At 34.3% G+C, this 115,343-nt stretch carries 103 protein-coding genes and 3 tRNA genes (1 of these 106 cut by a window edge); 41 read left to right on the top strand and 65 right to left on the bottom strand.

Annotated features, from left to right (window positions below):
• A protein-coding gene (gene pheT, locus DVK85_RS11460) for a phenylalanine--tRNA ligase subunit beta (protein WP_114678571.1) crosses the window boundary here: on the bottom strand, positions 1-1,460 show its 5' portion. The gene continues 964 nt to the left of window position 1, outside the view; 1,460 of the gene's 2,424 nt are visible here — the first part of the coding sequence; the start codon lies at positions 1,458-1,460; the stop codon falls past the left edge of the window.
• Between the two features lie 202 nt (positions 1,461-1,662).
• On the opposite strand from pheT, the gene DVK85_RS11455 reads away from it, so the two are divergent.
• Complete coding sequence (locus DVK85_RS11455; protein ID WP_114678570.1) at positions 1,663-4,164, top strand: M14 family zinc carboxypeptidase; 2,502 nt, start codon at positions 1,663-1,665, stop codon at positions 4,162-4,164.
• Positions 4,165-4,213: 49 nt separating this feature from the next.
• Here the strand turns inward: DVK85_RS11455 and DVK85_RS11450 are convergent, their stop codons facing one another.
• Together DVK85_RS11450 and DVK85_RS11445 are read right to left on the bottom strand one after the other, a co-directional pair.
• On the bottom strand, positions 4,214-4,636 hold the full coding sequence (locus tag DVK85_RS11450) for a response regulator (RefSeq protein ID WP_114678569.1): 423 nt from the start codon (positions 4,634-4,636) through the stop codon (positions 4,214-4,216).
• A 2-nt stretch (positions 4,637-4,638) separates the two neighbouring features.
• Positions 4,639-6,579, bottom strand: coding sequence for a sensor histidine kinase (locus DVK85_RS11445; RefSeq protein WP_114678568.1), 1,941 nt, complete (start codon positions 6,577-6,579; stop codon positions 4,639-4,641).
• Between the two features lie 448 nt (positions 6,580-7,027).
• On the opposite strand from DVK85_RS11445, the gene dnaK reads away from it, so the two are divergent.
• Positions 7,028-8,935 carry a molecular chaperone DnaK gene (dnaK, locus tag DVK85_RS11440; RefSeq protein WP_114678567.1) on the top strand — a complete coding sequence of 636 codons (1,908 nt, stop codon included), beginning with the start codon at positions 7,028-7,030 and terminating at the stop codon, positions 8,933-8,935.
• Between the two features lie 94 nt (positions 8,936-9,029).
• Here the strand turns inward: dnaK and DVK85_RS11435 are convergent, their stop codons facing one another.
• From DVK85_RS11435 to tsaD, 17 genes are all read right to left on the bottom strand, one after another.
• Positions 9,030-9,662, bottom strand: a complete 633-nt coding sequence (locus DVK85_RS11435; protein ID WP_114678566.1) for a carboxypeptidase-like regulatory domain-containing protein — start codon at positions 9,660-9,662, stop codon at positions 9,030-9,032.
• A gap of 60 nt (positions 9,663-9,722) precedes the next feature.
• Positions 9,723-10,442: a carboxypeptidase-like regulatory domain-containing protein gene (locus tag DVK85_RS11430; protein WP_114678565.1), complete on the bottom strand. Its 720-nt coding sequence runs from the start codon at positions 10,440-10,442 to the stop codon at positions 9,723-9,725.
• Between the two features lie 37 nt (positions 10,443-10,479).
• Complete coding sequence (locus DVK85_RS11425; RefSeq protein WP_114678564.1) at positions 10,480-11,241, bottom strand: C40 family peptidase; 762 nt, start codon at positions 11,239-11,241, stop codon at positions 10,480-10,482.
• 166 nt (positions 11,242-11,407) lie between these two features.
• A complete protein-coding gene (locus DVK85_RS11420; RefSeq protein ID WP_114678563.1) occupies positions 11,408-12,589 on the bottom strand; it encodes an acetyl-CoA C-acyltransferase in 1,182 nt (393 codons plus the stop codon).
• A 338-nt stretch (positions 12,590-12,927) separates the two neighbouring features.
• Positions 12,928-14,349, bottom strand: a complete 1,422-nt coding sequence (locus DVK85_RS11415; RefSeq protein WP_114678562.1) for a beta-1,3-glucanase family protein — start codon at positions 14,347-14,349, stop codon at positions 12,928-12,930.
• Between the two features lie 286 nt (positions 14,350-14,635).
• Positions 14,636-21,139: an alpha-2-macroglobulin family protein gene (locus DVK85_RS11410; RefSeq protein ID WP_114678561.1), complete on the bottom strand. Its 6,504-nt coding sequence runs from the start codon at positions 21,137-21,139 to the stop codon at positions 14,636-14,638.
• A gap of 295 nt (positions 21,140-21,434) precedes the next feature.
• Positions 21,435-22,202, bottom strand: a complete 768-nt coding sequence (locus DVK85_RS11405) for a hypothetical protein (protein ID WP_114678560.1) — start codon at positions 22,200-22,202, stop codon at positions 21,435-21,437.
• Between the two features lie 123 nt (positions 22,203-22,325).
• Positions 22,326-22,399: transfer RNA gene (locus DVK85_RS11400), tRNA-Arg, on the bottom strand.
• 41 nt (positions 22,400-22,440) lie between these two features.
• Positions 22,441-22,515, bottom strand: a tRNA-Pro gene (locus DVK85_RS11395).
• 9 nt (positions 22,516-22,524) lie between these two features.
• Positions 22,525-22,608, bottom strand: a tRNA-Ser gene (locus tag DVK85_RS11390).
• Positions 22,609-22,758: 150 nt separating this feature from the next.
• Positions 22,759-23,328: a hypothetical protein gene (locus DVK85_RS11385; RefSeq protein ID WP_114678559.1), complete on the bottom strand. Its 570-nt coding sequence runs from the start codon at positions 23,326-23,328 to the stop codon at positions 22,759-22,761.
• 4 nt (positions 23,329-23,332) lie between these two features.
• Positions 23,333-24,508 carry a THUMP-like domain-containing protein gene (locus tag DVK85_RS11380; RefSeq protein WP_114678558.1) on the bottom strand — a complete coding sequence of 392 codons (1,176 nt, stop codon included), beginning with the start codon at positions 24,506-24,508 and terminating at the stop codon, positions 23,333-23,335.
• 1 nt (position 24,509) lies between these two features.
• A complete protein-coding gene (locus DVK85_RS11375) occupies positions 24,510-25,601 on the bottom strand; it encodes an AI-2E family transporter (RefSeq protein ID WP_114678557.1) in 1,092 nt (363 codons plus the stop codon).
• A gap of 64 nt (positions 25,602-25,665) precedes the next feature.
• Positions 25,666-26,175, bottom strand: coding sequence for a TrmH family RNA methyltransferase (locus DVK85_RS11370; RefSeq protein WP_114678556.1), 510 nt, complete (start codon positions 26,173-26,175; stop codon positions 25,666-25,668).
• Positions 26,175-26,813: a DUF4159 domain-containing protein gene (locus tag DVK85_RS11365; RefSeq protein WP_114678555.1), complete on the bottom strand. Its 639-nt coding sequence runs from the start codon at positions 26,811-26,813 to the stop codon at positions 26,175-26,177. The genes DVK85_RS11370 and DVK85_RS11365 overlap by 1 nt, the downstream gene beginning before the upstream one ends.
• Before the next feature lie 145 nt (positions 26,814-26,958).
• Positions 26,959-27,663 carry a 16S rRNA (uracil(1498)-N(3))-methyltransferase gene (locus DVK85_RS11360; protein ID WP_114678554.1) on the bottom strand — a complete coding sequence of 235 codons (705 nt, stop codon included), beginning with the start codon at positions 27,661-27,663 and terminating at the stop codon, positions 26,959-26,961.
• A gap of 4 nt (positions 27,664-27,667) precedes the next feature.
• Positions 27,668-28,690 (bottom strand): tRNA (adenosine(37)-N6)-threonylcarbamoyltransferase complex transferase subunit TsaD, encoded by a 1,023-nt coding sequence (tsaD, locus tag DVK85_RS11355; RefSeq protein WP_114678553.1) that lies wholly within the window; start codon positions 28,688-28,690, stop codon positions 27,668-27,670.
• Between the two features lie 213 nt (positions 28,691-28,903).
• Here tsaD and DVK85_RS11350 point away from each other — a divergent pair, with 213 nt between their 5' ends.
• The 5 genes from DVK85_RS11350 to DVK85_RS11330 all read left to right on the top strand — a co-directional run bounded on the left by DVK85_RS11350 (position 28,904) and on the right by DVK85_RS11330 (position 36,914).
• Positions 28,904-33,307, top strand: coding sequence for a translocation/assembly module TamB domain-containing protein (locus DVK85_RS11350; RefSeq protein ID WP_240339595.1), 4,404 nt, complete (start codon positions 28,904-28,906; stop codon positions 33,305-33,307).
• 207 nt (positions 33,308-33,514) lie between these two features.
• The gene (pfkA, locus tag DVK85_RS11345) at positions 33,515-34,501 is read left to right on the top strand and encodes a 6-phosphofructokinase (protein WP_114678552.1); all 987 of its coding nucleotides are present in this window, start codon (positions 33,515-33,517) and stop codon (positions 34,499-34,501) included.
• Positions 34,502-34,529: 28 nt separating this feature from the next.
• Positions 34,530-35,531, top strand: a complete 1,002-nt coding sequence (gap, locus tag DVK85_RS11340; protein ID WP_114678551.1) for a type I glyceraldehyde-3-phosphate dehydrogenase — start codon at positions 34,530-34,532, stop codon at positions 35,529-35,531.
• Positions 35,532-35,679: 148 nt separating this feature from the next.
• A complete protein-coding gene (locus tag DVK85_RS11335; RefSeq protein ID WP_114678550.1) occupies positions 35,680-36,528 on the top strand; it encodes an N-acetylglucosamine kinase in 849 nt (282 codons plus the stop codon).
• A gap of 8 nt (positions 36,529-36,536) precedes the next feature.
• Entirely contained in the window at positions 36,537-36,914 is a 378-nt protein-coding gene (locus DVK85_RS11330) for a methylglyoxal synthase (protein ID WP_114678549.1), read from the top strand.
• On the opposite strand, the gene DVK85_RS11325 is transcribed toward DVK85_RS11330, so the two are convergent.
• Together DVK85_RS11325 and DVK85_RS11320 are read right to left on the bottom strand one after the other, a co-directional pair.
• Entirely contained in the window at positions 36,895-37,275 is a 381-nt protein-coding gene (locus DVK85_RS11325) for a RidA family protein (RefSeq protein WP_114678548.1), read from the bottom strand. The two genes, DVK85_RS11330 and DVK85_RS11325, sit on opposite strands and share 20 nt — an antisense overlap.
• A gap of 15 nt (positions 37,276-37,290) precedes the next feature.
• Complete coding sequence (locus tag DVK85_RS11320) at positions 37,291-39,948, bottom strand: putative LPS assembly protein LptD (protein ID WP_240339596.1); 2,658 nt, start codon at positions 39,946-39,948, stop codon at positions 37,291-37,293.
• Positions 39,949-40,122: 174 nt separating this feature from the next.
• Between DVK85_RS11320 and DVK85_RS11315 the strand changes: the two genes are divergently transcribed.
• The 10 genes from DVK85_RS11315 to DVK85_RS11270 all read left to right on the top strand — a co-directional run bounded on the left by DVK85_RS11315 (position 40,123) and on the right by DVK85_RS11270 (position 50,588).
• On the top strand, positions 40,123-41,283 hold the full coding sequence (locus DVK85_RS11315) for an N-acetylmuramoyl-L-alanine amidase family protein (RefSeq protein WP_114678546.1): 1,161 nt from the start codon (positions 40,123-40,125) through the stop codon (positions 41,281-41,283).
• Positions 41,284-41,338: 55 nt separating this feature from the next.
• The gene (locus tag DVK85_RS11310) at positions 41,339-42,274 is read left to right on the top strand and encodes an MlaD family protein (protein WP_114678545.1); all 936 of its coding nucleotides are present in this window, start codon (positions 41,339-41,341) and stop codon (positions 42,272-42,274) included.
• 39 nt (positions 42,275-42,313) lie between these two features.
• Positions 42,314-43,645 (top strand): (Fe-S)-binding protein, encoded by a 1,332-nt coding sequence (locus DVK85_RS11305; protein WP_114678544.1) that lies wholly within the window; start codon positions 42,314-42,316, stop codon positions 43,643-43,645.
• Positions 43,645-44,091, top strand: coding sequence for an LNS2 domain-containing protein (locus tag DVK85_RS11300; protein ID WP_114678543.1), 447 nt, complete (start codon positions 43,645-43,647; stop codon positions 44,089-44,091). The genes DVK85_RS11305 and DVK85_RS11300 overlap by 1 nt, the downstream gene beginning before the upstream one ends.
• Complete coding sequence (locus DVK85_RS11295) at positions 44,075-44,896, top strand: (Fe-S)-binding protein (protein ID WP_394338172.1); 822 nt, start codon at positions 44,075-44,077, stop codon at positions 44,894-44,896. The genes DVK85_RS11300 and DVK85_RS11295 overlap by 17 nt, the downstream gene beginning before the upstream one ends.
• A gap of 10 nt (positions 44,897-44,906) precedes the next feature.
• Positions 44,907-45,389 carry an ABC transporter ATPase gene (locus DVK85_RS11290; protein ID WP_114678541.1) on the top strand — a complete coding sequence of 161 codons (483 nt, stop codon included), beginning with the start codon at positions 44,907-44,909 and terminating at the stop codon, positions 45,387-45,389.
• A gap of 90 nt (positions 45,390-45,479) precedes the next feature.
• Positions 45,480-48,434 carry a glycoside hydrolase family 3 N-terminal domain-containing protein gene (locus DVK85_RS11285; RefSeq protein ID WP_114678540.1) on the top strand — a complete coding sequence of 985 codons (2,955 nt, stop codon included), beginning with the start codon at positions 45,480-45,482 and terminating at the stop codon, positions 48,432-48,434.
• 6 nt (positions 48,435-48,440) lie between these two features.
• On the top strand, positions 48,441-48,896 hold the full coding sequence (locus tag DVK85_RS11280) for a DUF1801 domain-containing protein (RefSeq protein ID WP_114678539.1): 456 nt from the start codon (positions 48,441-48,443) through the stop codon (positions 48,894-48,896).
• A gap of 82 nt (positions 48,897-48,978) precedes the next feature.
• Positions 48,979-50,112, top strand: coding sequence for an N-acetyl-alpha-D-glucosaminyl L-malate synthase BshA (gene bshA / locus DVK85_RS11275; protein WP_114678538.1), 1,134 nt, complete (start codon positions 48,979-48,981; stop codon positions 50,110-50,112).
• Positions 50,109-50,588: a protease complex subunit PrcB family protein gene (locus DVK85_RS11270; RefSeq protein ID WP_114678537.1), complete on the top strand. Its 480-nt coding sequence runs from the start codon at positions 50,109-50,111 to the stop codon at positions 50,586-50,588. The genes bshA and DVK85_RS11270 overlap by 4 nt, the downstream gene beginning before the upstream one ends.
• Positions 50,589-50,717: 129 nt before the next feature.
• Here the strand turns inward: DVK85_RS11270 and DVK85_RS11265 are convergent, their stop codons facing one another.
• Both DVK85_RS11265 and DVK85_RS11260 read right to left on the bottom strand, forming a co-directional pair.
• On the bottom strand, positions 50,718-51,038 hold the full coding sequence (locus DVK85_RS11265; protein WP_114678536.1) for a hypothetical protein: 321 nt from the start codon (positions 51,036-51,038) through the stop codon (positions 50,718-50,720).
• A gap of 129 nt (positions 51,039-51,167) precedes the next feature.
• On the bottom strand, positions 51,168-51,590 hold the full coding sequence (locus DVK85_RS11260; RefSeq protein ID WP_114678535.1) for a DUF4293 domain-containing protein: 423 nt from the start codon (positions 51,588-51,590) through the stop codon (positions 51,168-51,170).
• Positions 51,591-51,774: 184 nt separating this feature from the next.
• Here DVK85_RS11260 and rho point away from each other — a divergent pair, with 184 nt between their 5' ends.
• Entirely contained in the window at positions 51,775-53,634 is a 1,860-nt protein-coding gene (gene rho, locus DVK85_RS11255; protein WP_114678534.1) for a transcription termination factor Rho, read from the top strand.
• A gap of 53 nt (positions 53,635-53,687) precedes the next feature.
• Here rho and DVK85_RS11250 read toward each other — a convergent pair whose 3' ends face one another.
• The 7 genes from DVK85_RS11250 to DVK85_RS11220 all read right to left on the bottom strand — a co-directional run bounded on the left by DVK85_RS11250 (position 53,688) and on the right by DVK85_RS11220 (position 60,149).
• Complete coding sequence (locus DVK85_RS11250; protein ID WP_114678533.1) at positions 53,688-54,302, bottom strand: hypothetical protein; 615 nt, start codon at positions 54,300-54,302, stop codon at positions 53,688-53,690.
• 18 nt (positions 54,303-54,320) lie between these two features.
• Positions 54,321-54,968, bottom strand: a complete 648-nt coding sequence (locus DVK85_RS11245; protein ID WP_127960588.1) for a hypothetical protein — start codon at positions 54,966-54,968, stop codon at positions 54,321-54,323.
• Positions 54,969-55,105: 137 nt separating this feature from the next.
• Positions 55,106-55,972, bottom strand: coding sequence for a bestrophin family protein (locus DVK85_RS11240; RefSeq protein WP_114678531.1), 867 nt, complete (start codon positions 55,970-55,972; stop codon positions 55,106-55,108).
• A 77-nt stretch (positions 55,973-56,049) separates the two neighbouring features.
• Positions 56,050-56,964, bottom strand: a complete 915-nt coding sequence (locus DVK85_RS11235) for a mechanosensitive ion channel family protein (RefSeq protein ID WP_114678530.1) — start codon at positions 56,962-56,964, stop codon at positions 56,050-56,052.
• An 89-nt stretch (positions 56,965-57,053) separates the two neighbouring features.
• The gene (locus DVK85_RS11230; protein WP_114678529.1) at positions 57,054-57,593 is read right to left on the bottom strand and encodes a hypothetical protein; all 540 of its coding nucleotides are present in this window, start codon (positions 57,591-57,593) and stop codon (positions 57,054-57,056) included.
• 53 nt (positions 57,594-57,646) lie between these two features.
• The gene (gene recG / locus DVK85_RS11225) at positions 57,647-59,749 is read right to left on the bottom strand and encodes an ATP-dependent DNA helicase RecG (protein WP_114678528.1); all 2,103 of its coding nucleotides are present in this window, start codon (positions 59,747-59,749) and stop codon (positions 57,647-57,649) included.
• Between the two features lie 52 nt (positions 59,750-59,801).
• Positions 59,802-60,149 (bottom strand): hypothetical protein, encoded by a 348-nt coding sequence (locus tag DVK85_RS11220; RefSeq protein WP_114678527.1) that lies wholly within the window; start codon positions 60,147-60,149, stop codon positions 59,802-59,804.
• Positions 60,150-60,371: 222 nt separating this feature from the next.
• Here DVK85_RS11220 and DVK85_RS11215 point away from each other — a divergent pair, with 222 nt between their 5' ends.
• Positions 60,372-61,190, top strand: a complete 819-nt coding sequence (locus tag DVK85_RS11215) for a phospholipase A (RefSeq protein ID WP_114678526.1) — start codon at positions 60,372-60,374, stop codon at positions 61,188-61,190.
• A 76-nt stretch (positions 61,191-61,266) separates the two neighbouring features.
• Positions 61,267-63,393 carry a M1 family metallopeptidase gene (locus DVK85_RS11210; protein ID WP_114678525.1) on the top strand — a complete coding sequence of 709 codons (2,127 nt, stop codon included), beginning with the start codon at positions 61,267-61,269 and terminating at the stop codon, positions 63,391-63,393.
• A 9-nt stretch (positions 63,394-63,402) separates the two neighbouring features.
• On the opposite strand, the gene DVK85_RS11205 is transcribed toward DVK85_RS11210, so the two are convergent.
• Both DVK85_RS11205 and DVK85_RS11200 read right to left on the bottom strand, forming a co-directional pair.
• Entirely contained in the window at positions 63,403-64,008 is a 606-nt protein-coding gene (locus DVK85_RS11205; protein ID WP_127960587.1) for a hypothetical protein, read from the bottom strand.
• A gap of 97 nt (positions 64,009-64,105) precedes the next feature.
• Positions 64,106-64,639, bottom strand: coding sequence for a DUF7935 family protein (locus tag DVK85_RS11200; RefSeq protein ID WP_114678523.1), 534 nt, complete (start codon positions 64,637-64,639; stop codon positions 64,106-64,108).
• Positions 64,640-64,780: 141 nt separating this feature from the next.
• Between DVK85_RS11200 and DVK85_RS11195 the strand changes: the two genes are divergently transcribed.
• Both DVK85_RS11195 and DVK85_RS11190 read left to right on the top strand, forming a co-directional pair.
• The gene (locus DVK85_RS11195; protein ID WP_114678522.1) at positions 64,781-65,194 is read left to right on the top strand and encodes a ribosomal maturation YjgA family protein; all 414 of its coding nucleotides are present in this window, start codon (positions 64,781-64,783) and stop codon (positions 65,192-65,194) included.
• 31 nt (positions 65,195-65,225) lie between these two features.
• A complete protein-coding gene (locus tag DVK85_RS11190; RefSeq protein ID WP_114679052.1) occupies positions 65,226-67,556 on the top strand; it encodes an ATP-dependent helicase in 2,331 nt (776 codons plus the stop codon).
• 164 nt (positions 67,557-67,720) lie between these two features.
• Here the strand turns inward: DVK85_RS11190 and DVK85_RS11185 are convergent, their stop codons facing one another.
• Both DVK85_RS11185 and DVK85_RS11180 read right to left on the bottom strand, forming a co-directional pair.
• Positions 67,721-68,257 carry a hypothetical protein gene (locus DVK85_RS11185; protein ID WP_127960586.1) on the bottom strand — a complete coding sequence of 179 codons (537 nt, stop codon included), beginning with the start codon at positions 68,255-68,257 and terminating at the stop codon, positions 67,721-67,723.
• A gap of 39 nt (positions 68,258-68,296) precedes the next feature.
• Positions 68,297-68,956, bottom strand: a complete 660-nt coding sequence (locus DVK85_RS11180) for a hypothetical protein (protein WP_114678520.1) — start codon at positions 68,954-68,956, stop codon at positions 68,297-68,299.
• A 68-nt stretch (positions 68,957-69,024) separates the two neighbouring features.
• Here DVK85_RS11180 and DVK85_RS11175 point away from each other — a divergent pair, with 68 nt between their 5' ends.
• Complete coding sequence (locus DVK85_RS11175) at positions 69,025-69,645, top strand: L-threonylcarbamoyladenylate synthase (RefSeq protein ID WP_114678519.1); 621 nt, start codon at positions 69,025-69,027, stop codon at positions 69,643-69,645.
• A gap of 54 nt (positions 69,646-69,699) precedes the next feature.
• Here DVK85_RS11175 and DVK85_RS11170 read toward each other — a convergent pair whose 3' ends face one another.
• The 3 genes from DVK85_RS11170 to DVK85_RS11160 form a co-directional block, all read right to left on the bottom strand.
• Complete coding sequence (locus tag DVK85_RS11170) at positions 69,700-70,662, bottom strand: D-2-hydroxyacid dehydrogenase (RefSeq protein ID WP_114678518.1); 963 nt, start codon at positions 70,660-70,662, stop codon at positions 69,700-69,702.
• Positions 70,663-70,712: 50 nt separating this feature from the next.
• Positions 70,713-71,786, bottom strand: coding sequence for a 3-phosphoserine/phosphohydroxythreonine transaminase (serC, locus tag DVK85_RS11165; RefSeq protein WP_114678517.1), 1,074 nt, complete (start codon positions 71,784-71,786; stop codon positions 70,713-70,715).
• 77 nt (positions 71,787-71,863) lie between these two features.
• Positions 71,864-72,922 (bottom strand): acyl-CoA reductase, encoded by a 1,059-nt coding sequence (locus tag DVK85_RS11160; protein WP_114678516.1) that lies wholly within the window; start codon positions 72,920-72,922, stop codon positions 71,864-71,866.
• 68 nt (positions 72,923-72,990) lie between these two features.
• Between DVK85_RS11160 and DVK85_RS11155 the strand changes: the two genes are divergently transcribed.
• From DVK85_RS11155 to ychF, 3 genes are all read left to right on the top strand, one after another.
• A complete protein-coding gene (locus tag DVK85_RS11155) occupies positions 72,991-73,341 on the top strand; it encodes a 4Fe-4S dicluster domain-containing protein (protein WP_114678515.1) in 351 nt (116 codons plus the stop codon).
• Positions 73,334-73,777 (top strand): hypothetical protein, encoded by a 444-nt coding sequence (locus DVK85_RS11150; protein ID WP_114678514.1) that lies wholly within the window; start codon positions 73,334-73,336, stop codon positions 73,775-73,777. Before DVK85_RS11155 ends, DVK85_RS11150 begins: the two co-directional genes overlap by 8 nt.
• Before the next feature lie 92 nt (positions 73,778-73,869).
• A complete protein-coding gene (gene ychF / locus DVK85_RS11145) occupies positions 73,870-74,964 on the top strand; it encodes a redox-regulated ATPase YchF (protein ID WP_114678513.1) in 1,095 nt (364 codons plus the stop codon).
• Positions 74,965-75,024: 60 nt separating this feature from the next.
• Here the strand turns inward: ychF and DVK85_RS11140 are convergent, their stop codons facing one another.
• Together DVK85_RS11140 and DVK85_RS13590 are read right to left on the bottom strand one after the other, a co-directional pair.
• Complete coding sequence (locus DVK85_RS11140) at positions 75,025-76,362, bottom strand: DNA cytosine methyltransferase (protein WP_114678512.1); 1,338 nt, start codon at positions 76,360-76,362, stop codon at positions 75,025-75,027.
• Positions 76,363-76,422: 60 nt separating this feature from the next.
• Complete coding sequence (locus DVK85_RS13590; protein WP_114678511.1) at positions 76,423-77,553, bottom strand: helix-turn-helix domain-containing protein; 1,131 nt, start codon at positions 77,551-77,553, stop codon at positions 76,423-76,425.
• 122 nt (positions 77,554-77,675) lie between these two features.
• Here DVK85_RS13590 and DVK85_RS11130 point away from each other — a divergent pair, with 122 nt between their 5' ends.
• From DVK85_RS11130 to DVK85_RS11110, 5 genes are all read left to right on the top strand, one after another.
• Positions 77,676-78,209: an NADPH-dependent FMN reductase gene (locus tag DVK85_RS11130; protein WP_114678510.1), complete on the top strand. Its 534-nt coding sequence runs from the start codon at positions 77,676-77,678 to the stop codon at positions 78,207-78,209.
• Positions 78,199-79,167 carry a transglutaminase domain-containing protein gene (locus DVK85_RS11125; protein WP_114678509.1) on the top strand — a complete coding sequence of 323 codons (969 nt, stop codon included), beginning with the start codon at positions 78,199-78,201 and terminating at the stop codon, positions 79,165-79,167. Before DVK85_RS11130 ends, DVK85_RS11125 begins: the two co-directional genes overlap by 11 nt.
• A 111-nt stretch (positions 79,168-79,278) precedes the next feature.
• Positions 79,279-81,132: a DNA topoisomerase IV subunit B gene (locus DVK85_RS11120; RefSeq protein WP_114678508.1), complete on the top strand. Its 1,854-nt coding sequence runs from the start codon at positions 79,279-79,281 to the stop codon at positions 81,130-81,132.
• Positions 81,116-81,601, top strand: coding sequence for a hypothetical protein (locus DVK85_RS11115; protein ID WP_114678507.1), 486 nt, complete (start codon positions 81,116-81,118; stop codon positions 81,599-81,601). Before DVK85_RS11120 ends, DVK85_RS11115 begins: the two co-directional genes overlap by 17 nt.
• 9 nt (positions 81,602-81,610) lie before the next feature.
• Positions 81,611-84,250, top strand: a complete 2,640-nt coding sequence (locus DVK85_RS11110) for a DNA gyrase/topoisomerase IV subunit A (protein ID WP_114678506.1) — start codon at positions 81,611-81,613, stop codon at positions 84,248-84,250.
• Between the two features lie 73 nt (positions 84,251-84,323).
• On the opposite strand, the gene DVK85_RS11105 is transcribed toward DVK85_RS11110, so the two are convergent.
• The 10 genes from DVK85_RS11105 to DVK85_RS11060 all read right to left on the bottom strand — a co-directional run bounded on the left by DVK85_RS11105 (position 84,324) and on the right by DVK85_RS11060 (position 92,744).
• Positions 84,324-85,094: a TerC family protein gene (locus DVK85_RS11105; protein ID WP_114678505.1), complete on the bottom strand. Its 771-nt coding sequence runs from the start codon at positions 85,092-85,094 to the stop codon at positions 84,324-84,326.
• Positions 85,095-85,103: 9 nt separating this feature from the next.
• Positions 85,104-85,484 carry a DNA topoisomerase IV gene (locus DVK85_RS11100; protein WP_114678504.1) on the bottom strand — a complete coding sequence of 127 codons (381 nt, stop codon included), beginning with the start codon at positions 85,482-85,484 and terminating at the stop codon, positions 85,104-85,106.
• Positions 85,474-85,701: a DUF6095 family protein gene (locus DVK85_RS11095; protein WP_114678503.1), complete on the bottom strand. Its 228-nt coding sequence runs from the start codon at positions 85,699-85,701 to the stop codon at positions 85,474-85,476. Before DVK85_RS11095 ends, DVK85_RS11100 begins: the two co-directional genes overlap by 11 nt.
• Positions 85,688-86,503 carry an N-acetylmuramic acid 6-phosphate etherase gene (murQ, locus tag DVK85_RS11090; RefSeq protein ID WP_114678502.1) on the bottom strand — a complete coding sequence of 272 codons (816 nt, stop codon included), beginning with the start codon at positions 86,501-86,503 and terminating at the stop codon, positions 85,688-85,690. The genes DVK85_RS11095 and murQ overlap by 14 nt, the downstream gene beginning before the upstream one ends.
• A gap of 23 nt (positions 86,504-86,526) precedes the next feature.
• Entirely contained in the window at positions 86,527-87,237 is a 711-nt protein-coding gene (locus DVK85_RS11085; RefSeq protein WP_114679051.1) for a ZIP family metal transporter, read from the bottom strand.
• 2 nt (positions 87,238-87,239) lie between these two features.
• Positions 87,240-87,971, bottom strand: a complete 732-nt coding sequence (locus DVK85_RS11080; protein WP_114678501.1) for a class I SAM-dependent methyltransferase — start codon at positions 87,969-87,971, stop codon at positions 87,240-87,242.
• A gap of 91 nt (positions 87,972-88,062) precedes the next feature.
• Positions 88,063-89,520, bottom strand: a complete 1,458-nt coding sequence (nhaC, locus tag DVK85_RS11075) for a Na+/H+ antiporter NhaC (protein ID WP_114678500.1) — start codon at positions 89,518-89,520, stop codon at positions 88,063-88,065.
• Positions 89,521-89,613: 93 nt separating this feature from the next.
• The gene (locus tag DVK85_RS11070) at positions 89,614-90,378 is read right to left on the bottom strand and encodes a TIGR02757 family protein (protein WP_114678499.1); all 765 of its coding nucleotides are present in this window, start codon (positions 90,376-90,378) and stop codon (positions 89,614-89,616) included.
• A 2-nt stretch (positions 90,379-90,380) separates the two neighbouring features.
• The gene (locus tag DVK85_RS11065; RefSeq protein ID WP_114678498.1) at positions 90,381-92,078 is read right to left on the bottom strand and encodes an LIC_10190 family membrane protein; all 1,698 of its coding nucleotides are present in this window, start codon (positions 92,076-92,078) and stop codon (positions 90,381-90,383) included.
• Positions 92,079-92,081: 3 nt separating this feature from the next.
• A complete protein-coding gene (locus tag DVK85_RS11060; RefSeq protein WP_114678497.1) occupies positions 92,082-92,744 on the bottom strand; it encodes an ABC transporter ATP-binding protein in 663 nt (220 codons plus the stop codon).
• Between the two features lie 255 nt (positions 92,745-92,999).
• On the opposite strand from DVK85_RS11060, the gene msrA reads away from it, so the two are divergent.
• Positions 93,000-93,545 (top strand): peptide-methionine (S)-S-oxide reductase MsrA, encoded by a 546-nt coding sequence (gene msrA / locus DVK85_RS11055; protein ID WP_114679050.1) that lies wholly within the window; start codon positions 93,000-93,002, stop codon positions 93,543-93,545.
• 361 nt (positions 93,546-93,906) lie between these two features.
• Positions 93,907-94,434, top strand: a complete 528-nt coding sequence (locus DVK85_RS11050; RefSeq protein ID WP_114678496.1) for a hypothetical protein — start codon at positions 93,907-93,909, stop codon at positions 94,432-94,434.
• A 34-nt stretch (positions 94,435-94,468) separates the two neighbouring features.
• Here DVK85_RS11050 and DVK85_RS11045 read toward each other — a convergent pair whose 3' ends face one another.
• The 4 genes from DVK85_RS11045 to DVK85_RS13585 all read right to left on the bottom strand — a co-directional run bounded on the left by DVK85_RS11045 (position 94,469) and on the right by DVK85_RS13585 (position 96,042).
• Complete coding sequence (locus DVK85_RS11045; RefSeq protein ID WP_114678495.1) at positions 94,469-94,774, bottom strand: DUF6787 family protein; 306 nt, start codon at positions 94,772-94,774, stop codon at positions 94,469-94,471.
• A 30-nt stretch (positions 94,775-94,804) separates the two neighbouring features.
• Positions 94,805-95,251 carry a DUF6146 family protein gene (locus DVK85_RS11040; RefSeq protein WP_114678494.1) on the bottom strand — a complete coding sequence of 149 codons (447 nt, stop codon included), beginning with the start codon at positions 95,249-95,251 and terminating at the stop codon, positions 94,805-94,807.
• 94 nt (positions 95,252-95,345) lie between these two features.
• Positions 95,346-95,585: a hypothetical protein gene (locus DVK85_RS11035; protein ID WP_114678493.1), complete on the bottom strand. Its 240-nt coding sequence runs from the start codon at positions 95,583-95,585 to the stop codon at positions 95,346-95,348.
• A 262-nt stretch (positions 95,586-95,847) separates the two neighbouring features.
• A complete protein-coding gene (locus DVK85_RS13585; RefSeq protein WP_114678492.1) occupies positions 95,848-96,042 on the bottom strand; it encodes a hypothetical protein in 195 nt (64 codons plus the stop codon).
• Positions 96,043-96,147: 105 nt separating this feature from the next.
• Here DVK85_RS13585 and DVK85_RS11025 point away from each other — a divergent pair, with 105 nt between their 5' ends.
• Both DVK85_RS11025 and DVK85_RS13510 read left to right on the top strand, forming a co-directional pair.
• The gene (locus DVK85_RS11025; RefSeq protein WP_114678491.1) at positions 96,148-96,522 is read left to right on the top strand and encodes a helix-turn-helix domain-containing protein; all 375 of its coding nucleotides are present in this window, start codon (positions 96,148-96,150) and stop codon (positions 96,520-96,522) included.
• 218 nt (positions 96,523-96,740) lie between these two features.
• Positions 96,741-96,929: a hypothetical protein gene (locus DVK85_RS13510; protein ID WP_127960585.1), complete on the top strand. Its 189-nt coding sequence runs from the start codon at positions 96,741-96,743 to the stop codon at positions 96,927-96,929.
• A 90-nt stretch (positions 96,930-97,019) separates the two neighbouring features.
• Here the strand turns inward: DVK85_RS13510 and DVK85_RS11020 are convergent, their stop codons facing one another.
• From DVK85_RS11020 to DVK85_RS11000, 5 genes are all read right to left on the bottom strand, one after another.
• Positions 97,020-98,051, bottom strand: a complete 1,032-nt coding sequence (locus DVK85_RS11020) for a M28 family metallopeptidase (RefSeq protein WP_114678490.1) — start codon at positions 98,049-98,051, stop codon at positions 97,020-97,022.
• A gap of 87 nt (positions 98,052-98,138) precedes the next feature.
• Complete coding sequence (locus DVK85_RS11015) at positions 98,139-98,624, bottom strand: hypothetical protein (RefSeq protein ID WP_114678489.1); 486 nt, start codon at positions 98,622-98,624, stop codon at positions 98,139-98,141.
• Positions 98,625-98,651: 27 nt separating this feature from the next.
• Positions 98,652-99,425 carry a dienelactone hydrolase family protein gene (locus DVK85_RS11010; RefSeq protein WP_114678488.1) on the bottom strand — a complete coding sequence of 258 codons (774 nt, stop codon included), beginning with the start codon at positions 99,423-99,425 and terminating at the stop codon, positions 98,652-98,654.
• An 87-nt stretch (positions 99,426-99,512) separates the two neighbouring features.
• Complete coding sequence (locus DVK85_RS11005) at positions 99,513-100,061, bottom strand: type 1 glutamine amidotransferase domain-containing protein (RefSeq protein ID WP_114678487.1); 549 nt, start codon at positions 100,059-100,061, stop codon at positions 99,513-99,515.
• 203 nt (positions 100,062-100,264) lie between these two features.
• Positions 100,265-101,428, bottom strand: a complete 1,164-nt coding sequence (locus DVK85_RS11000; RefSeq protein WP_114678486.1) for a hypothetical protein — start codon at positions 101,426-101,428, stop codon at positions 100,265-100,267.
• Between the two features lie 141 nt (positions 101,429-101,569).
• On the opposite strand from DVK85_RS11000, the gene DVK85_RS10995 reads away from it, so the two are divergent.
• On the top strand, positions 101,570-102,070 hold the full coding sequence (locus tag DVK85_RS10995; protein ID WP_114678485.1) for a GNAT family N-acetyltransferase: 501 nt from the start codon (positions 101,570-101,572) through the stop codon (positions 102,068-102,070).
• 19 nt (positions 102,071-102,089) lie between these two features.
• Positions 102,090-102,677: a GDP-mannose pyrophosphatase NudK gene (gene nudK, locus DVK85_RS10990; RefSeq protein ID WP_114678484.1), complete on the top strand. Its 588-nt coding sequence runs from the start codon at positions 102,090-102,092 to the stop codon at positions 102,675-102,677.
• Positions 102,678-102,693: 16 nt separating this feature from the next.
• On the opposite strand, the gene DVK85_RS10985 is transcribed toward nudK, so the two are convergent.
• Positions 102,694-104,217 (bottom strand): DEAD/DEAH box helicase, encoded by a 1,524-nt coding sequence (locus DVK85_RS10985; protein ID WP_114678483.1) that lies wholly within the window; start codon positions 104,215-104,217, stop codon positions 102,694-102,696.
• Positions 104,218-104,482: 265 nt separating this feature from the next.
• Between DVK85_RS10985 and aroC the strand changes: the two genes are divergently transcribed.
• The 3 genes from aroC to DVK85_RS10970 all read left to right on the top strand — a co-directional run bounded on the left by aroC (position 104,483) and on the right by DVK85_RS10970 (position 108,338).
• Positions 104,483-105,547 (top strand): chorismate synthase, encoded by a 1,065-nt coding sequence (gene aroC, locus DVK85_RS10980; protein ID WP_114678482.1) that lies wholly within the window; start codon positions 104,483-104,485, stop codon positions 105,545-105,547.
• A 151-nt stretch (positions 105,548-105,698) separates the two neighbouring features.
• A complete protein-coding gene (locus DVK85_RS10975; RefSeq protein ID WP_162845329.1) occupies positions 105,699-106,628 on the top strand; it encodes a T9SS type A sorting domain-containing protein in 930 nt (309 codons plus the stop codon).
• Positions 106,629-106,751: 123 nt separating this feature from the next.
• A complete protein-coding gene (locus DVK85_RS10970; RefSeq protein WP_114678480.1) occupies positions 106,752-108,338 on the top strand; it encodes a T9SS-dependent choice-of-anchor J family protein in 1,587 nt (528 codons plus the stop codon).
• Between the two features lie 108 nt (positions 108,339-108,446).
• On the opposite strand, the gene DVK85_RS10965 is transcribed toward DVK85_RS10970, so the two are convergent.
• Both DVK85_RS10965 and DVK85_RS10960 read right to left on the bottom strand, forming a co-directional pair.
• Positions 108,447-108,866 (bottom strand): thiol-disulfide oxidoreductase DCC family protein, encoded by a 420-nt coding sequence (locus DVK85_RS10965; RefSeq protein WP_114678479.1) that lies wholly within the window; start codon positions 108,864-108,866, stop codon positions 108,447-108,449.
• Between the two features lie 12 nt (positions 108,867-108,878).
• Positions 108,879-111,047 (bottom strand): endonuclease MutS2, encoded by a 2,169-nt coding sequence (locus DVK85_RS10960; RefSeq protein WP_114678478.1) that lies wholly within the window; start codon positions 111,045-111,047, stop codon positions 108,879-108,881.
• A 132-nt stretch (positions 111,048-111,179) separates the two neighbouring features.
• Here DVK85_RS10960 and DVK85_RS10955 point away from each other — a divergent pair, with 132 nt between their 5' ends.
• Positions 111,180-111,845 carry a uracil-DNA glycosylase gene (locus tag DVK85_RS10955; RefSeq protein WP_114679049.1) on the top strand — a complete coding sequence of 222 codons (666 nt, stop codon included), beginning with the start codon at positions 111,180-111,182 and terminating at the stop codon, positions 111,843-111,845.
• A gap of 7 nt (positions 111,846-111,852) precedes the next feature.
• Here the strand turns inward: DVK85_RS10955 and DVK85_RS10950 are convergent, their stop codons facing one another.
• From DVK85_RS10950 to DVK85_RS10940, 3 genes are all read right to left on the bottom strand, one after another.
• Positions 111,853-112,785, bottom strand: a complete 933-nt coding sequence (locus tag DVK85_RS10950) for a transglutaminase domain-containing protein (protein ID WP_114678477.1) — start codon at positions 112,783-112,785, stop codon at positions 111,853-111,855.
• Between the two features lie 26 nt (positions 112,786-112,811).
• On the bottom strand, positions 112,812-113,657 hold the full coding sequence (locus tag DVK85_RS10945) for a substrate-binding domain-containing protein (RefSeq protein WP_114678476.1): 846 nt from the start codon (positions 113,655-113,657) through the stop codon (positions 112,812-112,814).
• A gap of 133 nt (positions 113,658-113,790) precedes the next feature.
• Positions 113,791-115,305 (bottom strand): succinate CoA transferase, encoded by a 1,515-nt coding sequence (locus DVK85_RS10940; protein WP_114678475.1) that lies wholly within the window; start codon positions 115,303-115,305, stop codon positions 113,791-113,793.
• Positions 115,306-115,343: the final 38 nt, after the last annotated feature.

The following is a 115,343-nucleotide window of genomic DNA, read 5'->3' as shown; positions in this document are numbered from 1 at the left end:
TTGTTGTACCCATATACTCTTAGTATTTCTTCTATAACATCAATTTCTCTTTCTACATCTACACGATAAGACGGTATTACTAATCCGATTCCAATTTCGGACATTGTATTTATTTTAATATCTAGTGATACTAATATCTTTTTTATAGTTTCTACAGGAATTTCCTGTCCTATGGTTCTTTTTACATGTTCAAAGTTCAGAAAAACAGTATGATCTTCTACTTTTTTAGGATAGAAATCAATTAAATCTGAAGTTATCTCGCCACCAGCAGTTTCTTGTATTAATAGAGCTGCTCTTTTAAGCGCATACTGCGTTATTGTTTGGTCGATACCTCTTTCAAAACGGAAAGAAGCATCAGTACTCACACCGTGTCTTTTAGCTGTTTTTCTTACAGATACAGGGTTAAAATAAGCACTTTCTAAAAATATAGATGATGTGTTTTCATCAACACCCGAATTTTTACCTCCAAGTACACCTGCAATACACATAGGACCATTTTCGTCGCATATCATTAGATCTTCTTCATGTAGTGTTCTTTCTATATCGTCTAATGTTGTGAATTTAGTTCCTGCTTTTACAGTTTTTACAATTACTTTATTACCCCTTATTTTACCAGCATCAAATGCGTGTAATGGTTGTCCAAGCTCATGTAAAACATAATTTGTAGCATCTACAACATTGTTTTTAGGTGTAATACCTATTGATTTTAGCCTGTTTTGTAACCATGCAGGCGATGGTTTTACGGTAAGCTCAGATATAGTGACACCACAGTATCTTGGCACAAGTTTACTATCCTCTACCGTTACATCCATTTTTAGTGTACGCTTATCTACTCTAAAATTACTTACAGAAGGTGTTATTAATTCGGTATGAATATTTTTTAGATTCATTCCTGCACGTAAGTCGCGTGCTACACCCCAATGACTCATAGCATCGGCACGGTTAGGTGTAAGTCCTATCTCAAAAACCTCATCCGTTTCTACATCAAATATTTCAGCAGCGGGTGTACCTGGTTTTAAATCTTCGGGCAGCACCATAATACCGTCATGGCTTTCGCCAAGACCAAGTTCGTCTTCGGCACATATCATACCATGACTTTCTTCACCGCGTATTTTCCCTTTTTTTATCTGAAATGAATTTCCATCTTTATCATATAGCATAGTACCTATGGTAGCAACAGGCACTTTTTGCCCAGCAGCTACATTAGGAGCTCCACATACAATTTGTATAGGAGTACCATCGCCAAGATCTACAGTAGTTATGCGTAGTCTATCGGCATTAGGGTGTTGTATACATGTAAGTACATGCCCTACTACTATACCTTTTAGCCCCCCTTTTAGTGATTCAAACTTATCTACACCTTCTACTTCAAGTCCAAGGTCAGTAAGTAGGTTGGCAGTCTCTTCGGATGTCGAGTCTAATTTTATGAACTGTTTTAACCAGTTATAGGATATACGCATTTTAATAAATTGTTTTTTTAAAGCAAGCAAAGATAATAATTACCGATAATATAGCAGAGCATTAGGGACTATTTAGATAAAATATTAAGTACTTATAAAATAACCCTGCTATGTGTTTTTATTACAGGTAATTTGTTTCTGTTAATAAGCCGTAAGTATTACTTCATCAAAATTCTTACATTTGAGCTTTAATACCTTTTTCATGAAAAAAACAGTATTGTTTATTGCATTACTATTTGGTTTTTCGATACAAGCCCAAATAACAAGCCCAGATATGTTTATGCCAAGTTATGGCGAACAAGTAAGCTACCATCATAAACTTGAAGACTATTTTGATGATTTAGTAAAATATTCTGATCACATTAAGAAACAACCCTATGGAGAGACATCAGAAGGACGCCCCCTTAATGCTTATTATATTTCTACTCCTGAAAACTTGAAGGAATTAGAAGAGATAAGACAAAACAACCTTTATCAAATAGGGATGTTACCAAATAAACCAGAAACAATAAACGATAAAGCTATTGTATGGCTTAGTTTTAATGTGCATGGTAACGAAATAGGTGCAGCCGAAAGCGCTATACAAGTAGCTTATGAGTTAATAAATCCAGATAATAATAAAACTAAAAAGTGGCTTGAAAATACAATAGTAATTTTAGACCCTTGTTTAAACCCAGATGGTTATTCTAGATATGGCAATTGGTTACGGTCTATAGCAGGAGAAGCTGTACATACAGGTTTAAATGACAGGGAACATATGGAGCCTTGGCCAGGTGGCAGGCAAAACCATTATGCTTATGACCTGAATCGTGACTGGGCATGGCAAATGCAACCCGAAACTAAACAACGCATGGCACTATATAACCAATGGATGCCAATGGTGCACGTAGATGTACACGAAATGGGGTATAATGAACCTTATTTTTTTCCGCCAGCAGCAGAGCCTATACATGATTTTGTTACCCAATATCAAAAAGAATTTCATAATAGCATAGGGGAGAACACTTCTAAAAAATTTGATACTGAGGGATGGGGATATTATACCCGCGAACGTTTCGATTTGTTTTATCCAAGTTATGGCGATACCTATCCGTGTTTTAATGGTGCTGTGGGTATGACTTATGAACAAGGTGGTATAAATGCAGGGCGTGCCATAAAAATGAGCAATGGTAATATCCTTACACTACAGGATAGGATAGACCACCACACTATGGCAGTGCTTACAGCTGTAGAAACTGCCTCTATGCAAAAAGAGAAATTGGTTAAAAATTTTAGAAACTATTTTAAAGACAGCCGAGAAAACCCGAAAGGGAAGTATAAAACATATATAGTAAAGAATAATGGGAAAGCGGTGCAGCTTACAAAACTACTGGAGCGAAATAAAATAGAATATGCGTATGCCGATGAAACCAAAAAAACTATGGGTTATCATTACCAGTCAGATAGTAATAAAGATTTTACTGTAGAGCCGAATGATCTTATTGTAAATGTAAATCAGCCTAAAGCGGTACTCACTCAGGTATTTTTTGAGCCACATCAACACCTTTCAGATAGTTTGTCTTATGATATTACTGCTTGGGCATTACCTCATGCTTATGGTATAGAGAGTTATGCTTTAAAGAATAATCTTGTTATAAAAACAAAACAAGAGGTAAGCCATAAAGGCAAACTAGAATATGATAATATATATGGTTACTACATTCCTTGGAATGGGCGAGAATCTGTAAAAATAGTAGCTTCATTACATAAAAACGGTATAAAAGTGCGTTCGGCACAACGTGCCTCCTTATATAGTGGTATCCGTATTAATCCTGGAGACCTTATAGTATTGAAGAGTGATAATAAAAACATAAATGGTTTTGAAAATATTTTAGATGTACTATTGATAGATAAACCAGACTATGAGGTAATAGAAAGTGGCTTTTCAGTTAATGGTGCCGATTTAGGAGGGGAGTACTACACACTATTAAAAGCACCAAAGGCAATGTTGCTGGCAGGTAATGGTATTAGTGCTACAGATTTTGGGCAAGTATGGTTTTATATGGAACAAATTGCTAATTATCCTTTAAGTATTGTAGACCTTCAAAATTTTGATAGAATTGATTTTTCCACTTATAATACTCTCATTTTACCAGATGGTAGATACAGTTTTACAGCATCTCAAATAGCTGAAATTAATAACTTTATAGAGAGAGGCGGAAAAGTTATAGCTATTGGCGGTGCACTAAGTATTTTTGAAGATGCGTCAGGATATAGTCTTACTAAGTTTGTTAGCGATGAGGATAAAGCTATTATAACAGGTAGTGAACAGCAACAAGCTCTTGATAATAGATTTTTAGATTCTAATAACAGAGAGCGCAGCGCTATGTCTAACGCTGTGCCGGGAGCAATTGTAGAGAATGTTATAGATAAAAGCCATCCGTTAACCTACGGGCTGGGGGATAGCTACTATAGCCTAAAAACAGATGCATCTTATTACCAACTTTTAAAAGGAGCTGATAATGTAATATATGTACCTAAAGACTATAATAGCTTCGGTTTTATAGGACACAACCTGAAAAAGAAATTAGAAAATACAGTTACATTTGCAGTAGAGCACAAAAAAGCAGGACAGGTAATTTATATGATAGATAACCCATTGTTTCGTGGTTTTTGGGAAAATGGTAACATCTTGTTTAGTAATGCTTTATTTTTAGTAAATTAAATATATGTTATACTTTTAATTCACTTTAACTTACTTCATTATATGCGAGTTATGTATTGCACTCTACTTTTTCATTAAATTTTGATATCATATCCTCTAGCATTTTAACTGTTAATGGTTTAGTTTTAAAATCAGCTAGTACGTCATGTTTTTTTGATAATGCATAATCGTCAGGATTTTCAGAGGTGGTTAGCATTACCACTACCATTTTAGATTGTAAATGTTCATCGAGTTTTTCATACTCTTCAATAAATTCCCACCCATTCATTCCGGGCATGTTAATATCCAGTAAAATAAGATCGGGATGATCGGCAGAGTTGTTAGCTTTGTTTTTAAGATAATCAAGAGCTTCTTCTGCAGATTCTTTAACAATTACTGTTTCTGCGGCATTAGCTTTTCTTATTACTCTTTCATGAAAAAAATTGTCTGTTTTATTATCATCAACGAGCATGATGCATTTTAACTGTTTCATAATTATTTAATTTTAGATGTTGTGAATTTAAATGTACTTCCTATTCCTAAGGTAGATTCTACCCATATTTTTCCTCCGTGCATTTCGGCTATTTTTTTACAATTTGCAAGACCTATACCATCTCCTTTAAACTCGCTTTCTTTGTTAAGTCTTTTAAATATCTCGAAAACTCTATTATTGTACCTTGTGTTTATGCCTATTCCGTTATCTTTTACATAAAATTCATATTTATTTTCAACCATAGTACAGCCTATGTTTATTTCTACAGGAACATCTTTTTTTCTAAACTTTAGGGCGTTATTTATAAGGTTTTGAAATAATTGCCTAAATTCAATTTCATAACCATTAAATTTAGGTAAATCAGTATCTATTATTATAGTTGCTCCTGTACTGTTTATAAGACTACTAAGGTCGCAAAGAACATCTTCTACAATAGTTTTACTATCTATATATTCTAGTTTTTTATCTCTACCTAGTCTACCAAAATCTAGTATAGAGCGTACTAAAAGATTCATTCGAGATACTGCGTTTTCCATCGTTTTTAGATGTATTTTTATCTCATCATTTATCTGTTCAGGATAATCTTCTTCTAGCAACATTATATAGTTTGAGAGTGTTCGTAACGGCTCTTGCAAGTCATGAGAAGCTATATAATTAAACTGTTCCATTTCTTGGTTTTTAATTTTCAGTTCAATTACTTGTTGGTTAATGATACTTTCTTGTTTTTTACGCTTTGTAATATCAATTATAGAGGCAAGTACCATTGTACCATTTTCGGTACGTATAGGGGTTAGTCCTATTTCTACAGGAAACTCACTATTATCACTTCTTTTAGCATAAAGTTCGCTACCCGCTCCAAAATATCTGTTAGATGGTGCCTTGTGATACCCATTTCTATTATGATGATGGGTAGATTTTATAGAGTTTGGTACAATTAGTTCTACTTTTTGACCAATAAAATTTTCTCTCTTATAGCCAAACATTTTTTCGGCTTGTTCATTTACAAGTCTAATAGTACCAGAACCGTCAGACATTATTAATGCATTAGGCGCAGACTCTACTACAAGTCTAAAATGTTCTTCGGCAAGCCTTTTTCTTGCATCTTTTTTATTAATATTTTCGGTAGCCTCCCATATTATTAAAAGACTTACGAGTATAAAAGATATAGTTAGTAGTGCTGTACCAAACTCAGTATCTACAAGCTTATGTTTATGAGATAAATAGCGCAAATAAGTAAAAACAAATATTACGATACATATTTTAGAAAATAATTGTCTTGCTATACTATTACCTACTTTATCTCCTGTTAAAATTCCCATAATACCTAAATGCGGATGTAATAATGACATTGCAATTGATAGTAATAAAAAACCCAAAGATGTATGTACAGCCATTGAGGTAAGGAATGATAGTGTATAAAACTCAGGGGCATTATACAAATACCCTATCAAAGCTATTATAGCCATAATAGTAACTAAGTTAAAAGCATATTGTATAACAATTAGAGATTTATTGATATATCGTTGAAGTATAAGACCTAGTGACAATATTGTAAATAAAATAGCCGTTATAGGAGACATCCTACCAGGGTAAGGAGACTTATCTGAAATAGCGTCTAAATCCATTATGATTAATTGATCTAGCCCTAAATCATAACCAAAAACTTCTTGAGAATATGTTAAAATACATAAAGTAGCTACAAATACATTTAAAAGTATTACAATTGTTCTTTTTTTGGGAAATGTTTCTAGAATCAAAGAAGTACTCATTATAATAAAACATAATGCTGTGTTTAGTTTCATAGAAATATAATCGGGCATTATACTTTTTAATAAAGGTATGTCTAGAATCCAACCTATTATTACAAGAAATGCAAGCAAGAAAACGGATAAAGATAGTATCCTCGCATAATTATAGATCTTTAGTTTATTTTTTAGCTTCATAGATGGTGGTTAATAATTTTTTGTAAAAGTAATATCAGATATCAAGTTCTTATTACGGAAAAGGTTGATTATATGGTTTATGTAGATAAAATGTATAATAAGTGTCGATGAATGACATTTATTATAAAGTGTAATAATTTTCGTTTTTTTTCAAAAAAATGTTATGCTAAAAAATATTTTAGGAGAGGGGTATTTTCAAATTTTTAATAATTATAATTTATATATTATAAATGTGTGATGTGTGTTTGAAATATACGATTTTTTTGACTTAAAATACTTACATCAGTATAAAAATGTAGTTGCTGTAAGCTACATTTAAATGTCATCTTGTCATATTCTCCTGTCAATTTATAGTTTGTTTGTGGCTTGGCATAGTCATTGACTACTATGTAAGCAAGTTTAGAACATAAACATAAAACAGATTTAGAAAATAAAACTTTTAGACAAAATGAGTAAAATAATCGGAATTGACTTAGGAACAACCAACTCGTGTGTATCCGTTATGGAAGGCGGAGAGCCAGTGGTAATTTCTAATGCTGAAGGAAAAAGAACAACGCCATCAGTAATTGCTTTTGTTGAAGGCGGAGAAATCAAAGTAGGAGATCCTGCAAAAAGACAGGCAGTGACCAATCCTACAAAAACAATATCTTCTATAAAGCGTTTTATGGGTAATAAATACTCAGAAAGCAGCAAAGAAGCTAACAATGTACCTTATAAGGTAGTAAAAGGTGATAACGATACTCCACGTGTAGATATCGACGGACGTCTTTATACGCCACAAGAATTGTCTGCAATGACACTTCAAAAAATGAAAAAAACTGCCGAAGACTACCTTGGGCAAGCTGTAACAGAAGCAGTAATTACTGTTCCTGCTTATTTTAATGATGCACAACGTCAGGCTACTAAAGAAGCTGGAGAAATTGCAGGACTTAAAGTAAGAAGAATTATAAACGAGCCTACTGCAGCAGCTCTTGCTTACGGACTTGATAAAGCTGGTAAAGATCAAAAAATTGCAGTATATGACCTTGGTGGTGGTACATTTGATATTTCTATCCTAGAATTAGGAGATGGTGTATTCGAAGTATTATCTACAAACGGAGATACTCACCTTGGTGGTGATGACTTTGACCAAGTAATTATAGACTGGTTAGCTAATGAATTTAATAGCGAAGAAAGCATCGACTTACGTAAAGACCCAATGGCGTTACAACGTTTAAAAGAAGCTGCAGAGAAAGCGAAAATAGAACTTTCGTCTTCTACACAAACAGAGATTAACTTACCATATGTTACTGCTACTGCATCTGGACCTAAGCACTTAGTAAAAACATTAACAAGAGCTAAATTTGAGCAACTTGCAGACGAGCTTGTAAAACGTTCTATGCTACCATGCGAAAAAGCACTTAAAGATGCAGGTATCTCAAAATCAGATATTGATGAGGTAATACTTGTAGGTGGTTCTACACGTATGCCAAGAATACAAGATGAAGTAGAAAAATTCTTTGGTAAAAAACCATCAAAAGGGGTTAACCCAGATGAGGTTGTGGCTGTAGGAGCTGCTATACAAGGTGGTGTACTTACAGGAGATGTAAAAGATGTACTACTATTAGATGTTACGCCACTATCATTAGGTATAGAAACTATGGGTAGTGTAATGACAAAATTAATAGAGTCTAATACTACAATACCTACTAAAAAATCGCAGGTATTCTCTACTGCTGCTGATAACCAACCATCTGTAGAAATTCACGTTTTGCAAGGTGAAAGACCAATGGCTGCAGATAATAAAACTATCGGTCGTTTTCACTTAGATGGTATCCCACCAGCACAAAGAGGTGTACCACAAATTGAGGTAACATTTGATATAGATGCTAATGGTATCATCAAAGTATCGGCTACAGATAAAGGAACAGGTAAATCGCATGATATACGTATCGAGGCTTCTTCAGGATTAACTCAGGAAGAAATCGACAGAATGCGTAGTGAAGCAGAAGCTAATGCAGAATCTGATAAAGCAGCTAAAGAAAAAGTAGACAAACTTAATGAGGCTGATGGTATGATTTTCCAGACTGAAAAACAACTTTCAGAATTTGGAGATAAATTATCTGATGGTAATAAAGATGCTATTGGTATGGCATTAACTGAGCTAAAAATGGCTTATGAGTCTCAAGATATAGCTACTATACAGCCAGCTCTCGACAAGATAAATGAAGCTTGGAAAAATGCATCAGAAGAAATGTACAAAGCACAAGCAGAAGGTGGAGCTCAAGGTGGTGCAGAACAAGCACAGCCAGAAGGCGCACAAGCTGGTGGCGATGATGATGAAGTACAAGATGTAGACTTCGAAGAAGTAAAATAATTCTCATCTAAAAACTAATTTAGATAAGAGATTATAGATAATAGAAAAACGCTCCGCAATTTGCGGAGCGTTTTTTGTTAATTACTATTTTATATTATCTAAAAATATTGCCTATCCAATGAAATATCCTACCAAAGAAGGTTCTCTCTTTTATAATGTATACATCTCCCAATAAAGCAGAATCCTCCTCTAAAACGATATTATAATTTGTATTCTGATTTATTGTAATATTTTGTATTTTATAACCAATGTAGTTTACTTCTAATCTATCTCCTTTATTTGCTTCGACGCTAAACTTACCATCAATATCTGTTTGAACTTCTTGTTCAGTTGTTTTGTTTATTATAGAAGCAGTAGGCAAAGGTCCTATATGATCTGATACAACACCTGTAATAATATCTTTTGAGGTAGGGGTAACCTCTATATCACCCAATATTTCATTATTTGTTTCGTGTTGTTCTGTATTTGTAGGTTCTTGTGCTACAATTTCATGAGTACCAACTCCTATAAAAGATACTATTGCTGCACTTGCTGCTAACCATAACCATAGGCTCTTTTTTTCTTTAGGTATGACTAAATCACGATCTAATTGATCATGTCTAAAACGCCCGCAAGCTGATTTATCATTGTTTAAAATTGATTTAATCTCTTTGTCGGATACATTAGTAAAATCATGTACTTGTTTTTGACAAGAAGTACAAAAACGTCCTTTTTCTACAGAGGTCATTTCCTCTCAATTTTCATTGCAGGGCTTTGGAATTGCTAAGTTGATTCTTTTTGTTCATGCCTATCTAAATAAGTTGCTTATACTGTGAAAAATACGCCCGAAGAAGCTTTTTTTGTTAACTATTTCAGGTTCTTGAATTTGTTGATGATACTCAAAAACTATATTATAATCTCTATGAATTATATTAGTAAATCTGTTTTCGGTAATTATTATATTTTTTTTGGCATAGTTCATATAGGAGATTTCAAGAGTATCACCTTTTTGCGCATTAATAGTAAATTTCCCATTAATATCAGTTGGTACAAGCTGTCGAGTTGTCTTATTAAAAATATGAGCTCCTTGTAAAGGAATAAATCCTTCATTTGAACTTTTTAAAATAAAACCTTCTTGAACTGAGTTATGTTTTTCTGGTAATGATATTAATTCACTGCGGTCAAAAGGAGGGGTTTCTAAAAAATCTTTCCAGCGTATTACAAGCTCTCTAAAATCTTCTAAAGGACAAGTGCCTATGATATTATTACCATAATCATCCCAGTACTCAATTTCCTGAGGAGTTATATATGCTGTATACATGTAGTTAGAGATATCGGGGTCGTCGATTAAATCAAATTTTCCTGAAAGGGTTAAATCAATATCTTGTATTATTCTTTCCAAAGTATTTTTGGAATTATAAGATACTATATAACCCATGTCAGAATCTAATCCATAATGACATTTCCTGACTCTGCCATAGCTTATTTCATTAATAAACTTTATACCTCTCTTTTCTAATATATCCATGATAGCTTTTATAAGAAGAAACTTGAAAGTAACGGATTTAGATTACTTTTTTAATAACACGTAGTTTATGTGTATGTCTATTAGTATCAATGTTATAAATGCCTAAATGGTCTAAGCGGTCTATACGCACTTTGCCATGTGCATGAATAATGTAGTTGTCTTCCATAATAATACCCACGTGTATTATAACACCTTCTTCGTTATCAAAAAAAGCAAGATCTCCGGGTTCACTTTCTTCTATAAAGCTAAGTGCTTCACCTTGTGTAGCTTGTTGTGAAGCATCGCGTAATAACTTATAACCGTTTATTTTGTATACCATTTGTGTAAACCCCGAACAGTCAATACCAAAAGGTGTTTTACCACCCCAAAGGTAAGGAGCATTAAGGTACATAAATGCCGTGCGCAGTAGGTTGTTTTTGCCTGTTATCCCCGTAGTTTTTAAACCTTCAAAACTATAATTTTCGATATTAATACCTGTGTGGTCTAAAAATGATAACGAAGCTCCTATGGGTATGGGTAATAACTGATTGTTTGTGGCTGTTACATATTCTATAAGGTCGGCGTTCAGTACCGCAGGACCTTTACTAAGGTAGTTGTAATCTATTTCGGTTATTGTTCTAAATTGCTTATTGTCTATCCATCCAGTATACTTATCAAAAGCTAGTTCAATAAGCGACCATTTCGGACTTTGCTCTAAAATCCTGAAATGTTCTCCAAACAATACCTGCGATGTCATTTCGCTTCGGTCAGAGGGTTCTAGCCGTAGTGGTACAATGGCAAGGTTACAAATACCAAACATCATTATAATTTAATAATTTTTATTTCTTACTGACTTAGTGCCAAAAAAAATTGGCGTTGCTTCCATCATAAACCACAAATATAGTAGTTAATTCTGAAGCAACGCCAAATACTGTAGCTGTTTTAACCGAAGTTAATAACAACTTTATGTGTAAAAAGTTCTTTCGTTATGCTCTTTCGATAACAATAGCCGAAGCACCGCCACCACCATTACAAATAGCTGCAGCACCTGTTTTGGCATTGTTTTGTTCTAATACGTTAATAAGTGTAACTATAATTCTTGCACCAGAACATCCTAGTGGATGACCTAATGAAACTGCACCACCATTTACGTTTACTTTTGCAGCATCAAGACCTAATATGTTAGTATTAGCTATACCTACTACAGAGAATGCTTCGTTAAACTCAAAAAAGTCAACATCATCTTTACTTATACCGGCTTTATCTAATGCTTTTGGTAATGCTTTAGATGGCGAAGTTGTAAACCATTTTGGTTCTTGCTCAGCATCAGCATACGACTTGATGTAAGCCAATGGTTTAAGTCCAAGCTCGTTTGCTTTCTCTTCGCTCATAAGTACTAATGCTGCTGCACCGTCATTTATAGTTGAAGCATTAGCAGCTGTTACTGTACCTTCTTTTGTAAATGCTGGACGTAAACCAGCAATTTTATCCATTTTTACATTAGTGTACTCTTCATCTTTAGTAACCATTACAGGTTCTCCACGGCGTTGTGGTACTGCTACAGGAACAATTTCGTTATCAAATTTACCTTCGCTCCATGCTTTAGCAGAACGCTCGTAAGAGTTAACAGCAAAAGCATCTTGCTCTTCTCTAGATATATTATATTCAGTAGCACAAAGATCGGCACATACACCCATAGCACTATTGTCATAAGCATCGCTAAGTCCATCTTTTTGCATACCATCTGTCATAGTAGCAGGACCAAATTTATGCCCATTTCTCATGTGTACATAGTGGGGGATAAGGCTCATGTTTTCCATACCACCTGCAACAATAATATCAGCATCGCCACACATAATGCTTTGCGCTCCTTGCATAACGGCTTTCATACCCGATGCACATACTTTATTAATTGTTGTAGCAATAACACTATCAGGAAGTCCTGCATGTTTAGAAGCTTGTCTTGCAGGAGCTTGCCCTACACCAGCTTGTACTACGTTACCCATTAAAACTTCATCAACCTTACTACCGTCAAGGTTTATTTTTTCTAATGCTCCTTTTATAGCAGCAGCCCCAAGCATTGGAGCAGGTACTGTTGATAAAGCACCCATAAAGCTACCTATTGGTGTACGTACAGCCGAAACAATTACTACTTTTTTATTTTCCATTATTAATGCTTTTATTTGTTGATATTGCGAAATTAATGATTTTTACGGTTTATGAAACCAAAGTGTTTAAAAATATTCGTTAAATAAAGGAATATATTGTGAATGATTTATATTTTTGAATACTGACATACTACTCAATATTAAAACTATATCCATATATACTTTAAAAATTTTATTTAGAATAAAATCAATAGCTTAGTTTTTGCGTAAACAAATAGGGTGAATTATTAAAATGTATTTAATGTTTACTAGAGGATTATTCGCAAAACACACCCGTCGGTATGTCGACGAGTGTGTTGTAATAAAAGGTTACTATGAGTAGTTTTTATGGTTTTTAGTTAACTGAAAAAATTACCTAAAGCAATACGTATAAAACTTGCTACTAATGTTTTACCCGATGGCGGTATAGATGGGTTTTGGTTACATACATCATCATAAGGGAAACCATATGCTAACCCGTTAGTGTTGTATTCATGAAACCATTTTGCCCATTGGTTATATGTTGTTCCTGCTGAATAAAAAGTACTTACTAAGCCTGAACAGGTACTATCATTAAGGTTTGTAATTACTGTACCATCTGTACTTACTACAACCCCTCTATTAAATGCAGCACCAATCATTTTGCCTACATTTTTTTGAGCAGAATCTCCGCTTGCTAATGAATTTGCACATTGCCAAATATCATTGGATGTAATAATATTATTAGTAGAACCTGTTAAGAAAAATGCTACACTTGGCGGAGTATTAGAACTGAGAGCTGTGGCTAATTCTTGCATTGTGGCATAGTTTCCTTTATAAAAAGCAAGGCTACCTGCTGGGTATTTAGCAGGTGTTGCTATTGTAGCACCATTAACAGGGAAAACAACTCCTGTGTAATACTTTGTGGATGGATCATGTGTAACTAATGGTGTTGTTTGCCAAGCAGTGTAAGCAGTTGCAATATTGGCATCAAAATAAGTATTCATTGAAGTATTTGCACCACTTATAGTTACTGGAGATATAGCTCTTAAATAATTAATATTATCAGGGTAAGCTGGAGCTGCATTAGTTGTTACAGGCACAACTGCTCCGTTATTCCCAAATGGTGCATTTGCTGTGGCAATAGTCCTTAATATTGTTTTTCGAGATGTATTTAAAGCACCTTGCGTTGGGTAAGGGGCTTTTCCAACCGCTGTCCCAGTAAGGGTTAGTGGAAACCCAAATTGATTTACTTGCGTGGTGTTACCGTTAAAGTTACCTTCACTATCATATGAAAATTCGATCCAATCATACAGCGTTAAAGAACCTGTAACTCCTGAACCATTTCCATAAACGGGTGCAGTATAACCGCTATTTTGAATTGTGAAAGGTAATTTTGGAACTCCTACTGAAAAATATACCCTACCACTAAATGCCGACGTGCCCGTCCCTAATCCTGGGATGGTAGTGGTATTTATATTTCCTAAGTTTAAAATTAAGTTACCACCTACTTGTACAGGTATACTATAATCTGCCCAATGTAAAGGATAGTTAGGAGCAATAGCATTTTGTGCAGCAGAACTAAGTTTATCCATACCCGGAAATGTTTGTGCAGGTATGGTATTATCTGAAGTGCTCATTATTTTCGGATTTCCATTATTATCGATGTAATAAAATGTTGAAGTTACTAAGCCTACAATATAAATATAAACAGGTGTACCTATGGGTAAATCAGTTTGTGTTAAATCAATAATAAGTTGAGCTTCCAGAGTGCCGGTTACCCCATTTGAGTTGTTTTTCATAATAGTAATTTTTTAGTTGGTTATAAATGTTTTGCTAAGTTATTGAAACGCAATAGATTAAAACCCCGTGATTTTACGTGATTTTTAAAATATTATATAAGTATCCTAATACAATTTATTTATTAGTATAGTATGCAAAAATAAAAGTCTAAAACCCATAAGCGTTTTAGACTTTTATATTGTAATTGTATTAATATTATTTTTAAATGTAGTATATGGTTAACAGTTGATTAAACACGTAAGTGTAAGCAATAAATAGAACGACTATAATTTTTTCTATTTTCTTTTACTCTTCTGTTTTTACTCTTATTCCTTCGGAGTGTCCTGAAAACTCAGGGGCATACATACTTTGTATCGTGCTTATACCATTAGAAAACTCTCCTATATTGTTTACCCTTACATCATATTCTAATACATAAGTTCCCTTATTAATACGATCAAAAAAGAAATGTGTAGCAGCATCGCGAGTACTACGATAGTATCCTAGTCCGTCTTTATATTCATATTTAGACAATACATCAACGGGCTCAAAAGCTGCCGCACGAACATCTTTAAGATGCACATATTCCATATCCTCTTTTATATCTAAAACCAAACGCATAGTTACTTTATCACCTATTTTCATAGGGTTGTCATCAGTTACTTTTTTAAGTTTAACGCCATTGGTAGTAGTTACTTTAACAAACAATTCTCTCGATAGGTTCATTATACCTTTTTGGACTGTTTTAACTTTGTCTGCATCTTCAAAATATTGCCAGTATAAACCTCCATAACCTGGTACTTCGGTTTTATTTTCAATAGTAAGTGCTGCCATATCTTTAGTAACTTCGCTACCTTGCCAATGCATTTTTATATAGCCCGTTCCTGCTTCTTTTTCATTTTCTTGCATTTTTTTATTGAATGTAGTAGTGCTGCCTAATGTTATGGTTGTACTATCTTTAACCGATAACCAGTCACTACCTGTCATCATAAGTGCATATACAGCCTCAGTAGTACTTTTGGTAGTAGGCCAGTTTTTGTTTTGTTTGTTTTTAATAAGCCACACCTTCATACCATCTACTGCTTTGGTATCATTATCTATTTCGGTAAATGCTTCTATCAGTAAAGCCTGAGTTTCTATAGGTGAATTATACCAATGCCAGCCTGCTTTATTACTCAGCCAATACATTCCGTTTTCGTCATTATTGGCTGAGGTATCTCTAAGGCTTTGTACTATTATCTTTGCGGTTTCTTCTTCACCATAGCGTTGCAATACAAGGGCTGTAAGTCCTTTTTCATAAAGGGAATAATTCAGCCAGTTCTTTTTATAAATGTCAAGATGTTTTTGTGTAGTTTTTTTAAGAGAATCATTCATAGGGTACTGCTCTAAGTAAAAGCTACGGGCATAATGATAATGAAGCTCTTTAGCAGAATCTATAAAGCTATATTTTGATTTATTCTTATCCCTTTCTCTCTCTTTATACCTTTTCCAGAATAAATCATCTATAAATTTAACTCCTGTTTTTGTAATACCGTCAATAGTGTTTTCTTCATCAACTATCCCCAGTTTATTAATGTGTCCTAATCCTGCCATAATATGGCGAGTAATATATTCGTTTTCATTTCCGCCTTCAAACCAAGCATAACCCCCAGAAGCCATTTGTCTGTTATCAAGTTTATTTAAATTAATTTTTAACGCTGTTTTCATTTTATCCAGCTCAAAAAGTAATGCAATTCTGTTTTTTCTTTCTTCATCACTTTGGTTGTCAAGCATCCAAGGTGATTCAGCCATAATGATAGATTTTAATTCTTCATTTTGCTCTAGCTTAGATAGTGATTTATCACTTTTTCGCCATGACCCAAATACTTCGGCAATTTTAGGGTTGCTTTCCAGTATATGTGTAGCAATAGCATTGGCATAATAACGCGAAAATAGTTGCTCAGAACACTCATGTTCAAACTCCATGAGGTAGGGAAGTGACTGTAAAGCTATCCATGCTGGGTTAGAGGTATATTCTAATGTTATGCCATGATGTACAAGGGTAGAAGAAGTATTGTTTTTAAGGTTTTCGAGTGTATATTCTTTAACTGTGTTACCTTTTACCCATAGCGGAATACTCTCTGTTACCAATGTTCTGTTGCTAAATACAGGTAAGATACTTTCTTCTCCATCAGAAAAATCACCCGATTTTGCAACAACTTTATATTGTACTCCTTGTAATCCTAATGGTACTTTTATTTTCCAGCTTACAGTCGTGTTTGCTTTAACGCCCAAATTGAAAGGTTGTACTTGCGCTGTTTGCAATGCTTCTTCATCTATGGGTTGCATGGTTGCGGCATCATACAGTTGCAGCATAGCATTTCCTATTTTAACTTCTGCTGTCATATTGGTAACTTTTGCCGTAATGGTTATCTCATCTCCTTCTCTCAGAAAACGTGGCATATTCGGCATAATCATTAGGTCTTTTTGTGTTAATGCTAAATATTGAAAGTAACCTGATTGTGCTTTTTTATTGTGTGCAAGAAGCCTAAAGTTCCAGCTTGTTAATGCCTCCGGCGAGGTAAATGTAAAATTGAAGTTTCCTTCTTTGTCGGTCAGGATTTGTGGGTAAAAGAAAGCAGTTTCCTGTAAATTTTTACGGGACTCTACTTTTCCTAATTCGTCTAATTGCTCTATCATACCTTTTAAGGTGGTGATAATAATAACACCATTTGCTCCACGGTTACCGTATATAGACGTTGCAGCAGCATCTTTTAAAATACTATATGACCCTATATCATTTACACTGATACTTCTAAAGCCATCTTCGTCAACCGGAATACCATCTACTACAAATAAAGGTTGAACATTTCCATCTATAGAGCCTACTCCTCTTAGTATAATAGTACTGTCTGCTCCGGGTTGACCGCTACCTGTACCAATATTAAGCCCAGCTACTTGCCCTTGCAGACTTTGTAATATACTTGCATTAGCTCTGTCTTCTACGGATATTGTTGTTATAGCAGCAGTGGTTGATCTTTGTACGGTAGATGTGTATTTATCAATTATTACCATTTCGAGTTCTTGACCTTCCAGTATTATGTTTACGGGCATAGTGCTATTTACTACCATTGTAACAGTGTTAAAACTAACATAGTCAAAATTTAACGTTTCTCCCATAACAACAGGGATGCTAAAATTGCCATCTATATCGGTTCGTACATTTCGTAATGTACCCTTTACAGTAACAGAGGCACTGGGTAACGGACCTATTTTATCACTAACTGTACCTGTAAGGATAAAGCCTCCGTTACTCATTACCTCCTTTTCATTTTTAATTCCCTGAGTATAGAAGTCAATTTCTTTATTATTAATATCTAAACCGTATGTTTTAATAAAATCAAGAGGTTTTATTATATTTATTCTGGGTAAATAAGAATAGATGTAGTTTGTTCTTACCAGTCCTGTAGTGCTTAGTGTTTTGTATGGGATATAATTATTTGAGCGGTAATTAATTAAAGAACTGTTCCAATAGCTGTATTCAAACTCATCTAACGATGCATCATACATAGAGGCTAATACTTCGGCAGGCAGCTCATTACTGTTTTTAAGTGTAAAAGACCAAGTTTCTTTTTTACCGGGTAACAACTTGTTATTTATTACGTTGGTATGAAAAGTTATAGGTTCTATAGCAGGATTAATTTTTATATCGAATTTTTTCTTTTCGTACTCATTTTCCCATATATACTCTATAAATAAACTAACTTCTCCCTTCCACTTTTTATTGATAGGTATTTTAATTATTTTGTTTCCTTTGGTTAATTTATGCCATTCGGTATAAAAAATCCCATTGTTGTACATTGTATTAATATTTACATAAAGTTCGGGCAGTGCAGTATATAGCTGTAAAGCCACATAACCGTCTTTATTATAGTCAGTATTTTTAATTTCATACAGCATTGCATATGGTCCTGATAAATCTTCTTCTTTCTTGAAGCTGAAATATGTTTTTTCTTCAAAAATATTTCCCGATGAATCTTTGGTAGTAACGTATAGCTCATATTCTCCTGTTTCCCAGTCTTTATAGTTTTCTATGCTAAGTTTCTCATTTTCTTTGGTTATTAGTGTACGCGAAAAAACCATTTTTTCTCTGGGTAAATCATTACGGGTAACTTCTTTATAAGTAGTATGCGGAAACTTTTCTATAAATTCTGATTCGGGTATTGCCTGTATTTCAGGCTCACTCCAAGGTCTTTGGTGCAATATCCTTTTACTGTTGTTATTGGTTAGTTTGTATATTTTAACGTCACACTCAGCAGGTACAAATTGATTATTAAGGTTTTCGGTTTTTATCATTATAGAAGCCTCTTCACTTGTAGAGTTAAGCATAACAGGACTCGTAACATTTAACTGTAATGAATGATATCCTACATATACCCGAGTATCACATTCGTGTGTCTCACCTGTAATATCAGTCACTTCGCAATTAATACTAAAAGTAAATACTGGTAGCTTTTCAGGGGCTATTGCAGTATCAACCACAGCGACGAAGGGAATCTTGAAATTTCCATTACTATCTGTAATCACTTCACCTTTAGTTATATAATCCTTATTATTATAATGATAGTTATAATAGCCGTATGATGTTCTTGAAATATTGTAACGGACTTTTGCGCCAATAAGGGGAGAGCCATTAAGAGCATTAGCGCTACCTTTTACAGTAATACTGTCGTTTATTTTTACAACATCTGTAAAGGGAGTAAAAGAAGCTTCGAAAGTGGGACGTTTGTATTCTTCAACTTGAAATGAGGCACTAGTCTCTTCAAAATAAAAATTTTCTTTATCCCAAAACGGATGCTCATCTTCTTCATAATCATAATCTTCTAATATATTTATGGTGAACCTACCTGTCATTACATTGCGTGGTATGGTAAATTCACTTGTAAAAGAACCAAATTCATTTGTTTTGATTCGCATTGTTTTCATTATCTCATAGTCATTATCTTCAATTTTAATATTTATGTAAATATCAGGGACAACGCTAGCTGATTTTTGACCATTAGATTTTGTTATTTCTTCTGTAACTATACCTTTAAAATAAACCGTTTGCCCAGGTCTGTATATTGCTCTGTCCAAATATATTTGTGTAGTAGCATATGAACTTTCGGTATTTTTAGTAGTAGCCAGCTCATTGTTATAGGTGTATAAATATCCGTTCGCATTAAGCGTATCTTTACTATAAGTAACAGTGATAGCTTGATTCCCATATTCTTTTGTGGTTATATTTGCTTTTCCGTTCCTATCTGTATAGGTAGTTATATTATCATGAATTATTTTCGCTCTTTTTATAGGCTTACCGTTTACTCTGTTTACAACAGTATAAGTATTATAATAACTTTCTTCTAATAGCGCTACATCTGTTGTTTGTAGTATGAAAAATGATTTTTTTCCATCAGATAATTCACTATTATCGATGGGCTCAATAGAAGCCAGATATACACCATTACTGAGTGACGGAAGTATAATTTCGGTTTCATATTCAAAATACCCATAATTATTGGGTAAAACATAATTTTTATCAAACAAGGGTTTTTGCGTATTTGCAATATCCATATATTTCCCTGATTGATGGTCTAAAACCAAATCATTACCGTAATATACTCGGTATATTTTTATGTTTACTGAATCGGTGTTTTTGTAATTAACTTTTGCAAGTATAGGTTTATTCGGTGTTGTATATTTTTCTGTTGTTATTTTTGCCAAAGACTGTATAATAGCTTCTTTTATTGCATTTACCTCCGATATTATATCTTTACGATTTGAGTTTTCGATAATATCATTACATAGCGCAACTGCTTTTATATGATATTCTTTATTCTCTTTTTTATTGGCTAATTTTTCATAAAGCTGTATTTGTTTCAGCTTTACTTCTTCAAGAAAAGGACTTTTTTTATCCCATGTTTTGGTATAGTGATTAATGGTCTCCAGATAAATACTTTGTCTTTCGTCATAACGGAGTTTCTCACTCATAAACTCTAACCTCCTTAGCACAGCACGTTGCAAGGCATAAGTATCATTTTTACTACTGTAAAGCCCTTCCAGTTTTTGATATAACTCAACCTTTTCTTTAAGCGGGTCGTTAATGCTGTCGGGAATTTTATATTCTAAAAAGTAGGGAGTATCCTTTAATAAAAGATCTTCTTTATTAAGATTATAACTTTCAAAATAACCTCTATTGACAATAAATTCTAATCTGCGCTCTGCAAGAAAATCATAAAGTGAACGATTTGTGTTTTTATAAACTTTATTAATATCTATTACTGCAGCATAGTTGCTGAGCGGAGTGTTATAGAGAACTTCCCAATCAGATATACTCCTTTGGCTTGCACTGTCTATTTCAGTTAAATAATTTTTTCCTCCCCATTCACCAATATTTTTAAGGGTAGGGGTATCTATTATTGATCTTCTGCGTATATCGTATGAATGTTTATTGTAAATATTTTGTAATAATTCAGCATAAATACTTTCTAAAAGTGCTTTTGTAGGGACTGAAGCATTTTTATTTTCCGTCTTTAATCGGCTTAATATTTTTGTATGCGCTTCTTCTTCCAATGCAAGTGAATACCGTGAAAGGAAAAAGAAAGTCTTTATAATTTGTGGTTCGTTTTTGTCTTTTTTGGCTAAAGCATATATTTTTTCTACTTCTTCATTGGCAGGTTTAACCCTGCCGTAGGTTTCATATTCTAGTACTTTTTCCCATTGTTCAGTATAGTCTTGAGCAATGGCGGTGAGAGAAAATAATAAGGCGAATAAGTATGAAATTTTTCTCATGTTAGTAGGTTAGATTGGTGTTACAATATAATACTATTTGTTTTTTAGATAGGATAGTACCTGTAGAATATTTTATTACCTATAATTAGGTGTCTAGTAGTATAGAGTATATTATTCTTTAAAAGGTTGGGAGTAGCTCTAAAAAAGTATAAACAATAGTAGTAAATAATAATATTAATAAAAGAACTGAAGCTTGTTTTAAGTAAGAGTTAATTTTAATAATCGATATGTAAAAAATCGTTACGCATGATAAATGTAGGTTTTTTATTTCTGGTGAAATAGGAGAGAAGTTATATTATTTATACTCTATTTTCCTCGTATTAATATAATTTAATATATCATTTTCAAATGCTTCTTTTCTAATCCAATTTTTAAACTCATCAAATTCATATTTGTAAACTGTTTCTAAAATCAACGAATCTTTACTATTAAATTCTCTTGTTTTTATTAAAGTTCTAGAATCATATTCATATTTGGTTGTCCTACTTTTTTCAGGTTCTGTAAAGTTCGATAATATAGATTTTGTTAAAAGTTTCTTCTTATCATAGTTATTAACTTCAATTGTCTTTGCAATAGTGTCATTAGACTCTACATCTATAAAATATTGGAATAAAGACAATTGTTTTAAAGTGTTTTCAGTATTATATTTATACCTTCCAATTTGTTTATAGTAAAATGCATTGTTTTTAGTTTCTGAAAGCGTTTTAAGAAGTAAAGTGTCTTTGTAGAAGTAATTAACTATAATACTCGTGCTATCGTTTGAAAGTTTTACGATTTCTCTTCTAAGCTTTTCATTTTCATTATAATCGTATTTGATCTGCATACTTTCGTTAGAGTATAAATATTGCTCAACTCTATTAATTATTTGATTATTACCATTATACTTTTTTTCGATAATTGATAGAGTATCCTTAATCTCGTTGCCTAAAGAATCTTTTTTTACATTGATTATGTACTCAGTAATTTTAGAAGCTTTTTTAGTAAGCCCATTATCCAGTGATTTTGGTTTATTAGAACAACCAATTAAGAATATTAAAAAAAATAAAATTAGAACTTTGTTCATCTTTTTAATGCTACTTTTTTTAAGTACGTTTTACCCTCGAAATACATCGGTAAATGTATAAAATTAGGGGAATAAAAAAGTCTAAAACCAAAAAAACCACTGTGTATCAGTGGTTTTAAGTAGTGATCGCGCCAGGATTCGAACCTGGGACCGCCTGCTTAGAAGGCAGGTGCTCTATCCAGCTGAGCTACGCGACCCTAAATCGTAATAGATTTAAGTATTATTGTTTCTTTTTTTGTCGGGGTGGCAGGATTCGAACCTGCGACCTCCTGCTCCCAAAGCAGGCGCGATGACCGGGCTACGCTACACCCCGAAAAAGAAGCGGAGAGACAGGGACTCGAACCCTGGCGACGGTTACCCGTCGACAGATTAGCAATCTGCTCCGTTACCACTCCGGCACCTCTCCTTCTGAAAAAAGTCTTACCCTTTTTGCGGTTGCAAATGTAACTTATTTATTCAATTAATTGCAACTATTTATGAAGGTTTTTTTAATTTTTTTACAACGTTTACTTAAAGTCTTTAACAGTCAATGCACTACACTTCATGTAAAAATGCTTTATTGCATGCACTTTAGGTAATTTATAAAATATTTTTCGGGAAAATATTGTTTTTTCATCGTTTCGCTATTCAATTCTCTTCGAATCGGATAGTCTACGGTTTCTGTGGTATATTTTACTCTTATAAATGTTATTGTCGATTTTTCTAATTCTTCTAACGAGCCTTTTGTGAATAGAAAAGTACTTGAAAGTATCCTTATATTGTTTTTTTCGGAGTTATCATATACAAGTCCTGCGCATTGATTATCGAGAGCATTTATTAAAGTTACTACGTTACCGTTAGTTAATTGGATGTGTATTTTGGACGTTTTATCAAGGCAATATAATTGAGGGAAATCTTTACTTTTTGATAAAAGTTGAAAATTTAATAACGGAGTGCCACCACTATTGGTAAGTGAAAAGAAAATGAATTGCGAACTACCGCCAAATACTTTTTCATACATCATGTAATCTTCTGTAGTTTTTAGCTCATTACCATCCTCTGTGTTTTCAACAGTATAGTTACAATCTGTTTGAGCCATAGTAGCAGTACTTACAGCTATTAGAAATAGTATAAATAATTTTTTCATTTCGTTATATTTTGGCGCAAAGTAACACTATTTTCTCATTTTGTAAATTGGTTGTGAAAAAAGCATAAGTGTCGCCACCGTCTTTTATTTTCCACTTTTTTTGTATGTCTGCAACTGTTTGCGGAAAGTTCCTTACTGTTACGTTCATTTTATTTCCTTCTATATGCTGTTTCATTTCGTTTTTTTGATAAGGCAATATATTATTAATAATAAATCGCCTGCCTGTAAATGCTACTAAGTTATCAGAGGTGTATAGTTGTGAATGTTTATGCAGTTTATCAATCTTAAAATGAGTACTTACTGCATCAAAAGCACCTGATTTCATTACGGCACTATTAGGCTCATACAGATGTTTTTTAGGTAGAGCATACGTAGCTTCAGTATTATTTCCCCATTGGGTAACAAATGAAGAAGTTTCTTCTTTATTTATGGCTACTGCTTCTATAATAGGTGTTTCTGTATAGTCCTTTTCTAATATCCAAAGTAACTCCTTAACCTCATTATTTAATGCTACTATGTGTATAGCCTTAACAGAGTGCAACTCAGATAATCCAGCCAAAATATCGAGTAGTGGAGCCGTTTTTATCATAATGTTTCTACTGAATTTAAAATAAAAATCTAACTGTTCAGGTACATTAGGCAAACAGTCTTTTAAGAGAAACACTTTTCCCTTTATGTTGCTCCTGCGCGATGGGTCTATATACATCCAGTCCCAGTGTCGCTCAAGTAGTTTTAATGCCTCTGTGCTGTCGCCAGGTACGCATTCGATACCGTTGGCACCTAGTAGCTGGAAATTATGTGCAGCGACAGCCGAGAGCTCTAAATTGAGCTCACAGTGCGAAACCTTATTTATGTTTTTGGCAAAATAATAATCATCAATACCAAAACCACCGGTAAGGTCAATAAGACTTTCGCCCGAAACAAGGCTAGCTTTGTATTGTGCTGCCGTTTCAGATGACGTTTGCTCTATCGATATTTTTTCGGGATATATAATATTGTTGGTATTAAACCATGTGGGTAGCTTGTCCTTCGCTTTTTCACGTGCAGCTACTTGGTTTACCACCTCACGCCATTCGATATACGGGAAAGGGTTTTTCATTAAGGCAAGTTTAGCTATAGGCTTGCCTGTATTTTCTATTATAAACTGTTGTATTTCGGTTTCTAATAACTTTGGGTTCAATTTATAAGTCTTTCGTTAACATTCGTACAAAAAGATTTTGCGGAAGAAACTCTTTAGCAACTACTTTTATAGCAGTATATATAGGCACGGCAACTATCATACCTAGTATGCCAAAAACCAATCCGCTAATTAGTATTACAAGGAAAATTTCTAGCGGGTGCGATTTTACACTATTCGAGAATATAAGAGGGGTACTCACATTATTATCTATAATTTGTGCAATACTATAACCAATAACCACGTAAAGTGTGGTAGATAACATTTCGCCTTGTGTTTCTGGTCCCATTAGTCCTAGCATAGTAAGTACTATAACCAGTACAGTTGCAATAAGCGGACCGATATAGGGAATAATATTTAGTAAGGCTGTAATGAAAGCTATAATTAGTGCATTTTCTACTCCAAATATTAATAATACTATAAGGTACATGACAAAAAGTACTGTTATTTGTAAAATAAGCCCTATAAAATATCGACTAAGTAGGTGGTCTATTTTACGAAGTGAACTAAGTATTTTTTCTTCATGTGCATCAGGTAGTAGTTTTCTAAAAGCAGTATCCATACCTTTTTGATCTTTCATGAAGAAGAATGATATAAATAGTACAGAGCCTAAGCCAATACCAAACCCACTAAGTATATTAACTAACGAATTGATAAAATCGGGTATAAAATTAAAATTAAGCTTAGAGGTAAGGTCTGCCTCTTTTACCAGTTTTCCTGTATCTATATCATGGTTAGAAAAATAACCGTTTATCTGTGTTATTAGATCGTTTACGTTCTGTTCTAATTTAGCAGTATCTAATAGCGATAAGTTTTCACTTTGTGTGATGATAAGCGGAACAAATAGCATTATAAACCCAGCCAAAAGACATATAAATAGAAATAAGGTTGTTATAACAGCGACTACATGAGGAAATTTTAGTTTGGTTTTAAGAAACTTAACTATTGGGCTAGCCATCATACTAAGTAGTAGGGCTATAAAAAGATATACAATTACCGATTGTATTTTGTTTAGGAATAGTACTAGTACAGCTATGGCAACAATAACTCCTAATGCTCTTAATATTCCGTTAGCTATAATTTTAGATGTAATCATGGTAGGATGTTTTATGTATCGAATGTATGAAAAATATTGCTAACACAATTAGTGTTAGTTAAGATTATGATATTTTACCAGTAATGTCGTACAGTGCCACAGCTACAGCATTTACTACATTCATGCTGCTGTTTTCGCCATACATAGTTATGTGAGTTGTATGATGTGCTGTTTGCAAAAGCTCATTTGATATGCCATATACCTCGCTACCCGCAATTAAAGCGATAGGTTTTTTTGAGGTTAAATTTAATGATTGTAACGGAACGCTATTATCGGTAATTTCGAGAGCCACAATTTCAAAATCATTTTCTTGTAAGTATTGCAATGCGTCAGTCGTATTTGGTATAACCTGATGTGGTACATGGAGATGTGTACTGCGTGAAGTACGGTTTATTTTTCTTGGGGTAAGCGCAACGTCTTCTCCTATAAAAATAATTTTTTGTACTCCAAAGGCTTCACAAATGCGAAATAGCGAACCTATATTGGGTTGATAGATAATATTATCGCAAATTAAAGTGATAGGAAATGTATGTTTGCTAAAAGTAGTTTCGTTATGAGTAAGCTGTTGCGACATTAGTTTTTAAAAGCGTAGTTAACAATATTAGCTCCCATTTTTAATGCTTTTTCGCGCACCTCACGTGGGTCGTTATGTACTTCTTGATCTTCCCAGCCATCACCAAGATCACTTTCTAAAGTATATAGTAATACCAGTCTGCCTTCTACAAAAATACCCCATGCCTGTGGTGCTTTATTGTCATGCTCATGAATTTTGGGCATTCCCTGTGGAAAAGCATAAGGACCTTTAAAAATTTCGTGATTCGATGGTATTTGTACCAACTCTTTATCAGGGAAAACTTTTTGTATCTCTTTACGGATGTACTTATCCATACCGTAGTTATCATCTATATGTAAAAAACCACCTGATGTAAGGTAATTACGCAGGTTAGTAACATCATTATCACTAAACACTACATTACCATGCCCCGTCATGTGTACAAAAGGGTAAGAGAATAAATCAGGGCTACCAACCTCTACTGTAGCCGTTTTAGGGTTCAGCTTAGTGTTAATGTTCTGATTGCAGAATTTAGCAAGGTTAGGTAACGAGGTAGGGTTACCATACCAGTCGCCACCACCCGAGTATTTAAGGACTGCTATTTCCTGTGCCATAAGTAGGGCAGGAGCGAGTAACAATATATATAGGAGTTTTTTCATTTAGAGTATTGAATTATAAATGTAAATATAAGTAATTATTTGAGTTAAGATCGCTTCGTACCTCGCGATGACATAACATGAAAACATATCATTTCTATTTGTCATTGCAAGGAGGAACGACGTGGCAATTTAATTTTTTTTAAAGTTACTCATTAACAAATGCTACACTATGCGCTGCCATAATCGCAGCAGTTTCGGTACGTAGGCGGGTATTGCCTAACGATACAGGTACATAGTTGCGCTGTAAGGCAAGTTCTATTTCTTTGGTAGAGAAATCGCCTTCAGGACCTATAAGTATGGTTGTTCTTTGTAAGGGTTGTAACTCGTTTTTAAGTAGTTTTTTATCGGTTTCTTCGCAGTGTGCTATAAATAACGCTCCTTCGTGCTCTTGATTTACAAAATCTTTAAACGAGGTTGGTGCATTTAGTTTTGGTAGGTAGTATTGCAACGACTGCTTCATGGCACTTTGTAATATTTTCTCGAAACGCTCCGCTTTAAAAGAGGTACGTTCGCTATGATCGCAAATAAGCGGTGTAATTTCGCTGATGCCTATTTCAGTAGCCTTTTCAAGAAACCACTCGTAGCGATCGTTCATCTTGGTAGGAGCTACAGCAAGGTGCAGGTAATAGGGTAGTGGTTCGGATGTTGTCTCATCTGTAATAGTTACTACACATTTTTTATCAGCAGCAAAAGTTACTTCGGCAGTAAATACAATGCCTTTACCATTGGTAAGTTGTATGATGTCGCCTTCTTTTTTGCGGAGTACTTTTACAATGTGTCGGCTTTCTTCTCTATCAAAAGTAAAAGTAGTATCGTTGCTGTTTATATCGGGGTTGTAAAATAATTGCATACTGTTATAGTGCTATTCGAGCTTTAGATACTACAGAAGCATCGTTAAAAAGTTGTTTTCGGTATTTGTGGTAACCTACTATACCTATCATTGCTGCATTATCGGTAGTGTATTCAAATTTTGGTATAAAACAAGTCCAGCCATATTTTTTTTGTGCCTCTGTAAGTGTATTTCTAATACCACTATTTGCCGATACACCACCACCTATTGCTATTTGAGTAATGCCAGTTTCTTTTACAGCCAGTTTCAGCTTATCCATCAATATATTAATGATGGTGTGCTGTATAGAAGCACAAATATCGTTGAGGTTTTCTTTTACAAAATCAGGATTTTCGGCTACTTTTTTCTGTACAAAATATAATATTTGTGTTTTTAGCCCGCTAAAACTAAAGTTTAACCCAGGTACTTTGGGCTTAGTAAATTGGAATGCCTTTGGGTTGCCCAGTTGGGCATATTTATCTATAAGTGGTCCACCAGGGTAGGGTAACCCTAATATTTTAGCACTTTTATCAAAGGCTTCACCCACCGCATCATCGGTAGTTTCGCCAATAACTTCCATATCAAAGTAGTCATTCACTTTTACAATTTGGGTATGTCCACCGCTTATAGTCATTCCTAAAAACGGAAATGTTGGTTTCTCAAAACCTTCCTCATCTATAAAATGTGCTAGTATATGTGCCTGCATATGGTTTACAGCTATTAGTGGTATATTGAGTGCCAATGCTATTGACTTAGCAAATGAACTCCCTACTAACAACGACCCCATAAGTCCTGGACCTTGTGTAAAAGCGATTGCGCTAAGCTGCGAACGGTCTATGTTTGCTTTTTTTAGTGCTACATCTATTACTGGTACAATGTTTTGCTGGTGCGCTCGCGAAGCAAGCTCAGGCACTACACCACCATACTCTTCGTGTATGGCTTGTTGTGCCACAACATTAGATAGTACTTTGGCGTTTTCTAGTACCGCAGCAGCGGTATCGTCGCAAGAACTTTCTATGGCTAATATATATAAAGGTTTTTCTGTCATAATAAGGCACGGTATTTGAATAGCAAAAAGTAGCTCCTTCAATTTTAACAAATAACAAAATTGCCTACATTTGTTCAAAAATTGCAGCAGCTGCCGTTCGACAAATTTAAAACAATTAGCAGTATCAAAAAATATAAAAAAATACTTATCCGTATAGTAATAGGAATCCTCCTGTTTTTACTACTGCTTGCCATAGCTTTATCGTTACCTTTTGTGCAAACTAAAATTGCTCATTATGCTACTGATAAAATTAATGAAGACTTAGGCACGCATATACAGGTAGATAAGGTGGCGATATCTTTTTTCGGTAATGTAAAGCTAAAAGGTATCTTGATATTGGATCATCATAACGATACACTAATAGCTGCAGACCGCATACAAACTAATATACTAAGCTTTAAACAGCTTACTAAAAATAGTTTTGAATTTGGTACTATTCGCGCTGAAGCGCTTAATTTTCATATGAAAACATATAAGGGCGAAACAACGAGCAGCCTTGATGTTTTTGTGAAATCGTTTGACACGGGTAAGCCAGGAGACGGTTCTTTTCGCCTCAAAGCTGATGAATTGTATGTAACTAATGGAAGATATCGATTAACCAACGAAAATGTATCGACACCAGTAGCGCTCGATTTTACTAAGTTAAATGGTGAGCTAGAAGATTTTAATATTAAAGGACCACAGATAACAGCAAAAATAAATGAACTCTCTATGCTTGATCATAGAGGCTTATTTGTTGAGAATCTTGAGGGAGACTTTACCTATACTAAGTCTAATATTATTTTAGATAATCTTAATTTAAAAACCACTGAATCATCATTAGAGGGCGATGTAAAGTTGAGCTACTCTGGCGATGATATGAAAGACTTTATTAATAAGGTTGATTTTGATTTTAATGTGGCTAAGGCGACAATATCTTCTAACGAGCTTAATTATTTTTATAACGAATTTGGCGAAAATCAAAACTTTTATCTTTCTACAAGACTAACAGGGCCACTTAATGATTTTGTTTTAAACGATTTAAATTTAGTTGATGGTGAGCAAAGTGAAATAATTGGTAAAATAAACTTTAAGAATCTTTTTGATAAAGAAGGACCAGGGTTTTATATGAATGGTGATTTTGATCGTATTGCTTCTACTTATAGTAATTTAACGTATATAATGCCACGTATATTAGGAAATGGTTTACCCAAAGAGTTAGATAAGCTAGGACAGGTAAATCTTGTGGGTCATGTAATACTTACTAAAAAAGACTTGGATACCAATTTATACATTGCTTCTGAGTTAGGTGAGGTTGATGCTAAGGTATCAATAAAAGACTTCAATAAACCAGATATTGCTGCATATGAGGGTATAGTCGATTTACAAAGGTTTAATATAGGGGCTTTAGTAGGCAGTACTGATGTGGGTAGTACCACAGCACATTTTGCTGTAAACGGGGTAGGCTTTAATAAAGAGTCGCTCAACACTAGCTTAAAAGGTGATATTAGAAAATTAGTATTTAACAAGTATGCTTATACCAATATTGATGTAGATGGTAGAATGAAGTGGCCTTATTTTAAAGGGATTATAAATAGTAATGACCCTAATTTACTGATGTCTTTTAATGGACTGGTAGACATGAGTAAAAAGACTAATAAGTTCGATTTTCATGCACAGGTAGATTATGCTAATCTTGTGGCGCTTAATATTATTAAAAACGATACTATTTCTATCTTTAAAGGAGACCTAGTACTTTCAGCTAAAGGAAGTACGGTAAATGATGTGGCAGGAACATTACAAATGTCTCGATTGTCATACCAAAACAGTCGTGATAGTTATTATTTTGAAGATTTCTATATTAATTCTTCTTTTGATCGAGATAATGTAAGGACTGTTACTTTTAATTCTACTGATATTATAGAAGGACGTGTAGTGGGTAAGTTTGATGTTAACCAAATGCCAAAACTTGTAGAGAATGCTTTAGGTAGTCTTTATACAAACTACTCGCCACATAAGTTAAAAGGCGGGCAATTTGTCAACTTTAATTTTACGATATATAATAAAATTGTAGATATAGTAATGCCTGATGTTGTATTGGGGCAAAACACCACAGTTAGAGGGCGAATTAATGCCGATGAGGGTGATTTTGTATTTAATTTCGATTCGCCTAATATTGCTTTAAAAGATAATTATTTTACTAATATAGCAGTAGATATTAATAATAAAAACCCACTATATAATACATATATTAGTGTTGATAGTCTTCGTACTAACGCCTATAAAGTATCTGATTTTAGCCTTGTTAATGTAACACAAAACGATACTTTATTTTTACGTTCAGAGTTTAAGGGAGGAAATAAAGACCAAGATTATTTTAATATAAATTTATATCACACTATTGATAAAGATAACAAATCTGTAGTAGGGTTTAAGAAATCAGAAATTAATATTAAAGATTACCTGTGGTATATAAACGAGAAAGGTAATAACGATAATAAGGTTGTTTTTAATAAAAAACTTACTGATTTTACTATTGATAAGATTAGTATGTCGCATAACGATCAAAAGGTAGAGTTGGTTGGTGTAATACGCGACTCTACCTATAAAGACATTAAATTATCATTTAATGATGTGGCGCTCGAAAAAATAACACCTTCTCTCGACAGTTTAGAGTTTGGAGGTAAGATTAATGGCGATATAACACTAAAACAAAATCGTGATGAATATCAGCCACAATCTATGCTTACCATAAATAATCTTAGAATGAATAGTTATGAGCTGGGTGACCTTGACTTACAAATATATGGTGACCGTAAGTTAAAACGCTTTAACCTGAGCTCTACTATATTTAAAGATGATGAAGAAAGGTTATATACATCGGGTACTATAGATATTGTTAATAAACAAACACAGCTATCACTAGATGCTGATTTTACAGAGTTTGATATTAGTTTTCTCGAAATATTTTTGAAATCGGTTTTCCCAGATATCAGAGGAACAGCAACAGGGCGTGCTGCTATTGTAGGTAATGTTAAAAAACCAGAGATAGATGCTATTTTCTACCTTAGAGATGCAGGATTAAAAGTAGGCTATTTGAATACTGATTATAATTTTGAACAAAACTCAATACTAGACCTTACCGAAAACAGTATAGTATTTAGAAAGCCAAAGCTTACTGATGTAGTGCATGGAACTTCGGGGTATCTTGAAGGTAAAGTGACGCATGATATGTTTAAAAACTGGGGACTTGATCTAAACATACAATCAGACAGATTATTGGTGTTAGATACAAAAGACTCTGATGATGCACTTTTTTATGGTACAGCTTTTATAAAAGGTACTGCTAGTATTAGTGGTCCTACTACTGCTTTACTCATAAAAGCAGAGGCAGAGTCGGAAGAAGGAACAGATATAAAAATACCAATAAATAATACAGGGTCTGCAAGTAGTAACCCATATATTCATTTTCTAAGCCCTAAGGAAAAAGAAAATCAAGATACCGAAGGAAGAGTCGTAAATACACGAAGTTATAAAGGGCTAGAAATGAAGTTTGACTTAGATATAGATAAAGATGCTAAGATTGAAATAATTATAGATAAAAATACAGGGCATGGTCTATCGGCTAGAGGTAATGGTAATATGCTTTTAGAGATTAATACACTCGGTAAGTTTAATATGTGGGGAGATTTTTCCATAATCGAAGGAATATATAATTTTAAATACGGAGGACTTATTAATAAAGAACTTACGGCAAAGCAAGGAGGATATATTAATTGGGAAGGCGATCCTACTGAGGCAAACCTTAACCTTGAAGCAGTATATGAGCTTCAGGCTAACCCTTCTGTACTTTTAGAGAATGCATCTTATAATAGTAATATTCCTGTAGAGGTAGTTATACAGCTTAACGGTAACCTAATGAAACCTGAACATGAGTTTCAAATTAATTTCCCTCGTGCTAATTCAGTATTAAAATCAGATTTAGAATACCGTCTTAGCGATGCAGATACACGTCAAAAACAGGCATTATCATTATTAGCTCAGCGATCATTTTTAAGTCCTACGAGTGCTAATTCAATGGCAGTTGCACCATTGTTAGAAACAGCTACAGGGCTCGTTAACGATTTTTTCTCTGAGGATGATAGTAAATTAAAAGTAGGGGTAAACTATGTGCAAGGAGTTAGTAACCCCTATGCAGAAACTAATTCGCAGCTAGGACTAACTTTATCTACTCAAATAAGTGATAGGATAACTATAAATGGTCAGGTAGGAGTGCCTGTGGGTGGTGTTAATCAGTCGAGCGTAGTAGGGAATGTAGAGGCTCAAGTTCGATTAAATAAAGAGAATTCATTAAAAGCAAGAGTTTTTAATCGTGAGAATAGTATTAACTTTTTAGGCGAAGGAATTGGTTATACACAAGGTATAGGACTAACCTATGAAGTAGATTTTAATACACTTGGTGAATTGTGGCGAAAAATAGCAAAAAAGAAAGAGGATGAAAAGGAAAATAATAATGAAGGAAATGAAATACCAGACTCGGAATTTTCGCCTGATTATATAAAATTTTCTGAAGATAGAAATAAGAAAAAAACGAATACCGAGGATAATGCTCCTGAACCGATACCTGAAACTGATTAATCGATAATTTTTAAGGAGATAATTTTTATATATCTAAAAAAGTAGCCTGTTTTTATAAAAACAGGCTACTTTTTTTATTACTAAAAGCTAAGAATTGAAAAAACTTATTAACGAAAACGTTTGAAATCTTAAGGAATTATTAATAGATTCTATTTATAAATTAATTTATGATATTAAATTATTAGTTTTACAATTAAATATTAAAAAATGTCTTTGAATATTAAAAAAATAGGCGTGCTTACTTCGGGAGGAGATTCGCCAGGAATGAATGCCGCCATTAGAGCAGTAGTACGTGCTAGTGCTTTTCATAATATAGAATGTATAGGTATTTATAGAGGCTATCAAGGTATGATAGAAGGCGATTTTAAAGAAATGAATGCTCGTAGCGTTAATAATATAATTAACAAAGGAGGTACAATATTAAAATCAGCTAGGTCTAAAGACTTCATGACCAAAGAAGGTCGAAAACAAGCTCACAAAAATTTATTAGAAAATAATATAGATGCCCTTGTAGTAATAGGGGGTAACGGTAGCTTTACTGGAGGACTTATTTTTAATGAAGAATATGATTTTCCTGTTATAGGTATACCAGGTACTATAGATAATGATATATATGGTACTAGTTTTACACTAGGTTATGATACAGCACTTAATACTGTTGTAGAAGTTATAGATAAAATAAGAGATACAGCAAGTTCGCATAACAGACTTTTCTTTGTAGAAGTTATGGGTCGCGATGCGGGACATATAGCACTTAATGCAGGTATTGGTGCAGGAGCAGAAGAAATACTTATACCTGAAGAGGATATGGGACTTGATAGATTACTTGATTCTTTAAGAAAAAGTAAAGCTTCAGGTAAATCATCTAGTATCGTTGTTATTGCAGAGGGCGATAAGATTGGTAAAAATGTATTTGAACTTAAAGATTATGTCGAAGAAAATTTACCAGAGTATGATGTGCGCGTTTCTATATTAGGACATATGCAGCGTGGTGGTACTCCTTCGTGTTTTGACAGAGTTTTAGCAAGCAGGCTAGGTGTAAAAGCTGTAGAGACATTATTAGAAGGGAAATCAAACTACATGGTGGGACTTTTAAAAGACGAAATAGTGCTTACCCCACTAGAACAAGCTGTAAAAGGCAAATCGCAAATAGAAAAAGAACTCATAAGAGTTTCAGATATAGTATCTATATAATCAAACAATAAAAACTAAAATCACAAAAATGGCAAAAGTAAAATTAGGAATAAACGGCTTTGGAAGAATTGGTCGTATTGTTTTCCGCGAAACTATAAACAGAGATAACGTAGAGGTAGTAGCAATTAATGACCTACTTGATGTAGATCACTTAGCTTACCTTTTAAAATATGATTCAGTACACGGTCGTTTTGCAGGTGAGGTTGAAGTAAAAGACGGTAATCTTTATGTAAACGGTAACCATATTAGAGTAACAGCAGAGAGAGACCCAGCATCACTTAAATGGGATGAAGCAGGAGTAGATGTAGTTGCAGAGTGTACAGGTATATTTACTACACTAGAAAAAGCACAACTTCACATAGATGGTGGTGCTAAAAAAGTAGTAATATCTGCACCATCTGCAGATGCACCAATGTTTGTAATGGGAGTAAACCATGACAAAGCTACTGCTAACGATACAATAGTATCTAACGCTTCATGTACTACTAACTGTCTTGCACCGCTTGCTAAGGTTATTAATGATAACTTTGGAATAGAAGAGGCGCTTATGACTACAATACACGCTACAACAGCTACTCAGCTTACAGTAGACGGACCATCTAAAAAAGATTTTCGTGGTGGTAGAGCAGCATTATTAAACATTATACCTGCAAGTACAGGTGCTGCTAAAGCAGTAGGTAAAGTTATACCAGAACTTAATGGTAAGCTTACAGGTATGGCTATGCGTGTTCCTACAGCAGATGTATCTGTAGTAGACCTTACTGTGAAAGTAAAGAAAGAGACTACGTATGAAGAAATAATGAGTGTACTTAAAAGAGAGTCAGAAACCAACATGAAAGGTGTTCTTGGTTTTACTACAGATGATGTAGTATCGCAAGATTTCGTGTCAGATTCAAGAACAAGTATAGTAGATGCTAAAGCAGGTATTGGACTAAACTCTACATTCTTTAAACTAGTATCTTGGTATGATAATGAGTATGGATACTCAAGCAAACTTATAGATCTTTCTGTGCATATCGCATCATTGTAATAAATTTTAGTAAATCCCGTCTTTTTTCATATAGAAAAGGCGGGATTTTATTTTTTTATACAACACCATATTAACTTAATGATAACCCCCACAAATATCAAACTTAATATACCGAACAAAACTTAACTAAAAACTAACTCTATTTATTATGAAATTATTAGTTGACAGTGGTGCTACTAAAGCCGACTGGATTGCGCTGAATGAAAACGGCGATAGGCTTTTTACAACTCAAACCTTAGGTCTTAGCCCCGAAGTTATAAACAAAGAAGAAGCTATAGAGCGTCTTGAAGCGCGCTTTGATATATACAATAACCGTAACGAAGTATCTAGTTTATTTTTTTACGGAGCAGGTTGTGGTACTGATAGAATGAAAAAATTTATGACTGAGGTTTTTCAGGAGTTTTTTCCTAATGCTGAGGTTTCTGTAAAAGAAGATACTTATGCAGCAGCTTATGCTACTAATCCTACCAATGAAAAAGCGATAATATGTATATTAGGTACAGGTTCTAATTGTAGCTATTTTGATGGCGAAGAACTACACCAAAAAGTACAATCTTTAGGCTATATTGCTATGGATGATTGTAGTGGTAACCGTTTTGGTAGAGACTTAATCAGGGCTTACTACTTTAATAAAATGCCACAGGAACTAGCTACAAAATTTGAAAAAGAGTATAAGCTAGATCCAGATGTTATAAAGCATAACTTGTATAAAGAACCTAACCCAAATGCTTATTTGGCTACTTTTGCAAAGTTCTTAATACAACATAAAGATAATACTTTTATAAAAGGATTGATAACAGATGCCATGCAGGTATTTGTAGATAACTATATTACACAATATGATAATGCTCACGAAGTACCAGTACACTTTGTAGGGTCTATAGCATTTTACTTAAAAGCTGAACTAGCAGAAGTATTAGGTAAAAACAATCTTAAATTAGGTAATGTATTGCGACGTCCTATAGATGGATTAATAGAGTACCACGAATTAAACTAATACTTGATATGGAAATTGCTATTATAGCTCATGATGGTATGAAAGCCGAAATGGTACAGTTTTTAAACAAGAATAAGGATATTCTCGCTAAAGAGGATATCAATCTTGTTGCAACAGGTACTACAGGTAGTAAGGCCGAGAAAGCAGGTTTTACAGTTACTAAAATGCTTTCGGGTCCTATGGGAGGCGATGCACAAATTGCCGCTCGCGTAGCGGAAGGTAAAACAAATATGGTGTTCTTTTTTAAGGACCCTTTGGCGAACCACCCGCATGAAGCAGATATTAATATGTTAATGCGTGTGTGTGATGTGCATAATGTACCCTTAGCAACTAATTCTGCTACAGCAGAATTATTGCTACAAGCTATTACAGTACAGCAATCATAGATATTTCAATATTTACATTTTTAGGCAAACAAGCCACTTGAACCGTTTCTCTTGCAGGAGCGGTTTTTTCGTTAAAATAAGTGCCATAAACACTGTTTATTTTTGCAAAGTCGCCCATGTTACTAATAAAAATAGTAGCCTTTATAACATTTTCAAAATTCATTCCAGCAGCTTCTAGTACCGCTTTCATGTTTTTCATAACCTGTTTAGTTTCTGTTTCAATGTCGCTTGTAATAAGTTCACCTGTCTCAGGGTGCAATGCAATTTGTCCAGATGTATAAAGTGTGTTACCTGTAAGTACAGCTTGGTTATAAGGACCTATAGGAGCAGGAGCCTTATCAGTAAAAATAATTTTTTTCATATCTTTTATACTATGTTAGTTTCCTAATACCCTGTCTGGCACTTGGCGTTTATCATATTTAATATCGCTAAGTACAGATGATTTAATTCCTATGAAAAAGCCCCAATAGGTATTGTCGCCAAAAGGAACCCAGTTAAAATCCATTCGCCAGCTAAGTAAATCTCTCTCAAAACGCAATTGGGTAAATGTAACCCCTTTTTGTACAAAATCGTAACCTGACGAGAAGCCCATTTTCCATCGTGGGGTTAAATCTACATTACCCGACATCATTATAGAGTTCCCTGTTATTTTTCGCTGTCTATTACTGTTAGAGTAAGTTAAGGAGTAGGCTAGACGCAAATCCCAAGGTATCTTGGCATTAAAAAAACCACCGTCCGTTTTATTACTTTTCTTAGTGTCTTCATCCTCATCTTCAAACATACTTTTACGTCTGTCGCTCATATCAGTAGCTGTGCCAAAAAGATCATCTTCACGTCCACCATTTCTAGATGTTTGGTCGTCGCTCTTACCTTTATCACCTTCACCATCTTTACTCGAAAAGGAATAGTTAACCGTTACATTGGCACTCGTCATTCTAAAAAGACTTCCGCCATTGTTTATATTATAAGTATCTATTCTGTCTCCTCCATTATCTATAGCGTAGGGGTCTAAGGTAGTACCAAAGTTAATGTTCATTTTTTGCTTAAAGAGGTTAGTACCTGCGGTAACTCTTAATGGTGACCATGCCAGCGAATCGGCAGCCATATTATAACTGGTGCTAAGATTTAGGTTATTAAGCAACGTTATTTTTTTAGGCTCTTCGTCTGGTTCATCATCATTTCTTACCTTAGCTTCAAATGTGTTGTTTACAGATAAGCCTATGTTATTAGATAGGTTTTTACCAGGAGAACCAAACAATCCGCCTTCAAATTTTGTGTAATCTTCATAAGCCGTTCCTGTTTCGTCAATTTGGTAGGTGTCATAATACTGTTCAAAACTTGGTGTGTAGGTATAAGATACCGATGGACGTATTACGTGACGAATGGCTTGTATTTTTTTATCTTCTCCAAAGTTAAAAGTACCATATATTGTAGTACCTATACTTGATGAGAAATTGTAAGTACGGTATGATTCAAAACCTTTTATGTCGCGTGTTTCTTCTTCGTTAGTATTAGTGTTATAATAACGATCTATGGTGTTCATTACCCATGTTTCCTGAAAGTTAGTTCCTGCCGAAACACTAAAGTGTTTAAATATTTTAAAGTTAGTGCTTAGCGGTATAGTGTGTTGTAAACCTGACTTTGCATCACGAAACATTTGAGGCTTAAAGAAAAGCGAGTCGGTAGTAGCAATTCTATTTTCGCCGCGAAGGTTGTATTGTAGGTTAACATTTTTTATAATCCCTTTTTTAGGTGCATCATCAGATGCAAATGGGAATATTCTGTCTACACTGGCTTGTAGTGTAGGTAATGTCATGTTTATCGTTTCGGTATTTGTGTTTTGGCTATGGGTAGCACTTAACGATATATTTACCTGCGGTACAGTTTGGAATGTTTTAGAATAGGATATAGATGATTGTAATGTGTTATTTAGTCTTGCACCTACATTACTAAGACTTTGTGACTGTCTATAGTACTGGCTTGAGCCTAAGTTTACACTCGCCGAAAATCTAGAATTAGGATTGGCTTTAGAGTCTTGATTGTGCGACCATTGTATGTTGTATTGTTTAGAACGAACATAATCTGGGAAACCTCTCTCACTTTGCACATTGTTTTCAAATCTAAGATTTAAATTACCTCTAAATTTATATCGCTTAGCATAAGATGATTGAAACCGTAGCCCATAGCTACCATTAGTATAATAGTCACCCAGTACAGCAAGATCATAATAGTCGCTAAGGGCAAAATAATATCCACCATTTTGTAAAAAATACCCTTGGCTGTTATTGTCTCCAAAAGTAGGTACTATAAAACCAGATTCGGCCTCATCCGTCATAGGGAAAAAGGCAAAAGGTATTGCAAGCGGTGTAGGCACATCGGCAATAACCATATTGGTAAAGCCTACAATTACTTTTTTACCAGGTACAAGTTTTATTTTTTTAGTATAAAAATAATATTCGGGGTTGTCTATATCTTTAGAGGTAGTAAAACGAGCACCTTTTATATAATAAACAGAGTCGTTTTCTTTTTTTGTTATTTCACCTTTAACTCTAAATTCGCCTTGGTCAGAGCGTGAGTTCCATATACGAGCTTTTTTACTTTCGGTATTAAAATGTATAGAGTCGGCTTCAACCACATTGTTTCCTTGTTTAAAATAAGGCATTTGTGTGTAGTTGCCTGTAGAATCTTTTATACGCCCAGCAAAAACTTCATTTGTTTCATAATTCATAACAATTATGCCACCTTTCAGCTCAAAATCTTTATAATAGAGTTCTGCTTTGTTGTATAATGTAAGTTTTTTGGTTTCTTGATCAAGCTCTTCATAGTCTTGGGCGAGGCGCTTTATAATACCATCAAGCCCCGATTTTTTTTTAACGGTATCATTTGGTTTTATTACTGCTTCCTTTATAGATTTTTTTACTGTATCAATTATTTGACTATCAGTAGTTTCAGGAAGAGTATCTTTGTCTTTTTCGGCTGGTACGGTTATTGATTTTATAGGTGTATCCTGTGCCGATGCTATTGAACTTCCCATTGTTAGGAAAATTGCTGATAAAACGATATGAAATAAGTTTGTACGCAACGGTTTTAATACTATTTTTGTAAAAATATGGCTTATTTTTTTGGAGTGTCAAACTTACAATATTTTTGCCAAATTTAATCACATATTACAATTTAACACTTAGACAAAATAATAACATATATTGCAATGACATTGAACCCGAATTTAAAACTTGCTTTCTTAATTTTTATTATATTTTGCAGTGCATCTTTCGGTCAGAGCAGCCAAAAGTTTAGGGTAGTACTAGATCCTGGGCATGGTGGCAAAGATTATGGAGCTAATTATTATGGATTTATAGAAAAGAACATTGCATTAAATGTATCTAATAAAGTAGGTAAAATACTAGAGAAAGAACGTGATATAGAAGTTATATATACTAGAAAAACAGATGTTTTTATAGAACTTAATGAGCGTGCTAATATAGCTAACAATGCTAATGCCAGTATATTTATATCTATTCACTGTAATGGTGCTGTAAATCACTCTGCTTATGGTACAGAAACTTTTGTGATGGGGCTTACCCGTAATGCTTCTAACCTTGAGGTTGCCAAAAAGGAGAATGCTGTAATGTATCTAGAGGAAGATTATAAAGTTAAATATAAAGGATATGATCCTGATAAACCTGAATCTATGATTGGGTTACAAATACAGCAAGAAGAGTATTTAGATCAAAGTATAGATCTAGCCAGTAAAGTACAAGATGGTTTTACTTACGGATTAAAAAGAAAGAGTAGGGGTGTAAAACAAGCAGGCTTTTTGGTGCTTAGAAACATATATATGCCTAGAATACTAATAGAGCTAGGGTTTTTATCACATAAACCCGAAGGACAATATCTTAACTCGGAAGCGGGACAAGATAAGTTAGCAAAATCTATTGCTGATGCTATATTAAATTATAAAAAAGAGTTTTATATACCTATAATTCAATCTACAGTAAAACCTGCCCCAGTAAAAGAGCAAAAAACTGAACCAGAAGTTACACCTGTAATTCCTGCTAAGGTTGAGGTTGTTAAAGAAGAGACTAAGGATACAAAAGAAAGCGTTGCTGATGGGGTTATTTTTAAAGTACAAATATCGGCAAGTGGAAGAAATTTAGAAACGACACCTTCTAACTTTAAAGGACTTACATCTATATCTAAAGATGAAAGTAATGCTAAGCTGATAAAGTATTTTTATGGAGAAACTAAAAGCTATGATGAAGCTAATAAATTAAAGCAACAAGCCAGAGATAAAGGGTTCGATTCTGCCTTTGTGGTTGCTTTCCGTAATGGGAAAAAGATTTCTATACAAGACGCTTTAAAAAAATAATATTGATACAATAATAATTTTATTGTCCTACATTTGTTAAATAAATAATCAGATTTTGAAAATAACAAGAGAAGCTAAAACAGCAATATTAGTAATAGGTTCCATATTAGTATTTATATGGGGATACAGTTTTTTAAAAGGTAGGGATTTGTTTAATTCCTATAAAACTTTTTATGTAATATATGAAAACGTAGAGGGGCTTTCGCCGTCTGCTCCAATAACCTATAGTGGTTTGGTAATAGGTAAAGTAAATTCTATTAAACCAGCAAAAGAAGGACACCTAGTGGTTGAACTACAAGTGAGTAATGATGAGGTTTTTATATCTAAAAAAAGCCATGCTGTTTTACATAAGCCAGATTTAGTAGGAGGTAAACAAATAGCTATTAAATCTGACTTTGAAAGTAGTGCGGCTGAAGATGGTAGTTATCTTACAGGTACAGAAGAGCCAGGAATGCTTTCTACTGTTGGGCAACAATTAACACCATTGCAAAATAAAGTAGAAGCTACAGTAGTATCGGCAGATAGTTTATTAAATAATTTGAATAATATTTTCGATAAGCAAACACAAGAGAATTTACGCACTACTATTGCCGATTTAAGCAAAACTATGAAAGAGTTTAGCAAGGCTACTAGTGCTGTTAATACAATGTTGACAGATAATAAAACTAAAATAGACGGTACATTTGATAATATGAATAAAACTACCGCTAACCTTGCTCAAATAACCGATTCTATAAATTCGGTTAATTTAGCAGAAACAGTACGTAAGTTAGAAAACACAATGACTAATGTAGATAATATATTAGGTGATTTAGAGTCTGGCAAGGGTACTATGGGTAAATTACTTAAAGACGAGGCTATGTATAATAATCTTACAGATGCATCTAAAGAATTGAAAGAATTATTGGCAGATATTAAAAATAATCCTAAAAGATATATACATTTTTCAGTTTTTGGCAAAAAGAATACGCCATATGTCGAAAAGGAATAATAAATTTGTAAGTAGTACAACCTACTATTTTGTATTTATATGAGTTATATTGATAATATTTTATTTGTTTTAGTCCTCGCAGCAGGCTTTGGGTATTTTGCATTAAATGTAAAAAAACTAGCACGCAACATTAAGTTGGGTAAAGGTGTAGATCGTAATGATAACCCTAGTGCACGCTGGAAAAATATGGCTATGATTGCTTTAGGGCAATCTAAAATGGTAAGAAGACCTGTGTCAGGTTTCCTACACATTATTGTTTATGTGGGGTTTGTAATTATTAATATCGAATTATTAGAAATTATAATCGATGGTATATTTGGTACACATAGAGTTTTTGCTTTTATGGGAGGCTTTTACAGCTTTCTTATAGGATTCTTTGAAGTTCTAGCTTTTTCGGTACTTGTTGCCGTAACAATATTCTGGATAAGAAGAAATGTAATAAAATTATGGCGTTTTGCACATGGCGATCTTAAAGGTTGGCCGCATAACGATGCTAACTATATATTATATTTTGAAGTAGTACTTATGTGTTTGTTTTTAACAATGAATGCTGCCGATCATCATTTGCAAATAGTAGGAGCGCACCATTATATACAAGCGGGAGCTTTCCCTATATCAGGGTTTATATCGCCTCTTTTTGAAGGTATGACAGAAGGTACAGTAATACTAATAGAACGAACAACATGGTGGTTACATATTATAGGTATTTTAATTTTTATGAATTACCTGTACTTCTCTAAACACCTACATATATTATTGGCTTTCCCTAACACCTATTTTGCTAACCTGAAACCTAAAGGACAGTTTGAAAACTTAGAGTCAGTAACTAACGAGGTTAAGTTAATGATGGATCCTAATGCCGACCCATTTGCAGCAGCACCTCCTGCGGAAGAAGGAGCAGTACCAGAGAAATTTGGAGCAAGCGATGTACAGGATTTAAACTGGGTACAGCTTATGAATGCTTATACTTGTACAGAGTGCGGAAGATGTACATCATCTTGTCCTGCTAACCTTACAGGTAAAAAATTATCGCCACGAAAAATTATGATGGATACCCGTGACAGGCTTGAAGAAGTGGGTAAAAATATAGATAAAAACAAAGGTGTATTTGTAGATGACGGTAAGTCGTTATTAAACGATTATATAACACCCGAAGAGCTATGGGCTTGTACCACGTGTAATGGTTGTGTAGAGGCATGTCCTGTTAACATCGACCCACTTTCTATTATTATGGACATGAGAAAGTATCTTGTAATGGAGCAGAGTGCTGCACCTACAGAACTTAACGGGATGATGACAAATATAGAGAATAATGGCGCACCATGGCAGTATAACCAAATGGATAGGTTAAACTGGAAAGATGAACAATAATGAAAGAGGAGCAAAAAGATAAAAACTTGTTACCACTTACCCATAATGGTGAGCATATAAGTCCTGCATTACCTGAAGGTATAAAAAATTACCTGATAGATATAGATGGTACTATTTGTGATGATATACCTAACGAAGAGCCAGAGCGTATGGCTACAGCAGAGGTATACCCTGATGCATTGGTAACGTTAAATAAGTGGTATGAAGAAGGACATATAATATATTTCTTTACATCGCGTACAGAAGCACATAGAGAAATTACCGAAGGGTGGCTCAATAAACATGGATTTAAATATCATGGTATGCTAATGGGTAAACCTCGTGGAGGCAATTACCACTGGGTAGATAACCACTTGGTAAAAGCAACACGATATAGAGGTAAATTTACAGATTTAATTGATAAAGAGGTTACCATTCAAGTTTTTGATGATGGTAAACACGAATGATTTATACGATATGACTCAGGAAGAATTAAAAGTCCCTACAATGGCCGAAATGATGGCACAAGGACAACAACCAGAAGTATTATTCTGGGTAGGTTGTTCTGGTAGCTTTGATGATAGAGCCAAGAGAATAACAAAAGCATTTGTACGAATATTAAACCGTGCTAATGTACCTTTTGCAGTATTAGGTACAGAAGAAGGTTGTACGGGTGACCCTGCTAAGCGAGCCGGAAATGAGTTCTTGTTCCAAATGCAAGCAATGATGAATATTCAGGTGCTTGATGGTTATGAAGTAAAAAAGATAGTAACGGCTTGCCCACACTGTTTTAATACTATAAAAAATGAGTACCCAGGTTTAGGCGGAAAATATGAAGTAGTACACCATACTGAGTTTTTAAAATCGTTGTTAGACGATGGTAGACTTAGTATAGAAGGCGGTCAGTTTAAAGGTAAAAAAATAACCTTTCATGATCCCTGCTACCTTGGGCGTGCTAATAACGTTTATGAAGCACCGCGTGATTTAATACAAAAGCTTGATGCCGAATTAGTAGAAATGAAGCGTTCGCGCCGAAATGGTCTTTGCTGTGGTGCTGGTGGTGCACAAATGTTTAAAGAGCCAGAAGCAGGAGATAAGGATGTAAATGTAGAAAGAACAGAAGAAGCGCTAGAAACACAACCTGAAATTATAGCAGCGGGATGTCCTTTTTGTAATACTATGCTAACCGATGGAGTAAAAGCTAAAGACAGAGAGGCGGATGTTAAAGTGCTAGATGTTGCGGAATTGATTGCTAATGCTCAGGATTTATAAAAAATAATTTATGTACGTTCCTTTTGATACATTACCCGAAGAATCTCGTATTTGGATATACCAATCTAATCGTAAATTCTCGGATACCGAAATAATAGATATTGAAAATGCCCTAAAAGAATTTGTAGAAAACTGGGCTGCTCATGGTACAGGACTTGAAGCATCTTTTGTTATTAAATACAATCGTTTTATTATTCTTGCTATAAATCAAGATACACAGCCAGCAACAGGCTGCTCTATAGATGCTTCAGTACACTTTATACAAGAGCTTGAAAACAAGTATGATGTCTCTTTGTTAGACAAAATGAACGTAACTTTTAAGTCTGGTGAATACATTGCTCATAAGTCATTGCTCGACTTTAAAAAGATGGCTAAAGATAAAGCCGTTAATGCTGATACTATTGTATTTAATAATCTTGTAAATACAGTAGGAGAATGGCAGGATTTTTGGGAAGTTCCTGCGGGAGAAAGTTGGCATAGCCGTTTCTTTTAAGCGAGCATTCTATTTACCATAAAAATTTAAAAATCATCATTAAGGCTCGGCAATAATGATGATTTACTATTTATAAAACAGATATATTCAATGCGATTATCCATACTATTTTTTCTTCTATGTTTTCAGTTTATTGCTGCACAGCCAGACCAAGTCTTTAATGATTATAAAACTCCTGAAGAAAAAAAATGGGTAGATAGTCTTTATAACGAACTATCTTTTGAAGAAAAAGTAGGGCAGTTGTTTATGGTAGCGGCATACTCTAATAAAGACGCTGCACATATAAAAACTATTGATAAGCTTATAGCTGAAAACAAAATAGGCGGACTTATTTTTTTTCAGGGAGGTCCTGTACGTCAAGCAAAACTAACTAACCGTTATCAGGCAGAATCTAAAATACCTTTATTTATAGGTATTGATGCCGAATGGGGGCTTAGTATGCGTCTTGATTCTACATATCGCTACCCATGGAATATGACACTTGGTGCAGTGCAAGATATGAGCCTTATAGAAACTATGGGGGAGCAAATGGGGATACAATCTAACCGTATGGGAATTCATTTTAATTTTGCTCCTGTATTAGATGTAAATACTAACCCGTTGAATCCTATTATTGGTAATCGCTCTTTTGGAGAAGACAAAATAAACGTTACCGAGCGTGCTTTGGCTATGATGCGCGGTGTGCAAAGTCAGGGAGTATATGCAACAGGTAAGCACTTTCCTGGTCATGGCGATACGGCTACCGATTCGCATTATGCCTTGCCTTATTTGTCTTTTACTAAAGATAGACTGGAGAGCATTGAGTTTTATCCTTATAGAAAACTATTTAACGAAGGGCTTGCGAGTATTATGGTGGCGCATCTGAATGTGCCGAGTATAGAACCAACACCTAATTACCCGACCTCATTATCCTATAATGTGGTTACTAATATTGTACAGAATGAGTTAGGCTTTAAAGGACTTATTTTTACCGATGCATTAAACATGAAAGCAGCTAGCAGTTTTATGCAGCCTGGAGATATAGATCTTGAAGCTTTTTTGGCAGGTAACGATGTGTTGCTGTTTACAGAGAATGTACCTGTAGCAGTAGAACGCTTACGAGAGGCGTATGATGAAAGCTGTATATTATCAGAAGAACGGCTGGCTTATTCTGTAAAAAAAATATTAGCATATAAGCATAGAGCAGGGCTTAATAACTATAAACCTATTAAGCTAGATAACCTGTATAATGACCTGAATGCACATGAGTTTGAAGACCTAAACTACAAACTCTATGAAAATGCAGTTACAGTACTTAAAAATAAACAGGAAATTATACCCATTGCTAACTTAGAGGATGAAAAAATAGCCTATGTGAAAATGGGTGATGATGATGGTTCAGATTACTTAACTACGCTTCAAAAATATACAGCCATTACCGAAGTAAATGAGGAGACTCTAGAATTACTAATGGAGGAGCTTAAGTCTTACAGTACTGTAATTATAGGTTTTCATAAAGCTGATGGCGCATGGAAAAATCATGATTTTACTCAAAAAGAGTTGACTTGGCTTGATGCTATAGCTAAACGAAAAAGAGTAATACTAACAGTATTTGCAAAACCTTATGCGCTTATGCCTATTAAAGATTTTAGTGCTATCGAAGGGCTTGTATTGGCATATCAAAATAATACTATTGCTCAAACAGTGGCAGCCGAAGTTGTTTTTGGTGCTCTGGGAGCTAAAGGAAAAATTCCCGTTTCTATAAATAATGCTTTTACTGTAAACGACGGTATAGCTACCGAAGAACTGGGCAGAATGGGCTTTACTACACCACATAATGTAGGGATGAGTGCTGCTATGCTTACTAATATTGACTTGATTGCTCAAAGAGCGATTAATGAAAAAATGACACCTGGACTTCAGGTATTGGTAGCGCGTAAAGGTAAAGTGTTTTATCAAAAATCGTTTGGCTATCATACCTACGAGGAAGATATGCCAGTAAAAAATACCGATATTTATGATGTAGCTTCGCTTACCAAGATACTCTCGACATTACCTAACCTGATGCAGCTTTATGATAAAGGAGAGATAAAGCAAGATACTAAGCTAGGCAAAATGCTCCGCGAATTTTCGCGTACAGATAAAAAGAATATTACTTTACATGATATGTTATTGCACCAAGCACGTTTTCAGCCTTGGATGCCTTTTTATAAAGCGACGTTGGATAGTACTAATCATCCTGATTCTTTATATTATAGAAAAACATATAGTACTGCATTTCCTTATCAAGTCGCCGAAAACTTATATATAAGAAAAGATTATCCCGATACTATAATTGCACGTATTGCCGAGAGTAAATTATTGCCTAAAAAAGAATATAAATACAGCGATTTTACTTTTATTTTATTAAAAAAATATCTTGAGAATAAAACAGGAAAATCATTAGATGTATTGAGTGAGGAAGCTTTTTACAAACCACTTGGAGCATCTTATACTACATACAACCCGCTACGTAAGTTTGATATGAGTATTATTCCGCCTACAGAGATAGATAATTATTTCCGTTATCAGGTGATACAAGGATATGTACACGATATGGGAGCCGCTATGGAAGATGGTGTTGGTGGACATGCGGGGATATTTTCTAACAGTATGGATGTCGCCAAAATAATGCAGCTATATCTTAATAAAGGTACGTATGGAGGAAAACGTTATTTTTCTGAAAAAACATTTAATACCTTTAATACTTGTTATGCTTGTAAAGACGGTAACAGGCGTGGGCTTGGTTTAGATAAGCCACAGAGAGATAAACCTGGACCAACGTGCGATTGTGTTTCTTACAGTAGTTTCGGACATACAGGTTTTACAGGTACTATGGCATGGGCAGATCCTGAATCGGGAATTGTATATATTTTTCTTTCTAACAGAACGTACCCCGAAGCAGGGGAGAATAGGCTCTCAAGAAACAATATAAGAGAAGATATACAAAAAATAATTCAAGAGTCTATATTAGAAGACGAGTTACCATCAGGTAATGTAAGCAATACAGCAACTTTAAATAAATAATTGTAAATGCAATCTACAGCCACTACACCAAAAGAATACATGGATTCTCTACCAGAAGACAGAAAGCCAGCTATGGAAAAACTGCGTAATGTTATTTTAGAGAACCTACCCGATGGATTTCAAGAATGTATGGCTTATGGTATGCTAGGCTATGTAGTGCCTCATTCATTATACCCTGCGGGTTATCATTGCGATCCAAAAATACCACTACCGTTTTTAAATGTAGCATCGCAAAAAAACTTTATAGCAGTATACCATATGGGTGTTTATGGGAGTAAAGAGTTATATGACTGGTTTGTAACCGAATTTCCTAAACATAGTAAGTATAAGCTAGATATGGGTAAAAGTTGTATCCGTTTTAAAAAGCCCGATGCTATCCCGTTTGAGTTGATAGGTGAACTGGTAGCTAAAATTACTCCAGAGCAATGGATTGCTACTTATGAATCGAATTTAAAACGATAGTACATACATACGTTAATTTCATGCAAAAAACAGGTATAGCCTGTTTTTTTTATTTAAATTCGTTATCTCATTTTTACAATTTATGAAAATCGCAATAGTATGTTACCCCACCTTTGGCGGTAGTGGCGTAGTCGCTACTGAATTAGGTTTAGAGTTGGCACGCAGGGGACACGAAATACACTTTATAACCTACAGCCAGCCTGTGCGTTTGGCATTATTAAGCCCTAATATATATTATCACGAAGTACACGTACCAGAATATCCTTTGTTTCATTATCAGCCCTATGAGCTTGCTTTATCGAGTAAGTTGGTAGATATGGTAAAACTACATGGTATAGAATTGCTACACGTGCATTATGCTATTCCGCATGCTTATGCGGGTTATATGGCTAAAAAAATGCTGAAAGAGCAAGGCATCAAAATACCAATGGTTACCACCTTGCACGGTACAGATATTACACTAGTGGGTAATCACCCAACCTATAAACCAGCGGTGAGTTTTAGTATAAATCATTCGGATGTAGTAACATCGGTATCTCAGGATTTAAAAGAAGAAACCTATAGACTTTTTGATATAAAGCGAGATATTACGGTAATTCCTAACTTTATTGAGCTTGATAAGAAAAAGATGGACACAACATCAGAGTGTCACCGTTCTATGATGGCTACAGATACACAAAAGATAGTAACACACATTAGTAACTTTAGAAAGGTAAAACGTATTCCAGATGTTATTAAGATATTTTATGGCATTCAAAAAACAATACCTGCCAAATTAATGATGGTGGGCGATGGTCCTGAAAAGGCAGCTGCCGAAGAGCTATGTGAAGAACTAGGTATAACCGATAAAGTAATATTTTTTGGGAACAGTAGCGAGATAGATAAAATACTTTGTTATACAGATTTATTTTTATTGCCATCAGAAACCGAGAGTTTTGGTCTTGCTGCGCTCGAAGCTATGGCGTGTGGTGTTCCTGTAATATCTACTAATAGTGGTGGGCTTCCTGAAGTAAACCGTGAGGGGTATTCGGGTTACCTTGGTAATGTAGGAGATGTAGAGTATATGGCAGAAAAAGCAATATCAATACTATCTGACGATAAAGTATTGTATGAATTTAAATCGAATGCATTAAAGGTGGCACAGGAATTTGATATAAAAAATGTGATGCCATTATATGAAAATCTTTATAAAAAAGCTTTAAAACAATTAGTATGAAAAAAATAATAACATTAAGTCTTTTAGTAATAATGGCGGTAAGTTGTAAATCTAAAAAAGCGGCAACAGTAGATGGAGGCGAAAATTTTACCATACTGAAAGAAAGTGCTTATGGCGGACGTGAAATAGATTCGCATGAGTTTATTACCAATAATAAAGACTATACAGCGTTAACAACTGAATTAGGTATAAAAGATGCTCAAAAAGTAGACTTTGATAAAAATAATGTGGTAGCTGTATTTATGGGACAAAAAAGAAGTGGAGGTTACAGTATAACTATCGAAAAAGTAGTACCTGTAGCAGGTACAGGAGATACCGCAACAATTTTGGTTAAGACTACTAAACCGAAAGCAGGAGAAGTAATTACTATGGCTTTAACAGCGCCTTATTGTTTAGCGGTTATTCCTAAAACAGAAAAGATAGATGTACAGTATATTAAATCTAGTTTTACTACGAGTAAGTTGCGTAGAGAATAGATGGCTATATAAATAAGTTATAAAAAAGAACAGGATGCCTATTGGCATCCTGTTCTTTTTTATATTAAGTTTTTTTCTATCTAAAACACCCTTGTGTTATAGTATGTAAGTGTAAAAAATAGATACTAATTATTGGTTGTTTTTTCTGTGTACTAATAGTTTTTCGATAATTTTATTTGACATCGGGTCAGAAAAACTTTCGTCACCAGTGACTAAAACACCTTTTATTCCTGATGTCGATTCAATGCCATATACAGTAGCTTCGTCTGCTGGGTCTGATTCTCCTTCATAGAAATAAATATCAGAAATCTCAAACTCATCATGATCATATTGATTTCCAAGATTACATATCAGTAGGTTGTCTTTAAGATTAAAATCTTTATCAAACCCTTTTTCTCTAAGTTCATTTATAGCTATAGATACAGTTGCGTAATGATAGGTAATGCTCATAATGTTGGATGTTTTTGATTACTATCAAATTTAAAGAAATATTTTTGATATTGACATTTAATAATTTTAAATAAAAAAACCGAGCCTAAGCTCGGTTTTTTTTCGCACTAATAAACTAAGTTAAAAGGTTTATCGTAGTCGGTCAACTGATTTTACGAGATCTTCATCTTTCTTGATAGCCTTATTGGCAAGGCTTATAAAAACGATAGAAACAATAGGAAGAATCATCCCAATACCCTTCTCTGAAACCACCTTCTCAGGATCTGTTTCTCCGGATAAATTTAGCAACCTGTATATAAATAATCCTAATAAAATTAAATTCAATATTATATTCAGCCTGCCCATTACAAACTGATTTTTTCTCTTTTTAAATGATATAATACTTAATAATGATAATGTTGTGCTTCCGCCAAATAGGGCTATAAAAGCAAGATTGTTTACAAAATAATATTCAATCCCATTTTCGTTGCTCCATAAAGGGAACACGAATGGCAACACTCCTGTTGCTATAAAAGCTATTAATAAGTATATTGTTTGTATTCTCTGTAACATTGTTGCATATTTGCTGCACAAAAATATGGTTTCTTTTTAAGAAATACTATTGTAACTAAAAATAAATTTTGTAATATTGCAGGACTTATTCATAACTACTTCATTCTGCGAAGTATTATATCTCCAAAAAAAGACATACCCTCCACATTTTGAAGTCACCACTCTAACATAACTAAAAATATAAATGTTCGATATTTCTGAATTAAAAGAAATGAAGCTTCCTGAGCTTCAAGAAATTGCTAAAAAAGCTAAGATTAGCAAGTATAGAGGTTTAAAAAAAGATGATTTAATTTACCAAATTTTAGACCGACAAGCTGCTGCACCAGAAGTTATAAAACCACTTTTTAGTGATGAAAATACTGATAGTAAGACAGCTACAGATGATACAGCATCTAAAAAAACTGTAAAAACAGCAAAGACTACAAAGCTTGCACCCACTACAGAAAAACAAACGGAAAAGAAAGTAGCAGCTATACAGCCTACTACAAATGAAAAAGAGAATGTTGATGTAAAATCAACTAATCAGGATAAACCAGTTTCACGCAGACCAAGAGTTACTAAAGATGCACCTAAGTCAGCCGAAATAACTACTTCTGATGAAGAAACTAAAGATGTAGCAAAAGATGCACCAGTACCTGTAAAAAAAGAAGTAATACAAGCTAAAGATAAAGAGCCTGTAAAAAAAGATAACAAACGAAAAGTAATTCCTGCCAGAGATAACAATCAGCAAAAAGCAGAATCTGTTGAGAGTAAAAAAGCAAGACTTACTGAAGAGGAGCGTTTAGCACAGATAGAAAGAGCTAATGCTAATAACCCTAATCATCCAAGTTATAAAAAACCACAAAATAATAATACTCAGAATAATCCACCTGCACAAAACAATCAGCAACAGCGAAAACAAAATTATCGCGAACCTGATTATGAGTTTGATGGTATTATAGAGAGTGAAGGTGTGCTAGAAATGATGCCTGATGGATATGGTTTTCTCCGCTCATCAGATTATAACTATTTGGCTTCGCCAGATGATATTTATCTTTCTAATTCACAAATACGTCTTTTCGGATTAAAAACGGGAGATACCGTTAAAGGAGTTGTACGCCCACCAAAAGAAGGTGAAAAATACTTTCCTCTAGTAAGAGTACTCAAAATAAATGGTCATGACCCACGTGTAGTGCGCGATAGAGTATCTTTTGAACACCTTACACCACTTTTCCCAGAAGAAAAATTTAACCTTGCCGATAGGCAAAGTACTATATCTACTCGTATTATCGATTTGTTCTCTCCAATAGGAAAAGGACAACGTGGTATGATAGTAGCACAACCCAAAACGGGTAAAACAATGTTACTGAAAGATATTGCTAACTCTATAGCAGCAAATCATCCTGAGGTATACCTTATTGTATTATTGATAGATGAACGCCCTGAAGAGGTTACCGATATGCAGCGAAGTGTGAGAGGAGAGGTTATAGCCTCTACTTTTGATGAACCTGCCGATCGTCATGTAAAAGTGGCAAATATAGTGCTCGAAAAAGCTAAGCGACTTGTAGAGTGTGGTCACGATGTAGTGATACTGCTAGACTCTATTACTCGCCTTGCACGAGCTTATAACACAGTACAGCCTGCATCTGGTAAAGTATTGAGTGGTGGTGTAGATGCTAATGCATTACAAAAACCAAAACGTTTCTTTGGTGCAGCGCGTAATATAGAAGGCGGAGGTTCGCTTAGTATAATTGCAACAGCACTTACAGATACGGGGTCTAAAATGGATGAAGTTATCTTTGAAGAGTTTAAAGGTACAGGTAATATGGAATTACAGTTGGATAGAAAAATTGCTAACCGACGTATTTTCCCTGCTATCGACCTTACATCATCAAGCACACGTAGAGATGATTTATTACTCGATGATAAAACAATACAGCGTATGTGGATAATGCGTAAATATCTTGCTGATATGAACCCTGTAGAAGCTATGGACTTTATTAATGATCGTTTTAGAAAAACGAAAAATAATGAAGAATTTCTATTATCTATGAATAACGGTTAGTAGAATAAATATATAAAAACAAAGCCCGCTTAATTTTAAGCGGGCTTTGTTTTTTAGTAATCATCATATCCTGCGCAAATATCATTGTAGTATTCTACTATATCTTTTAAGTTATTATAACCAAACTCATTCGTTTTTAGTTTTTTTACAATACCCGGACATTGGTCAAAATATTCTGCTATTTTTACTTTGTTTCTACCAATCGTAGTCAATTCTTTTTCACCTTTTCTTTTTAGCCATAGGGTTCTATCTATATCATTATATCCTCCCATAGGTTGATTATTCATATCAGTATAGAATGTCCAATTATTAGTATATTCATAGTATAAAGTTACTTCACCCTCGGTTATTATTTCAAAAAGATACTTTTCGACTGAATTTCGAGAAATAATTTCTACATATTGATAAGTTGCATCAATTCCAAAATCTTCAAACACAATTCGGTCTATCATAATACCGTCCCATACGTCAGGTTCATCATTTTTGGTTAACCTGAAAAGTATTTTGTTATTCAGACGTTCCCTATATACATTTTTGTCTTCTTTTATTTCGGCATATCCTGATAGCGAAACGCCGTCATGAAAATAAATTGTAGCTTCGTATTCTTGTGCAAAAAGTATACTTGTAGTAAGTAGTATAAATAAGGTAATTATAATTTTTGTACTCATAACAGCACAAATATATAATTATTCTTTAACAACTATAAATTTTGCATAAAACCCTGTTGCCAAATTCCATTCATTTCGGGCTAGCATTTTTTCTTCATTGTCTTTTACACCAAAATCAGCGGTATTAGGTCCACTTGTGCCTTGGTTTAAAGCCTCTATTTGTATATTGTTAAAACCTTCGGATAGTGTAATCATTATTGCAGCTCCTCTATTAGTAAGTGTAACGTTTGCAACAATTATTTTACTGTTTACAGTTACTTTTACTCGGTCTCCATCTTCAGCGCCAAAATCGCGTGCCATTAATACAATGTAAGGAGATTTTGTTTTTATAACCCCAAAATCAATATTACCTCTATAGGGCTCGTTCGATTCGCTTTCACGCACTTTTACTTGTACACGATCCATATATTCGCTACTGCGACTCACAAATTCGTCTTTTTGGTACATACTAAAGTTACTATCGCTATTTGCTCCTACCTGATACGGATTAGATACCGTAGGCTTTGGTGGTGTAACTGTAAATGGGCTCGTAGTGCTTAACGATGGCGTATCGGTACTGGTAGTATTGCCTTTAGGTACAGATATACTGCCCGTATTACTATCAAACTGTGCTTGAGCAGTAACGGTTGTAAAAACGATAAATAAAAGAATAAATATCTTTCTCATAAAGCGTTGTATCATAGAAACAAAATAACAAAAAATACCTGACTTACAATATATAACGAATAACGTTTTTGTTTGGTATTTATTGATAATCAAAAATAGAGCCAATATTTTTGTGATATGGGCTTTTGAGTATGATATTAATAAATTAATTCCTCTACATTTTTCCTGATGTTATCGGCAATTTTGTCTAAAGGTAAGTCATTGGCATCTGTACCAAAGGGGTCTTCTATCTCTTCGGCAATAAGTTCTAGACTAGCAAGTACATAAAAAATAAATACTACTACAGGAATAACATAATAGCTTAACTGAAAGGAATAGCCTAAAGGTAAGGTCATTACATAAAAGAATATAAACTTTTTTATAAAAGCACTATAAGAATAGGGTATAGGCGTGTTTTTAATCCGTTCGCAAGCACCACAAATATCAGTAAGCGATTGTACTTCGGCATTGAGTATAATAAGCTGGTCGCCTGTAATTTTTTCTTCTTTATACAAGTCGTTAACCTTTGCCATAATAGTTTTGGCAATTTGGTTGGGCTTGTGGTTATAATGGTCTGGGGCAAGTGTAGCGTCATCAAATAATTCGTGACTAATATCCTCATTTTTTAAGTGCAGGCTCAGTACATGAGCATAAGCAGGAATTAGCCTTCGCATTATGGCTTTATCCTCTTTATCGTCGAGCATTACGGCAATTTTTAGTGCAAGGTTACGGCTATTGTTTACTAGTGCTCCCCATATTTTGCGCCCTTCCCACCAGCGATCGTAAGCCGTGTTGGTGCGAAAAACCAGTAATAACGATATTACAAACCCTAACATAGAGTGCATAATAGTTACATTACTTATATAATCTTTTTTTGATAGTTGCCAATACTCCATTTCGAGATAACCTACTAATGCCGAATATGCTGCTATACCTATCATTAAAGGGAAAAGCTTACGTACAGTATCGGCTTTATGAAAACGAAAAATAAATGAAAACCATTCTTTAGGGTTGTAGGATATCATGGAGTATATTAAAAGTTAATCGTACTAAATATAATGAGTTTTTAAATATGGATATAGCTATAAATAAGCAATAGTATCTAACTATCTAAACCCTTACCGTTAGCAACGTTTACCTGCATTTCACTTAGTTTTTCGCCGCCTTTAATACCAAAATCTAGTGTACGGATAGGGAATGGTATCATGATATCGTTAGCATCATAGGCTTTTTTAATGGCTATAATGGCTTCGCTACCTACTTTTTTATAAACCAGTTGGTCGGCAGTGTCTATCCACATACGTATGGTAAAGTTAATCGAGCTATCGCCAAAACCTTCATAAAAGAAAGTCGTTTCTTTATCTTTAGATATTTCTTCTATGCCTTTAACGGCATCAAGAGTTATTTGCCTTACGCGTTCTAAGTTTTCGCCATAGGATACACCAACCTCTAGGTCGAATCTTCTCTGACCCATATAAGAGTAATTTTCTATAGGGCTCTGGAAAACTTCTTTATTGGGTATTATAACGGTTTGCCCACCAAAGGTGTTAATAACAGTATCGCGCAAGTTTACATCTACAACTTTACCCATATAGTCTTTTATATTTACAATATCTCCTATTTTAATGGGTTTTCTAAAAGAAATGAAAATACCCGACATAAAGTTGGCAGCAATATCCTGAAAAGCAAAAGCTAATGCCAAACCTAATATACCTGCTCCTGCAAGCATAGAGGTTACTGTTTGGTCGAGATTTAGAATATTAAGTGCTGTAAAAAGCACAATACCTATAAATATAAAGTAGATTACAGATGTGAAAAGATTATTTAAAGTAACATTATGGGATACTCTATTTATAAATCGGAATGACCATTTTTTCACCCATTTTGCAATAAAAAAACCGATAGCAATTACTATTGCTGCTAAAACCAAATTAGGGAGTATACCTATAAGTCCCTCTACCCATTTTGTCAATTTTTCAGTCAATAAATCGGATATGTTGCTAATGTCAAAATTCATAATAATACTTGTGTTACTTTAGGTGCTAAAGTAGTAATTAATGCCGAAAAGTAAGCTATGCAGTACTTTTTAACCGTTACAATAACTGTTTAAAAGTTTGGGTTGAATGGGTCGCGTGAAGGATTATAAGAATCAGGGGTCATCATCATTCTATGATGTTCATGTCCTGATTTTAACATTCCTCCTGCGGCTGCGGCTGCAAAAGGTCTGAATATCGAAGCAGGTAAGCTCTTTGCTATTTTATCACGATAATCATCAGAGGGAGGGAATTTTGCTAATTCACTTGTTTCGTGTCTACCGGCTTGCCAGCCCGACATGATACCCGCAGGCTCTGAAAGGAGTGAATGCCCGCTGCTTTGCATTTGCTGATGGAGTGCTGCAATTTGCGGAGAGCCTTGTTTACCGAAAAAGCCCCTTGCCATACCAAAAATATCACTCACTTTTGGTGCTTCTCCTTCTTTTACAAATTGAATTGGAAGCGTATTTGACTGTTGTAATTTTCTTTGGATTGTAGTTTGAGGTCTGTTGTCTATTAAATGGAAGCTGTTTTCCCTGTTTTTACGCTGTATTGGGACATTTGCCACTGACTGAAGAGTCGTTGGTTTTTTGGCATTTGTGTATTGTTTCATTTTTAGTAAAATTGAAGTTGAATAAGAAGCAATTTAATGAAAAATATTATTTTTTAGGATATATAATTCCAAATACTTTTCTTTTTACTCATTTCTATAAATGCGTGTTTTAGAGCAGCATGTTCGGGTTTAGACAACGGGGCATCTTCTTTTAGTAATTTAATAGCATGATGGCGCGCTAGCGAGAGTATATCGCGGTCTTTAACCAAGTCAGCTATTTGAAGGTTGAGTACACCGCTTTGTTGTTTACCCATAATGTCGCCAGGACCACGTAGTTTAAGGTCGACTTCGGCAATTTCAAAACCATCATTAGTGCGCACCATAGTTTCCATACGAGTTTTACTATCGTTACTCAGTTTGTGGCTCGTCATCAATATACAATAGCTCTGTTCGGCACCACGCCCCACGCGTCCGCGCAATTGGTGTAGTTGGCTCAATCCAAAGCGTTCGGCACTTTCTATAACCATAACGCTAGCGTTAGGTACATTTACACCTACCTCTATTACGGTAGTAGCGACCATAATATTAGTTTTACCTGCTGCAAAACGTTCCATCTCGCTGTCTTTATCGGCGGGTTTCATACGCCCGTGCACAATGCTTACACTGTATTGCGGTAACGGAAAGTCGCGCGAAATACTTTCGTAACCATCCATCAGGTCTTTATAGTCCATTTTGTCGCTTTCCTCAATTAGCGGATATACAATATATACCTGCCTGCCTTTGGCAATTTCTTCTTTAAGGAAAGCCCATACTTTTAGGCGGTTGCTGTCAAACCTGTGTACGGTTTTTATAGGTTTACGCCCTGGTGGTAATTCATCGATAACCGACACGTCTAAATCGCCATATAAGCTCATAGCAAGCGTACGCGGAATGGGTGTTGCTGTCATGACCAGCACGTGTGGCGGAATTTCATTTTTACGCCATAGTTTACTGCGCTGTTCTACCCCAAAGCGGTGTTGTTCGTCAATAATAGCAAGCCCAAGGTTTTTAAACTGTACTTTGTCTTCTAATAAGGCATGTGTACCAATAATGATGTGCAGCGAACCATTTTCGAGTGCTTCATGTATTACTTTTCGTTCGGCAGTTTTAGTAGAGCCTGTAAGTATTTTCACATTGATACCCATAGGCTCGGCAAGTTCACTTAATCCTGCATAATGCTGATTGGCAAGTATCTCTGTAGGTGCCATGAGGCACGCTTGAAAACCGTTATCTAATGCCAACAGCATACTCATAAATGCCACAATGGTTTTACCTGACCCCACGTCGCCTTGCAACAGGCGGTTCATTTGGGCAGGATGCCCCATATCGTTCCTGATTTCTTTAATTACCCTTTTTTGCGCATTGGTTAGCTCAAATGGTAAATGATTTTGATAGAAATCATTAAAATAGTTACCTACGCTATTAAACGGATGTCCTTTTATTTTATGCTTACGAATGAGGTTTTTAGTAATGAGTTGCAGTTGTATAAAAAACAGTTCCTCAAACTTTAACCGAAACTGAGCCTTTGCCAATAAGTCATTACTCTTTGGGAAATGGATATTAAACAACGCTGCATTTTTCGGGATAAGCTGTAATTCCTGCAAAAGGGTAGGAGGTAACACCTCGCCAAACTTTGCCTGTGTTTCTACAAACAGTTGTTGTACCATTTTGTTCATTACCTTATTGGTAATGCCCCGTTGTGTCAGTTTTTCGGTACTGGGGTATATGGGTTGCATGGCACTACGCAGGCTTTGCTCATGCTCGGTTAGCAATTCCGTTTCGGGGTGTGCCATATTAAAAACTCCGTTAAACGAGGTACACTTCCCAAATATTACATAAGGTACATTAACTTTAAGGTTTTCGCGTATCCATTTCTGTCCCTGAAACCATACCAGCTCAATTTCGCCTGTATCATCTACAAACTTTGCTACCAGTCGTTTTCCCCGTTTTTGTTCTACCGTTTTTATATTGATTACCTTACCTACTACCTGTACTTCGGCATTACTATTTTGCAGTTCGTTAATTTTATAGTAACGGGTACGGTCTATGTATCGGTTAGGGAAAAGATGTAGTAAATCGGCATATTTATGAATGCCCAACTCTTTGCGCAGCAATTCGCCACGTGCAGGACCTACGCCTTTAAGGTATTCTATGGGAGTTTCAAGCGGGTTGTTCATTTTATTTAGGCTACCTAAAATAGATCAAGCTATATTAAAATATTTATTATAATTAGTAATTTTTAGTTAAAATATTTTTAAGCATTAGCCGTTGGTTTTCTAAATATTCAACTTGTTCTTTCCAGTTATTATATATGTCGGTTGCAGCTTTTACCTGTAGAGCTTTTTCATTTGGTGTACGTAAAAGTTTAAAATTTTTAGAATCCTGTAGTTGTTTTTCTGCTAGTTTAAAGTTTTCTCTAGCAGTTTCTAGTTTAGCTTCAACTTCTTTTAAACGTTCTTGTTGTTTCATATGTATTATTTCTATCTCATTTCTTTTAGTAGTTGTTGATAGATTATAAATATAAGCACCTAAGATAGCAATCATTATTACTACAATATAAATGTAACTTTTTTTCATTGTTTAATAAATTTTAGTTAAAAATTGAAATACAAATTAAGTAAATTTTAAATGTTTTTTCAAAATAAATGGTATATAGTAGAAATATTGCTTTTAATTATATCTACAGAAAGCATAATAACAATAATGAAACCTATATATATTTCTTTATATAAGGAGGTTTAAAAGATACTATATTTGTGTTTTACTTTACGTAAGAATCATTATTGACTTTCTATTCCAATGAAAAAAGCTCCACTTCTTATGCTGTTATTATTTGTTTGTAAAATTTCAGCACAAAACAAGCTAGTAACTGATAGTATTTCTTTTAAAAATATAATTAAAGAGATGCCTTCTTTTACCATTTATGGCGATAATTATCTTATAACAGGTAGTACACTAGGAAAAACACCAGACTCTGATAATAGCGATGCTAAATTTCAAATAGGTTTTAAACAACGCCTTACCAACTCGGCATTGCCATGGAATACTTATGCGTTTTTTACTTACAGACAAATAGCCTTTTGGGATATTTATAAGGAATCAGTCCCCTTTAGAGAAATTAATTATAATCCTGGTTTTGCTATTATGAAACCATTTTTTAAAAATTCAAGACTTAATGAAATTTTAATGTTTCAGTTTGAACACCAATCAAACGGTAGAGATTTAGAAAATTCCAGAAGCTGGAATTATGTATCGCTATCATACATGCGTTTTTTATCGGATAGATTAACGGGTAAAATAAAAGTATGGCTACCTGTAGGGAATTTAGATGGTAATAGTGATATTACTGACTATAGAGGTTTTCAACAGTTAGAACTAGATTATAAATTAAATAATTCCTTTATTTTTGAAAGTGAATTTAGAAAGGCATATAGTCTCGATTGGAAAGGAAGTATGCTATTGGGGCTAAATTTCCGAATTTCTAAAACAAGTAATCAGTATATTTATCTACAATATTTTTTAGGCTACTCAGAAGACTTAATAAACTACAATCAAGATACACAACGATTAAGGGTAGGTATAGCCTTTAAAGACTTATTTATAAAATTCAGGAAATAATTATAATAATTGTAGTCATTATACTTACTTTAAGGAAGGGTAGCTTTTACTTATATTTGCAGAAAGTATAAAAGTAATGAAACTCTATATATTTCTCCTTTCCCTCTTTATAACCTCTTTATCTTTTGCTCAACAAGTACAAAAGGTAGATTTTAAAACCTGCAATGCAGCTATTAGTTTTGATGTACCGCAGCAAAAAGTAATAGGTACGGTAACCTATACTTTTGAGGTATTGGACAAAAAAACAGATACTATATATATTGATGCCCGTAATATGCAGTTTACTAATGTTACCATTAACGGTAAAAAAGCAGGTTGGGTAAATTCAGCATCTGCATTAAAGCTGTATAAAGGTTATAAAAAAGGGAATAATACAGTAACATTCAGTTACTCGGTACAACCTAAAAAAGCACTCTATTTTGTAGTGTTAGATACAGATGCTTCGACTTCGCTTAGTATCACAGATGCCAGCGAGGAAAAAGATATACAAATATGGACACAGGGGCAGGGTAAATATACAAGTCATTGGTTACCTAGTTTTGATGATATGAACGAGAAGGTGATTTTTAATCTTTCTGTTGATTTTGATAAAAACTATACAGTATTAGCTAATGGGGAACATACTAGTACTATAGATAAAAATGATAGTAGCTTATATACTGTTAGTTATAGTATGCAACACCCTATGAGTAGCTATCTGGTAATGTTAGCTATAGGTAAGTTTGAAAAACAAACGAGTATTACCGCATCTGGAACACCACTCGAATTTTATTACCACCCAGAAGATAAAGATAAACGAGAACCTACGTATCGTTACAGTAAGCAGATATTTGATTTTTTTGAGTCAGCAATTGACGTTCCGTATGCTTGGGGCGTGTACCGACAAGTGCCTGTGCAAGACTTTTTATATGCCGGTATGGAAAATACTACTTCGACTATTTTTTCGCAGGATTTTGTAGTCGATTCCATAGGCTTTAATGATAAAACCTATATTAATGTCAATGCACATGAGCTTGCTCATCAATGGTTTGGCGATCTTATTACGGCAAAATCGGGTAAGCATCATTGGCTACAGGAGGGGTTTGCAACGTATTATGCCTTACTTGCCGAACAGGAGCTTTTTGGCGATGATCATTTTAATTATGAATTATATGAAATGGCAGAACGCCTGCAACGTTTTGCTAAAACTGACACGATACCAATACTGAACGAAAAGGCAAGTTCGCTTACGTTTTATCAAAAAGGAGCTTGGGCACTACACGTATTGCGCGAAGGAGTAGGGCATGAGGCTTTCCGAGCGGCAGTAAAAAATTATCTCGAAAAATATGCCTATAGTAATGTCACTACCGACGATTTTTTAGCCGAAATTAATAAAGTATCAGATTATGATACTACAGCTTTCAAAGAACGTTGGCTAGAAAAAGGAGGTTTTGAAGTGCAAGAAGCTATTGCACTACTTAATAAAAATGAGTTTATACAACTGTATTTTAAATTGGGCGAGTTACAAGACAAACGTTTTGGTGAGAAAAAGCCGACATTTAAACAAATATTACAATCGGATATGTACTATCCTGTAAAGGAAGAAGTATTACTGCAAATGGCTGATGTACCGTTTGATGATAAAGCAGAATTAATACAGCTCGCTATGGCAAGTGGCGATATTAAATTACGACAGGCAATAGCCCGAACGGTTACTACTTTTCCTGATACATTCTATGAAGAGTATAAATCGTTATTACAGGACAAGTCCTACATTACTCGCGAAATAGCGTTGAATGTTTTGTATAGCCGTTATCCTGAAAAACGCCCTGAGTTATTGGATTTATCGGATGGTTGGGTAGGTTTTAACGATAAAAACTTACGCATACTTTGGCTAACACTTGCTTATGCCACACCTGAGTATCGTGAAGCTGAAAAACCTGAAATTTATGCTGAATTACAAGGGTATGCTTCACCTCGATATGAGAGTACAGTACGCCAAAATGCACTTACGAATTTGTTATATATAAATAAACCTGACCCTGTGGTATGGGCTAACCTTGTTAATGCTACGCTGCACCACAAGTGGCAGTTTGCCAAGTTTGGTCGTGAAAGCATCCGTACATTATTAAAACGTGATGGCTACCGTGCCTTTTTTGAAGGGATTATGTCAGGATTACCACAGGCAGAACAGAAGAAGTTACAACAATTATTAGATGAGTAACTAGAGTAATTACTTTCTCTTAATTTTTATAGTTTTTATCAGTCGTAAAAATTCTTTACTGCAATCTTCACCCATAAGGTCGTCGGTCATGTTTATCTGAAAGTAGTAGTGTTTCCAAGGAATAACGTATATCCTGCTGCGTACTCTGTGTGTTTGCCCATTTTCGGTATGCATGGTAAACTTAGTCACGAAGTATATGCTCTTTATATGCGATATTTTTATATTCTTAGGTTCTTCTATAAACTCAAAATCGTCATATAGTCCGTCAAAACTCCTTGCACTCCTGATGATGTCAGATTTAAAAGCACCAAAATCATCATTATTCCTTTCACGAACGTTTATTTGTATAGCGGGTACAAGACCTTTATGCGTTTGCGGGTTATATTTATAAACAGATAATATGAGTACAGAGCCTTCGTGTTCTTTAATTATTTTTAAAAGCTTCTCTTCGTCAATATCTAGCTTATCCAAGTTGCGGGCAAGGTCATCTTCATTTCCCCATATCCACCCCATAGGTTCTTGCATGGAGAAACCGAATGTTTTATTTTCAAATCGCCTTTGTGCAAAAGATGTTACGATATTGAGTAGTAAAAATGTGAGAATAAGTTGTTTCATAACCTTGTTTGAGTTACAAACATAATCAAAAAAAGACACTTAATAATTAAGTATCTTTTCTATACCGTACTATAAAAGTAGTTTTGTTTTATAATGTTTACCACATTTCTCCCACCTCATTTTTTAGATAGGCAACAGCCACATTACTGGGGCTTTGCTTGTCAAAAAGGTCAGTAAGTATTACCTCACGTAGTTTATCGGCGGTATCAATAGTATCGTCTATATTCGATTTTCGTATTAGTTGTATTGTAGCATTTTTTGTAGTTGTAATAATGTCCCAACTCTCAGCCGAAACATATATTTGTTGTGTTAAGTTATGCTCATATTCTTGCTCAATCTGACTGATGAGGTAGTCTTCATAGTCTTTTTTATTAGACGATTGTGGGGCTACCCTGATAAGCAGGCTAGAAGGGTTGATGCGTTCTAAAAATAACACTAATCTCTCATAAGCTTGTAGGCGAATAGGCATCGCATTTTTTTGACCCTCTTTATGGATGAGGTAACGACGACGACCTTCCTCATTAGCCGTATGCATTTTAAAAAAGTAGTAGGCAACAAGACCTGTTATAATTGCAGGTAAAACTCCAGCAAGTACATAAAATAAAAGATCTAAAATTCTGTCAGTATCCATTAAGGTAGTGTTTAGGTTATTGTATGTTGTAACGAGGTTACTTTAATAAAAATTGTGAAGAGCTAAAATAGTAATAAACTTTAATGAATAAAGGCACACACAAAATAATTAACAATTATATTTGGCATACTTGCAGAGGTTATGAAAAATAAAAAAAGACTTATTTATATACTTGCTATAGTACTTACTATTGTTTCAGGATTATTTGTACGCAGTAAAAAAATGTGGTTTCCCGATGTGGTTAATTTATATGCAGGTGATGTATTGTATGCTTTTATGATGTATTACGTTGTTTGTTTTATATTCATAAAGAAGAACATAACGTTTAGAGCTATAACAGGGTTACTTATTTGTTATACTATTGAGCTAAGTCAACTATATCAAGCAGAATGGCTTAATATTATACGACAAACGCTACTGGGAAAACTAATTTTAGGTTCAGGTTTTTTATATAGCGATTTGTTGGCTTATTTTATAGGAATATTGGCTGCGGCAACTGTTGATTATTTGTTTATTTACAATCGCATATCACAAAGGGTTTCTCGCTTAAAATAGTTATTTTTGCTACTTTGCAATTACTATGGAAATCCAAAAATATATAAGTCAGTTAAACGAAGCACAACAAGCACCTACACTCCAAAAAGATGGTCCTATGATAGTGATAGCGGGTGCAGGATCGGGTAAAACCCGTGTACTTACTATGCGTATTGCCTACTTGATGAGTCAAGGGGTAGATGCTTTTAATATACTTTCGCTAACCTTTACCAACAAGGCAGCGCGCGAAATGAAAACACGTATTGCCGATATTGTAGGTTCATCTGAAGTGAAGAACCTTTGGATGGGAACATTTCACTCTATATTTGCAAAAATATTGCGTTTTGAAGGTGAAAAATTGGGCTTTCCTTCCAATTTTACGATATATGATACGCAAGATAGTGTAAGGCTTATAAGTTCTATTATAAAAGAAATGCAGCTTGATAGGGATGTTTATAAGCCCAAACAAGTACTTAGCCGTATATCGAGTTATAAAAATAGCTTAATTACCGTAAAAGCATATTATAACGACCCTGAACTTCAGGAAGCCGATGCAATGTCTAAAAAACCACGACTAGGCGAAATTTATGAACACTATGTAGAGCGTTGTTTTAAAGCAGGTGCAATGGATTTTGATGATTTATTGCTGCGTACCAATGAATTATTAAATCGTTTTCCAGAGGTATTGATGAAGTACCAAAACCGTTTTAAATACATATTGGTAGATGAGTATCAGGATACTAACCATTCACAGTACTTAATAGTACGTGCTTTGAGCGATCGGTTCCAGAATATATGTGTGGTAGGTGATGATGCACAGAGTATTTATGCTTTTAGGGGTGCAAATATTAATAACATTTTGAACTTCCAGAAGGATTATGATAATGTACAAATGTACCGACTGGAGCAAAACTACCGTTCTACAAAAAACATTGTAGAGGCAGCTAACTCTATTATAGATAAAAACCAAACCAAGCTTGACAAAGTAGTTTGGACAGCCAATGACGAAGGACCAAAAATAAAAGTGCACCGCAGCCTTACCGATGGCGAAGAGGGACGTTTTGTGGCAAGTACCATTTTTGAGCATAAAATGCGCGAGCAGTTAAAAAACGGAAGTTTTGCCATATTGTATCGAACCAATGCGCAATCGCGTGCTATGGAGGATGCTTTGCGTAAACGTGATATTCCGTACAGGATATATGGAGGATTGTCATTTTACCAACGTAAAGAGATTAAAGATGTACTTGCTTATTTAAGGCTGGTAATCAACCCGAAAGATGAAGAGGCGTTAATGCGGGTTATTAACTACCCGGCAAGGGGAATAGGGGGAACTACGCTTGAAAAACTTACCGTTGCAGCCAATCATTATGGACGCACGGTATTTGATGTAATGGAAAACCTCGACAGGATAGACCTTAAACTTAACTCGGGGACTAAAAATAAGCTGCAAGATTTTGTGACTATGATAAAAAGTTTCCAAGTGATTGATCAATCGTATGATGCTTTTTATTTAGCCGAACACATTACCAAAAAAACGGGACTTATACAGGAACTTAAAAAAGATGCTACCCCCGAAGGTATTGCTCGTATTGAAAATATAGAGGAGCTACTAAACGGTATTAAAGATTTTATTGAAGGGCAAAAAGAGGTAGATGGCGCACGTGGTGCATTATCAGAATTTTTGGAAGATGTAGCTCTTGCTACCGACCTAGATAAAGATACTGGCGATGATGACAGGGTAGCTTTAATGACTATTCACTTAGCAAAGGGACTGGAATTCCCATATGTGTTTATTGTAGGAATGGAGGAAGATTTATTTCCAAGTGGAATGAGTATGAGTACCCGTAGCGAACTGGAAGAAGAACGCCGTTTGTTTTATGTAGCACTTACCCGTGCCGAGCATCAGGCATACTTGACCTATGCACAGTCGCGCTACCGTTGGGGTAAACTGGTAGATAGTGAGCCTTCGCGATTTATTGAGGAGATAACCGATAGCTATTTGGAATACCTTACTCCTATAGAAACAGGTTATAAGTATAAACCGAGAATTAATACAGATATTTTTGGCGATGTAGATAAGTCGAAGTTACGACAGGTAAAACCAACAAGTGGTACACCACCCAAATGGATTACAGATAACGACCCTAAGCCCGATGCTAACATACGCAGACTAAAACCGGTATCGCGACCTACTACACAGAGTAGTAATACACCAGATACTAAACTTGCTATAGGTAATGTAGTAATGCACGAGCGTTTTGGTAAAGGGCAAGTACTTAACCTAGAAGGGGTAGGAGGCGATAAAAAAGCCGAGATAAAATTTGAAGTAGGCGGTATTAAAAAACTATTGCTTCGCTTTGCAAAACTAGATGTAATAGGATAATTACTATTCTGTTATTTATATATGAAAAGGAGGCTGTTTGTCATTTTGACAAAGGAAGAATCTCAATTAGATTCTTCAATACGCTTCGCTACTTTCAGAATGACAGAGCATAACTTTACAAAGTATTTCATTATAAACAGAATGTAATGTAGTGAAGAATCTGTTTAATCGTAAAATAGTTTTTTAAACTTTTCAGGATACCGCAAATAGAAAAAATATAGAATTGATATCATACCCAAAAGTGATGTAAATATAAATAAATAACCATTTTCGGTTTTTACCTCTTCAAATGAAAGCAGTGTTTTTCTATCAGTATCTATACCAAAAACTTCAGGGTTGTAATTTTTTACTTCGCTTTTCTTTATCCATATAGTTACAGAATCTGCTTGATTGAGACCTCGTGCTATTTCCCGATGTTTTTCGGAATATTTTTCATGATCAACAAGTTTAAACTCTTTTCTACTTTGGTTAATATAAAAAACTAAGTTTGATATATACTGTGTTTTACCTGTACGGCTGGTTCTTGCAGTCGTATTATAAATATCGGTATATCTAACTGTTCCTTTTATAGGTATAAGACTTGATTTTGGCGTAAATGAAACAATTAATTCACTAACTGCTATTATAATCATTAGAATGCCCACGAAAAGAAGTAAAAATTGGCGAACTAATGTGTTATATTCTAGTTTTGGTTTAAACATTTTATAGTAATTGTTTTCTATACGCAGAGTTGTATTTGTTTACAGTTGTATAGACTCTCCTTGCTTTTTTAGTTTGGCACTTAGCTCTGTATCATCGTCAAGATTTATGAACTTGAACTGAATATTGGCAAAAAAGTATTTATAAATCTCTTTTTTTAACTCATCTACTTTTATCATATCATCTTCAAAAAGCCCTATTGTAATAATAGGGTCATAAGTGTCAATATATATAGCAGTGATAGGTGCAGTGGTAAATGCCTTTTTATACTTTTCATATTTTTTAAAGCACTTAGTAAGTTCTTTTAAAGAAGATTTATCAATTGGTATAAAAGCAGTTGCTATATTTTTTATTATCACTTGACCTTGGTTAAAGTCTTCTTTAGTAATGTTATTATAAACATCTTCTGTAACATCAATACCTGTTTTATTATTTCTAATAGTTTTAGGTATATATAAAAGACCAAAAGGGAGTCCCCACCAACCCCATAAGAGCGTTATTATATTATATTTAATATGATGTTTTGTCTTTTCTCCTTTTTTAATAAAAAATATTTTAGATGCTCCTCGCCCTGGAGCTATAAGAGGTCGGGGTATTAGGTATTCATAAAACACAAATTTTCCTCCACTGTCTTTTTGTTGTATAATACTTTCAAAAGTTTCATTTTCGGGAACTTTAATTTTATGTATTGTTTCTCTCATTAGGTAATGGTTTATGAATTTGGTTTAAAAGGCGTAACTTTGTATTTCTAATATTACACACTTTTACTATGGCACAATTTATAAAAATATATCCTGAAAATCCTAATGAAAAGGAGATTGCCAAAGTAATAAAAATATTACGCGATGGCGGATTGATAATTTATCCTACTGATACGGTATATGGTTTGGGTTGCGATATAACGAACACTAAAGCCTTGGAGCGTATAGCACGTATTAAAGGTATTAAGCTCGATAAAGCTAATTTCTCATTTATATGTCATGACCTTAGTAATCTATCTGATTACGTAAAGCAGATAGATACGAGTACGTTTAAAATACTGAAACGCTCTTTGCCGGGACCTTATACGTTTATATTACCAGGTAATAATAGTTTGCCTAAAGAGTTTAAAAAGAAAACTACAGTAGGTATTCGTGTACCCGATAATAATATTGCACTCGAAATAGTTAGGCAGTTAGGCAACCCTATTGTATCTACTTCTATACATGATGATGATGAGGTACTGGAATATTCTACCGATCCTGAACTGATATTTGAGAAATGGCAAAACCTTGTAGATGCGGTTATAGATGGCGGATATGGTGATAACCAAGCCTCGACTATTATAGATCTTTCTGGCGATGAACCAGAAGTAATAAGAGAAGGTAAAGGCGACCCAGATATATTTTAGAAAAAAATATTAACTTAATAAAAAATGGCATCTTAAATAGATGCCATTTTTATATTATGCTTTTTCAGTCTTTAAAATACTTACTATCTGTTCGGCAAGTTCAAGTCCTATACGGTCTTGCGCTTCCAGCGTTGCTGCGCCAATGTGTGGTGTAAGCGATACCTTAGGGTTCATTAACACCTGTATGGCGGGCTTAGGTTCTTCCTCAAAAACATCAAGCCCTGCAAAGGCAACTTTACCCGAATCTAGTGCTTCAACAAGTGCAACTTCGTCAAGTACACCACCACGAGCGGCATTAACAATACCTACCCCATCTTTCATCATTTCAAATTCTTTAGTACTGATAAGGTAACCATCTTGCGAAGGGACGTGTAGTGATATAAAATCGGCATGTTTAAAAATCTCTTCAGTAGGCTCAGTAGTAATTTCTACATTTATAAACTGTCCGTTATAAAAGTCTATTCTAATTTCGGAAGTTCCTACAAATTTATCCGATGCTATAACACGCATACCTAGCCCAAGCGCTATTCGTGCTACAGCACGACCAATGCGCCCGAAACCAATAATACCAAGTGTTTTACCTCTTAGCTCGCTACCGTTAGCATAAGCTTTTTTTAGTTCATTAAAACTAGCTTCTCCTTCAAGAGGCATAAGGCGGTTAGCATCGTGCAAGAAACGCACTCCTGTAAACAAGTGAGCAAACACTAGTTCGGCAACCGAATCTGATGATGAAGCAGGGGTATTAATAACGTGAATACCTTTTTCGCGAGCATATTCTACATCTATATTATCCATACCTACACCACCACGACCTATTATTTTAAGTGTAGGACAATTGTCTATAATATCTTTACGTACTTTGGTGGCACTGCGTACCAGTAATACGGTTATTTCATTTTTATTTATATAATTGGCTACTTGTTCCTGAGCTACTTTTGTGGTTATTACTTCAAATCCGTTATCTTCAAGGGCTATAACACCACTTGGCGAAATACCGTCATTGGCTAATATTTTCATTCTTTATTCTTTAAAGATTATCTATTTTATTTATTGAATACTAAGAGGGGTTACTGTATAGTTTTCTCAAACTCTTGCATTACATCTACTAGTACTTGTACACTTTCTATAGACATAGCATTGTATATAGAAGCACGATACCCACCTACAGACCTATGTCCGTTTAATCCGCTTATGTTGGCAGCTTTCCACATTTTGTCAAACTGTTCTTTATGAGCTTCATTTACAAGAATGAAGGTAACATTCATTTTAGAACGATCTTCTAGCTTTGCTACGCCTTTAAATAGTAGGTTTCTTTCTATTTCGTTGTATAGCAATGCTGCTTTTTCATTGTTTTTCTTTTCCATTGCAGCTACACCACCATTGGCTTTAACCCATTGCAAAGTAAGCATAGAGGCATAAACCGCAAAAACAGGAGGCGTATTATACATACTATCTTTAGCTATATGTGCTGAATAATCGAGAATATCAGGAGTAACCCTATCTGTCTTACCTAATAGTTCTTCTTTAACAACTACAAGCGTTGTACCAGCAGGCCCCATATTTTTTTGTGCTCCAGCATATATAATCCCGAATTTAGAAAAGTCAATTTCTCTCGAAAAGATATCTGAACTCATATCGCATACAATGGGTACATCGGTTTCAGGGAAATCTTGCATTTGTGTACCAAATATAGTGTTGTTACTTGTACAATGAAAGTAACTGGCATCTGTAGGGATGCTATATTCTTTTGGGATATAACTATAATTGTCAGACTTGGATGATGCCACAACTATAGTTTCTCCAAATTTTTCAGCTTGTTTAATAGCGCCTGCCGCCCAAGTTCCCGTATCAAGGTAGGCAGCTTTGCCATTTTGTTTTAATAAGCTATAAGGTACACGTACAAACTCCATACTTGCGCCACCCGAAAGGAAAAGTGCTTGGTAGCCTTTACCTTCAAGTCCTAGCAGTTCTAAAGCCAATGTGCGAGCCTCTTCCATGATGGCAACAAAGTCTTTACTACGGTGGGATATTTCTAGTATAGAAAGCCCTGAATTGTTATAGTTAAGTACTGCCTGCGCTGCTTTATCCAATACTTCCTGTGGCAGGATAGAAGGTCCTGCGCTGAAATTATGCTTTTTCATTATAAGCGTGTTGAAGTGAATTACAAATTTCCTAATTATAAATCAAAAAGGCACAAAGAAACTTGCTAATTATTCGGCTATATTTCTAATAAAAATGAAATAGTATCTACATTATCGGCATAATCCCACAATGCAGGTTTTTGGGTTTGTCCAAACGGAATACTGTTTTCAATTAGCCCATTACTTACAATACATTGTAACTGTTCGTTTTCGGCTTCTAGTTTTTGTTGTAAACTATCTAAATCACTATAATATTCATAAAATACAGAGGAGATAGGCGAGGCATAGCTCGTGTCCTCTTTTAGTGTCATAAATTCATTATCGAGTAGCTTAAAGTTACTCATCAGGAACACGGCTTTGTTATAGTCGTAGTTATTGGCATATTTTTCATAATGAATAACATCGCCATAGGTAAATATCGCTTCAAAAAACTCTTTAAAGTCATACCCTTGCGGTACAAATAGCTTAGAAACGTTACGACACCCTAACCCAAAATATCGGAATATATCTTCGCCCAAAGCAATTAAATCGTCTTTGGTTTCATTACCTGTAAGTATGGCTGCCGAGTTTCTGTTTTTGCGAATTATAGCAGGCTTATCTTTAAAGTAATACTCAAAATAGCGTGCCGTGTTGTTACTACCTGTAGCGATAACAGCATCAAAGTTTTCTAGTTTACCTTCGGTAAGTTTTATTCTGTTGGCAAGTTTGGGCTCAATAGTAACAAGGTACTTCGCTAAAAAGGGTAGTAAGTGCTGGTCGTTAGACGATGCTTTAACTAATGTTTTGTTACCTGTAATTAATACCGATAAAAAATCGTGAAAACCAACCAACGGTATATTACCAGCAAGTACAAGCCCTACAGTTTTAGGCTCGGTATAGTTGATGATGTAATTACTTAACCATTTATCAAGGTTATCTTCGGTAAGTGCTTCTGCCCAAGATTGTGTGGCAAAATAGACCTGCTCTGGTGTAAACCATCCGTTATGCGATTGCGATAGTTGGATAAGATTTACAAAATCGTCAAAAAAGGTATCGTTATGCGGTACGCTTTCATTTTTTATAGTGTTGCCTTCAGAAAATTGACTAAGAAATTTTCCTAATGTTGCGAATGCTTTTTTTGTTTCTGTTAACGTCATTATGTTTGTTTATGAATGGATTTGGACGTAATTTTGTGCAAATTTACGTTATTAAAATAAAATAAGCTATGGCTATCATTATAACAGATGAATGTATAAACTGTGGTGCTTGTGAACCAGAATGCCCAAACACCGCAATATATGAGGGTGCAGATGATTGGAGATATAAAGATGGAACTAAATTAACGGGTAAAGTTGTTTTGCCATCGGGTGAGGAAGTAGATGCCGATACACCGCATACACCTATATCTGACGATCTTTATTATATAGTACCTGATAAATGTACCGAATGCAAAGGTTTTCATGACGAGCCACAATGTGCGGCAGTATGCCCAGTAGATTGTTGTGTGCCCGACGATAATCATGTAGAAAGTGATGAAACATTACTAAACAGACAGGCTTTTTTACATAATGAGTAAAAAGAAGAATATTAGATTTAGTTTAATAGTATTAGGGGCTTTATTAGTCCCTTTTTTGATTTCTAAAAGAGTCGAATTACGAGAATATGACTATTATAAAGGGAAAATTACAACAATAGATGTTGTTCGTGTAAAGGTAGGAGGAGCAGGCAGGTATAGAGGAGGATATGATTATATTTATCAACCAACAGTGCAATATATTAGGGATAATGACACTATTTCTTTTACTGAGCATAGAAAAAACTTATTTGGCATCTTACATGAGGTAGGAGATAAAGTAGAGGTTGCCGAAGAAAAATATAATAGAGAGAATGCTCGTATTTATTCTTTTTGGTATTTTTTAGAAACCTATCAAATATTTCTCATTTTGCTTCCATGGGCATTAATATCCTCGATACATAGGTTTATTTATATCCTACGCGATAGTAAAAAATAAAACTTATTTTATAATACAATGCTTTATACAATTAAGCAGACCCTTTTTTTAAATTCAAAAACTTATATTTGCACCCTTAAAATACAGTAGTAATGAAAGCAGGAATAGTAGGATTGCCAAACGTAGGTAAATCGACCCTTTTTAATTGTTTGTCTAATGCTAAGGCACAAAGCGCAAACTTTCCCTTTTGTACCATAGAACCTAATATAGGTGTAGTAAACGTACCCGACCCAAGACTAGAAAAGCTCGAAGAGCTTGTAAACCCAGAGCGTGTACAGCCTGCTACAGTAGATATTGTAGATATTGCAGGTCTTGTAAAAGGAGCAAGTAAAGGCGAGGGGCTGGGTAACCAGTTTTTAGGAAACATTAGGGAGTGTAATGCTATTATACACGTACTACGATGTTTTGATAATGATAATATAGTACACGTAGATGGTAATGTAAACCCTATTCGTGATAAAGAAACTATAGATATAGAGCTACAGCTAAAAGACCTTGAAACGGTTGAAAAACGCCTAGAAAAGGTAAAAAGAGCAGCCAAAACAGGTAATAAAGAAGCACAGGCCGAAGAAGCTCTTTTAGACAGAATAAGAGAAGTATTACTACAAGGTAAATCGGCTAGGGTAGTAGAGGCTAAAAATCAGGATGAAGAAGAATTGCTAGAAGAATTTCAGTTAATTACTACAAAACCTGTACTGTATGTATGTAATGTAGATGAAGGTGCTGCTGCAACAGGTAACGACTATGTAGAAAAAGTACGCGAACTAGTTAAAGATGAAAGCGCCGAAGTTATTGTACTTGCCGTAGGTACTGAGGCAGATATTACAGAGCTTGAAACGTATGAAGAACGCCAAATGTTTCTTGAAGACTTAGGACTTAAAGAACCAGGTGCTTCGGCATTAATACGTTCGGCATATAAATTATTAAACTTACAAACCTACTTTACCGCAGGGGTAAAAGAAGTACGCGCTTGGACAATACAAGTAGGCGACACCGCACCACAGGCTGCGGGTGTTATCCATACCGATTTTGAAAAAGGGTTTATCCGTGCTGAGGTTATAGCTTATGACGATTATGTTTTGTTTGGTAGTGAAGCCAAAGTAAAAGAAGCGGGTAAACTACGTGTAGAAGGTAAAGAATACATCGTGAAAGATGGCGATGTAATGCACTTCCGCTTTAATGTTTAAGTAGTAAGATAAATAGCATTAAGTATAAAGATAAATCCCGCTAACTAGCGGGATTCATCTTTATACTAATTCGAAATCACAAGATAATGCCATCAAGTATTCTAGCTCGTTATTCATTTTCATATTTCGTTCATATTTTCGACGTAAGATGCCGTAGCAAGCTTTTGAAGATAAAAATAATTTATCGGGAATATCTTCACTTTGAATAATATCGAAGATATTACCAATTGTAGGCTCATTAGAAGAGGAAGATGTATTTAAATATAAATTATGGTTTATTTTCGTGACATCATCCAATAAGTATAAATCAGAGTTTATATTATTCTGTGTTTTTTTTAGATTTGATGAGATTTTGATATCATTTTTACTTGAATCATATTCTTTAATTCTTTTTCCTATCCAATTAACGACTGGTACAGCCCATGAGTTGCCAATAGCCTGATATCTATTGGTATCACTATTGCCTTCAATTAAAGTATAATTATCAGGAATTCCCATTAGACGTTCGCATTCCAATGGAGTTAATCTTCTAATTTTATCATTTTGTGCAACATATAGTGAACCATTATATGCAGCGGCATTACCATTCCATTTTGTTCCATATGCTGAATATAAGCAATCGGTATATTCTCTAAAGAATTGAAATTTATTATTATTTTTTTTATAAATTAATTTTGCGATAACAGGATCAGTTTCTTTGAAGTCAAATAAAGTAGGTATAGTTTTTAAAGTGCTTTTCTTGAATTTTATACTTCTTAAGACATTTATTGAGTTCAATTCGAAAAGTATTTTTTCAGGCTTGATGTCTTTGCCACCAGCAATTACATATAATCGTTTTCTTTGTTGAGGTAAACCGAAGTATTTTGCATCTAAAACCCTCCATGCAACGTTTCTAGATTTTCCATAAAGGATACCAGATTTTGACCATTTTTTAACTTTTATTTCTTGATCAAAGCCTGCTAATCCAGCTATAAAATTTCCAAAAGCATTTGTTTTATCATTTAAAACTCCTTCCACATTTTCCCATAGAATTATTGATGGCTTTTTTTTAAGACTGGTTCTAACTTTATCAATAGCATCAGCTATTTCTATAAATTTCATTGTAAGTAACCCTCTTTCGTCAGTGAGACCATTTTTCCATCCTGCTAAAGAAAAAGCCTGGCATGGCGTACCACCGCAAAAAATATCAGGACTATCAATTTTTTGTTGAATTATATATTCAGTAATACTATTCATATCCCCAATGTTCGGTACATATGGATAATGATGTTCTAAAACTTTTGAAGGGAAAGTAGCAATTTCAGAACTCCATATTTGTTTGAAATTTAAAGGGTTAAACGCAAGTTGTGCTGCTTCTATTCCAGAGCAAACGCTACCGAATGTGAATGAATCGTTCATACAATTATATTATAATTTACAAAAATAACAAATGATTCTTATATATTATAACTTATAGACTTAATCATTTAAAGTGAGGATTAATCTGCTTTTCCAAACCTTTAAATCATACCAAGGACAACCGATACATCCATTTTCATCATTAGGTGTTTTTCCTTCCCAATTTTCATTTCCTTCATAATACCAATTAATTCCCATAAAATTCCCTCTGATATTTGTTTTAACACAAGTATCACAGTATCTTGATTTCCACATATTTGTTTGATTGGAAAGTAATTGAAATTTTTCTTTAATTTCTTCATCACTCATAGAGTTTTTATTATCTCCCTCTGGGGTATTCCACCTTTGAGATGGAAATTTATGGTCAATCAATAATTCTACATCACTTCTTACGACATTAAAACATATTTCTTTATGTCCTAAGAGGTTTTTAATTCTTTTTTTTAATATTTCAGGAATAGGTTTTCTTAATTCATTACCATCGTTAAATCTAGATTCAATGTTTGGTAGCATTATTAATATATCGTGCATTGTTTTTTTATTGCAAGTGCTACAAATCTTTCGTTTTGACCCAATAATATATCCTCTTTTTTTCAAAGCGCTTAAACGTGCAGCAGGTTGTGGGTTTACTTTTGGAACGGGACCACAGACTCTACATTCCCAATTTCCGCTATTTAGAGCAGCTAACACTTTATATGTTGCAGAACTTTTATTACTCCAAGATGCATCACTTTCAGTTATCCATTGTACTGTGTTGGTTGGATCCAGCAATTGATAATTTTCAAGTATCAAATCTTCGAATTCCTTGTCATTTAAATCTAAACCTTGTTTTTCCAAAAATTTTGGTAGAGCTCCATTCCATTTTTTTGTCTCATAAATAAATTCTACTTCTTTAAAAACATCTGCAGTTTTTTCAGCAATGAAATATTCATCATTGACGAATATATTCTTATCAATCTTTCTCATTAAATTTTTTTTTATAAAGAGGTCTGTAATTTCGATTTTTAGAGCTGTAGAAATTTTTTCGAGATTTATTACAGTAATATTTTTCTCGGCTCTCTCAATCATTCCTATATAGGTTCTATGGAGATTACTACGGTAAGCTAATTCTTCTTGAGAAATACCTTGTAGCATTCTATGGCGTCTAATATTATTTCCAATAAGAATAAGTAAACTCATTTTTGTATTCATATCTATGGATATCAATTCTTCACAAAGCTAACTATAGTATGTAGTGTTTTCAACATACTATAGTTAGCGCATTAAATACTGTATTTTTCATAACTTTATCCAACAACCAAAAAATCAAAAAAATGAAAATAGTAGCCTTAGGAGGAAGTAGCAGTAGTACATCAATAAACAAACGTTTAGCAACCTATGCGGCTGGTCTTTTTGAGAACGGACATGTAGAAGTGCTCGACCTTAATGATTATGAACTTCCGTTGTTTAGCGTAGATAAAGAAAAAGAACTGGGTCAACCTGCTATAGCGCGCGCCTTTTTAGATAAAATAGGCTCAGCCGATATACTAGTGCTTTCCGTTGCCGAACACAATGCAGGACTTACTGTAGCGTTTAAAAATATTTACGACTGGGCTTCACGCCAGCATAAAAAGGTATGGCAGGATATCCCCATGTTACTGTTGAGCACTTCACCTGGTAAACGTGGAGGTATGAGTGCGCTAGAAGCAGCAAAAATAAGTTTACCACATTATGGCGGAAATATCCGTGCTACATTTTCACTACCTTTATTTAATGAAAATTTTGATATAGAAGCGGGCAAAATATCCAATAAAGAGCATGATGATGCGTTAAAAGATATTATACGCAATTTCGACTATGGCAAATAAAATTCTTAATATAGGTATCGCATTACTTTTTTCATTTACTATTTATGCACAAGATTATAAAAAAGTAGACGCTACAGTAAAAGCATATCCGCATTCGTTTAGGACGCTTGATAAGCTCGCAAGCCGTATTGATAAAGACTTTACCCGAGAGGACGAAAAAGCCCGTGCTATATTCACTTGGATAGCCACTAATATAAGTTATGATTTAAATGCTTTGGGTACTACAAAAAAGCGTTCGGGTTTTTCGTATAGTTCAGAATCCGAATTAATTGCCAAGCAAAAACAGTTTCAAGAAGATATGGCATATATAACCTTGCGTTCTAAAAAAGGAGTGTGTCAGGGCTATGCTACATTATATGCTGTTATTGCCGAGAAAGTAGGCTTAGAAACCGAAGTTGTTCCAGGTACAGCAAAATCATATCCTGCTCACATTGGCAGATACCCTAATATTAGCGACCATGCATGGAATGTTGTTAAAATAAACGGCGAATGGAAGTTGTTAGACGTAACATGGGGAGCAGGCAGTGTAATAGGGAGCACAAAAAAGTTCGAGTTTGATTTTAATGATAGTTATTTTTTTAGCAGCCCTAAAGAATTTTTCCTGAAGCACTATCCTGAAGATGAAAAATGGTTGTTGTTAAAAGCTACTAAAGAGGAGTTTGCAGCATTACCATTATATTATAGAAATTATTTTAGAGAAGGATACGAGGTTGTAGCTCCAACTAAAGGTATACTTACTACAGGGCAAGGTGTAATAAGCTTTATAATGAAACATTTAAAGGTGACTGATAGAATTGGTTATGTATTAGCTAAAGATAATTCCTTTAACGAAATAAAGCCTGTATTTAACAATGATATTGCCAAATTTCAAATACCGTTAGACAGAAATTCAGTAGGTGTTTTAACTATTTATGTTAACGGAGAATCTATTGTGTCTTATAGGATTGACAAGGGATAGACGTATAGTAAAGTTATGAACTATATTTTAGTATATCTTAATAAGTTTCTTTAATCGCACTTTTATTTTTTGTGTTAAAATAGTACATTAGCACAAAATCCGTAAAATTTTATGCTGGAGCAGAATCAGTACACTGAAGACAACATCCGTTCACTCGACTGGAAGGAGCACATCCGTATGCGTCCTGGTATGTACATCGGTAAGCTAGGTGACGGTTCTTCGCCCGATGACGGTATTTACATCCTTTTAAAAGAGGTGCTCGACAACTCTATCGATGAGTTTGTTATGGGTAGCGGTAAAACCATAGAAGTTACCGTAAAAGATAAAGTCGTTACCGTGCGCGACTATGGTCGTGGCATACCGCTAGGTAAGGTAGTCGATGTAGTATCTAAAATGAACACGGGTGGTAAGTATGACTCTAAAGCCTTCAAAAAATCGGTAGGATTAAACGGTGTAGGTACTAAGGCAGTTAACGCACTGTCTAACTACTTTCGTGTAGAATCGGTTAGAGATAATCAGCAAAAAGCTGCCGAATTCTCGGCTGGAGAAATTACCCTCGAAGAGGATGTTATAGAAACCACTAAGCGCAAAGGAACTAAAGTTAGCTTTATTGCAGATGAAGCTATATTTAAAAAATATAAATACCGTAACGAGTATATTGTAAAAATGCTCAAAAATTATTGTTACCTGAATACAGGACTAACTATAATTTTTAATGGCGAAAAATACTTTTCAGAAAACGGGCTTAAAGACTTACTTGGCGAAACAATAAATGAAGACGATAGAATATATCCAATAATCCACTTAAAGGATGAGGATATTGAGATAGCCATAACCCACAGTAAAACCCAATATAGTGAAGAGTATTATTCGTTTGTAAACGGACAAAATACTACACAAGGAGGTACACATCTTGGAGCTTTTAGAGAGGCACTAGTAAGGACTATAAAAGAATTTTACGGGAAAAATTTTGAAGCTGCCGATATTCGTAAATCGATAGTGAGTGCGATTAGTGTTAAGGTAGAAGAACCTGTATTTGAGTCGCAAACCAAAACCAAGCTAGGTTCTACCGATATGGGACCAGACCAGCCTACGGTACGTACGTTTGTAAACGACTTTGTTAAAACAAAACTCGACAATTTTTTGCACCGTAATCCCGAAGTTGCCGAAGCATTATTAAAGAAAATATTACAGGCAGAGCGCGAGCGTAAAGAGCTTTCGGGTATTCGTAAGTTGGCACGAGATAGAGCTAAAAAAGCAAGCCTGCACAATAAAAAACTCCGCGATTGCCGTGTGCATCTTACGGATGCTAAAAATCCGCGTAGTTTAGAGAGTACACTATTTATCACCGAGGGAGATTCGGCTTCGGGTTCTATTACTAAGTCTAGAGATGTAAACACGCAAGCAGTATTTAGCCTTCGTGGTAAGCCTTTAAACTCCTATGGCATGAGCAAAAAAATTGTTTATGAAAATGAGGAATTTAACCTTTTACAGGCAGCACTGAATATTGAGGAGGAAATGGAAAACCTTCGTTATAATAACATTGTTATTGCTACGGATGCCGATGTTGATGGTATGCACATACGCTTGTTGTTAATAACGTTTTTTCTGCAATTTTTTCCAGAGTTGATAAAAGAAGGACATTTGTATATTTTGCAGACACCGTTATTTAGGGTTCGAAATAAAAAAGAAACAATATATTGTTATAGTGAAGAGGAACGTAAAGCAGCAATGACAAAGTTGGCAGGAAAACCTGAGATAACCCGATTTAAAGGACTAGGGGAGATTTCGCCCGATGAGTTTAAGTATTTTATTGGCGATGATATTAGGTTAGACCCTGTAATGCTTGATAATGCTACTTCGATACAAACATTGCTTGAGTTTTATATGGGTAAAAATACCCCTGATAGACAAGAGTTTATTATAAATAACCTGAAAGTAGAACTGGATGTTTTGGAAGAGTAATTGTTTAATATTTACCTGTTTATTTATCTTGTCAGGTTGTGTTAAACGTATTCCTAAAGAAAGTATTTATCCATTTTCTCAAGCAGATAAAATAGAGGTAATATCTTATCCTGACAGAATGAGCTGGGATAAAGAGCCAGGCAGTAAGATTTTTGTGAATGAGGCATTAAGATTTGATGAAAAGAACATAAAAGAAAGAGTGATTCTTAATGAAGAACTTGTTGAAAAGTTATATAGTTTTCTATTCATTGAAGAATGCTCTTTATTAAGTGAAACAACAAGATGCTATATGCCAAGGCATGCAATATTGTTTTATGATTTAGATGGTGATTTATATAATTATATAGAAGTTTGCTTGGAATGTGCAAAATCTGAAGCTAACTTTCAACATAATAAAATATGTCCTGAAAAGGCTAAAAACTTGAAAAAAATATTTAAAGAAGCCGGTATAAAATATTTTAGTGAATAAGAATAATACATGAGCGAAGATAATTTAGAACCTTTAGAAGAAGGACATTTTTACGATAAACAGGAGCATCCTGATCAGAAAGATACTATTACTAAGGTAACAGGTATGTATAAAGACTGGTTTCTGGATTATGCTTCCTATGTTATATTGGAGCGTGCCGTGCCTGCCATTGAAGATGGTTTTAAGCCGGTGCAACGTCGTATAATGCATTCATTAAAGGAACTTGATGACGGTCGTTATAACAAAGTTGCCAATGTAGTAGGGCATACTATGCAGTATCACCCGCACGGCGATGCCAGTATTGGCGATGCTATGGTGCAAATAGGGCAGAAAGAATTGCTTATAGACACACAGGGTAACTGGGGTAACATCCTTACGGGAGATGGTGCTGCGGCTTCACGTTATATAGAGGCACGGTTATCTAAATTTGGATTAGAGGTATTATATAGCCCTAAAATCACACCTTGGCAAGCGTCTTACGACGGTAGGCGTAACGAACCGATAAATCTTCCTGTAAAGTTTCCGTTATTGTTAGCACAAGGAGCAGAGGGTATTGCGGTAGGTTTATCTACTAAAGTACTTCCGCATAACTTTAACGAGCTTATCGATGCTTCGATAAAAATATTAAAAAACAAGCCTTTTACTTTATATCCTGATTTCCCTACAGCGGGTATTGCCGATGTTTCTAATTATAACGAAGGTATGCGCGGTGGGCGTGTACGTGTGCGTGCAAGGATATCGCAAGTAGATAAAAGTACGCTTGCTATTACCCAAATACCTTTTAGTACCAACACTACTACGCTTATAGATAGTATTCTAAAAGCAAACGACAAGGGTAAGATTAAGATAAAAAAGATAGAGGATAACACCGCTGCTGAGGTAGAGATATTAATACATTTGCCAGCAGGCGTATCGCCAGATAAATCTATAGATGCATTGTATGCCTTTACAGCTTGCGAAACATCTGTGGCGCCTTTAGGTTGTGTTATTGAAGATAACAAACCTTTGTTTATAGGGGTTAGGGATATGCTAAAAATATCTACCGATCGTACGGTTGACCTTTTAAAACGGGAGCTTGAAATTCAGCTTAATGAATTAGAAGAGCAATGGCACTTTCAGTCGTTAGAGCGTATTTTTATTGAGAATAGAATTTACCGTCTTATTGAGGAAGAAGAAACGTGGCAAGGGGTTATTAAAGCTATTGATGAGGGGCTAAAACCTTTTACCCAACACTTAAAACGTGCAGTAACCGAAGAGGATATTGTGAGACTAACCGAAATACGCATTAAACGTATTTCTAAATTTGATATCGATAAGGCACAAGAAAAGATTGAAGCCCTTGAAGGTGATATAGAGCAAGTAAAACATGACTTAGAACATCTTACAGATTTTGCTATTGCTTATTTCCAGAACTTAAAAGAGAAATATGGTAAAGGCAGGGAGCGAAAAACGGAATTAAAAAGTTTTGATACTATAGAGGCTACCAAGGTAGTACTGCGTAATACTAAGCTATATGTAAACCGTGCAGAAGGCTTTATAGGAACAGGGTTAAAGAAAGACGAGTATGTAGCTGATTGTAGTGATATTGACGATGTTATTGTTTTTCTTCGTGATGGTAGTATGATGGTAACAAAAGTAGACGTTAAAACTTTTGTAGGGAAAGACATTATTTATATTGCCATTTTTGACAAGAGTGATAAACGTACTATATATAACATGATTTACCGCGATGGTAGGTCAGGACCATCTTATGTAAAACGATTTAATGTTACTGCCGTAACTCGTGATAAACCTTATGATTTAACTACAGGTACAAAAGGGTCGCAGGTACTTTATTTTTCTGGTAACCCTAATGGAGAAGCAGAGGTAGTAACTATATTATTACGCCAAGTGGGGAGTATTAAAAAACTAAAGTTCGAGATTGATTTTGCCACAATAGGTATTAAGGGGCGTGCTTCACGTGGAAATACCGTTACAAAATATCCTATCAGGAAAATAGAATTAAAAGAAAAAGGAATATCTACCTTAAAACCAAGACGTATTTGGTTTGATGAAACTGTTCAGCGTCTTAATGTTGAGGGTAGAGGAGAGCTTTTAGGAGAGTTTCGTGCTAACGATAGATTACTTATTGTTAATCAGTTGGGTAAAGTAAAGACTATTATTCCTGAGTTGACAACACATTTTGAAGAAGGTATGATAGTACTGGAAAAATGGGTGCCTAAAAAACCAATATCGGCTATATATTATGATGGTGAAAAAGAGCGCTATTATGTAAAACGTTTTCTAGTTGAACACGAGAACAAAGAAGAAATTTTTATTACAGAGCATTCTAATTCACAACTCGAAATAGTATCTACAGACTATAGACCTGTTGCCGAAATTATATTCTCTAAAATAAAAGGAGTTCAAAAAGAGACTCTTACCGTTGATTTTGAAGATTTCATTGCTGTAAAAGGTATTAAGGCATTGGGTAATCAGCTTACTACTGATAAAGTTAGGCAAGTGAATCTTTTAGAATCATTACCATTTGAAGTTCCTGAAGAGGAAATACCTGAAGAAATGGAAGTAAAAGATGAAGATACTTTATCTGACACGGATGATAAAAGCTCACTTGATGATGATGGACAGATAACATTGAGTTTAGACTAACTGTTATCATTGATAGAGTATAATAAAAAAGAGGAACTAATAGTTCCTCTTTTTTTATCAGTTAATTTGATAATTATTTTTTCTTTCTCATTTTCATGTTTATGAACTCTACTGCGAGAGAGAAAGCAATAGCAAAGTATAGGTAGCCTTTTGGTACAGCTCCTACATGTTGTCCTGCAAGTTGTGCGCCTGATAAGTGCATACTCTCTGTAGTAAGCATGAAGCCTATTAGTATAAGGAAAGCAAGCCCCAGTATCTGTATAGATGGATTTGCATTTACAAAGTTGCCAACGGGTACAGCGAAAAGCATCATAACGCCTACTGATATTACTACTGCCGCAATCATAATGTAAAGCGCTCCAGATAATCCGTTGGTCATACCCACGGCTGTAAGAATAGAATCTACTGAGAAAATAAGGTCTATAAGTAGTATTTGTACAATTACATTACTAAATGATTTTTTAGCAGCACTACCTAATGATTTTTCTTCTTCACCTTTATGATCTACTTTTTCATGAATCTCTTTTGTGCTTTTATATATTAAAAATATACCTCCTGCTAAGAGTATGATAGCTTGCCCTGTAAAACTGGCACTAAACCAACCCCAGTCGACATTAAACCAAGGCTCTTTCATAGCGATAAGTAAGGTAATACCAAACAATAATCCTATTCGCATAAACATAGCGAGGAATAACCCTATTTGAGTAGCACGTTTTCTATTTTTTTCAGGCAACTTCCCTGTTACAATAGAAATAAAAATAATATTATCTATACCCAGTACAATTTCTAAAAAAGTTAGGGTTAACAGTGCTATCCAGGTATCTGGAGCGGATAAAAATTCCATAGTCATAACTTAGTTTATTTTAGTAACGGTTCCTTTTTGTTTGTTGCTATCACCTACAATAGAAAACTCGAAGGTATAAGAATCTTCTTTTGTAGTTAAAATTTTCATGTGTACAGCTTTCTGCTCCTGCATATTTTTAGGATTTATTTTTTCGAGTATATACTCACAGTCATTTATCCAGCGAATGGATGCAGTATCTGTTTTTCCCTCATAGGTTTCAATTTCTATCTTGTCATCGCGCTCAAAATAAGTGACTTTCTTTTCACCATCAATTTCGTGTTCAAATTTAAACTTTCCCGTTTTAAAATCAGCACAGTTACGTTCCTGATTATAACACGCGGTTAAAAGAAATACACTAAAAAATAGTATATAATTAATTTTATTTTTCATTTTCAAAAAGACTTTTTATTATTGTTTTTAATCCCATAACGACCATTACAATAGCTAATAAACAAAAAATAATACCCAACCCTAATACAGGAATGTATAGTGGATGACTTTGATTTTTAAAAGAACTATGTATTATGGTAGGACCTATAAAAAATAGCGGTAGTGCCCACCCCATATACTTAAGTCCCTTTACTAATATTGTTTTATTTGTAGCCATAATGTTCTATTGCGGTTCTTACATTTTTATGTTCGTTTAGTAGGGTAGTAGCCTCTTTTTCAGAAATGTTTAATTCATCGATTAACATCTTTATGCCTCTATTTACTAACTTGTGGTTACTAAGTTGCATATCTACCATTTTATTACCTTTTACTCTGCCAAGCTGTATCATAGCGGTGGTAGATATCATATTAAGTACCAGTTTTTGGGCTGTGCCTGCTTTCATACGCGAACTGCCTGTTACAAACTCTGCACCTGTTACTACTGCTACAGGGTATTGAGCTACTTGTTCTAGTGGGCTACCACTATTGCACGTAATGCATCCTGTCGTGATATTATTTTCATTACAAGCTTTCAGCCCACTAATGACATAAGGTGTTGTACCCGATGCTGCTATGCCTATTACTACATCATTACTATTGATATTATATTCGCTTAGATCTTTCCATGCTTGATTTTTATCATCTTCGGCAAACTCTACTGCTTTGCGTATAGCAGTATCGCCACCAGCAATGATACCAACTACAAGATCAAATGGTACTCCAAAAGTAGGAGGACACTCCGAGGCATCTACAACACCCAAGCGTCCGCTTGTACCCGCGCCAATATAAAAAAGCCTACCACCCAGTTTTAGCTGTGCCGTTACTTTCTCTGTCAGCTTTTCTATTTGCGGTAATGCTTTTTCTACGGCAAGCGGTACTGTTTTATCTTCGTTATTAATGTTGTGCAATAACTCGGCTACCGACATTTTTTCTAAATGTTCATATTTTGAGCTTTGCTCTGTAGTTCTTGTAAAAGACATGATAAATTGCTTTTAGCGTAAAATTATAGAAAATATGCCATAATAACCCCCAATATGATAGCTAAAAGCTTTGCCATATTAAATTTATGCCCTTCGCTGCTCTCAAAAATAATGGTAGATGAGATATGGAATAATATTCCTACTACGATAGCAGAAATCTCAGTATAATAATTTCCTATAAATGCTAATTGCCCCGATAGTAATGTGCCTAAAGGTGTCATTACTGCAAATGCCATTATAAATAGTAATATAGCTGTTTTATTTAGTCCTGAATTTACAAAGAATGCTGTAAGTATAATAGCAATAGGGAAGTGGTGTATGGCTATGCCCCATGCCAAATCGTGGTGGTGGCTTACAGGCATCCCCTCTAGCAATGCATGGATACATAAACTAATAAACAGTAGCCAAGGCATACTATTACTATGTTCATGACCCTGCCCGTGTACATGCCCGTGTTCTGCACCTTTAGAAAAATATTCTAGTATAATTTGGAATATTATACCTGCCATGATATACAGCCCTATAGGGTTGTTTGTGTGTTCGTGTACATGACCTTCATGCCCGTGCATACTACTTTCATAGACTTCAGGAAGCAGGTGCATTACTGTGAGCGATAGCAAAAAAGAACCACTAAATGCAAGTAGTAACTTAATACTCTTTTTGTTTGTGGGTTTTAAAATCAACGCTGCTATATAACCCAAAACGACAGATAATAGCGGAAGTATATATATCATCATTATTTAAAAATCATAATTAAACGTTCTGATTCTTTTTTAGAGAATTTATGAAGTTTATAATCGCCAAAAATATCAAGTAAATAAATTCCTGCTTTTTCCATCATAGCTTCAAAATCTTCGAGTCTTAATGCTTTTACTTTTTCGGTATAATGATAGGCTTTGCCTTTATCTTCAAAGTTTATCTCTTTAATGATATGACCGTCTTTCAAATGTTTTTTAATATGAAATTCGATACCTTCTACTACTTTAACTTGTTCTGCTACAAGGTTTTTAAGTACATACTCTACATTCATAAAATCAATTACTGCAAAACCATACTCGCTAAGGCTATCGCGTATTGCTTTTAGTGTAGTAAAGTTATCTTCGTCATTTTCAAAATACCCAAAACTAGTAAACAAGTTAAATATAGCGTCAAACTTTTCATCAAAAGGTTCACGCATATCGTGTACTTTAAAATGTAATTTTTCATTACTATATTTTGATGCAGCTTCAATACTGTTTTCAGATAAATCTGCTCCTGTAACATCATACCCTAACTCGTTTAAGTATATAGAATGTCTGCCTTTACCGCAGGCTAAGTCAAGTATTTTTGCTTCTTCGGGTAGGTTAAGATAATTAGTAAGATTATCCATAAAAGCTCGTGCTTCGGTATAATCACGGTCTTTATATAAAATATGGTAGTAAGGTGTATCGAACCACGATGCAAACCAGTTACATTTTTCTTCTTGCATAGAAATTATTTGTGGCTGCAAATTTATTAATAATTATCGTATACAAGGCATACTATTTTAATAAATGCAACATTGTTGCGATAATGTGGTTTTATTTTTTTATTAGCTTCCTGATTTTGATATTGAAAGCAGCAAAAATAAGCGTCATTATAGGACTAATTATATTAAAGAAGGCATAAGGTAGATAGTCAAAAGTACTTACGCCTAATACGCCCGACTGGTATGCCCCACAAGTGTTCCAAGGAACAAGTACCGATGTTACAGTACCCGAATCTTCGAGCGTGCGGCTTAGATTTTCGGGAGCAAGACCTTTTTCTTTATAGGCATCGGCAAACATTTTACCAGGTACTACAATAGCAAGATATTGGTCAGATGCTGTTATATTTAACGCTAAGCAACTCGCTACGGTACTCGCAAAAAGCCCAAATACACCTTTTGCCACTTTTAGCAATGCATTACTAATGGTACGTAGCGCACCTATAGCCTCCATAACACCACCAAATACCATGGCGCAAAGAATGAGCCATATAGTACCCATCATTTTTTGCATACCACCCGATGTAAATAAATCTTGCAACATTTCATTTTCTGTTGCTATAGAGGTTTCTACTGTTATGGCATTCATAACACCTTTATAGCCCGATGCAAATGTTAATGTATCAGCTCCGCCAATTTTAGCTACAAGTTCTGGCTGAAATATAAGGGCAAACAATCCGCCCAAAAGCGTACCCAGCATTAGAGCAATGAGTGGTTCGGTTTTCTTTACAATAAGTGCAATAACAATAACAGGGACAAGAAAGAGCCATCCGTTTATATTAAAACTTTCTTTAATTGCCACTAGTGTTTCTGTCGCATCAGCAGTACCCGATATAGTTTGTGTAAGCCCCAGTATTATAAAAAGTATTAATGTTATTATAAGGGTAGGTACGGTAGTAAATGCCATATAGCGTATATGGGTAAACAAGTCTGTACCCGCCATAGCAGGGGCAAGGTTGGTAGTGTCAGACAATGGCGACATTTTATCGCCAAAATAAGCGCCAGATATTACTGCACCCGCTACCATACCAGAGTTCATACCCATAGCATTGCCAATGCCTATTAATGCGATACCTACAGTTGCCGAGGTTGTCCATGAACTTCCTGTAGCGATAGATATTATGGCGCATATTACCACACAGGCAGGCAAGAAAACAGCGGGGTTTAATATTTGTAATCCATAATATATCATTGCTGGTATAATACCACTTAATAGCCATGTACCCGATAATGCGCCCACGAGTAGTAATATTAATATAGCACCCGCAGTCGATTTTATATTTTTAGATACTTTTTCGAGCATTTTATGATATGGCACTTTGTTAGCAAAACCCACTATAGCAGCAATGGCTCCCCCTATAAGCAGTACAAACTGGTTAGAGCCACTAAGGGCGTCATCTCCGTAGATATATACATTATAGGCTAAAATGATAACAAGTAAAACAACGGGTATAAGTGCCTGAAAAAGGCTTATTGGTTTTTTAGTATCGGGAGTACTGGGAGTATTGTCCATGTAAAATTTGCAGTATTAAAGGATGCAATTTAGTAAAATTATGCTAATGCTAATTTAATATGCCGATTTAATAGTAATAATGAAATGTAGTTGTTAAAACTTTTCAAACACACCCAACCCAAATAAAGCAAAATCATATTTTACAGGATCGGTAGCATCCATAAGGCGCAGTTGTGTGTCTAACTCCGCTAAGGCTTTGGCATCGTTTTGCTTACGGGTTAATATTCCTAGTTTCCGCGCTACATTACCGCTGTGTACATCGAGCGGGCAGGAGAGGGCTGAGGGCGAAATGCTTTTCCATATCCCTAAATCTACTCCTGTAGTATCATCGCGTACCATCCAGCGCAAGAACATATTAATACGTTTTGCTGCTGAACCATTCAAAGGGTCAGATACGTGTTTTTGCGTACGAGGCTGGTGTGCTACTTCAAAAAAAACTTTTTTAAACTCGTGGATGCTTTTTTGCATACTATTGTTTTTGATGTTTTTAGCGAACACCCCTTCTAGCCCGTTGTGTTTAATATAGATGTTTTGCAAAGCCTTTATAAATGTGGTAAAATCTGTACTATTAAAGGTACGATGTACAAAGCCTTCAAGCGAGTCCAAATGATGTTCTTTATGGCTCATCACAAAATCGTAGGGACTATTACCCATCAATTCCATCATTTTGTGGGCATTATTAATAATCATTTTTCTATTACCCCAAGCAATAGTAGCTGCTAAGAATCCTGCTATTTCTATATCTTCTTTTTGCATAAAAAGATGTGGTATTTGTATAGGGTCAGACTCTATAAAATCGGGTTTATTGTATAGTACTACCTTTTCGTCAAGAAAATCTTTTAGTTCGTTTTGAGTCATTATCAAGGTTTATTCTCTGTTTTTTTAGCATAAAAGCCATCTTTAAGGCTCTTTCCTCTCATTTGTGGTATAACTCCGTATCTTTTTTTAAAGCTATAGATATGGTCTTTGTTTGCACAGGGCACAGGACCATTACCTGAAACCCAAAAGAATTCGTTGTTTAACGGCGACCAAAAAGTAAAGTTGTCTATAGTAACCTTTTCAAACTTAGTGTCAAGCTTACTATTGCTGTGCGGTATTATAATTTCTTGTGGTTTAAAGCTACTGTTTGCTGTAGCAAATTTGTTTTCTGCAAATTTATTCAGGTCTATAGGTATAAACAACACATAAGCAACTGCCACTATACTGAGTGTAAAAAGTATTTTTAAACTTTTTTGACTTGTAAATAGTAGTGTTGCAAAGAAAAAAGAGAACAGCAATACTGTATTTATAAAAAAACGATACTGTGGTGATGATAAAAATAAAAGTACCATTTGCACAAGCATATAAAGGTACAGTATCCACCATTTTTTTTCATTCTTAAACTTGTAAATGCCTATAGGGGTAATAAGTATAAGACCCATACCTATAAGGTTAAATACCCCATGTAGTTTTGGGAGTGTTAGCCATCTAACGAAAAGCTGTTTATAGTTCATGGTATTGTAAACAGATTTCTGTAACAGGTATCCATATACTTTAGTTTCGTCATAATAGCGCTGGGCTATTTCTTTAGGAATTATCCAGTCGCAGTCATAAGCAATATTTATTATCGGAAAAAGCGGATAACCGCTGACAATTGTATTTTTTACAACAAAAGCAGCCAATGTTAACACGCCTGTAATACCTATAGGCACAAAAGTGCTAAATGCTTTTTTAGTATTACTAAAAAACATTATTAGCGGAAGTAGCAATAGTGCTACGGCTGTGGTTTTTATAAAAATCAGATATATAATAAATATACTAATAAGTTTAAAATCATTCGTGTATGTTTCGGTGGTACTGCTAAGGAAATAGCTAAATATAATAAAGCTTAGGATATAAATTGGTATATCGGGTGATGGGGCACTTATAAACTGAAATAGAAACACATTAGCCAACGGTAACATCCCTATAACTAGGTTATGGAATTTCTTGTCTGTAAAGTATTGGTTTAGCTTTAGGATACAAAAGATGTTACCAAGCAATAAGCAATACCCGCTTATATCATTAAAATTAGGGTATAAAAATGAAAAACTGAATGCACTTTGGGTTATATGCCAACCACTGGTTTGTGCCAAAAAGAAGTGGACATTACCTACACCTTTTACAAGTCCGTATTCATTTAGCCATTTTATAGTCTGTATGTAGTATGACTCATTATCTATTACATAAGGTACAGTAGCACATTGTGCTACAATTAATAAGCAGTTTAAGAGCAACGAAATTTTAAAAAATGGAGCAATTTTTTTTATGCGCGATAGACTGGTGTATACTACCTCTTTGATATCTTTTCTTAAAAAATAGGAGCATACCAGTGTTATAAATAGTAGACAAATATGAAATTCAAGACCAATGTTTTTAAAAATAGCCCAAAATGATGCTAATAGGGTAGTGGCAAATAACCCTAGTAGTGCCGTGACCGAGAAATCTTTATTTTTTATACTTAACAGTTTAGCAAATAAACACCCTAAATTAATAGAGATGAAACTTATATAAAGCCAACTGATGAGTATTAAAAGCATAATTTACCTTATTATATTACCATCGCTCATTACCAGTTTTCTATCTGCCATATTAGCAAGTTCTTCGTTGTGGGTAACAATTACAAAAGTTTGTCCCATCTCGTCGCGTAGTTTAAAAAACAGCTTGTGCAGGTTCTCGGCAGAAGCAGTATCTAAGTTTCCCGAAGGTTCATCGGCAAAAATTACGGCTGGGTTGTTAATTAAAGCCCTTGCTACCGCTACACGTTGCTGCTCGCCACCCGAAAGTTCTCCCGGTTTGTGATCTATGCGGTGTGATAACCCTAAGTAGTCTAATAATCTTTTTGCTTCGGCCTCAATCTCTTTTTTAGGTCTATTGGCTATAAATCCAGGAATACAAACATTTTCGAGAGCCGAAAATTCAGGTAGTAACTGGTGAAACTGGAATATAAAACCGAGTTGCAGGTTACGGAATTTAGATAAGGCTTTATCTTTCATGTTTAGTACATCTTCATTATTTATAAGTAATGAAGTTCCATTTTCTTTACTCGGTTTATCGAGCGTACCTAACAGTTGTAGTAGCGTGGTTTTTCCGGCACCCGATGCTCCTACTATCGAAACTATTTCACTTTTTTTAATGTGTAAGCTAACTCCTTTTAATACATGAAGATCGCCATAGTATTTGTGTATATTTTTTGCCTGTATCATTCGTGCAGTTTTCACAAAGAAACAAACAATTTAAAAAAGAATAAATCTTTTTTGGCACAATATTTAGTATGTAATAATTGTAAAGTTTCGTTAAGCAGACTTTAATCGAGAATACTAATCATTAATTTTGTAAAACTTATGAATAAAGTAATGCTAATACTAGTAGCTATGGTTTCATTTTCGTGCCAGTCGAAAGGGAAGACCCCAACTGTAAATGATGAAAACCTAAGCGAAATAAAAGAAAATACAAATAACATGGATAGCACAAAAACAGAAATAGCCATTTTTGCAGGGGGATGCTTTTGGTGTACCGAAGCTTTTTTTACTGATCTTAAAGGGGTAGATAAAGTGGTATCAGGCTACATAGGAGGGAAAACCGAAAACCCAACTTATAAAGAGGTATGTAGTGGTTATAGTGGTCATGCCGAAGCTATTAAAATAACTTTTGATCCTGACGATGTGGCGTATGAAGATTTATTAGAAATATTTTTCTCTACACACGACCCAACTACGCTAAATAGACAAGGGGCAGATGTGGGCACACAATACAGAAGTGAGATATTTTATACTACCGAAACACAGAAAGCATCTGCGGAAAATTTTATTAAGTTGCTTACTGAGCAAGATATATTTGGTAAAAAAATAGTTACTAAAGTGTCTAAGGCAAGTACTTTTTATCCTGCCGAAGATAATCATCAAGATTATTATGCACAAAACCAAAACCAGCCTTATTGCCAAGCTGTAATTGCACCCAAGCTAGATAAGTTGAAAAAGAATTATAAGTCGAAACTTAAAGAATAATGATTGAAGCCCTGCAATGCGGGGCTTTTTTGTTAATAATATAGTTAATAAAAAAATCAAACACAATTAAGAAAATTTTCTTAACTGTATTTATATTTACTTCTAAATATATAAAGTATAACGTATGATGTTTAGGAGAGTCAAAAATCAAATTAGGAATAAAAAATATCTGAAATATCTATTAGATGAAAAGAATGTGGAATTATGGAACAGATTAATTAATACGGAAAATATATCTATATCAATTGGAAATTATTCTTCATATGGAGTTTATTCCAAGAATAATAAGCACATTATTTACGTACAATTTGATAACTTAAAGAGCTCCTCATTTACTCATGAATTATTGCATATATATTTAATGCAAGTAGGAGTATATATTGGAGGTTGTTTAAAGATAAACTCACTTTCAGATGTAAAATTACATAAAATATTTTCTCAAGATTTATTAGATAATATATCTAATAATCTAAATCATATTAAAATGCTTCCTCTTTTTCTTGAATTAGGATATGATGTTGAAGATTTTCAAGATGATTATTATTTAGATAAAGGAAAAAATGAAGATTTTCACTTACTACAAAAAGGTTTTTGTTTTGATTCTTATAAAGGGTTAGTATATTTGGATAAAGCTATAGACTGCTATATAGGTATATATTTTTCTGCTAAAGCTTGTCCGAATAAATCCTTCGATTACAGTAAGTTTTATGCTGATTTAAAAAATATTGATATGCATCTCTTCGTAATATTAGAAAACTATTTTGAAGATTGGCTTAAATATGATTATACTGATAAATTTGGTAGTTATCAAGATATAACATATAATTTTATGAGTATATTAAAATCTTGGTGCGAGGATAAAATTATAATATCTGTTGGGGAAGTTTAAAATAAAGTACTAATATCTTTTATAACTGTCTTTTTTATTCTTTAAATAAAAAACCTAAGCCAACCATTTTTAGCATTCGCTTTTCGAATTTCCAAAAGAAGCGGAATTGTCCTGAAATAAACCCGAAAAATACAAGCAGTACTTGGTATATAGGGAATATTAGTATGAGGTATAGCGGTATATAAAAATATAAGGGAAGAGTCTCTTTAGTAACCCCCATCCATGTTAAGACAGGTTTAGAAAGATAGGCAGATGTTGAGCCTGTAACAGCAAACACAATAAATATTACTACAAGCTGAAAGTTACTTGTTATTTCCCAACGTTTTTTTAATTTTTTCATAATAAAAGCCTGTAGGCAAATATACCTTTTTTAGTATTGTGGTACAATACCTCCCAGCTTTTGTTGGTTAGTTTGTTGGAAATATACAAGGTAGTTGTACAGTAAGTAGTTTACTTCATAGCCATAGTCAATTTGTGGTCTGTAATCTATTTGCATTTGATACATATTGCCATAACGTTGCGGGTTCATGGCTCTTATATTCCATTCAGTAACCCATTGTCGATTTTTTACTTCAAGATAAGGCTGACCATAATAGCCTCTTTGACGTGCTCGTGATGCTAACCAAGCGTTAAACCCTGGTTCTATTATTATAACTTCATATTCCAGTTTATCATTAGCTATTCGTACGGTATCGTTAACTATTGTGCTAGTTTCGTTTTTAACAACCGCAGCTTTATCTTTTTGTATTTTATCTTGCGACTTACAGCTATATATAAGCGTTAATACAACTACTATTATAATACTATATTTTCTCATGATTTTATATTTTGTATAAAGTTAAAAAAAGAAGCCTTTTCTATATAGAAAAGGCTTCTTTAAATTGCGTTATTATATTTTCTGCCTATTAAGCTTATGCGTCAATTGTTTTTTGGTTTTTTTCGGCTATATCTTCGCCTTTTTTCACTACCTCATCGAATTTTCTCTTAGCAGATTCTTTTACATTTTTAAAACGATCTTTAAGGTCGTGGCTTAAATCATCTACTTTTTCTGATAACCCATCAAGATGTCCTTTTCTTTTTAATAATAAACCTACTACTGCTAAGGCTGCAACACCTGCTGCAACACCTACAACTACTTTTTTATTGCTCATGTTTTTTAATTTTTTGATTATTAAATTGGTCTGTAAAAACAGTAATTCAATACTATTTCCTTTTGTATATTACTAAGTTAGCCATTGCAATAAGCTTACTGTATTAAGGTTCTCTTAAAGTTTATAAACACAGGCTTTATTTAACTTTCTGTTAGCTATTATTCTAAAAAAATAAGGGTGAATGTTAAAACAATAAAGCTCCAATAATTAATTGGAGCTTTATGCATTCATGTTTAAAAAACGATTGTATCCCTACAGGTATTTATTCTTTAGAATATGGACTATTAGAATAGTTTTTGTTATATATAACCTGATCAATTGTAGATAAAGAAAGGTTATTAAACTCAGTACTGATAATTTTTTTAGCATCATTGCTTTTCATTTTTAGTTGTTTTAGTTGGTGATAACGTTCTAAAATTTTTTTGTTTCTCTGTTTTAATAAATCACTTACTGTCATAAATTATATTATTTGCAATAAATTTCTTTATATTTATAAAGATTAAACTACGAAATTAAATTGTTAAAACAATTATTTCTCTACAAATATATTATTAATTTTGAGATGAAGAATTTTATTGGATTAAATATCAAATATTTGTGCGAAAATAATTTTTTGTCGCAGGACGAGTTTGGTGCTAAGTTTGGGCTTAAAAAAAGTGTTGTAGGTACTTATATTAGAGGGATTTCTTATCCTAAGATAGAAGTAATACAAAAAATTTGCGAAGAATTTAACCTTACTATTGATGAGTTTATAAACGAAGATTTATATATAAAATATAAAGGGTATACCGCAGGAGGTAGTTTGTTAAAGAAAGTGAATGAGCCTGAAGCTCCTGTATATGAAACGGAAAAAGAAGCTTTATTGAAAGCTATAGAAGCACAGCAACAAACCATAGCTGCTATGAAAGTAACGATAGACACATTGTTACATAAATAGCATACATAAACATAGGTGTAGTAATTTTACTACGGATAAAAAAAATAAGAGAAACTACTTTGTATCTAAAAAAATTCTACATTTGTTAGGAAGAATATGAGTGTGGAATTATAGTGTAAAAAACTATTTATTGATGGTGTATACTTAAAGATGAGAATTTTTAATATACTCTCTTTAGCCATGAAAAAATACCTATTCTTTATTAAAAGATAAAAGGCATGAAATTATTTTCGCTATTATTATCAATACTGGTTTTCTTTATTTCGCTATATTTCTTTATAGAAAAAGTGTCTGATATAGATACCTTTAATGATGTGATTTATATTTCCCTACTTATAACATTAATGGCAATATGTATAACAGGTGTAATTATTAATTGGGATTTCTTCTCCAATAAAAAAAAATAAAGAGATACTTTTTGTATTTACTAATTTCTTTAATAAAACAAGAAAACTCCGATAGTTCGGAGTTTTCTTGTTTTTATATCTTTTTATGTTTTATTTTCCATCTTTATCTACTACTGGGCGATTCTCGCGGTTAGCAAGCTCCCAAGCTGTAACAAAAGCAAGTTGTGCACGTTTTGCTAAAAGATCGTACTCTATTTTATCAGGAGTATCTGTAGGTTGATGATAATCGGCATGAACACCATTAAAATAAAAAATAATAGGAATACCTTTTTTAGCAAAATTATAATGGTCTGACCTGAAATAGAACTGATTAGGGTCATTTCTGTCGTTATAGGTATAATCAAGCTCTAGTTGAGTATATTTTTTATTAGCAGCTTCATTTATATTATGTAGATCAGTACTCAATCTATCTGAACCAATTACATATACATAATTGCCATTATCTGTATGATCATTATCCCTGCGTCCAATCATATCGATATTTAGATCGGCAATAGTATTCGCAATTGGGAATAACGGATGCTCACTATAATAACGAGAACCATGTAACCCGTGCTCTTCACCAGTAACATGAAGAAATAATATAGAACGTTTAGGACCATACCCATCTTTTTTAGCTTCCATAAAAGCTTGAGCTATTTCTAATAAAGATACAGTACCCGACCCATCATCATCGGCACCGTTATATACCTGCCCATTTTTCATCCCTATATGGTCATAGTGTGCAGATATTACTAGTATTTCATCAGGTTTCTCTGTTCCTTTTATAAATGCCCAAATATTCTCTGAGTCATTTAGTTTCGGGCTAAAAGCTCTTGCCATAAACTCCGAAGGAACTTTTTGATAAAAATTGTCTGCTCCGGTGGGGTAGGATATACCATTCGCCTCATATTGACTAATTAAGTATTTACCTGCATTTTTTTGTCCTTGTTCACCTGTATTACGCCCCTCCATTTCATCAGAAGCTACTATGTATAAATGCTTCTCAAGGTCAGCAGGAGTAATGGTGTTCATATATTTAACCACATTAGCCTTAGCATAATCTTTTTGTTGTGCGCGGTGTGCAGTACTACAGGATAATACTAATAAAGATAGGGGAAGTAAGAGAAACGATTTTTTCATAAAATAATTTATTTGAGTAAATATATTATTTAATCTCAACTTCTCAAAAAAAATAAAATAGCCAGAGCTAAGGCTCTGGCTATAATTCTAGTGTCCACGCATTTTTTTAAAATCTTTAGGTAAGCCAAATTTTTCAGGATATTCTTCCATGGTATTCATAGCTTCATCAGTTATTATTTCGACGCCATGCTTGCGCATTGCTACTATCATAAAATTATAATATTCTTGATTTTCCTGTATGCTCTCCATTTGTAATTTGTTTATGATACCCCATTCAAACTCAGCTTGAGTAAAACTTAGAAAATCAGTTTGCTCCATATTATCCTTTACCCAATTAATGATATCATCAGGATTTTTTATTGGCGTTTTATCTTTTCGATTCATTTTTTTCATGAATGACATCATCAATTTTGAAGATTCAATATGGGTTTCCGAAATAAGTTGTTTTAGGTGTAGTGTTTTAAGTTTTTCATAATCGGCACTATAAGCACTATCTTTTAGAGTTTCTTGACTATAAGAATTTTGCGCTATAAAATATATAAATACGGTAAAAAGTAAGGAAATGATTTTCATAATTGTTTAGTTGGATTTTATATAAGATTATTCGTTAAACGTTTCATCTAAAAATAGTAGAAAGTGTTGCCAACTACGTCTATTAGCTATATCATTATAAGCCGCACCTTTACTGTTATCTGTTCCTGCCTCTTCTTCTGTAAAAGCGTGTACTGCATTGCCGTAGTATATCATCTGCCAGTCGGCATTACCATCTTTCATTTCCTGTTGTAATAATTCAACATGTTCTTGAGGAACATAAGGATCATCAGCACCATGTAAAATCAATACTTTACATTTTATTTTCTTATTATCTCGTTCAGGGTTTTTCCATAACCCACCATGAAAAGATACTACACCTCTTACAGCCATTTGCGCCCTCATAACCTCAAGAGCACCTGTACCGCCAAAACAATAACCTATAACTATAATATTTTCAGGACTTGCTCCATATTTTATAAGCTCATCCATAGCAAGGCTTATTCTTTTTTGATATTTTTCGGGGTTATTTTTATAATACCCTGAGCGTTCTCCTGCCTCTTTAGTATTTTTTGGGTAGTTACCTTCACCATATATATCGGCTATAAAAGCAAAGTAACCCAAATCGGCAAGTTCTTGAGCTACTCTTTTTGAATGATCATTAATACCTTTCCATGCCGGAAGTATAAGTATGCCTGGAGTTTCGGGTGTCTGTATTTCGGGAGCAATGGCAAAACCGTTAAGTTTTTGGTTACCATCGTTATATTCTACAGATCGTAATTGTGCATTGGTTTGTAGTGCCATAATTATAAGTGTAATACATAATAATGATTTCAGTTTCATGATAATTGGTTTTATGTGTTAAATATAATCAAGAAAGCTCTTATACACAATGTATAAGAGCTTTCTTGATGTAAATTAACTTTTGAGTTATGCTTGTTGCAATTCGTGTTTCCCTTCTTTAATTTCCTCTACCATTTTACTGTTAAAGGCATCTAGGTCTTCTGGGCTACGACTAGTAACAAATCCGTTATCTACTACTACTTCTTTATCTACCCATTTTGCTCCTGCATTTTCAAGATCTTTTCTTATAGATGGGAACGATGTAAGTATTCTTCCTTCTACAACTTCGGCGTTAATTAGTAATTGCGGTGCATGGCATATAGCAGCAACTGGTTTTTTCTGTTCGAAAAAGTCCTTTACAAAACTAATAGCTTTTTCTTCTCTTCTTAGTAGGTCGGGGTTAGCCACTCCGCCAGGTAATACAAGTGCATGATAATCTGAAGCCGAAACTTCATCTAATGTTTTATCTACATTGTAAGAATCTCCCCAGTTTTCACCAGACCACGACTTTATACTCCCTGCTTTAAGGCTTATAATGTCTGCTGTCCAACCTTCTTTTTCTAGACGATCTTTAGGTGATTTCAATTCACTTTCTTCAAATCCATTTGTTGCTAGTATAGCTACTTTCTTGCTCATAATTTTAAATATTTTATGGTTAGTAAATTATTACATTCACAAAATTATGAACCATAATCGCTAATATGTTTTAATACAGTGCTAAAATTGTATTAATGTTTGTTAATTATATTTCTTTTTAAAGAAGGGGAAAAATATATTTGTATACTAAAAAAAGCACTGCAATAGCAGTGCTTTCCTTTCTCATTTTGAATATATAATTATTAACCTCTGGAATTTCTTGAACTAAATGATGAGCTTGTTCTTGTTGGTGAAGAAGAAGAATTAGTACTATTTCTTGATGGAGCAGTGCTTCTTGTACTTGAACCTGAGCTTGATCTTGTAGTGCTAGTGGGCGTGCTAGTTCTTGTACTAGTAGGCGTTGTAACTCTTGTAGAAGAAGAACTTCTTGTACTTTGTCCTGAGGATCTAGACGAATTATTATTGCTCCTTGATGTTGAACTTGACCTAGCTGGTGAAGAGGAACTTCTTGAGCTATTGGTATTCGTATTTCTTACGCTGCTTCTATTTATGTTAGAGCTTCTTACAGCATTACTTGTAGTAGAGCGAGAAGTAGATGTAGGTCTAGATGAATTAGTATAAGTACCTCTAGAGGATGCATTGGTACTGTTTCGTGTGCTATAAGTACTTCTGCTTTGTTCTAGCGCATACCTATTGTTTAAGCTAGTTCTTCTTGTAAAAGAGTTGTTTGGGTGTTGTCTTTCATAGGCGTTTGCTCTCCTTGAATTATGCAAAGTAACAGCACGGCTACTTCTTCTAGTAGATGCATAATTATAAGAATTTCGGTTATTTATGTGTACGTGTATATTGTTTCTATATCTATACACAGGGTATGGATTCCAATAACTATAATAAGTAGGATAGTAACCCCAATACCATGGTGAGTAATAAGGACGGTAACTACTAACCCAAAACACATCAAATATAAAAGGTCGCGATACATATACAGGTTCATAAATATAGTTAGGTCCATACATATATACATCGCCCACTACTTGTACTTGTACATTGTTATATCTGTCTCTCTCTACCTCAATAGTAGCTACATCCTGAAAAGTATTTACCCCTAATACAGATTGTAAGATGATAAGGTGCGTGTTATTTTCGGTTACTTCAATAACTCTCAAATAATCTACTCTATTATCATTATTAAGGTCTAAGTTAGATATTTGTATATTAGGATCGTTTAGCCTTCTTTCAAAATCTTCTAAATCTCTTGATTCACCAAATATAGAGGCTACTGCTTTTAAATCAAGATTATCGCTAATATCGTAACTATTTGCCGTTACAGTAGTAACATCTTGTGCAAAAATTTGATTTACGAAGAGTAAAGCAAATATGGCAATGTGGTTTATTTTCATTTTCATAATCGTGTATTTTTAATGCCCTAGGCTATGTTTTAGTTGTTTGGTTTGTAATATTCAATTACTGTGCCAATATTATTTATTATCTTTAGCATCTCTTAATAAAGCTAATAAATACAAGGGTTTTCGTTAAAAAATACAAATATGGAAATTGTTAAAGCATCGTTAAAAGATGTTGTTCTAATAAATAAACTTGCCGAGCAGGTATGGGGACCTACTTATAAAGATATACTATCGGTAGCACAACTGGAGTATATGTTTGGTATGATGTATAGTCCGAAATCTATTACAGAACAGCTTGAAATAAAAGGACATCAGTTTTTATTAATTAAAGACGAAACTAATTATTATGGTTTTGCATCTTATGAGATTAATTATAAGCCAGAGATAACTAAAATACATAAACTATATGTATTGCCGCAATTGCAAGGCAAAGGTGTGGGTAGGTTATTGCTTGCTGCGATAGAAAGAGAAGCACGAAATAATAGAAATACTATAATAACCCTTAATGTAAACCGTTTTAATACCGCTTTAAATTTTTATAATAAAACGGGCTTTATAAAAACAGGAACCGAAGACATTGATATAGGAAGAGGCTACCTGATGGAAGATTATATAATGGAAAAAGAAATGCATTCTATTTAATATTTGTACAATAATAACTATGCAAGACAATAAGAGTAATATAAAAGTAATTTCGACAGAAACATTATCGAATAACTGGGCTACACTTAATAAAGTAAAATATGAATACCTATTAAAAAATGGTACTATACAAGTGCAGGAGCGTGAAGTTTATGACAGAGGTAATGGAGCTGTAATTTTACTATATAATAAAGAAAAACAAACGGTAGTTTTAACACGTCAATTGCGCATACCAACTTGGTTTAATGGTAATACCGATGGTATGATGATTGAGGCCTGCGCAGGAATGCTAGATGATAACAACCCTGAAGAATGTATAAGAATAGAAACAGAAGAGGAAACAGGTTACACGCTTACCAAAATAAAAAAGGTAATGGAAGTGTATATGTCTCCTGGTTCTGTTACTGAGATACTTTATTTTTTTGTAGCAGCTTATTCTGATGCTATGAAAACAAGTGAAGGCGGTGGTGCAGCGCATGAACAGGAAAATATAGAAGTGCTCGAAATTCCTTTTAAAGAAGCCAATGAAATGATAGCCAAAGGCGAAATTAAAGATGCCAAAACTATTATGCTACTGCAATATGCCCAAATTCACAATTTGTTATAGTATTTATTATTTGTATTTAATCTTCTAAGTAATGCTGTAAATAGAGTTTACCAATCATTATATTTAGTCGATGCTTATAATCATCAATAAGCCATTGCTTGTAATTTTTGGTTGTTTTTGCCAGTAGCTTTGCATACTGTTTTACACGATACTCTATATCTTGGTCTAGTTCTTTAGCTAGTTTTCGTGCTTCGGGAATACTATCAGTATTTTCAATGCACATTATAGCGTGTTGATTTATAGATTTATCTATTACAGCTTTTGGCTTTAATTTTTCTTCTGTTGCTAATGCATATTCTTTTTCGACATCAAACTCCATATTGGGAGTTTTCTTAAACTTTTCACGAAGTGCATCGGGCATTTCATATACATGCTGACTTTCAATGTCAGTATCAGTACGTATGTTATCTAAAAATTGCTCAGGGTGTTTAAAAATGTAGTGCCAGTCTATAGTATCGCTCCATAACCCGAAACGCTGTGTATTATTACCTAAATCTATAACCGTAAAGGTATCTTTATTAGGTAATTTTCGCGATCCTCTCCCTATCATCTGGAAGTATAAGGTAAGCGAACGTGTTGCTCTATTAAGTATTATGGTTTCTACCGTAGGTTCATCAAACCCTGTGGTTAATATTGATACAGAGGTAACAATAGCATCGGGAGTATTTTTAAACCAGCTTAATATTTTTCTTCGTTCATCTTCGGGTGTTTTGTTATCTAAGTGCTTTATAGTATAGCCTGCTGCCTTAAAGGTTTCATATACATATAAAGAGGTATTAATACCATTATTAAATATCAATGTTTTTTTACCTTTCGCTCTGTTTTCATAAGACTGCAATAACAAATCTTGCATAATAGAGCGTGAGTATAATTCATCTGAAGAGCTAACGGTATAATCTCCATTAATACCAAGTTTTAATGAGTTTAGCTCTACATCGTGACCATACATTACTGCTTTAGCAAGGTATCCTTTATTGATTAATGACTGTATAGGTTCGCCTACAATAAGTTCATCATAGGTTTCATACATAGGCAACTCAATGTTAGAGCTTAAAGGTGTTGCGGTAACTCCTAAAAAGAATGAGTTTTTAAAGTATGTAAATAGCTTACGGAAAGAATTATAGTGGGCTTCATCTACAATAATAAGCCCAACAGAATCCATATGGAATTTTTTGTCTTTAAGACGGTTGTTAAGCGTTTCTACCATGGCTACATAACACGAATAATCGTCATAGTCTGGTAGTTCTTTAATATTACTGTCTATTACCTTATTTTTTACACCAAAGCTTTTCAGCATTTTCGATGTTTGCTTACTAAGCTCTATCCTGTGGGTAAGTACCAGTACTTTTCGTTTGTACTTTTCGATATATCGTCGAGCTATTTCAGAGAATATAACTGTTTTTCCGCCACCTGTGGGTAGCTGATATAATAAGTGATAACTATCGGGACGCCCTTCAAATTTTTCAAATACGGCATCTATGTCTTCCTTTTGGTAGTGGTACAGCTCTTTCCTGTCCTCGGCGTTTTCTTCTGTTTGCATAAAGAGATGTGATAATTTTCAAAAATATGTATTTAGATAGATATTTACGTTTATAAAATCATAATTCTTGAATATTAATGTGATTTTCTATATATGTTAATATGATTGCTAATAATATTAGCAACATTTCTTCTTTTTACTGTTTTTAGAGCACAGCTTAATGATAACTAAAAAACGAACAAAAAGCAATAATTATTTTAAACTTTAATGAGGTTTCACAAGTATTCTATTAAAGTTAACTTTGCAGAACAAAAAATTAAATTTTATGGCAGGTAATACATTTGGCGATTTATTTAAGATTACAACATTTGGAGAATCGCACGGAGAGGCTATGGGGGGAATTATAGACGGTTGCCCATCGGGTATTACTATTAATATAGATGAAGTACAAAAAGAGCTAGGTAGGCGCAAGCCTGGACAATCTAGTATTGTAACGCAACGAAAAGAATCTGACAAAGTACAATTTCTTTCAGGATTGTTTGAAGGGAAAACTACTGGAACACCAATAGGTTTTATTATACCTAATGAAAACCAGAAGAGTGCCGATTATTCGCATATAAAAGATGTTTATCGTCCTTCGCATGCCGATTATGTATATGAACAAAAGTATGGTATAAGAGATTACAAGGGGGGCGGAAGAAGTTCGGCACGCGAAACGGTGAGTAGGGTAGTGGCGGGTGCTATAGCAAAACAACTATTGGCAAAGGTTACTATAAATGCTTTTGTATCATCTGTTGGAGAAATATTTATTGATAAGCCGTATCAGGCATTAGATTTTAGTTTAACAGAGAGTAATCCTGTGCGTTGTCCTGATAGAGCTACTGCCGAAAAAATGGAAGCTTATATTAAAGATGTGAAAAAACAAGGTGACACCGTTGGCGGTACTATTACTTGTGTACTAAAAAATGTGCCCATAGGGCTTGGTGAACCTGTTTTTGATAAACTGCATGCCGAGTTAGGTAAAGCAATGCTCTCTATTAATGCAGTAAAAGGCTTTGAATATGGTAGTGGATTTTGTGGTGCTAAGATGAAAGGTAGCGAACATAATGACTTGTTTAATGAAGATGGTACTACAAAAACAAACTTATCAGGAGGTATTCAGGGAGGCATAAGCAATGGTATGGATATATATTTTAGAGTAGCTTTTAAACCTGTAGCTACTTTAATGCAGAGCCAACAAACCATAAATAAGGATGGAAAAATAGTAAAAATGCAAGGCAAAGGAAGGCATGATGCTTGCGTAGTACCAAGGGCTGTACCTATAGTTGAAGCGATGGCAGCACTGGTAATTGCCGATTTTTACCTTAAAGAACGCCTGAATAGACAATAAAATAGCTGTTTTATAGTGAATTTTGATGCAAACTATCGATAGTTTTATAGTAATGGTAGTTTGTATTATTGTGATTGTCTATAATTTGTTTCATTTAGATGTAGTAGTTGAGTTTTTTAATAATATTGAAAAACTATTTAAAACTATTATAATGAAGAAACATTTACTATTTGGAGCAGCTTTATTAGCATCCATATTTTCACTTAATGCCCAAACAACTTCTTTCGAAACATCAGAAGGTTTTATACTGGGAGAAATCAATGGTCAAAACAATTGGAGCTTGTATGGCGATACACCATCGGCTAACGCTACTGTATCAGATGATTATTTGAGCGATGGCGATTATTCTTTAAAATTAGTTAGTACTAACTCACAACCCGAAGATTTATACGGAGTATTTAGTCCAGTATATACAATTGATGGTGCTACTTATGAGGTTACACAAGATGTATATGTTGATGGTCTTGATACTACTAACGGAACTAACCTTTATTTATACAGTTTTAACTATGATGCTACTACCGAAGCTTTGACAGCAGTTTCATCGGTTATTTTTAATTATGATGGTAGTATATATGCAGTTAGCGGTTATGATGATGCAGGAGATTATGAATATGCAGCATTAGGAACTTTTACAGCAGATACATGGTATAATGTAAGAACACGATTTAATGAAGCGGGTACTATTGATTATTATATTAATGATGTAGCTATAACTACTATTAATGCTTATGAAGGTACAACTATAAATATATTAGGTTTCCTTTATGATGATTGGGCGACGTCTTATAATATTGATAATGTAACTGTAAGCACTACACTTGGTGTTAATGATGTATTGGTGTCATCTTTTGCTGTATATCCTAATCCAGTAAACGATATTGTAACTATAAGTAACGATAACAATACATTTATTAATAGTTATAAGATTATTGATATAAATGGACGTATAGTTAAATCTGCAGATATAAATAATGTAACTACTTTACAAATTAATATGTCTGATTTAGTGTCTGGTATATATATAATGAAAGTCTCTTCTGATAAAGGGGAGATCGTGAAAAAGGTAGTTAAAAATTAACTTTTATTTATGATATCATAAGAAACGGACCTTTTAGGTCTGTTTTTTTGTTGATATTAACATAATAAAAATTGGTACAGTATTTTTTTTTACTATTTTTGGAAAAAATTAAAAACTATTACCATGAAAAAACATTTACTTTTAGGGGCTTTCTTTTTAGGTTCCTTATTCACGGCAAACGCTCAATTTACTGAAAGTTTTGAAGGATCGACAGAACTTCCAACAGGATGGACAGTTATTAACGGAGGAGATGCTGCTCAAACTTGGGTTATTGCAGATCTTACAGGTGCAGACATTATAGCTCAAGACGGTACTAACATTGCTACCATTCAGTATGGTACAACAGCACATGATGATTTATTAATTACCCCTGCTGTTGATGTTACTGATGGCGTATCTGACGTTCTTTCATTCTGGGCACGTAGTCGTGATGCAGCTTATCCAGAAGTTATTTCTGTAAAAATATCTACAACTGATGCGACTGCAGCTGCATTTACAACTACTTTAATTGCAGAAGTAGCACCAGCAAGTGGTACTGCTTTTTATAGCTATAGCTATGATTTATCAGCTTACGAAGGTGAAACAGTATACATAGCTTTCGTTTCTGAAACTACTGATATGTTTGCATTTGACCTTGATTTGGTTAGTGTATCTAATGATGTTGTTGTTGGGTGTGCTGTTCCTGCTGGTTTTACAGTTATTGATCCAGCACCTACTACATCTACATTCAATATTGGATGGACTGCTGTTGATGGTGTAACTTATGAAGTTGAATATGGAGCTCCTGATTTTGAACTAGGAACAGGAGATTCTATGACTGCAGCAACTGCTGAAGCTAACTTTACAGATTTAGAAGCAGGTACAACTTATCAGTTTTATGTAAGAACTGATTGTGGTGACGGAGAGTATAGCGCTTGGGCGGGACCACTTTCATTTACTACTGAGTTTAATCCTACAGATATATCTTATGCTTATGGCTTTGAAACATCTGCTAGAGATGGCTGGAAAACTGCAAACAATGCTGTAGATGGTGGAGCATGGGGTTTTTATATTGCTGATGAGACATTTTCTGCAGTTGACGGTACTATATTTGCAGGTGTAATTGGTACAGCTGTTGCATCTGATAGCTGGTTATTCTCAAGAGGTCTTAATCTTACTGCAGGTGACGAAGTAACAGTTACATACTGGGTTAGAAAAGCGTTACTTGCTGGAGCAGGAAACACTAATAGCCTTGTTGTAACTGCTGGTGCTGATATCACTGCTGAAGCGCAAACAATTGCATTAGCTTCACTTGCAGATGCTGATTTCTCTACAGAAGAGTACACATTGATTACTAACACATTTACTCCTGATGCTGATGGAGTTTACTACTTAGGTTTTCACTATACTTCTCCAGCTCATACAGCAGAAGAGAATGGTGGTCTTTTATTAGATAGCGTTTATGTTACATCTGTATTAGGAACAGAAGAAGTTACTGCTTCTAACTTTGCAGTATATCCAAACCCTGCTAATGATGTAGTTAACATTTCAGCTAACGCTGGATTAAACAACGTTCAGATTGTAGATATCAACGGTCGTACAGTAAAATCAGTTGAATTTGACGGTACTAACCAAGCTCAAATCAACATCTCTGATCTTGCTTCAGGTCTTTATATCATGAACATCGCTTCTGATAAAGGTACTTCATCTCAAAAAATTGTTAAAAACTAATTATTAGTTTACATATAATTTATAAGCCCCGCTTTACGCGGGGCTTATTTTTTTGATATATATTATATATCAAAAAAAAGTCCTTGAATTTTTCAAGGACTTTTTTAATTATAAAAATTTAGCTTTCATCTCTGGTGTGGGTATCATGCATTCATCTTTCTTCCCGTACCATTTATAACGATTTTTGGCAACATAGTCATAAATAGTATTATTAAAGCTTTTAGGTAATATCGAAAATACTTGCATCAAAGTATATATACCTCCTAATTGCGCTGCTATTTTAATAGCTGCTTCTGCTTTATAATAGTAAGCTCTCTCGGGTTCATATAGAATTATAGAGTCTGTTTTAGTAATATCTATACCGATGTGCTCAATAATTTGTTTTCCAATTTCTGATTGCAGTGCTACAAAACGGAAAACATCTTTATTATCTCTTTTAATCAAATATTGTACAGTGCTGTCGCAAAGGTTACAAACACCATCAAACAGTATTATCTTTTTATCTTCCGGCAGGTTTACTAAATCCATAACAAATCCTGATTATTTTTTAATGGCTTCTACAAGCTCTAAAGACTCAATAGCTACTTTGGATGTAAAGATACCATAATTTACAGTGGCTTTATTACGCTCTATAGCGTCGAGTGTTCCTACTGCTTTTCCATCTATCATACGCACCCTATCGCCAATTTTTAATATAGCTTTAGGTTTTTCTACAGGTTTTTCTTTAAGTTTCTTTTCCTTTTTTACTTGTCTTATAACCTCTACTTTTTCTTTTACTTCGGTAATAATTTTCTTTTGCTGTACTTCTTTTACTTTTTGCTCTTTAGGAGTTAGTTTTTTACGTTTAGAGTTTTCTATTTCTACCATCTTTAACAACTCACCAATAAGCTCCTTTTTATTTTTATTATTAAAATACTTATCGCTTATATCGTCTAGTTTTTGCCCTATGTAAATAAGTCGCTGATTAGTATCGTAGAGTTCTTGATAACTTTCTAGTTTTTGCTGTATTTTGGTATTGATGTTTTCCATTTTTTTACCTTCCTCACGAGCTCTACTTTCTTCTTCTTTTAGGTTTAGAGATGTTTTCTCTAGTTTAGAGCGTTCTTTTTGTAATGTAGCAATAGTTTTATCAAAGCGTACTTTACCTTTTTCTATTTTCTTTTTAGCTCTGTTTATAAGCCCGTAGGGAATACCATTTTTCTGTGCTACTTCAAATGTAAATGAGCTACCTGCTTGCCCTAGTATTAATTTATACATTGGTTCGAGCGATTTTTCATCAAAAAGCATATTTGCATTAGTAGCAAAAGGCAATTCGTTGGCTAGCATTTTTAGGTTGCTATAATGTGTTGTAATAATACCAAAAGCTTCCCTGTGGTAAAACTCTTCGAGAAATGTTTCGGCAAGCGCACCACCTAACTCAGGGTCAGATCCTGTACCAAATTCATCAATAAGAAAAAGCGTCTTATCGTTACATTTTCTTAAAAAATGATTCATGTTTTTAAGGCGATAACTATAGGTACTCAAGTGGTTTTCTATCGACTGATTATCGCCAATATCTGTCATAATACGGTCAAACAAAAAGGTCTCACTACGCTCATGTACAGGTATTAGTAAACCACATTGTAACATCAATTGTAATAATCCTATGGTTTTTAAGGTAATACTTTTACCACCTGCATTAGGACCTGATATTACAATAATCCTGTTATCCTGTTTCAATTCAATAGTTTGAGGATATGTAGTTTCTTGCTTACGCTTATTGTTCAGATATAGAATAGGGTGGAAGGCATCCCTAAAAAACAACCTTTTTTCGTTTGTAATAGTAGGTAATATACCATTAATGCGTCTTGCATATTTTGCTTTACCCGAAATGACATCAACATCTGTAAGGAGTTCTTGATATTCTTTTAATAAAGGTATATGAGGACGTATTATATCACTGAGGTTTTTTAATATCTTCTTTACTTCTTCTTTTTCTTCATACTCATAATTACTCAGCTCTCGTGAGTAGCGTAGTGTGGCCTCTGGCTCTATATAAGCTATACTACCCGTTTTAGAGCTACCTAGTATAGATCCTTTCACTTTTCGACGATACATGGCTAATACGGCAAGTACTCTGCGGTTTTCTACTACGCTTTCCCGTATATCATCAAGGTAACCTAAGCCGTTATAATGTGTTAGTGCAGCTGCAAAACTTTGGTTTATTTTCCCCTTTACTTCATTCATCCCTTTACGGATGACTTGTAGTTCTGGCGAAGCATCATCTTTTATATCACCATATTTGTCTATGGCTTTTTCTATGCTTTTTACAATTTCTTTGGTATATTCTACTTGTACAGCTCTTTGGTATAGATTAGGGTAGTATTCTTCAAATTTTTCTAGAAACTTTATAAGGGTATTGGTCGTTTCTGATAATGTAGCAATTTTTCTAAAAGCACCTGATTCAAGGTAACTGTCCTCTATGGCTAGAAATTTTATTTCGTTGTTTATAGCGTCAAAACCATGATTAGGTAATGCATTATTGTTATCAAACGACGATACATATTCTGACGTTTGTAATAATGACTGTAATAACATCTCCTTGTTTCTATGCGGAGTTATTAAAAGTGCTTTCTCTTTTCCGAGTTCGGTAGTACAACCATCCGAAACTGTTTCGAGCACAGTATTAAATTCTAAGTCTTTTAATGTCTTTTCGGTAATATTAATCATCTTTTATTCTAAGCAAATTTTATACAAAAATACTATATATTTATGCTGCTTGTACATTTGGCAGTAAAGTTTAAGATAGCTTTACGCATAGAAATGGTTGTAAAAATTATATTTGCAGTAAACCCTACGATTATGAATGTTGAGATACACCCTTCATGGAAGGAGATACTAAAAGATGAATTTGAAAAACCTTATTTTGAAAATCTTATTGATTTTGTAAAAGAAGAGTATTCTCAAACGACCTGTTACCCGAAAGGCAACCGTATTTTTGCAGCTTTTGATCATTGCACTTTTGATAAAGTCAAGGTTGTAATAATAGGTCAAGATCCTTATCATGGACCTAACCAAGCAAATGGTTTATGTTTCTCGGTGAGTGATGGTATCTCTAAACCACCATCATTAGTAAATATTTTTAAAGAAATACATAACGATTTAGGGAAACCTGTACCCGAATCGGGTAATTTAGAGCGTTGGGCAGATCAAGGAGTGTTATTGCTTAACGCCACACTTACGGTAAGACGAGGACAAGCAGGGAGCCATCAAGGCAAAGGATGGGAAACATTTACGGATGCTGTTATTAAAAAAATATCTGAAGAGAAAAAAGATGTTGTTTTTATGCTTTGGGGTGGTTTTGCTAAAAAGAAAGGTGCTAAAGTAGATAGAACAAAACATGATGTTTTAGAGTCTGGACACCCTTCTCCATTAAGTGCTAATAGAGGGTACTGGTTTGGTAACAAGCATTTTAGTAAAACTAATACTTTTCTTAAAGCAAAAGGTAAGGCTTTAATAGAGTGGTAAGCTTACATTAATTGAATGTAAGTGCACCTAAAATTTCTTCTGACATAAAAGGACCACCAGGATATCTTGCTGTATAATCGAGATTAAGCCATATTTGTCCGCGCTCGTCTATGTGATAATGAATTTCTTTGCCTTTACTTTCGTCTATAAAAAGTACTTCTTTTATAAGGTAATTCGCCATTTCAAGGTCGGCTTTGTTGCCTACAAGCATTTCTGGGTATAAGTGCCCTCCTGTATGAATAATTCTTGGCGTACCACCAATAGCCCTTATACATGCTGACATTAATATAGCATGATCGTCACAATCGCCAGAAAAGTGTTGTAACGATTCGCTGGCATAAGCAATATATTCGCGCCCTTTTGGGTCGTTTACATAGTTCCACTTATCTCGTATTGCTTTAAAAACGGCAAAGCACTGTATCATTTTTCGCTGTTCATGGTACCCTTTTACTTCTTTAAAAAACTTAGTAGTAGCCGAAAGAGCAAAATTACGCACTTTAGGATTATCATATTCGACAGCATCAATAATCTCTGATTTATTAGGGAATGGTAATAGTTTAGAGATAATTATATCCTGTGGGTTAGGGTCGGCAGACATAGTATATATCATAGCCTGATAATCTTCGAATACGGCTTTAAAACCGTACCCCCCGAAAAGTGTACCATATATAAGTGCTATTAAATAAAAGAATATACATATTATAATCACTGTTTTTAATAGTCTTAAAATAACTTGTATAACTACAATTAGAGCAATAAATATGAGTATTCTATCAATATGAAAAGGCCACTCGGGGTCAATTAAGTTTTGGTGTAAGATGATAAAAACAGGAATAGCAATAAGTATATTAAGTGCCAAAATGATAATAGAATCCCATGGCTTCTTTATACTAAGCTTTTCTTTTATTTTTTTAAAAGTAATGGTCTTCGATTCTATCATTTTTTTGTGCCTACAACACTTTTGCTTTATACAGTTGCTATTTCAAATGTAGTTTTCTTAGTAATAATATTTAGTTCAGATAATTGATTTTGTACTTTGTCAAAAGTGGTTTTATCTAGTTTTTGTTGCGACCATTCTGTAAGAGCGAGCCATTCTTGTATATCCTCTACTTTTTGTCCATAACGATTTGCAAGTATTGTATCAATATCAGGTATAGTTTTAAACTCTTTAGTAGTCTTATTTATTATGTTTAAAACTGTTTCTACGGCTTCTTTATTTTTGTCTAAAAATTCGTTGCGAACAGCAATTACAAAACAAGGCCAAGGGGTAGGGCGGTCGCCCACACGTCTAAAGATACCTTTGTCTACAATAGGCTTTGTCATAAAGCGTTCCCACATAAAATAGTCGGCTTTACCCTGGGTAAGACCCTCTACAGCACCATCAAGAGTATTTATTATTTCAAATTGCAGTTTGCTTGTATCCCACCCTTCATTTTTGGCATTTACAATTGCCATTAGGTGAGAGCCTGAACCATAACGACTAATAGCTATTTTACCTTTTTGTATATCGTTAATAGTTTTATAATTTGAACCCGCTGCAACATGTATTCCCCATATTAAAGGAGATTGTACATATACCTGAGCAATTTTACTATCATTACCTGCTGCAATATCTTTAATAAAACCCTCTGTAAGTATTACGGCAATGTCAGTTTCGTTATTACGTAACATTTGACAGAGTTTGCCCGTGCCTTCGGGTACATCTGTCCATACTGCATTTATATTTTGATCACTAAACTGATTATTCTCAATACACAAATGCCAAGGTAAATTAAAATGCTCTGGAACACCTGCTATTCTTACTTTTTTCATCCTAAGAAATTAATTTAAGGATAAAGGTAGTAAGAGAAATTTATATATGTAAGAAACTTAACCTTATTAAAACAAAAAATCTCCAAATTGCTAAATAACAATTTGAAGATTAGAAATAAACAAACGCTAAAAACTAAACTATTTCGGCGGTACAACATTGTTTCATTGTTCCGTCTTTTTTATATTGTATATGCCATGAAAATGCTTCTTCTTGTAAAATAGGGGTATGACCGCCACGCTCGCAAGCTCTTTCAAAATAACTATTCATGGCTTCTTTATAGTCAGGATGTACACAATTATCTATTATAACTTTTGCCCGTTCGCGAGGTGCTAATCCTCTTAGGTCAGCAAGTCCTTGATCAGTAACTAAAATATCTACATCATGCTCTGTATGATCGGTATGTGATACCATAGGTACTACATGCGATATAGAGTTTTCATCTTTAGAGGCTGACTGGGTAACAAATATGCTTAAGTAAGCATTACGAGCAAAATCACCAGAACCACCAATGCCATTCATCATCTTGTTACCTCCTATATGAGTAGAGTTTACATTACCATAAATATCAAACTCTATGGCAGTATTTATAGCTATTACACCTAGCCGCCTTATTACCTCAGGAGCATTGCTAATGTTTTGAGGGCGCAACATTATTTTATTTTTATACTTGTCGAAATTATTATATAACTGTTCATACCATTTTTTAGAAACGGTTAAAGATGATGCAGAAGCAAAGTTCATAACACCAGCATCTATTAGCTCAAAAGTGCTATCCTGTAATACTTCAGAATACATTGTTAGGTTTTTAAAGTTACTTTTTTTAAAACCAGAAAGTACTGCATTAGCTACTTTGCCAATGCCAGCCTGTAAAGGCATAAGCGAATTTGTTAGCTTACCTTGTTGTACTTCTTTTTCAAAAAAACGAATTAAATGGTTTGCTATTGCTGTAGTTTTTTCATCGCATGTAGTTACTGCAGCAGGACTATCGGGTAATTTAGTATACACTATACCTATCACTTTTTTAGGGTCGACTTCAATATACTCTATACCTGCTCTTTCATTTGGTTTTGTTATAGGTATAATAGTACGGTTAGGATAGGGAGATGGGATAAATATATCATGTATTCCTTTAAAGTCTAGCGGTACAGAAGTATTTATCTCAATAATTATTTTATCTGCTAGTTTTGCAAAATTAGCAGAGTTGCCTATAGAGGTAGTGGGTATAATATTTCCGTTTTCATCTATTGCAGATGCTTCTATTATTGCGAGATCTAGTTTGGGTAAATGTTTGTTGTTTAGTAGCTCTACTGTTTCGCTTAGATGCTGGTCTATAAACATAATTTCTCCATTGTTTATTTTCGATCTTAGCACAGGGTCTGCCTGAAAGGGCATTCTTCTATACAACGCCCCATTTGCTGCAAGGTCAGTGTCAGTAGTATGCCCAAGCGAAGCTCCAGTAATCAGTGTAATACCTATATTTTTATATTTTGCCTGTTTTGCAAATGCTGGTAATACAGCTTTACTATCGCCGGCTTTTGTAAATCCACTAGTACCTACCGTCATTTTATCTTTTATAAAATAAGTAGCTTCTATAGCTGTGATTATTTTATCATTATATTCTTCGAATAATATTCTAGTGTTTTTCATATTAAAATGATTTTATTAGACTTAAAAAAATGATTATA

Source organism: Flavobacterium arcticum, from assembly GCF_003344925.1.
Lineage (GTDB): Bacteria > Bacteroidota > Bacteroidia > Flavobacteriales > Flavobacteriaceae > Flavobacterium > Flavobacterium arcticum.
The sequence above is the reverse complement of the archived record's forward strand: the minus strand, read 5'-3'. Positions and strand labels throughout refer to the sequence as shown.

Excerpts from the sequence above, each read along its gene's own strand:
- DVK85_RS11455 (WP_114678570.1), top strand. The coding sequence starts at position 1,663 with ATGAAAAAAACAGTATTGTTTATTGCATTACTATTTGGTTTTTCGATA.
- DVK85_RS11450 (WP_114678569.1), bottom strand. The coding sequence starts at position 4,636 with ATGAAACAGTTAAAATGCATCATGCTCGTTGATGATAATAAAACAGAC.
- DVK85_RS11445 (WP_114678568.1), bottom strand. The coding sequence starts at position 6,579 with ATGAAGCTAAAAAATAAACTAAAGATCTATAATTATGCGAGGATACTA.
- dnaK (WP_114678567.1), top strand. The coding sequence starts at position 7,028 with ATGAGTAAAATAATCGGAATTGACTTAGGAACAACCAACTCGTGTGTA.
- DVK85_RS11435 (WP_114678566.1), bottom strand. The coding sequence starts at position 9,662 with ATGACCTCTGTAGAAAAAGGACGTTTTTGTACTTCTTGTCAAAAACAA.
- DVK85_RS11430 (WP_114678565.1), bottom strand. The coding sequence starts at position 10,442 with ATGGATATATTAGAAAAGAGAGGTATAAAGTTTATTAATGAAATAAGC.
- DVK85_RS11425 (WP_114678564.1), bottom strand. The coding sequence starts at position 11,241 with ATGTTTGGTATTTGTAACCTTGCCATTGTACCACTACGGCTAGAACCC.
- DVK85_RS11420 (WP_114678563.1), bottom strand. The coding sequence starts at position 12,589 with ATGGAAAATAAAAAAGTAGTAATTGTTTCGGCTGTACGTACACCAATA.
- DVK85_RS11415 (WP_114678562.1), bottom strand. The coding sequence starts at position 14,349 with ATGAAAAACAACTCAAATGGGGTAACCGGCACTCTGGAAGCTCAACTT.
- DVK85_RS11410 (WP_114678561.1), bottom strand. The coding sequence starts at position 21,139 with ATGAGAAAAATTTCATACTTATTCGCCTTATTATTTTCTCTCACCGCC.
- DVK85_RS11405 (WP_114678560.1), bottom strand. The coding sequence starts at position 22,202 with ATGAACAAAGTTCTAATTTTATTTTTTTTAATATTCTTAATTGGTTGT.
- DVK85_RS11385 (WP_114678559.1), bottom strand. The coding sequence starts at position 23,328 with ATGAAAAAATTATTTATACTATTTCTAATAGCTGTAAGTACTGCTACT.
- DVK85_RS11375 (WP_114678557.1), bottom strand. The coding sequence starts at position 25,601 with ATGATTACATCTAAAATTATAGCTAACGGAATATTAAGAGCATTAGGA.
- DVK85_RS11370 (WP_114678556.1), bottom strand. The coding sequence starts at position 26,175 with ATGTCGCAACAGCTTACTCATAACGAAACTACTTTTAGCAAACATACA.
- DVK85_RS11365 (WP_114678555.1), bottom strand. The coding sequence starts at position 26,813 with ATGAAAAAACTCCTATATATATTGTTACTCGCTCCTGCCCTACTTATG.
- DVK85_RS11360 (WP_114678554.1), bottom strand. The coding sequence starts at position 27,663 with ATGCAATTATTTTACAACCCCGATATAAACAGCAACGATACTACTTTT.
- tsaD (WP_114678553.1), bottom strand. The coding sequence starts at position 28,690 with ATGACAGAAAAACCTTTATATATATTAGCCATAGAAAGTTCTTGCGAC.
- pfkA (WP_114678552.1), top strand. The coding sequence starts at position 33,515 with ATGTCTTTGAATATTAAAAAAATAGGCGTGCTTACTTCGGGAGGAGAT.
- gap (WP_114678551.1), top strand. The coding sequence starts at position 34,530 with ATGGCAAAAGTAAAATTAGGAATAAACGGCTTTGGAAGAATTGGTCGT.
- DVK85_RS11335 (WP_114678550.1), top strand. The coding sequence starts at position 35,680 with ATGAAATTATTAGTTGACAGTGGTGCTACTAAAGCCGACTGGATTGCG.
- DVK85_RS11330 (WP_114678549.1), top strand. The coding sequence starts at position 36,537 with ATGGAAATTGCTATTATAGCTCATGATGGTATGAAAGCCGAAATGGTA.
- DVK85_RS11325 (WP_114678548.1), bottom strand. The coding sequence starts at position 37,275 with ATGAAAAAAATTATTTTTACTGATAAGGCTCCTGCTCCTATAGGTCCT.
- DVK85_RS11320 (WP_240339596.1), bottom strand. The coding sequence starts at position 39,948 with ATGGGAAGTTCAATAGCATCGGCACAGGATACACCTATAAAATCAATA.
- DVK85_RS11315 (WP_114678546.1), top strand. The coding sequence starts at position 40,123 with ATGACATTGAACCCGAATTTAAAACTTGCTTTCTTAATTTTTATTATA.
- DVK85_RS11305 (WP_114678544.1), top strand. The coding sequence starts at position 42,314 with ATGAGTTATATTGATAATATTTTATTTGTTTTAGTCCTCGCAGCAGGC.
- DVK85_RS11300 (WP_114678543.1), top strand. The coding sequence starts at position 43,645 with ATGAAAGAGGAGCAAAAAGATAAAAACTTGTTACCACTTACCCATAAT.
- DVK85_RS11295 (WP_394338172.1), top strand. The coding sequence starts at position 44,075 with ATGGTAAACACGAATGATTTATACGATATGACTCAGGAAGAATTAAAA.
- DVK85_RS11290 (WP_114678541.1), top strand. The coding sequence starts at position 44,907 with ATGTACGTTCCTTTTGATACATTACCCGAAGAATCTCGTATTTGGATA.
- DVK85_RS11285 (WP_114678540.1), top strand. The coding sequence starts at position 45,480 with ATGCGATTATCCATACTATTTTTTCTTCTATGTTTTCAGTTTATTGCT.
- DVK85_RS11280 (WP_114678539.1), top strand. The coding sequence starts at position 48,441 with ATGCAATCTACAGCCACTACACCAAAAGAATACATGGATTCTCTACCA.
- bshA (WP_114678538.1), top strand. The coding sequence starts at position 48,979 with ATGAAAATCGCAATAGTATGTTACCCCACCTTTGGCGGTAGTGGCGTA.
- DVK85_RS11270 (WP_114678537.1), top strand. The coding sequence starts at position 50,109 with ATGAAAAAAATAATAACATTAAGTCTTTTAGTAATAATGGCGGTAAGT.
- DVK85_RS11265 (WP_114678536.1), bottom strand. The coding sequence starts at position 51,038 with ATGAGCATTACCTATCATTACGCAACTGTATCTATAGCTATAAATGAA.
- DVK85_RS11260 (WP_114678535.1), bottom strand. The coding sequence starts at position 51,590 with ATGTTACAGAGAATACAAACAATATACTTATTAATAGCTTTTATAGCA.
- rho (WP_114678534.1), top strand. The coding sequence starts at position 51,775 with ATGTTCGATATTTCTGAATTAAAAGAAATGAAGCTTCCTGAGCTTCAA.
- DVK85_RS11250 (WP_114678533.1), bottom strand. The coding sequence starts at position 54,302 with ATGAGTACAAAAATTATAATTACCTTATTTATACTACTTACTACAAGT.
- DVK85_RS11245 (WP_127960588.1), bottom strand. The coding sequence starts at position 54,968 with ATGAGAAAGATATTTATTCTTTTATTTATCGTTTTTACAACCGTTACT.
- DVK85_RS11240 (WP_114678531.1), bottom strand. The coding sequence starts at position 55,972 with ATGATATCCTACAACCCTAAAGAATGGTTTTCATTTATTTTTCGTTTT.
- DVK85_RS11235 (WP_114678530.1), bottom strand. The coding sequence starts at position 56,964 with ATGAATTTTGACATTAGCAACATATCCGATTTATTGACTGAAAAATTG.
- DVK85_RS11230 (WP_114678529.1), bottom strand. The coding sequence starts at position 57,593 with ATGAAACAATACACAAATGCCAAAAAACCAACGACTCTTCAGTCAGTG.
- recG (WP_114678528.1), bottom strand. The coding sequence starts at position 59,749 with ATGAACAACCCGCTTGAAACTCCCATAGAATACCTTAAAGGCGTAGGT.
- DVK85_RS11220 (WP_114678527.1), bottom strand. The coding sequence starts at position 60,149 with ATGAAAAAAAGTTACATTTATATTGTAGTAATAATGATTGCTATCTTA.
- DVK85_RS11215 (WP_114678526.1), top strand. The coding sequence starts at position 60,372 with ATGAAAAAAGCTCCACTTCTTATGCTGTTATTATTTGTTTGTAAAATT.
- DVK85_RS11210 (WP_114678525.1), top strand. The coding sequence starts at position 61,267 with ATGAAACTCTATATATTTCTCCTTTCCCTCTTTATAACCTCTTTATCT.
- DVK85_RS11205 (WP_127960587.1), bottom strand. The coding sequence starts at position 64,008 with ATGAAACAACTTATTCTCACATTTTTACTACTCAATATCGTAACATCT.
- DVK85_RS11200 (WP_114678523.1), bottom strand. The coding sequence starts at position 64,639 with ATGGATACTGACAGAATTTTAGATCTTTTATTTTATGTACTTGCTGGA.
- DVK85_RS11195 (WP_114678522.1), top strand. The coding sequence starts at position 64,781 with ATGAAAAATAAAAAAAGACTTATTTATATACTTGCTATAGTACTTACT.
- DVK85_RS11185 (WP_127960586.1), bottom strand. The coding sequence starts at position 68,257 with ATGTTTAAACCAAAACTAGAATATAACACATTAGTTCGCCAATTTTTA.
- DVK85_RS11180 (WP_114678520.1), bottom strand. The coding sequence starts at position 68,956 with ATGAGAGAAACAATACATAAAATTAAAGTTCCCGAAAATGAAACTTTT.
- DVK85_RS11175 (WP_114678519.1), top strand. The coding sequence starts at position 69,025 with ATGGCACAATTTATAAAAATATATCCTGAAAATCCTAATGAAAAGGAG.
- DVK85_RS11170 (WP_114678518.1), bottom strand. The coding sequence starts at position 70,662 with ATGAAAATATTAGCCAATGACGGTATTTCGCCAAGTGGTGTTATAGCC.
- serC (WP_114678517.1), bottom strand. The coding sequence starts at position 71,786 with ATGAAAAAGCATAATTTCAGCGCAGGACCTTCTATCCTGCCACAGGAA.
- DVK85_RS11160 (WP_114678516.1), bottom strand. The coding sequence starts at position 72,922 with ATGACGTTAACAGAAACAAAAAAAGCATTCGCAACATTAGGAAAATTT.
- DVK85_RS11155 (WP_114678515.1), top strand. The coding sequence starts at position 72,991 with ATGGCTATCATTATAACAGATGAATGTATAAACTGTGGTGCTTGTGAA.
- DVK85_RS11150 (WP_114678514.1), top strand. The coding sequence starts at position 73,334 with ATGAGTAAAAAGAAGAATATTAGATTTAGTTTAATAGTATTAGGGGCT.
- ychF (WP_114678513.1), top strand. The coding sequence starts at position 73,870 with ATGAAAGCAGGAATAGTAGGATTGCCAAACGTAGGTAAATCGACCCTT.
- DVK85_RS11140 (WP_114678512.1), bottom strand. The coding sequence starts at position 76,362 with ATGAACGATTCATTCACATTCGGTAGCGTTTGCTCTGGAATAGAAGCA.
- DVK85_RS13590 (WP_114678511.1), bottom strand. The coding sequence starts at position 77,553 with ATGAATACAAAAATGAGTTTACTTATTCTTATTGGAAATAATATTAGA.
- DVK85_RS11130 (WP_114678510.1), top strand. The coding sequence starts at position 77,676 with ATGAAAATAGTAGCCTTAGGAGGAAGTAGCAGTAGTACATCAATAAAC.
- DVK85_RS11125 (WP_114678509.1), top strand. The coding sequence starts at position 78,199 with ATGGCAAATAAAATTCTTAATATAGGTATCGCATTACTTTTTTCATTT.
- DVK85_RS11120 (WP_114678508.1), top strand. The coding sequence starts at position 79,279 with ATGCTGGAGCAGAATCAGTACACTGAAGACAACATCCGTTCACTCGAC.
- DVK85_RS11115 (WP_114678507.1), top strand. The coding sequence starts at position 81,116 with ATGTTTTGGAAGAGTAATTGTTTAATATTTACCTGTTTATTTATCTTG.
- DVK85_RS11110 (WP_114678506.1), top strand. The coding sequence starts at position 81,611 with ATGAGCGAAGATAATTTAGAACCTTTAGAAGAAGGACATTTTTACGAT.
- DVK85_RS11105 (WP_114678505.1), bottom strand. The coding sequence starts at position 85,094 with ATGGAATTTTTATCCGCTCCAGATACCTGGATAGCACTGTTAACCCTA.
- DVK85_RS11100 (WP_114678504.1), bottom strand. The coding sequence starts at position 85,484 with ATGAAAAATAAAATTAATTATATACTATTTTTTAGTGTATTTCTTTTA.
- DVK85_RS11095 (WP_114678503.1), bottom strand. The coding sequence starts at position 85,701 with ATGGCTACAAATAAAACAATATTAGTAAAGGGACTTAAGTATATGGGG.
- murQ (WP_114678502.1), bottom strand. The coding sequence starts at position 86,503 with ATGTCTTTTACAAGAACTACAGAGCAAAGCTCAAAATATGAACATTTA.
- DVK85_RS11085 (WP_114679051.1), bottom strand. The coding sequence starts at position 87,237 with ATGATATATATACTTCCGCTATTATCTGTCGTTTTGGGTTATATAGCA.
- DVK85_RS11080 (WP_114678501.1), bottom strand. The coding sequence starts at position 87,971 with ATGCAAGAAGAAAAATGTAACTGGTTTGCATCGTGGTTCGATACACCT.
- nhaC (WP_114678500.1), bottom strand. The coding sequence starts at position 89,520 with ATGGACAATACTCCCAGTACTCCCGATACTAAAAAACCAATAAGCCTT.
- DVK85_RS11070 (WP_114678499.1), bottom strand. The coding sequence starts at position 90,378 with ATGACTCAAAACGAACTAAAAGATTTTCTTGACGAAAAGGTAGTACTA.
- DVK85_RS11065 (WP_114678498.1), bottom strand. The coding sequence starts at position 92,078 with ATGCTTTTAATACTCATCAGTTGGCTTTATATAAGTTTCATCTCTATT.
- DVK85_RS11060 (WP_114678497.1), bottom strand. The coding sequence starts at position 92,744 with ATGATACAGGCAAAAAATATACACAAATACTATGGCGATCTTCATGTA.
- msrA (WP_114679050.1), top strand. The coding sequence starts at position 93,000 with ATGGATAGCACAAAAACAGAAATAGCCATTTTTGCAGGGGGATGCTTT.
- DVK85_RS11050 (WP_114678496.1), top strand. The coding sequence starts at position 93,907 with ATGCAAGTAGGAGTATATATTGGAGGTTGTTTAAAGATAAACTCACTT.
- DVK85_RS11045 (WP_114678495.1), bottom strand. The coding sequence starts at position 94,774 with ATGAAAAAATTAAAAAAACGTTGGGAAATAACAAGTAACTTTCAGCTT.
- DVK85_RS11040 (WP_114678494.1), bottom strand. The coding sequence starts at position 95,251 with ATGAGAAAATATAGTATTATAATAGTAGTTGTATTAACGCTTATATAT.
- DVK85_RS11035 (WP_114678493.1), bottom strand. The coding sequence starts at position 95,585 with ATGAGCAATAAAAAAGTAGTTGTAGGTGTTGCAGCAGGTGTTGCAGCC.
- DVK85_RS13585 (WP_114678492.1), bottom strand. The coding sequence starts at position 96,042 with ATGACAGTAAGTGATTTATTAAAACAGAGAAACAAAAAAATTTTAGAA.
- DVK85_RS11025 (WP_114678491.1), top strand. The coding sequence starts at position 96,148 with ATGAAGAATTTTATTGGATTAAATATCAAATATTTGTGCGAAAATAAT.
- DVK85_RS13510 (WP_127960585.1), top strand. The coding sequence starts at position 96,741 with ATGAAATTATTTTCGCTATTATTATCAATACTGGTTTTCTTTATTTCG.
- DVK85_RS11020 (WP_114678490.1), bottom strand. The coding sequence starts at position 98,051 with ATGAAAAAATCGTTTCTCTTACTTCCCCTATCTTTATTAGTATTATCC.
- DVK85_RS11015 (WP_114678489.1), bottom strand. The coding sequence starts at position 98,624 with ATGAAAATCATTTCCTTACTTTTTACCGTATTTATATATTTTATAGCG.
- DVK85_RS11010 (WP_114678488.1), bottom strand. The coding sequence starts at position 99,425 with ATGAAACTGAAATCATTATTATGTATTACACTTATAATTATGGCACTA.
- DVK85_RS11005 (WP_114678487.1), bottom strand. The coding sequence starts at position 100,061 with ATGAGCAAGAAAGTAGCTATACTAGCAACAAATGGATTTGAAGAAAGT.
- DVK85_RS11000 (WP_114678486.1), bottom strand. The coding sequence starts at position 101,428 with ATGAAAATGAAAATAAACCACATTGCCATATTTGCTTTACTCTTCGTA.
- DVK85_RS10995 (WP_114678485.1), top strand. The coding sequence starts at position 101,570 with ATGGAAATTGTTAAAGCATCGTTAAAAGATGTTGTTCTAATAAATAAA.
- nudK (WP_114678484.1), top strand. The coding sequence starts at position 102,090 with ATGCAAGACAATAAGAGTAATATAAAAGTAATTTCGACAGAAACATTA.
- DVK85_RS10985 (WP_114678483.1), bottom strand. The coding sequence starts at position 104,217 with ATGCAAACAGAAGAAAACGCCGAGGACAGGAAAGAGCTGTACCACTAC.
- aroC (WP_114678482.1), top strand. The coding sequence starts at position 104,483 with ATGGCAGGTAATACATTTGGCGATTTATTTAAGATTACAACATTTGGA.
- DVK85_RS10975 (WP_162845329.1), top strand. The coding sequence starts at position 105,699 with ATGAAGAAACATTTACTATTTGGAGCAGCTTTATTAGCATCCATATTT.
- DVK85_RS10970 (WP_114678480.1), top strand. The coding sequence starts at position 106,752 with ATGAAAAAACATTTACTTTTAGGGGCTTTCTTTTTAGGTTCCTTATTC.
- DVK85_RS10965 (WP_114678479.1), bottom strand. The coding sequence starts at position 108,866 with ATGGATTTAGTAAACCTGCCGGAAGATAAAAAGATAATACTGTTTGAT.
- DVK85_RS10960 (WP_114678478.1), bottom strand. The coding sequence starts at position 111,047 with ATGATTAATATTACCGAAAAGACATTAAAAGACTTAGAATTTAATACT.
- DVK85_RS10955 (WP_114679049.1), top strand. The coding sequence starts at position 111,180 with ATGAATGTTGAGATACACCCTTCATGGAAGGAGATACTAAAAGATGAA.
- DVK85_RS10950 (WP_114678477.1), bottom strand. The coding sequence starts at position 112,785 with ATGATAGAATCGAAGACCATTACTTTTAAAAAAATAAAAGAAAAGCTT.
- DVK85_RS10945 (WP_114678476.1), bottom strand. The coding sequence starts at position 113,657 with ATGAAAAAAGTAAGAATAGCAGGTGTTCCAGAGCATTTTAATTTACCT.
- DVK85_RS10940 (WP_114678475.1), bottom strand. The coding sequence starts at position 115,305 with ATGAAAAACACTAGAATATTATTCGAAGAATATAATGATAAAATAATC.